The 92,235-nt window shown below is 64.3% G+C and carries 97 protein-coding genes and 1 tRNA gene (1 of these 98 cut by a window edge); 50 read left to right on the plus strand and 48 right to left on the minus strand.

Features of this window, described 5'->3' with window-relative positions; translation table 11 throughout:
• From GWG67_RS15275 to GWG67_RS15295, 5 genes are all read right to left on the minus strand, one after another.
• Positions 1 to 298, minus strand: the 5' portion of a protein-coding gene (locus GWG67_RS15275; RefSeq protein ID WP_275170111.1) for a branched-chain amino acid ABC transporter substrate-binding protein. 821 nt of this gene lie to the left of the window's left edge; only the first 298 of its 1,119 coding nucleotides appear in the window; the start codon lies at positions 296 to 298; the stop codon falls past the left edge of the window.
• A 159-nt stretch (positions 299 to 457) separates the two neighbouring features.
• The gene (locus GWG67_RS15280) at positions 458 to 1,198 is read right to left on the minus strand and encodes an ABC transporter ATP-binding protein (RefSeq protein WP_275170112.1); all 741 of its coding nucleotides are present in this window, start codon (positions 1,196 to 1,198) and stop codon (positions 458 to 460) included.
• Positions 1,195 to 2,028 (minus strand): ABC transporter ATP-binding protein, encoded by an 834-nt coding sequence (locus tag GWG67_RS15285; protein WP_275170113.1) that lies wholly within the window; start codon positions 2,026 to 2,028, stop codon positions 1,195 to 1,197. The genes GWG67_RS15280 and GWG67_RS15285 overlap by 4 nt, the downstream gene beginning before the upstream one ends.
• On the minus strand, positions 2,025 to 3,344 hold the full coding sequence (gene livM, locus GWG67_RS15290; protein ID WP_275170114.1) for a high-affinity branched-chain amino acid ABC transporter permease LivM: 1,320 nt from the start codon (positions 3,342 to 3,344) through the stop codon (positions 2,025 to 2,027). Before livM ends, GWG67_RS15285 begins: the two co-directional genes overlap by 4 nt.
• Positions 3,345 to 3,355: 11 nt before the next feature.
• Positions 3,356 to 4,273 (minus strand): branched-chain amino acid ABC transporter permease, encoded by a 918-nt coding sequence (locus GWG67_RS15295; protein WP_007602412.1) that lies wholly within the window; start codon positions 4,271 to 4,273, stop codon positions 3,356 to 3,358.
• Positions 4,274 to 4,616: 343 nt separating this feature from the next.
• Here GWG67_RS15295 and GWG67_RS15300 point away from each other — a divergent pair, with 343 nt between their 5' ends.
• Entirely contained in the window at positions 4,617 to 5,153 is a 537-nt protein-coding gene (locus GWG67_RS15300; RefSeq protein ID WP_275170115.1) for a hypothetical protein, read from the plus strand.
• Here GWG67_RS15300 and GWG67_RS15305 read toward each other — a convergent pair.
• The 3 genes from GWG67_RS15305 to GWG67_RS15315 form a co-directional block, all read right to left on the minus strand.
• Complete coding sequence (locus GWG67_RS15305; RefSeq protein WP_275170116.1) at positions 5,115 to 5,507, minus strand: carboxymuconolactone decarboxylase family protein; 393 nt, start codon at positions 5,505 to 5,507, stop codon at positions 5,115 to 5,117. The genes GWG67_RS15300 and GWG67_RS15305 overlap by 39 nt on opposite strands.
• Before the next feature lie 129 nt (positions 5,508 to 5,636).
• Entirely contained in the window at positions 5,637 to 6,419 is a 783-nt protein-coding gene (gene pcaD / locus GWG67_RS15310; protein WP_275170117.1) for a 3-oxoadipate enol-lactonase, read from the minus strand.
• Between the two features lie 35 nt (positions 6,420 to 6,454).
• Positions 6,455 to 7,810, minus strand: a complete 1,356-nt coding sequence (locus tag GWG67_RS15315) for a 3-carboxy-cis,cis-muconate cycloisomerase (RefSeq protein ID WP_275170118.1) — start codon at positions 7,808 to 7,810, stop codon at positions 6,455 to 6,457.
• A 182-nt stretch (positions 7,811 to 7,992) separates the two neighbouring features.
• On the opposite strand from GWG67_RS15315, the gene GWG67_RS15320 reads away from it, so the two are divergent.
• From GWG67_RS15320 to GWG67_RS15365, 10 genes are all read left to right on the plus strand, one after another.
• A complete protein-coding gene (locus GWG67_RS15320) occupies positions 7,993 to 8,439 on the plus strand; it encodes a carbon monoxide dehydrogenase subunit G (protein WP_018455582.1) in 447 nt (148 codons plus the stop codon).
• 164 nt (positions 8,440 to 8,603) lie between these two features.
• The gene (locus GWG67_RS15325) at positions 8,604 to 9,089 is read left to right on the plus strand and encodes a (2Fe-2S)-binding protein (protein ID WP_007602418.1); all 486 of its coding nucleotides are present in this window, start codon (positions 8,604 to 8,606) and stop codon (positions 9,087 to 9,089) included.
• A 33-nt stretch (positions 9,090 to 9,122) separates the two neighbouring features.
• Complete coding sequence (locus GWG67_RS15330) at positions 9,123 to 9,929, plus strand: xanthine dehydrogenase family protein subunit M (RefSeq protein WP_275170119.1); 807 nt, start codon at positions 9,123 to 9,125, stop codon at positions 9,927 to 9,929.
• 62 nt (positions 9,930 to 9,991) lie between these two features.
• Positions 9,992 to 10,912, plus strand: a complete 921-nt coding sequence (locus tag GWG67_RS15335) for a MoxR family ATPase (protein ID WP_275170120.1) — start codon at positions 9,992 to 9,994, stop codon at positions 10,910 to 10,912.
• 130 nt (positions 10,913 to 11,042) lie between these two features.
• Positions 11,043 to 12,245 (plus strand): VWA domain-containing protein, encoded by a 1,203-nt coding sequence (locus tag GWG67_RS15340; protein WP_275170121.1) that lies wholly within the window; start codon positions 11,043 to 11,045, stop codon positions 12,243 to 12,245.
• Between the two features lie 9 nt (positions 12,246 to 12,254).
• Positions 12,255 to 12,578 carry an XdhC family protein gene (locus tag GWG67_RS15345; protein WP_007602422.1) on the plus strand — a complete coding sequence of 108 codons (324 nt, stop codon included), beginning with the start codon at positions 12,255 to 12,257 and terminating at the stop codon, positions 12,576 to 12,578.
• 2 nt (positions 12,579 to 12,580) lie between these two features.
• On the plus strand, positions 12,581 to 13,282 hold the full coding sequence (locus tag GWG67_RS15350) for an XdhC family protein (protein ID WP_275170122.1): 702 nt from the start codon (positions 12,581 to 12,583) through the stop codon (positions 13,280 to 13,282).
• Positions 13,279 to 14,883, plus strand: a complete 1,605-nt coding sequence (locus GWG67_RS15355; RefSeq protein WP_275170123.1) for a molybdopterin-binding/glycosyltransferase family 2 protein — start codon at positions 13,279 to 13,281, stop codon at positions 14,881 to 14,883. Before GWG67_RS15350 ends, GWG67_RS15355 begins: the two co-directional genes overlap by 4 nt.
• Before the next feature lie 193 nt (positions 14,884 to 15,076).
• Complete coding sequence (locus GWG67_RS15360) at positions 15,077 to 15,466, plus strand: DUF4189 domain-containing protein (protein ID WP_007611990.1); 390 nt, start codon at positions 15,077 to 15,079, stop codon at positions 15,464 to 15,466.
• Positions 15,467 to 15,529: 63 nt separating this feature from the next.
• Entirely contained in the window at positions 15,530 to 15,940 is a 411-nt protein-coding gene (locus GWG67_RS15365) for a DUF2000 family protein (RefSeq protein WP_275170124.1), read from the plus strand.
• A gap of 43 nt (positions 15,941 to 15,983) precedes the next feature.
• Here the strand turns inward: GWG67_RS15365 and GWG67_RS15370 are convergent, their stop codons facing one another.
• Genes GWG67_RS15370 through GWG67_RS15380 form a run of 3 tightly spaced genes read right to left on the minus strand, consistent with a single transcriptional unit; the run spans position 15,984 to position 17,206 of the window.
• The gene (locus GWG67_RS15370; RefSeq protein ID WP_275170125.1) at positions 15,984 to 16,397 is read right to left on the minus strand and encodes a GFA family protein; all 414 of its coding nucleotides are present in this window, start codon (positions 16,395 to 16,397) and stop codon (positions 15,984 to 15,986) included.
• A 12-nt stretch (positions 16,398 to 16,409) separates the two neighbouring features.
• Positions 16,410 to 16,874, minus strand: coding sequence for an SRPBCC domain-containing protein (locus GWG67_RS15375; protein ID WP_275170126.1), 465 nt, complete (start codon positions 16,872 to 16,874; stop codon positions 16,410 to 16,412).
• Positions 16,871 to 17,206 carry a helix-turn-helix transcriptional regulator gene (locus GWG67_RS15380; RefSeq protein ID WP_007611986.1) on the minus strand — a complete coding sequence of 112 codons (336 nt, stop codon included), beginning with the start codon at positions 17,204 to 17,206 and terminating at the stop codon, positions 16,871 to 16,873. The genes GWG67_RS15375 and GWG67_RS15380 overlap by 4 nt, the downstream gene beginning before the upstream one ends.
• Positions 17,207 to 17,315: 109 nt before the next feature.
• Between GWG67_RS15380 and GWG67_RS15385 the strand changes: the two genes are divergently transcribed.
• The 6 genes from GWG67_RS15385 (at position 17,316) to GWG67_RS15410 (ending at position 23,372) form a co-directional block, all read left to right on the plus strand.
• Positions 17,316 to 18,008, plus strand: a complete 693-nt coding sequence (locus tag GWG67_RS15385; RefSeq protein WP_275170207.1) for a TetR/AcrR family transcriptional regulator — start codon at positions 17,316 to 17,318, stop codon at positions 18,006 to 18,008.
• A complete protein-coding gene (locus GWG67_RS15390; protein WP_275170127.1) occupies positions 18,005 to 18,793 on the plus strand; it encodes an HlyD family secretion protein in 789 nt (262 codons plus the stop codon). The genes GWG67_RS15385 and GWG67_RS15390 overlap by 4 nt, the downstream gene beginning before the upstream one ends.
• Complete coding sequence (locus GWG67_RS15395) at positions 18,790 to 19,722, plus strand: ABC transporter ATP-binding protein (protein WP_106944523.1); 933 nt, start codon at positions 18,790 to 18,792, stop codon at positions 19,720 to 19,722. Before GWG67_RS15390 ends, GWG67_RS15395 begins: the two co-directional genes overlap by 4 nt.
• Positions 19,719 to 20,882, plus strand: coding sequence for an ABC transporter permease (locus tag GWG67_RS15400; RefSeq protein WP_275170128.1), 1,164 nt, complete (start codon positions 19,719 to 19,721; stop codon positions 20,880 to 20,882). The genes GWG67_RS15395 and GWG67_RS15400 overlap by 4 nt, the downstream gene beginning before the upstream one ends.
• Positions 20,883 to 20,913: 31 nt before the next feature.
• Positions 20,914 to 22,221 carry an adenylate/guanylate cyclase domain-containing protein gene (locus tag GWG67_RS15405; protein WP_275170129.1) on the plus strand — a complete coding sequence of 436 codons (1,308 nt, stop codon included), beginning with the start codon at positions 20,914 to 20,916 and terminating at the stop codon, positions 22,219 to 22,221.
• Between the two features lie 236 nt (positions 22,222 to 22,457).
• Positions 22,458 to 23,372, plus strand: a complete 915-nt coding sequence (locus GWG67_RS15410) for a PhzF family phenazine biosynthesis protein (RefSeq protein WP_275170130.1) — start codon at positions 22,458 to 22,460, stop codon at positions 23,370 to 23,372.
• A gap of 141 nt (positions 23,373 to 23,513) precedes the next feature.
• On the opposite strand, the gene GWG67_RS15415 is transcribed toward GWG67_RS15410, so the two are convergent.
• Together GWG67_RS15415 and GWG67_RS15420 are read right to left on the minus strand one after the other, a co-directional pair.
• Positions 23,514 to 23,975, minus strand: a complete 462-nt coding sequence (locus GWG67_RS15415; RefSeq protein ID WP_275170131.1) for a DUF488 family protein — start codon at positions 23,973 to 23,975, stop codon at positions 23,514 to 23,516.
• Between the two features lie 22 nt (positions 23,976 to 23,997).
• The gene (locus GWG67_RS15420) at positions 23,998 to 24,819 is read right to left on the minus strand and encodes a DUF72 domain-containing protein (protein WP_275170132.1); all 822 of its coding nucleotides are present in this window, start codon (positions 24,817 to 24,819) and stop codon (positions 23,998 to 24,000) included.
• A 116-nt stretch (positions 24,820 to 24,935) separates the two neighbouring features.
• On the opposite strand from GWG67_RS15420, the gene GWG67_RS15425 reads away from it, so the two are divergent.
• The 4 genes from GWG67_RS15425 (at position 24,936) to GWG67_RS15440 (ending at position 28,511) form a co-directional block, all read left to right on the plus strand.
• Positions 24,936 to 25,316 (plus strand): hypothetical protein, encoded by a 381-nt coding sequence (locus tag GWG67_RS15425; RefSeq protein ID WP_275170133.1) that lies wholly within the window; start codon positions 24,936 to 24,938, stop codon positions 25,314 to 25,316.
• An 89-nt stretch (positions 25,317 to 25,405) separates the two neighbouring features.
• Positions 25,406 to 25,609 (plus strand): hypothetical protein, encoded by a 204-nt coding sequence (locus GWG67_RS15430; RefSeq protein ID WP_085351075.1) that lies wholly within the window; start codon positions 25,406 to 25,408, stop codon positions 25,607 to 25,609.
• A gap of 259 nt (positions 25,610 to 25,868) precedes the next feature.
• Positions 25,869 to 27,002, plus strand: coding sequence for a glycosyltransferase family 2 protein (locus tag GWG67_RS15435; RefSeq protein ID WP_275170134.1), 1,134 nt, complete (start codon positions 25,869 to 25,871; stop codon positions 27,000 to 27,002).
• Positions 27,003 to 27,008: 6 nt separating this feature from the next.
• Positions 27,009 to 28,511, plus strand: a complete 1,503-nt coding sequence (locus tag GWG67_RS15440) for a glycosyltransferase family 39 protein (RefSeq protein ID WP_275170135.1) — start codon at positions 27,009 to 27,011, stop codon at positions 28,509 to 28,511.
• A 26-nt stretch (positions 28,512 to 28,537) separates the two neighbouring features.
• On the opposite strand, the gene GWG67_RS15445 is transcribed toward GWG67_RS15440, so the two are convergent.
• The gene (locus GWG67_RS15445) at positions 28,538 to 30,427 is read right to left on the minus strand and encodes a CHASE2 domain-containing protein (RefSeq protein WP_275170136.1); all 1,890 of its coding nucleotides are present in this window, start codon (positions 30,425 to 30,427) and stop codon (positions 28,538 to 28,540) included.
• Positions 30,428 to 30,545: 118 nt separating this feature from the next.
• Complete coding sequence (locus tag GWG67_RS15450) at positions 30,546 to 31,067, minus strand: FecR domain-containing protein (RefSeq protein WP_275170137.1); 522 nt, start codon at positions 31,065 to 31,067, stop codon at positions 30,546 to 30,548.
• Positions 31,068 to 31,715: 648 nt separating this feature from the next.
• Between GWG67_RS15450 and GWG67_RS15455 the strand changes: the two genes are divergently transcribed.
• Positions 31,716 to 32,789 (plus strand): DUF2778 domain-containing protein, encoded by a 1,074-nt coding sequence (locus GWG67_RS15455; protein ID WP_275170138.1) that lies wholly within the window; start codon positions 31,716 to 31,718, stop codon positions 32,787 to 32,789.
• Positions 32,790 to 32,862: 73 nt separating this feature from the next.
• On the opposite strand, the gene GWG67_RS15460 is transcribed toward GWG67_RS15455, so the two are convergent.
• A complete protein-coding gene (locus tag GWG67_RS15460) occupies positions 32,863 to 33,687 on the minus strand; it encodes an SDR family NAD(P)-dependent oxidoreductase (protein WP_275170139.1) in 825 nt (274 codons plus the stop codon).
• A 22-nt stretch (positions 33,688 to 33,709) separates the two neighbouring features.
• Positions 33,710 to 34,543: a MurR/RpiR family transcriptional regulator gene (locus GWG67_RS15465; protein WP_275170140.1), complete on the minus strand. Its 834-nt coding sequence runs from the start codon at positions 34,541 to 34,543 to the stop codon at positions 33,710 to 33,712.
• Positions 34,544 to 34,679: 136 nt separating this feature from the next.
• On the opposite strand from GWG67_RS15465, the gene GWG67_RS15470 reads away from it, so the two are divergent.
• The 7 genes from GWG67_RS15470 (at position 34,680) to GWG67_RS15500 (ending at position 41,594) form a co-directional block, all read left to right on the plus strand.
• Positions 34,680 to 35,972, plus strand: a complete 1,293-nt coding sequence (locus tag GWG67_RS15470; protein ID WP_275170141.1) for an ABC transporter substrate-binding protein — start codon at positions 34,680 to 34,682, stop codon at positions 35,970 to 35,972.
• 105 nt (positions 35,973 to 36,077) lie between these two features.
• On the plus strand, positions 36,078 to 36,998 hold the full coding sequence (locus tag GWG67_RS15475) for a branched-chain amino acid ABC transporter permease (RefSeq protein WP_275170142.1): 921 nt from the start codon (positions 36,078 to 36,080) through the stop codon (positions 36,996 to 36,998).
• A 5-nt stretch (positions 36,999 to 37,003) separates the two neighbouring features.
• Entirely contained in the window at positions 37,004 to 38,047 is a 1,044-nt protein-coding gene (locus GWG67_RS15480) for a branched-chain amino acid ABC transporter permease (protein ID WP_275170143.1), read from the plus strand.
• Entirely contained in the window at positions 38,044 to 38,787 is a 744-nt protein-coding gene (locus GWG67_RS15485; RefSeq protein ID WP_275170144.1) for an ABC transporter ATP-binding protein, read from the plus strand. Before GWG67_RS15480 ends, GWG67_RS15485 begins: the two co-directional genes overlap by 4 nt.
• Positions 38,784 to 39,485 carry an ABC transporter ATP-binding protein gene (locus GWG67_RS15490; protein WP_275170145.1) on the plus strand — a complete coding sequence of 234 codons (702 nt, stop codon included), beginning with the start codon at positions 38,784 to 38,786 and terminating at the stop codon, positions 39,483 to 39,485. The genes GWG67_RS15485 and GWG67_RS15490 overlap by 4 nt, the downstream gene beginning before the upstream one ends.
• Positions 39,486 to 40,145, plus strand: coding sequence for an ATP-binding cassette domain-containing protein (locus GWG67_RS15495; RefSeq protein WP_275170146.1), 660 nt, complete (start codon positions 39,486 to 39,488; stop codon positions 40,143 to 40,145). It begins immediately after the preceding gene.
• A gap of 12 nt (positions 40,146 to 40,157) precedes the next feature.
• Positions 40,158 to 41,594 (plus strand): NAD-dependent succinate-semialdehyde dehydrogenase, encoded by a 1,437-nt coding sequence (locus tag GWG67_RS15500; RefSeq protein ID WP_275170147.1) that lies wholly within the window; start codon positions 40,158 to 40,160, stop codon positions 41,592 to 41,594.
• 18 nt (positions 41,595 to 41,612) lie between these two features.
• On the opposite strand, the gene GWG67_RS15505 is transcribed toward GWG67_RS15500, so the two are convergent.
• The 3 genes from GWG67_RS15505 to GWG67_RS15515 all read right to left on the minus strand — a co-directional run bounded on the left by GWG67_RS15505 (position 41,613) and on the right by GWG67_RS15515 (position 44,328).
• On the minus strand, positions 41,613 to 42,971 hold the full coding sequence (locus GWG67_RS15505; RefSeq protein WP_275170148.1) for a caspase family protein: 1,359 nt from the start codon (positions 42,969 to 42,971) through the stop codon (positions 41,613 to 41,615).
• Positions 42,972 to 43,082: 111 nt separating this feature from the next.
• Positions 43,083 to 43,721: a glutathione binding-like protein gene (locus tag GWG67_RS15510; RefSeq protein WP_275170149.1), complete on the minus strand. Its 639-nt coding sequence runs from the start codon at positions 43,719 to 43,721 to the stop codon at positions 43,083 to 43,085.
• A 13-nt stretch (positions 43,722 to 43,734) separates the two neighbouring features.
• On the minus strand, positions 43,735 to 44,328 hold the full coding sequence (locus tag GWG67_RS15515) for a cysteine hydrolase family protein (protein WP_275170150.1): 594 nt from the start codon (positions 44,326 to 44,328) through the stop codon (positions 43,735 to 43,737).
• Between the two features lie 130 nt (positions 44,329 to 44,458).
• Between GWG67_RS15515 and GWG67_RS15520 the strand changes: the two genes are divergently transcribed.
• Both GWG67_RS15520 and lepB read left to right on the plus strand, forming a co-directional pair.
• Positions 44,459 to 45,292: a LysR family transcriptional regulator gene (locus GWG67_RS15520; RefSeq protein WP_275170208.1), complete on the plus strand. Its 834-nt coding sequence runs from the start codon at positions 44,459 to 44,461 to the stop codon at positions 45,290 to 45,292.
• Between the two features lie 107 nt (positions 45,293 to 45,399).
• Positions 45,400 to 46,146 (plus strand): signal peptidase I, encoded by a 747-nt coding sequence (gene lepB, locus GWG67_RS15525; protein WP_275170151.1) that lies wholly within the window; start codon positions 45,400 to 45,402, stop codon positions 46,144 to 46,146.
• A 241-nt stretch (positions 46,147 to 46,387) separates the two neighbouring features.
• Here the strand turns inward: lepB and groL are convergent, their stop codons facing one another.
• Positions 46,388 to 48,028 carry a chaperonin GroEL gene (gene groL, locus GWG67_RS15530; RefSeq protein ID WP_007602475.1) on the minus strand — a complete coding sequence of 547 codons (1,641 nt, stop codon included), beginning with the start codon at positions 48,026 to 48,028 and terminating at the stop codon, positions 46,388 to 46,390.
• Between the two features lie 44 nt (positions 48,029 to 48,072).
• Positions 48,073 to 48,387, minus strand: coding sequence for a co-chaperone GroES (locus GWG67_RS15535; protein WP_275170152.1), 315 nt, complete (start codon positions 48,385 to 48,387; stop codon positions 48,073 to 48,075).
• Positions 48,388 to 48,765: 378 nt separating this feature from the next.
• Here GWG67_RS15535 and GWG67_RS15540 point away from each other — a divergent pair, with 378 nt between their 5' ends.
• Together GWG67_RS15540 and GWG67_RS15545 are read left to right on the plus strand one after the other, a co-directional pair.
• The gene (locus tag GWG67_RS15540; protein ID WP_007602477.1) at positions 48,766 to 49,053 is read left to right on the plus strand and encodes an usg protein; all 288 of its coding nucleotides are present in this window, start codon (positions 48,766 to 48,768) and stop codon (positions 49,051 to 49,053) included.
• 148 nt (positions 49,054 to 49,201) lie between these two features.
• Complete coding sequence (locus GWG67_RS15545; protein ID WP_275170153.1) at positions 49,202 to 49,729, plus strand: cupin domain-containing protein; 528 nt, start codon at positions 49,202 to 49,204, stop codon at positions 49,727 to 49,729.
• Here GWG67_RS15545 and GWG67_RS15550 read toward each other — a convergent pair.
• Together GWG67_RS15550 and GWG67_RS15555 are read right to left on the minus strand one after the other, a co-directional pair.
• A complete protein-coding gene (locus tag GWG67_RS15550) occupies positions 49,657 to 51,867 on the minus strand; it encodes a tetratricopeptide repeat protein (protein ID WP_275170154.1) in 2,211 nt (736 codons plus the stop codon). The genes GWG67_RS15545 and GWG67_RS15550 overlap by 73 nt on opposite strands.
• 148 nt (positions 51,868 to 52,015) lie before the next feature.
• Positions 52,016 to 52,936 (minus strand): LysR substrate-binding domain-containing protein, encoded by a 921-nt coding sequence (locus tag GWG67_RS15555; protein WP_275170155.1) that lies wholly within the window; start codon positions 52,934 to 52,936, stop codon positions 52,016 to 52,018.
• 153 nt (positions 52,937 to 53,089) lie between these two features.
• Between GWG67_RS15555 and GWG67_RS15560 the strand changes: the two genes are divergently transcribed.
• Together GWG67_RS15560 and GWG67_RS15565 are read left to right on the plus strand one after the other, a co-directional pair.
• Positions 53,090 to 54,010 carry an amino acid ABC transporter substrate-binding protein gene (locus GWG67_RS15560; RefSeq protein WP_275170156.1) on the plus strand — a complete coding sequence of 307 codons (921 nt, stop codon included), beginning with the start codon at positions 53,090 to 53,092 and terminating at the stop codon, positions 54,008 to 54,010.
• 27 nt (positions 54,011 to 54,037) lie between these two features.
• Complete coding sequence (locus GWG67_RS15565) at positions 54,038 to 55,108, plus strand: low specificity L-threonine aldolase (protein ID WP_275170157.1); 1,071 nt, start codon at positions 54,038 to 54,040, stop codon at positions 55,106 to 55,108.
• Positions 55,109 to 55,235: 127 nt separating this feature from the next.
• Here the strand turns inward: GWG67_RS15565 and GWG67_RS15570 are convergent, their stop codons facing one another.
• Complete coding sequence (locus GWG67_RS15570; protein ID WP_275170158.1) at positions 55,236 to 56,486, minus strand: NupC/NupG family nucleoside CNT transporter; 1,251 nt, start codon at positions 56,484 to 56,486, stop codon at positions 55,236 to 55,238.
• A 158-nt stretch (positions 56,487 to 56,644) separates the two neighbouring features.
• Between GWG67_RS15570 and GWG67_RS15575 the strand changes: the two genes are divergently transcribed.
• The gene (locus GWG67_RS15575) at positions 56,645 to 57,883 is read left to right on the plus strand and encodes an MFS transporter (protein ID WP_275170159.1); all 1,239 of its coding nucleotides are present in this window, start codon (positions 56,645 to 56,647) and stop codon (positions 57,881 to 57,883) included.
• A gap of 211 nt (positions 57,884 to 58,094) precedes the next feature.
• Here the strand turns inward: GWG67_RS15575 and GWG67_RS15580 are convergent, their stop codons facing one another.
• The 5 genes from GWG67_RS15580 to GWG67_RS15600 form a co-directional block, all read right to left on the minus strand.
• Positions 58,095 to 58,853, minus strand: coding sequence for an SDR family oxidoreductase (locus GWG67_RS15580; RefSeq protein WP_275170160.1), 759 nt, complete (start codon positions 58,851 to 58,853; stop codon positions 58,095 to 58,097).
• A 26-nt stretch (positions 58,854 to 58,879) separates the two neighbouring features.
• Positions 58,880 to 59,638, minus strand: coding sequence for a proteasome-type protease (locus GWG67_RS15585; RefSeq protein ID WP_027518752.1), 759 nt, complete (start codon positions 59,636 to 59,638; stop codon positions 58,880 to 58,882).
• 123 nt (positions 59,639 to 59,761) lie between these two features.
• Positions 59,762 to 60,610 carry a transglutaminase family protein gene (locus tag GWG67_RS15590; protein ID WP_275170161.1) on the minus strand — a complete coding sequence of 283 codons (849 nt, stop codon included), beginning with the start codon at positions 60,608 to 60,610 and terminating at the stop codon, positions 59,762 to 59,764.
• A 169-nt stretch (positions 60,611 to 60,779) separates the two neighbouring features.
• On the minus strand, positions 60,780 to 61,724 hold the full coding sequence (locus tag GWG67_RS15595; protein WP_007611898.1) for an alpha-E domain-containing protein: 945 nt from the start codon (positions 61,722 to 61,724) through the stop codon (positions 60,780 to 60,782).
• A gap of 4 nt (positions 61,725 to 61,728) precedes the next feature.
• Entirely contained in the window at positions 61,729 to 63,147 is a 1,419-nt protein-coding gene (locus GWG67_RS15600) for a circularly permuted type 2 ATP-grasp protein (RefSeq protein WP_275170162.1), read from the minus strand.
• Between the two features lie 277 nt (positions 63,148 to 63,424).
• Here GWG67_RS15600 and GWG67_RS15605 point away from each other — a divergent pair, with 277 nt between their 5' ends.
• From GWG67_RS15605 to GWG67_RS15615, 3 genes are all read left to right on the plus strand, one after another.
• Positions 63,425 to 64,162 (plus strand): molybdopterin-binding protein, encoded by a 738-nt coding sequence (locus GWG67_RS15605; RefSeq protein ID WP_275170163.1) that lies wholly within the window; start codon positions 63,425 to 63,427, stop codon positions 64,160 to 64,162.
• Between the two features lie 36 nt (positions 64,163 to 64,198).
• Positions 64,199 to 64,726, plus strand: a complete 528-nt coding sequence (gpt, locus tag GWG67_RS15610) for a xanthine phosphoribosyltransferase (protein ID WP_275170164.1) — start codon at positions 64,199 to 64,201, stop codon at positions 64,724 to 64,726.
• Between the two features lie 107 nt (positions 64,727 to 64,833).
• Entirely contained in the window at positions 64,834 to 65,451 is a 618-nt protein-coding gene (locus GWG67_RS15615) for a hypothetical protein (RefSeq protein WP_275170165.1), read from the plus strand.
• Here GWG67_RS15615 and GWG67_RS15620 read toward each other — a convergent pair.
• Entirely contained in the window at positions 65,448 to 65,675 is a 228-nt protein-coding gene (locus GWG67_RS15620; RefSeq protein WP_275170166.1) for a hypothetical protein, read from the minus strand. The genes GWG67_RS15615 and GWG67_RS15620 overlap by 4 nt on opposite strands.
• A 4-nt stretch (positions 65,676 to 65,679) precedes the next feature.
• Positions 65,680 to 66,702 carry a methionine synthase gene (locus GWG67_RS15625; RefSeq protein ID WP_275170167.1) on the minus strand — a complete coding sequence of 341 codons (1,023 nt, stop codon included), beginning with the start codon at positions 66,700 to 66,702 and terminating at the stop codon, positions 65,680 to 65,682.
• Positions 66,703 to 66,811: 109 nt separating this feature from the next.
• Here GWG67_RS15625 and GWG67_RS15630 point away from each other — a divergent pair, with 109 nt between their 5' ends.
• Positions 66,812 to 67,420 (plus strand): 2-hydroxychromene-2-carboxylate isomerase, encoded by a 609-nt coding sequence (locus tag GWG67_RS15630; protein WP_275170168.1) that lies wholly within the window; start codon positions 66,812 to 66,814, stop codon positions 67,418 to 67,420.
• On the plus strand, positions 67,420 to 68,397 hold the full coding sequence (locus tag GWG67_RS15635) for an NADPH:quinone oxidoreductase family protein (protein ID WP_275170169.1): 978 nt from the start codon (positions 67,420 to 67,422) through the stop codon (positions 68,395 to 68,397). Before GWG67_RS15630 ends, GWG67_RS15635 begins: the two co-directional genes overlap by 1 nt.
• A gap of 99 nt (positions 68,398 to 68,496) precedes the next feature.
• Here GWG67_RS15635 and GWG67_RS15640 read toward each other — a convergent pair whose 3' ends face one another.
• From GWG67_RS15640 to GWG67_RS15675, 8 genes are all read right to left on the minus strand, one after another.
• Complete coding sequence (locus tag GWG67_RS15640) at positions 68,497 to 69,387, minus strand: crotonase/enoyl-CoA hydratase family protein (protein WP_085351100.1); 891 nt, start codon at positions 69,385 to 69,387, stop codon at positions 68,497 to 68,499.
• A gap of 149 nt (positions 69,388 to 69,536) precedes the next feature.
• On the minus strand, positions 69,537 to 70,958 hold the full coding sequence (locus tag GWG67_RS15645) for an amidase (protein WP_275170170.1): 1,422 nt from the start codon (positions 70,956 to 70,958) through the stop codon (positions 69,537 to 69,539).
• The gene (locus tag GWG67_RS15650) at positions 70,951 to 72,123 is read right to left on the minus strand and encodes a M20 aminoacylase family protein (RefSeq protein ID WP_275170171.1); all 1,173 of its coding nucleotides are present in this window, start codon (positions 72,121 to 72,123) and stop codon (positions 70,951 to 70,953) included. Before GWG67_RS15650 ends, GWG67_RS15645 begins: the two co-directional genes overlap by 8 nt.
• A 13-nt stretch (positions 72,124 to 72,136) precedes the next feature.
• Positions 72,137 to 73,642, minus strand: a complete 1,506-nt coding sequence (locus GWG67_RS15655; RefSeq protein WP_275170172.1) for a M81 family metallopeptidase — start codon at positions 73,640 to 73,642, stop codon at positions 72,137 to 72,139.
• A 297-nt stretch (positions 73,643 to 73,939) separates the two neighbouring features.
• Entirely contained in the window at positions 73,940 to 75,589 is a 1,650-nt protein-coding gene (locus GWG67_RS15660; protein WP_275170209.1) for an ABC transporter ATP-binding protein, read from the minus strand.
• A 14-nt stretch (positions 75,590 to 75,603) separates the two neighbouring features.
• Positions 75,604 to 76,491 (minus strand): ABC transporter permease, encoded by an 888-nt coding sequence (locus GWG67_RS15665; RefSeq protein ID WP_247497687.1) that lies wholly within the window; start codon positions 76,489 to 76,491, stop codon positions 75,604 to 75,606.
• Between the two features lie 20 nt (positions 76,492 to 76,511).
• Complete coding sequence (locus tag GWG67_RS15670) at positions 76,512 to 77,453, minus strand: ABC transporter permease (RefSeq protein ID WP_275170173.1); 942 nt, start codon at positions 77,451 to 77,453, stop codon at positions 76,512 to 76,514.
• Between the two features lie 168 nt (positions 77,454 to 77,621).
• Positions 77,622 to 78,752 (minus strand): M20/M25/M40 family metallo-hydrolase, encoded by a 1,131-nt coding sequence (locus GWG67_RS15675; RefSeq protein ID WP_275170174.1) that lies wholly within the window; start codon positions 78,750 to 78,752, stop codon positions 77,622 to 77,624.
• A 269-nt stretch (positions 78,753 to 79,021) separates the two neighbouring features.
• Here GWG67_RS15675 and GWG67_RS15680 point away from each other — a divergent pair, with 269 nt between their 5' ends.
• Positions 79,022 to 80,629, plus strand: coding sequence for an ABC transporter substrate-binding protein (locus tag GWG67_RS15680; RefSeq protein ID WP_275170175.1), 1,608 nt, complete (start codon positions 79,022 to 79,024; stop codon positions 80,627 to 80,629).
• A gap of 88 nt (positions 80,630 to 80,717) precedes the next feature.
• Here GWG67_RS15680 and GWG67_RS15685 read toward each other — a convergent pair whose 3' ends face one another.
• The 3 genes from GWG67_RS15685 to GWG67_RS15695 form a co-directional block, all read right to left on the minus strand.
• Positions 80,718 to 80,861 (minus strand): hypothetical protein, encoded by a 144-nt coding sequence (locus tag GWG67_RS15685; protein ID WP_275170177.1) that lies wholly within the window; start codon positions 80,859 to 80,861, stop codon positions 80,718 to 80,720.
• Between the two features lie 53 nt (positions 80,862 to 80,914).
• Positions 80,915 to 82,165, minus strand: coding sequence for a multidrug effflux MFS transporter (locus GWG67_RS15690; RefSeq protein ID WP_275170178.1), 1,251 nt, complete (start codon positions 82,163 to 82,165; stop codon positions 80,915 to 80,917).
• A gap of 156 nt (positions 82,166 to 82,321) precedes the next feature.
• A tRNA-Leu gene (locus GWG67_RS15695) sits at positions 82,322 to 82,410 on the minus strand.
• Positions 82,411 to 82,582: 172 nt separating this feature from the next.
• Between GWG67_RS15695 and GWG67_RS15700 the strand changes: the two genes are divergently transcribed.
• The gene (locus GWG67_RS15700; RefSeq protein ID WP_275170180.1) at positions 82,583 to 83,011 is read left to right on the plus strand and encodes a twin-arginine translocation pathway signal; all 429 of its coding nucleotides are present in this window, start codon (positions 82,583 to 82,585) and stop codon (positions 83,009 to 83,011) included.
• A gap of 15 nt (positions 83,012 to 83,026) precedes the next feature.
• Here GWG67_RS15700 and GWG67_RS15705 read toward each other — a convergent pair whose 3' ends face one another.
• Both GWG67_RS15705 and GWG67_RS15710 read right to left on the minus strand, forming a co-directional pair.
• Entirely contained in the window at positions 83,027 to 84,229 is a 1,203-nt protein-coding gene (locus GWG67_RS15705) for an FAD-dependent monooxygenase (protein ID WP_275170181.1), read from the minus strand.
• A gap of 19 nt (positions 84,230 to 84,248) precedes the next feature.
• Positions 84,249 to 84,494: a zinc-finger domain-containing protein gene (locus GWG67_RS15710; protein ID WP_007602543.1), complete on the minus strand. Its 246-nt coding sequence runs from the start codon at positions 84,492 to 84,494 to the stop codon at positions 84,249 to 84,251.
• Positions 84,495 to 84,798: 304 nt separating this feature from the next.
• Here GWG67_RS15710 and GWG67_RS15715 point away from each other — a divergent pair, with 304 nt between their 5' ends.
• Both GWG67_RS15715 and GWG67_RS15720 read left to right on the plus strand, forming a co-directional pair.
• Positions 84,799 to 85,935 carry a hypothetical protein gene (locus tag GWG67_RS15715; protein ID WP_275170183.1) on the plus strand — a complete coding sequence of 379 codons (1,137 nt, stop codon included), beginning with the start codon at positions 84,799 to 84,801 and terminating at the stop codon, positions 85,933 to 85,935.
• Between the two features lie 34 nt (positions 85,936 to 85,969).
• The gene (locus GWG67_RS15720; protein WP_275170211.1) at positions 85,970 to 86,725 is read left to right on the plus strand and encodes an alpha/beta fold hydrolase; all 756 of its coding nucleotides are present in this window, start codon (positions 85,970 to 85,972) and stop codon (positions 86,723 to 86,725) included.
• Here the strand turns inward: GWG67_RS15720 and GWG67_RS15725 are convergent.
• Complete coding sequence (locus GWG67_RS15725) at positions 86,711 to 88,084, minus strand: hypothetical protein (protein WP_275170184.1); 1,374 nt, start codon at positions 88,082 to 88,084, stop codon at positions 86,711 to 86,713. The two genes, GWG67_RS15720 and GWG67_RS15725, sit on opposite strands and share 15 nt — an antisense overlap.
• Before the next feature lie 275 nt (positions 88,085 to 88,359).
• Between GWG67_RS15725 and cysE the strand changes: the two genes are divergently transcribed.
• Positions 88,360 to 89,184, plus strand: a complete 825-nt coding sequence (gene cysE / locus GWG67_RS15730; RefSeq protein ID WP_007602549.1) for a serine O-acetyltransferase — start codon at positions 88,360 to 88,362, stop codon at positions 89,182 to 89,184.
• Between the two features lie 163 nt (positions 89,185 to 89,347).
• Positions 89,348 to 89,566, plus strand: coding sequence for a DUF3126 family protein (locus tag GWG67_RS15735; protein WP_007602550.1), 219 nt, complete (start codon positions 89,348 to 89,350; stop codon positions 89,564 to 89,566).
• A gap of 15 nt (positions 89,567 to 89,581) precedes the next feature.
• On the opposite strand, the gene GWG67_RS15740 is transcribed toward GWG67_RS15735, so the two are convergent.
• A complete protein-coding gene (locus GWG67_RS15740; RefSeq protein ID WP_275170185.1) occupies positions 89,582 to 90,289 on the minus strand; it encodes a hypothetical protein in 708 nt (235 codons plus the stop codon).
• 221 nt (positions 90,290 to 90,510) lie between these two features.
• On the opposite strand from GWG67_RS15740, the gene GWG67_RS15745 reads away from it, so the two are divergent.
• Positions 90,511 to 90,840: a hypothetical protein gene (locus GWG67_RS15745; protein ID WP_007611845.1), complete on the plus strand. Its 330-nt coding sequence runs from the start codon at positions 90,511 to 90,513 to the stop codon at positions 90,838 to 90,840.
• A gap of 88 nt (positions 90,841 to 90,928) precedes the next feature.
• Positions 90,929 to 91,459 carry a gamma carbonic anhydrase family protein gene (locus GWG67_RS15750; protein ID WP_275170186.1) on the plus strand — a complete coding sequence of 177 codons (531 nt, stop codon included), beginning with the start codon at positions 90,929 to 90,931 and terminating at the stop codon, positions 91,457 to 91,459.
• A gap of 2 nt (positions 91,460 to 91,461) precedes the next feature.
• Here GWG67_RS15750 and GWG67_RS15755 read toward each other — a convergent pair whose 3' ends face one another.
• Positions 91,462 to 91,626 carry a hypothetical protein gene (locus GWG67_RS15755; protein ID WP_275170187.1) on the minus strand — a complete coding sequence of 55 codons (165 nt, stop codon included), beginning with the start codon at positions 91,624 to 91,626 and terminating at the stop codon, positions 91,462 to 91,464.
• A gap of 111 nt (positions 91,627 to 91,737) precedes the next feature.
• Between GWG67_RS15755 and GWG67_RS15760 the strand changes: the two genes are divergently transcribed.
• On the plus strand, positions 91,738 to 92,037 hold the full coding sequence (locus GWG67_RS15760) for a hypothetical protein (RefSeq protein WP_275170188.1): 300 nt from the start codon (positions 91,738 to 91,740) through the stop codon (positions 92,035 to 92,037).
• Positions 92,038 to 92,235: the final 198 nt, after the last annotated feature.

The following is a 92,235-nucleotide window of genomic DNA, read 5'->3' on the forward strand; positions in this document are numbered from 1 at the left end:
AATGCCCGGCCACGAACGGGATTTTCGCGCCGGCGATCTTCTCGGCGATCGAGCGCGCCTGCTTCGGATCGCAGGCGTCGTCCTCGACGGATAGCGCGAGCTTCTTGCCGTTGAGGCCGCCGGCGGCGTTGATGTCGGCTACGGCCATCTCGGCGCCGTTCTTCATCTGGCGGCCGAAGGCGGACTCGCCGCCGGTCATCGGACCTGCGACTGCGACGGTGACATCCTGCGCGAATGTCGCGCTCGACAGCGCGATCGATGCGCCGAATGCCAGACCGATGAGCTTCAGTGATTTCATGAGATACCTCGAGGGTGGTCGCCTGTGGAAGTTACCGGGCATGCCCGGTTCAAACCGGCGCCATTCTTGAATGAATTTGAGGAGAAGTCACCGGCAAAATACGGGCATTGGCAGAGATATCTCGTCTCATTCGGCCGCACGGGTTCGCTTTCGGGCGCCTCAACCGTGCCGGCCGCCTTCCAGGTAGGCGGCGCGAATCTCCGGGCGCTGCAGCAACTCGGCGCCGGTCCCGGCCAGCGTGATCAAGCCGTTGACCATGACATAGCCGCGATGGGCGAGCTTGAGCGCATGGTTGGCGTTCTGCTCGACGATCAGCACGGTCAGGCCGTCCTGCCGGTTCAGGGTGCGGATCGCATCGAAAATCTGGCGCGCGATCAGCGGCGCCAGACCGAGCGAGGGCTCATCGAGCAGGAGCAGCCGAGGACGGCTCATCAAGGCGCGGCCGATGGCCAGCATCTGCTGCTCGCCGCCGGACAGGGTTCCGCCGCGCTGGGCGTAGCGTTCCTTCAGCCGCGGAAACAGCGTGAACACGCGTTCTAGCGTCGCCTCGCGTTCGGCGTCGGTGCATTCGGTGGCGTCCGCGCCCATCTGGAGATTTTCTGCCACGCTCATGCGCGGGAAGATGCGGCGGCCCTCCGGCGATTGCGCGATGCGCAAATGCGCGATCTCGTGGGTGGGCACTTCGGTGATGTCGCGGCCTTCGTACAGGATCTGGCCGGCGCGGGCGCGCGGCTTGCCGAAGATCGTCATCATCAGCGTCGACTTGCCGGCACCGTTTGCACCGATCAGCGCCACGATCTCGCCTGCGTTGATCTCGAGGTCGACGCCTTTCAGCGCCTCGATCTTGCCGTAGGCGGCGCGAAGGCTGCGGATCGCGAGCAGGGCAGTGGGGGACGTCACGACCCGCTCTCCATCACGGCCGCCGCCTCTTCCTCATCTGTGCCGAGATAGGCGGCGATCACCTTTGGATCGTCGCGAACCTCGCGCGGGGAGCCTTCAGAGATCTTTACACCGTGGTCCATCACCACGATGTGGTCGGAGATCTCCATCACGACAGACATGTCGTGCTCGATCAGCAGGATCGAGGTGCCGAGCTCGTTGCGGATCGACAGCAGCAGCTCGCTCAGGGCGGCACTCTCGCGCGCATTGAGGCCGGCGGCGGGCTCGTCCAGGCACAAGAGCGCGGGCTCGGTGCACATCGCGCGTGCGATCTCGAGCCGTCGCTGGTCGCCATAGGCAAAATTACCGGCGGCATCGTCGGCGCGATCGAGCAAATTGACCCGCTTGAGCCAGTCGGTGGCGAGATCGATCGCGCGCTTCTCGGCGTCGCGGTAGACGGGCGCGCCAACGAGCCCGAGCAAGGTGAAGCCGGAGGCGCGCATCAGCGCGTTGTGCTGCGCCACCATCAGGTTTTCCAGCGCGGTCATGCCGGGAAACAGGCGGATGTTCTGGAAGGTGCGGGCGACCTTGGCCTGCTTGGCGATGCGGAAATCGTTCAGCCGCTCCAGCGCGATCACCTTGCCGTCGTCATGGCTGAGGCGGATGGCGCCGCCGCTCGGCTTGTAGAACCCGGTGATGCAGTTGAACACCGTCGTCTTACCGGCGCCGTTGGGTCCGATCAGCGCGGTGATCTTCTTCCGCTCCGCGGCAAACGACAGGTCCTGCACCGCGACGATGCCGCCGAAGCGCATGGTGAGCCGGTCGACCTCGAGAATCTGGTCGCGGCTCATCCGTGCCCCTCCTTGACGAGGTCGGATGAGATCGCGTGTGCCTTGGTCAGGTACACGGTCGGCGCGCGATGGCCGATCAGGCCGCGCGGCCGCCAGATCATGATCAGCACCATGGCCATGCCGAACACCAGCATGCGATAGCTCTCGAGGCTGCGGAACAGCTCGAAACCGCCGATCATAGCGAGCGCGGCGAGCGCCACGCCAAGCTGTGAGCCCATGCCGCCGAGCACGACGATGGCGAGTACCAGTGCCGATTCCTGGAAGGTGAAGGATTCCGGGCTGATGAAGCCCTGGCGTGTCGCGAAGAACGCGCCGGCAAAGCCGCCGAACATCGCACCGGTCGCGAATGCCGTGAGCTTGGTCGTCGTGGTGTTGATGCCGAGCGCGCGGCAGGCGACCTCGTCCTCGCGCAGGGCTTCCCAGGCGCGGCCGATCGGCAGGCGGCGCAGCCGGATCGTCACCCAGTTGGTGAGCAGCGCGAGCGCTAGGATCAGGTAGAACAGGAAGACGATGCGGTGGGTCGGCGAATATTCGATACCGAGCCTGGCGGCGAGCCCGTTGTCGCTGTTGTCGAGCGGGATGCCGAAGAAGGAGGGGCGGGGAATGCTGGAGACGCCGTTGGGACCGCCGGTCAGATCCTGCCAATTGATGATGACGAGGCGGATGATCTCGCCGAAGGCGAGCGTCACGATGGCGAGGTAATCGCCGCGCAGGCGCAGCACGGGAAAGCCGAGCAGTACGCCCCAGAATGCGGCGAGGACGCCCGCCAGCGGCAGGCAGATCCAGAATGACCAGCCGAAATTGGTCGCGAGCAGCGCGTAAGAATAGGCGCCGACCGCATAGAAGGCGACGTAGCCGAGATCGAGCAGGCCGGCGAGGCCGACCACGACGTTCAACCCCCAGCCCAGCATCACATAGGTCAGCACGAGGATGGCGAGATCGAGGATGTAGCGCTGGTCATAGAAGATCACGGGCACCAGCAGCGTGAAGATCAGGAGCGCCGGTGCGAGATAGCGGCCGAGGAACGACATTCCGCTCTGCACCGCCGGCGGCACCAGCTTCTCGGCGCCGGTCGGACCGATCCATTGCTTGAGCAGCTCGAGCACGATCGAGCCGCCGAATACCGCGGCGACGAGCGAGGCGACCTCGCCGAAGCGCGTCCAATAGGTGAGCTGGCCGTCGGAACCGGCTTCGGTGCGGACGCCGACCATCAGCGAGAACAGCACCAGCGCGATCAGCGCGTTGAAGCAGGCGGTCTTCAGGAGAGCGGGGATGCCCGATGCAGTTTTGGCCGTATTGATCGAGGGAGTTTTCACGCGCGCGACCGTCAGACTTTTTCGACTTCGGGACGGCCGAGCAGGCCGGTCGGCATGAAGATCAGCACGACAATCAGGATCGAGAACGCGGCGACGTCCTTGTATTCGACCGAGAAATAGGCCGACCAGAACGTCTCGATCAGCCCGATCGCGAGCCCCCCGAGCATCGCGCCGGGCAGCGAGCCGATGCCGCCGAGTACGGCCGCGGTGAACGCCTTGATGCCGGCGACGAAGCCCATGAAGAAATCGACCAGGCCGTAATAGAGCAGGTACATCAGGCCGGCCACTGCGGCGAGCGCAGCGCCGATCACGAAGGTCATGGAGATGGTGCGGTCGACGTTGACGCCGAGCAGCGCCGCCATGGTCTGGTCCTGCTCGCAGGCGCGCATGTCGCGCCCGAGCCGGGTGCGCGACACCAGCCAGGTGAAGATCGCCAGCAGCACGATGGTGGTGATGACGACCACGATCTGGATGTTGGAGAGCTGGATGACGAAGCCATCGGCGCTCTCGTGCAGCGTATAGCCGCCGGTGATCACTGGCGGCACTGGCTTCACCCGCGCGCCTTGCGCCACCTGCGAATAGTTGGTCAGCACGAACGACATGCCGATCGCCGACAGCATCGGAGCGAGGCGGAAGGAGTGCCGCAGCGGACGGTAGGCAATGCGCTCGATGGTCCAGCCATACAGCGCTGTGACCGCCATCGAGACCAGGATCACGATCAAAAGGATCACCGGGACCGCAGTCAGGCCGGTCGAGACCAGGAGAAGGAAGGTGATCAGCGCGATGAACCCCCCGATCATGAAGACATCGCCATGGGCGAAGTTGATCATGCCGACGATGCCGTAGACCATCGTGTAGCCGATCGCGATCAGCCCGTAGATCGAGCCGAGCACGAGGCCGTTGATGAGCTGCTGGGCGAAATAATCCATAGGCTGCCGTACCCAAATCTGACGCGGCTCAAAGGGAGCTCTTCGAGAGAGAGTGCTGGTTTCTTCTCGGGCCCCGGCAGCCCTTAAGCATTCTCGTTTTGTAACAGGAGGGAACTGGCGGCTGCAACCGGCCCCGCCGCCGCATCAAGGCTTTTACAGAGATCATTTGGCGCTCGGGTTCCCCCGCAATGGGGCGGAACCGGTTCCGCCGGCGCCCAATTGGATGCCCGTCGAGAGGCAGTTAAGGTAAACAAAGGGTTTAAATTGCCGCCACAGTCTGATGCGAGTTAGCTCCGGCAAAGCCTTCCACCGAAGGCGCGGGCCAAGCGAAGCGGGAAGCGGCATGTTCGGAAACTGGCGTATCGGTTCGGTCAACGGCGCACTTCTGGCGGCCTATTTCATCCCGGCCTGGACCCTCGTTGCCTTCAACATCATGGTGGCGCCGGTGCACGGCCTCTATGAGCGGCCGAGCGTCGCAGTCGCTCTTTTCCTCAGCGACCATCTCCAGATGGCGGGCATGGACACGGTGCGCGCCGCCTGGCTGCTGGCCCTGGGGCGACTGACCGTGGTGGCGTTCTTTGCGATCTACCTTGCGCTGCTCTGCATCCCCCGCATCCGCAAGAACGGCGGCAGCGACGAAGCGCTCGGCATTGCGCTTGCGATCGGCAGCCTAATCTCGTTTGCAAGCATGATCATGGCTTCGAAGGTCGGCGAGATGGCCGCGCTGCGGCTGCACGCCACCGAACTCCTGCTCCTGCTCGGTGCCGCCATCGTGGTGGTGATCGAACGGCCCGAGGCGGCGCCCAAGATCGTTCAGAAGACCGTCGAGGCGACCCCGACGCTAGGTCTTGAGCAGGCCGAGCTCCTGCACAATCGCTGAGGCTTCCTTGACGGCGTGGTTCGCCGCCGGCACGCCGCAATAGATCGCCTGCTGCAGCAGGATTTCCTTGATGTCGTCGGGCGTGAAGCCGCCCTCGGCGAGCGCCGCGCGCACATGCAGGCGGAATTCGTCCCATTGGCCAAGCGCAACCATAGTGCCGATCACCAGCACCCGCCGCGTGCGCTCGTCGAAATGCGGCCGCGTCCAGATCTCGCCCCAGGCGTAGCGCGTGATCATGTCCTGGAAATCGGTGTTGAATGCATTGCGACTCGCGATCGACTTGTCGACCCAGGCATTGCCCAGCACTTTTCGGCGCACGTTCATGCCGGCATCGCGGCGTTTCTGGTCGTCCATGCTGTTCTCCTCCGGATCAGTCATTCCGGGGCGCCTCGGAGAGGCGAACCCGGAATCTCGAAGTGGTGAAATGCGGATCGAAATTCCGGGCTCGATGCTTCGCATCGCCACGGAATGACGATGGCGCGATCAGCGTTGCGTCAAAAAGCCCACCACCGCGTCGGTGAACGCGTGCGGTTGCTCGACATTTGAAATGTGGGCGGCGTCGATGATGGTCATGCTCGCGCCGGGAATGTTTGAGCGGATCAATTCACCCGCCGAAATCGGCGTCGCCATGTCGTGGCGGCCGGCGATCACCAAGGTCGGGCTCTTGATCTTCGGCAGCAGCGCGCGCTGGTCGAGCGTCGACAGCGCCTCGCAGCAGGCGAGATAGCCTTCGACCGGCGAGGCCAGTAGCATCGCCTTCATCCTGGCGGTGATGTCGGGTGCGCGCTCGCGGAAATCCTGGGTGAGCCAGCCGGCAATAACGGCGTCGGCGACGGCGGCGATGCCGCCCTTCTTCACGGCGTCGATGCGCTCCAGCCATTTGGTCGGCTCGGGATAGTAGCAGGAGGTGTTGGCGAGGATGAGCTTGCCGAAGCGCTCCGGCGCGTTCGCGCCCAGCCATTGCCCGACCATGCCGCCCATCGACAGGCCGCACCAGTGCACTTTCTCGATATTGAGGTCGTCGAGGATGGCCAGCACGTCGCGGCCGAAGCGCTCCATCGTATAGGGGCCGGGCGGAACGTTGGACTTGCCGTGGCCGCGGCGGTCGTAGCGGATGACGCGGAATATCTGCGTCAGCGCCTTCATCTGCGGCTCCCACATCTGCAGCGTGCAGCCGAGCGAGTTCGACAGCATCAGCGTCGGCCCGCCGTCGCGGCCCTCGACGGAGACGTTGATCAGGCAACCGTCGGCATCGATCATGGGCATGCGGGCGTCTCCGTTTATTTGCGCTCAGGACTGTTTTATTCGCGTTCGAGGCTGTCGAGCAGGCGGTCGATCAGGGCTTGGGAAGCGCCTTGATAGGCCATCGGCTCGAACAATGCCGCAATTTTTTCCGGCGAAAGATGCGCAGTGACCTGCGAATCAGCTGCGAGCACCTCGCGCAGATGCTTCTTCTCGGCGACCGCGCGCTTGCTCGCGGCCTCGACGAGGTGATGCGCATCGCTCTTGCCGATCGTCTCGGCCAGCGCAAAGGTGACCGCTTCCGCCATGATCAGGCCGTGCGTCGCATCGAGATTGCTGCGCATGCGCGCCGCATCGACGTCCAGTCCTTCCGCGATGTCGACGATGGCGGCAAGCGCGCCGGAGGTGACCAGCATCAATTGGGGCAGCGTCGGCCATTCCGCGTGCCAGGGGCCAGCGCTGCGCTCATGGTCCTGCACCTGCGCAGCGAATATCGTCGCGGCGAGCTGCGGCGCCATGGTCGCGCAGCCGAGCGCGCTCGCGGCGGCCACCGGGTTGCGCTTGTGCGGCATGGTCGAGGAGCCGCCGCGGCCTTCGCCGGCAGGCTCGAACGCTTCGCCGACATCGGTCTGCATCATCAGTGAGACGTCGCGGGCGATCTTGCCGCAGCTGCCGGCGAGAATCGCGAAGGCTGATGCGGCTTCCGCGATGCGGTCGCGATGGGTGTGCCAGGGCGCTTCGGGCAGCGGCAGGTTCAGCTCCTGCGCCAGCCGTTCGGAAACCACGAGGCCCTTGTCGCCAAGTGCTGCAAGCGTGCCGGCCGCGCCGCCGAATTGCAGTGCGAGGCCCTCGCGGGAGAGCCGCCTCAAGCGGCAGCGGGCGCGGGCAAGGCTTGCTGCGTATTCGGCAGCCTTCAGCCCGAACGGCATCGGCAGGGCGTGCTGGAGCCAGGTTCGCGCCACCATTGCCGTGTTGCGGTGGGCTCGTGCCAGCGCGGCAAAGCCTTTAATGGCGCGGCCGAGATCGGCGTCCAGCGCAACGATGCCGGCGCGAAGCGTGAGCATGGTCGCGGTGTCGATGACGTCCTGGCTGGTCGCGCCCCAATGCACGTAGCGTGCGGCCTCTGCATCGGTCCTGGCGACATTGGCGGTCAACGTCTTGACCAGGGGGATCGCGAGATTGCCGGATCGCGTGGCGGCCTCAGCCAGCGCGGCCATGTCAAAGGTATCGGCCTTGCATGCGGCTTCGATCGGGCCCAACGCGGACGCGGGAATCACACTTGTGGCCGCCTCGGCTCGGGCCAGGGCTGCCTCGAAATCGAGCATGTTCTGGAGGGTCGACCGGTCGTCGCAGACCGCGCGCATGGCCACGCTCGACAGCATCGGCGCGAGCAGGGGGGAGAGGGATGTGCTCATATTGTGCGACCTAACCACCATGGCCCGCCTGTGCCAATCCCAAACCGCCGGCGCAAGCTTTTTGCAGTTGCGAATATGCATTGCACGTGACCGGGGGCCACCCTTTGCTTTTGCCGCCTCGCTGCGGTACTTGAGCAGCATTATAGTTGCGCGATCCAAGTTCGATATCCCGGGAGGCACCCATGGCCATGACGATGAACGGCGAAGTCCAGCTTGCGGCGCCGCGCGAGGCCGTGTGGGCCAAGCTCAACGATGCCGAGGTGCTGAAGGCCTGCATTCCCGGCTGCGAGGAGCTGGAGAAGACCGATGATGGCGGCTTTCGTGCGACGGCGAAAATGAAGGTCGGGCCGGTGTCGGCGCGCTTCAAGGGCAAGGTCACGCTGTCCGATCTCGACCCGCCGAACGGCTACAAGATCTCCGGCGAAGGCGAGGGCGGGGTGGCCGGCTTCGCCAAGGGTGGCGCCGTGGTCAAGCTTGCGGAGAAGGACGGCGGCACGCTTTTGTCCTACGAGGTCGAGGCGCAGATCGGCGGCAAGTTGGCGCAGCTCGGCCAGCGCCTGATCAACGGCGCCGCCAAGAAACTGGCCGACGAATTTTTCGCGAACTTCGCCAAGGCGGTACAGGGCTGAAGGCCAATACCTCAAGCATGGCGCCTTTCGGCATATCGCGTTTTGTCATGGCGCCTTGCATTCCCGGTGATGTTGCCCCGGGGCATAATGGCCCATATGATGGGTTGGAATAATTATAAGAACCGCTTCGACGGGACCCGTCGGGGCGCTGATAGAGAGTGCTTATGGCAAAAATCTCCCTCATCGTGAACGGCAATCCTGTCACGGCCAATGTCGATCCCCGCACCCTGCTGGTGCAGTTCCTGCGCGAGAATCTGCGGCTCACCGGCACCCATGTTGGCTGCGACACCTCACAGTGCGGCGCCTGCGTTGTGCATCTGGACGGCAAGGCCGTGAAGTCCTGCACCACGCTCGCGGTGATGGCCGATGGCCACGAGGTCAAGACGATCGAGGGGCTGGCCGCCGATGGCGCGCCGCTGCATCCGATGCAGGAGGCCTTCCGCGAACACCACGGCCTGCAGTGCGGCTTCTGCACGCCCGGCATGATCATGACCGCGATCGACATCGTCCATCGCAAGGGCAACGAGCTCGACGACCACACCATCCGCGAGGAGCTGGAAGGCAATCTCTGCCGCTGCACCGGCTACCAGAACATCGTCACCTCGATCTCCGCCGGCGCCAAGGCGATGGCGAAATCCGATCTCGCGTAAACCGCGCGCGCACTCTGCGATCAGGACATTCAGATGTACGATTTCAAATACCATCGCCCCGGGACCGTTCGGCAGGCCGCCAACATCCTGGTCAAGAACGAAGACGCCAAGGTGATCGCCGGCGGCCACACGCTGATTCCCGTCATGAAGCAGCGCCTCGCCAGCCCGCCGCATCTGGTCGACCTCTCTCATATCGATGGGCTCAACACGATCGAGATGAAGGGCCGCGCGCTCGTGATCGGTGCCACCGCCCGGCATGCCGAGGTCGCAAGCTCCGCCATCGTCGGCGAGGCGATCCCGGCGCTCGCGAACCTCGCCGGCCAGATCGGCGATCCCGCCGTGCGCCACAAGGGCACGATCGGCGGCTCGCTCGCCAACAACGATCCGACCGCCGACTATCCGGCTGCCGTGCTTGCGCTGGGCGCCACCATCGTCACGAACAAGCGCCGCCTCAAGGCAGAAGAGTTTTTCCAGGGCCTGTTCACCACTGCGCTCGAAGCCGACGAGATCATCACCAAGGTGATGTTCCCGCTGCCGAAGAAGGCGGCCTATATCAAATTCCGCAACCAGGCCTCGCGTTACGCGCTGGTCGGCGTGTTCGTGGCGCGGCGTCCCTCCGATGTTCGGGTCGCGGTCACCGGCGCCGGCTCCGAAGGCGTGTTCCGTGTCACCGCGTTCGAGGAAGCCCTGAAGAAGCGCTTCGCCGCGAAGGCGCTTGACGGCATCGAGGTGCCGGCGGACGGCCTCAACAGCGACATCCATGGCAGCGCCGAATACCGCGCGCACCTCATCGGCGTGCTGACGCGGCGTGCCCTCGATGCCGCCAACGCCAAGGAGTGAGTGATCCTCACGCCTCGGCCCAAACTTGTCCCCGGTGAGGGCGTAGCGAGACTGGCTTTTTCATGACCTCAGCGGCCAATACGTCCGGTGCCTTGCCGGCATCGGTCGATTCGATGCTCGAACTCCTGACGTCGCGCGGCTATCTCGCCGAGCGATCGCTGGCCACGGTGACCTATCTGTCGCTGCGCATGGGCCGGCCGCTGTTTCTGGAAGGCGAGGCCGGCGTCGGCAAGACCGAGATCGCAAAAGTGCTGTCGGCGGCACTGGGACGGAAGCTGATCCGCCTGCAATGTTACGAAGGCCTCGACGTCTCCTCGGCGGTCTACGAGTGGAATAGCGCCGCGCAGATGATCGCGATCCGGATGGCGGAAGCGGCCGGCGACACCGATCGCGATCAATTGTCATCCGACATTTTCGCCGATCGCTACATGATCAAGCGACCGCTGCTCCAGGCGCTGGAGCCCGACGTCGCCGGGCCGCCGGTGCTGCTGATCGACGAGCTCGACCGCGCCGACGAGGCGTTCGAAGCGTATCTGCTCGAAATCCTCAGCGACTTCCAGGTGACGATCCCCGAATTCGGCACCGTGAAGGCGCCGAGCCCACCGATCGTCATCATCACCTCCAATCGCACCCGCGAGATCCACGATGCGCTGAAGCGGCGTTGTCTCTATCACTGGGTCGATTATCCCGACGCCGATCGCGAGCTCGCGATCGTCAAGTCGCGCGTGCCGGGCATCTCATCAAAATTGTCGCAGCAGGTCGTGCGCTTCGTCCAGGCGCTGCGCAATCAGGATTTCTACAAGTCGCCGGGCGTCGCCGAAACCATCGACTGGGCCACCGCTTTGTCCGAGCTCGACGCCCGATCGCTGACCCCGCAAGTGGTTGGCGACACGCTGGGCGCGCTGCTCAAATACCAGGACGACATCACGCGGATGCAGGGCGACACGTTGCAGAAGGTGCTGAAGGACGCGACGAGCGACTAGCCTCATTCCGGGGCGCGCGTGAGCGCGAACTCTGGTGCGCAATTGCGCACCTGAGAATCTTGGCCCACAATCTCTGGATTCCGGGTTCGTCGCTTCGCGACGCCCCGGAATGACGGAGCGAGGATGAACCATGGCCATCAACCACCTTGCGCCTGAGCAGACCGAGCAGTTCGCCGACAACATCGTCGGCTTCGCCCGCGCGCTGCGTTCGGCCGGCATGCCGGTCGGGCCGGGTGCGGTCATCGATGCCATGAACGCGCTTGAGGTGATCGACATCGGCCACCGCGCCGACGTCTTCACCACCCTGGAGGCGATCTTCGTCAAGCGCCACGAGCATGCGCTGATCTTCAAGCAGGCCTTCAACCTGTTCTTCCGCGCGTCGGAAGAGTGGAAGCACATGCTGGATTCGGTGCCGCTGCCGGAGCAGGCCAAGAAGAAGCCGCAGGCCGGCTCCCGCCGCGTCCAGGAGGCGATGTCGCAGCCGCGCATGACGGAGACGCCGCAGCACCAGGAGCAGGATTTGCGCCTGTCGGTCTCGGACAAGGAAATCCTTCAGAAAAAGGATTTTGCGCAGATGAGCGCGGCCGAGATCACCGAAGCGCTCCGCGCCGTCGAGCGGATGCGATTGCCGCAGGCCGAGCTTTTGACGCGCCGGCACCTGCCCGATCCCCGCGGCCTGCGCCTTGATCTCCGCCGCACGCTGCGCGCCTCGTTGCGCACCGGCGGCGACATCATCGACATCCATCGCCTCGGGCGGATCGAGAAACCGGCGCCGATCGTCGCGCTGCTCGACATCTCGGGTTCGATGAGCGAGTACACCCGCCTGTTCCTGCATTTCCTGCATGCCATAGGGGACGCGCGCAAACGTGTCTCGGTGTTCCTGTTCGGCACTCGCCTCACCAACGTGACCCGGGCGCTGCGCCAACGTGACCCCGACGAGGCGCTGGCGAGCTGCTCGGCCTCGGTCGAGGACTGGGCCGGCGGCACCCGGATCTCGGCTTCCCTGCACAATTTCAACAAATTGTGGGCGCGGCGCGTGCTGAGCCAGGGCGCCATCGTGCTGCTGATCTCCGACGGGCTGGAGCGGGAGGCCGATTCCAAGCTCGCCTTCGAGATGGACCGGCTGCACCGCTCCTGCCGGCGGCTGATCTGGCTCAACCCGCTGCTGCGGTTTGGCGGCTTCGAGGCCAAGGCCCAGGGCATCAAAATGATGCTGCCGCACGTTGACGAATTCCGCCCCGTACATAATTTGAGCTCGATCCAGGAGCTGATCACCACGCTCTCCCGGCCGCTTCCGCCGCATCACCGCAGCCTGATCCGCTCCGCAGCCTGAGAGGTAGCCATGCTCGATCGCGACGAGGATATTCTGAAGGCGGCGGAGGACTGGCAGAAGGCCGGCCGTGGCGTCGCGCTGGCCACCGTAGTGGAGACCTGGGGCTCGGCACCGCGTCCGGCGGGCTCGAGCCTCGTCATCAACGACGAGGGCACGTTCCTGGGGTCCGTCTCCGGCGGCTGCGTCGAGGGCGCCGTGGTCACCGAGGCCATGGATGTGATCCAGAGCGGCAAGCCCAGGATGCTGGAGTTTGGCGTTGCCGACGAGACTGCCTGGAATGTCGGGCTGTCCTGCGGCGGCACCATCCGCGTCTTCGTCGAGAAGGTCGGCTAGCCGTGAAGCTCGCAATCCTGCACGAACTCAATGCCGAGCGCGCCGCGCGCCGCCCGGTGATCCTGGTGACCGACACCGAGAGCGGCGAGCAGCGCCTGGTGAAGGCCGAGGACTTCAGTAAGGATCCTTTGCGCGCCGAGCTGGACAAGCAGCTCCGCATGGGCAAAAGCGCCAGTGTCGAAGCCGGCGGCAAGAAGCTCTTCCTCAACGTCTACGCGCCGACCGCAAAGCTCGTCATCGTCGGCGCCGTTCATATCAGCCAGGCCCTGGCGCCGCTGGCGCGCTCGCTCAGCTACGACGTCACCGTAGTCGACCCGCGCACGGCCTTTGCGAGCCCGGAGCGCTTCCCCGACATTCCGCTGGTTGCGGAATGGCCCGACACGGCGCTGCCGCCGCTTAATGTCGATGCCTATACAGCTTTCGTCGCGGTAACGCACGATCCCAAGATCGACGACCCCGCGCTGCTGCACGCCTTCGAGCGCAACTGCTTCTATATCGGCGCGCTCGGCTCGCGGAAGACGCACGCCAAGCGCGGCGACCGGCTGCGGGCGCAGGGCGCCAAGGAGGCTGACATCGCGCGCATCCACGCGCCGATCGGGCTTGCGATCGGTGCGGTCTCGCCATCCGAGATCGCGGTGTCGATCATGGCCGAGATCACGGCGGTGCTTCGCCTGCCACCCAAAGAAAAAGAAGAAGCCGCATGAAGTTCGGCCCGGCGAGCCCCAGGGATGCGATCGGCGGGGTGACCGTCCACACCCTGCGTCAGGGACCGCTGGTGTTGAAAAAGGGCACGACGATCGGGCCCACCGAGGTCGAGGCGCTGGAGCGCGCCGGCATCAAAGACGTCGTGGTGGTGCGGATGGAGGAGGGCGATGTCTCCGAGGACATCGCTGCCGCCAGCATCGCGCTTGCCGTTGGTGGCGATGGCATTCACGTCGAGCGTGCCTTCACCGGTCGCGCCAATCTGTTCGCCGCGCGCCCGGGCGTGCTGGTGATCGATCGCGCCGCGGTGGACCGCATCAACAATATCGACGAGGCCATTACCTTTGCCACGCTCTCCGCCTTCAAGCCGGTGGTCGAGGGCGAGATGGTTGGCACCGTCAAGATCATCCCGTTCGGCGTCGAAGGGAAGTTGCGTGATGCCGCGGTGAAGGCCGCGGGTCGCGACGTGCTGAAGATCGCGCCTTACGCGATCAAGCGTGTCGGCGTGGTCTCGACCCTGCTGCCCGGCCTGTCCTCCAAGGTGATCGACAAGACGTTGCGCGTCACCGCCGAGCGGCTGGCGCCGGCCGGGGCCGGCATCATCGCCGAGCGGCGGGTCCCGCATGAGGAGCAGGCGCTGTCGGCTGCGATCAAGGAATTGCTGGGTCTTGGCGCCGAACTCGTCATCGTGTTCGGGGCATCCGCGATCGCCGACCGCCGCGACGTGATCCCTGCGGCGGTGACCGGAATCGGCGGCGAGATCGAGCATTTCGGCATGCCGGTCGATCCCGGCAATCTGCTGCTGATTGCCCGGGCCGGCACTGTGCCTGTGCTGGGTGCGCCCGGCTGTGCGCGCTCGCCGGTCGAGAACGGCTTTGACTGGGTGCTGATGCGGCTCCTGGCCGGCATCAAGGTGACGCGTTCCGAGCTGATGGGCATGGGCGTCGGCGGTCTCCTGATGGAGATCGTTACACGCCCGCAACCGCGCGCAAAACCGGAGATCGAGGGAAACAACCAGGTCGCAGTCATCGTGCTCGCGGCAGGCCGTTCGACCCGGATGGGCGGATCGAACAAGCTTCTAGCCGAGCTCGACGGCAAGAAGCTGGTGCGAATCGCGACCGAGCAGGCGTTGGCCTCCAAGGCGTCCGAGGTGATCGTCGTCACCGGCCATCAGACCGAGCTGATCGAGCAAGCCTTGCAAGGCCTCAAGGTGCGTTTCGCCAGGAATCCGGATTTCGCCGGCGGCATCGCAAGCTCCGTCAAGGCCGGGATCGCGGCCGTCCCCGAGACGTCCGACGGCGCCGTGGTCTGCCTCGGCGACATGCCGCTGATCGACGCCGGTCTGATCGACCGCCTCATCGACGCATTCGCACCGGACCGCGGCAATCTCATTGTCGTGCCCGTCAGCGAGGGCCGCCGCGGCAATCCCGTGCTGTGGTCGCGCCGCTTCTTCAAGGAGTTGATGACGCTCGACGGCGATGTCGGCGCGCGCCATCTAATCGCCAAGCACACCGAGGCAGTCGCCGAAGTGCCGGTGGATGGCGAGAGCGCTTTCCTCGACATCGACACGCCGCAGGCGTTGGAAGCGGCACGGCGGGGATAGCTCTTGTAGGGTGGGTTAGCGAAGCGTAACCCACCACGCTTCACCGGCCGCGGAACGAAGTTGGTGGATTACGCTTCGCTAATCCACCCTACGAAGCGCCTCCCAGCCTGCCGATTTCAACGCCCCGTTCACCATCTGGAAACGACCGGCGCTTACAGTCCACTCCACCTGCCTTGGGGGGAGGGGTTTTTCCATGGCTTCGAACGTCGTCGCGCGCCGTTGCGCGATGTTTTTCTTTGCGCTGTCCGTGTGCGTCGCGGGCGCTCGCCATATCACGGATGCGCACGCCGCCGGTGCATTTGCGGTCGGCAAGTGTGGCGCCTATGGCCAGGCCTTTGATTATGGCGCCGAGCACGAAGCGCGTGCGGCGGCGCAGAAGCAGTGCAAGGGCGATTGCACGACCGTGACGATGAAGCGCGCATGCGCCGCGATGTCGGTCGACCTTTCCAATCCCTGCGGTGCCTATGGCTATGCCGTCAAGCCGAAGATCTCGGCCACGCTCAATGCCGCGACGCGCGAATGCTACAAATACGGCGGCAAAGAATGCGTGATCCGCGCCTGGGCCTGCGACGCAAAGGGTTGATTCCTCTTGCCGTCATTCCGATGGTGCGTAGCATCGAGTCCGGAATGACAGTCGGGGAGTTGCATGCAGTTCGACACCAAAATCGCCATCGTGATCCGCACCGATCTTGAGGCCTGGCAGAAGCTCAATGTCGCGGCCTTCCTCATCAGCGGCATCGCCGCAGCCTTTCCGGAATGCATTGGCGAGCCCTATGAGGACGCGTCGGGCACGAAATATCACGCGCTCATCGGCCAGCCCATCCTGATCTATGGCGCCGACGGTCCCGCATTGACGCGCGCGCTCGATCGGGCACTGACGCGTAGCGTCAAGCCGGCGGTCTACACCCAGGACATGTTCGCGACCACCCATGACGCCGCCAACCGCGAGGCGGTAAGGGCGGTGGCGCGCCCTGACCTCAACCTCGTCGGACTCGCGGTGCGCGCCGAGCGCAAGGTGATCGACAAGATCGTTGATGGGCTGAAGTTTCATAGTTGACGTGAACGCGCGCGGTCTTGCGCGCGCTTCCTTTTGCGATGCCTTATCCCGGCGGCATGCCCGCGAATTTCGGCAGGTCCGGGTCAAGACGATCCCAGTCATGTCCGCGCGCGGCGAAAGTGACCGCCTGCGGCTTGTAGCGGGCAGGCTCGTCGAGGCTAGCGGCGCGGATCGTAAAGACGTCGGGCTGTGTCGCGAAGGTCATGTACACAGGCACGCCGCACTGCGTGCAGAAACCGCGCGTCTTCACGTTGCCGCTGTTGGCGACCATGTCCCAATGCTTCGCCTCGCCGGTAAGCGTGACGCCGGCGCGTGCGAAGGTTACGTAGGAGCCGTGGCCGCTGCCGCTTTCGCGCTGGCAGTCCCGGCATTGGCAGTGATTGCTGAACAGGGGCTCACTAGCGATCGAATAGCGGATCGCGCCGCAGGCGCAGCCGCCGGTAAACGGATTGGTCATTGCGACAACTCCCTACTTATCTTCGCCGCTGATCTCGTCGAGCTGGCGGACGACCTTCTTCCAGCCGCCGCTCATGCCCGTGTAGGCGGATTCGTTCCTGGGTATGACGAAGCCCGCATGAACCAGACGGATCCGCGTGCCGGCCTCCACCGGGGTGAGGGACCACGTCACGATAGTGTCGAGCGGCGCGCCGTAGCCGGTGTTGCGCTCATCGCCGCCCTTCCAGGCGTAGACGAGGCGCCGGTTCGGCATGACTTCAAGGACGCGGCAATGGATGACGCCATCCCAGGCGCCGCCCGGCGTAGTCTGATAGGTGAAGGTGTTGCCTTCGACAGGCTCGAAACCGCTCGGCGGCATCAGCCAGCGCGCGATCAGCTGGGCGCTGGTCAGCGCCTTCCAGATCGTCTCCGGCGCGTGAGGGAGCACCTCGTCGAGGACGATGTCTTTTGTCTCGGCTTTCAATTCAACAGCACTCACGGGTCGATCTCCTTCAAGAGGTCACGCAGGTTCTGGAAGCGCTCGCGCCAGAACACGCCGTAATGGTCCATCCAGGAGACCAGCGGTTCGAGGCCTTGCGGCGCGGCGCGGTAATAGACGTTGCGGCCCTCGGCACGCTCGGCGACGAGGCCGGCCTGCTTGAGGGACTTCAGATGTTGCGAGATCGCGCCTTGCGTCACGCCGCTGCCGCGCGTGAGCTCGGCGACGCTGATCTCCTTGCTCTCGAAGACGCGCTCGAACACGGCTCGCCGGGTTGGATCGGCAAGGGCGCGCATCACTGTGGTGACGGGATTTGGGGCGGCTTCGATCATAGAAGTTAGATTAGTCTACGCTAATGAATTAGTCAAGGCTAATTTGTTGGCCCGCCTAGGTCCGCGATGTTGCCTTGACAATGACTGACTGGTCAGTCATCTTATGCGGATGATCAAGAAGCCCGCCAAAGCCACCACGCCCGCTACTCGCGCCAACACGAAGGCCTCTGCACGCGCTGGCAACGACCCGGCCCCCGCGTCGAGCCGCGCCACGCGTGCGGCGGAACGGCGTGCGGCGATCGTGGATGCCGCGATGGAGGAATTCATCGCGCGCGGCTTTGCCGCGACGCGGCTCGACGACATCGCGAAGCGCGCGGGTGTCGCCAAGGGCACCATCTACCTGCACTTCAGGGACAAGGAATCGATGTTCGAGGAGCTGGTGCGGACCGTGATCGTGCCTGTTGTGACGCGGTTGACGGCATTGCCGCCGCCGGCGGGCTCGGTGCGCGATCTCGTCGAGACGTTTGCCAGCAACTTCCTGAAGGAGGTCATCGGCACCAGGCGCGGCGATCTCGTGCGCCTGATCGTGGCCGAGGGACCGCGCTTTCCCTCCGTGGCCGATTTCTACTACCGCGAGGTCGTCTCACGCGGCATCGCCGCCATGCGCGCGCTGATCGAACTCGCCATCGCCCGCGGCGAGATCCGCCAGAAGAACCTGGCGCATTACCCGCAGATCCTGGTCGCACCCGCGATGATCGCGGTGATCTGGCAGAGCCTGTTTGCGCGGCACGCGCCGCTCGACGCGCAGGACATGCTGCGCGTTCATCTCGATTTGATTTTTGGCGAACGGAGCACGACATGAGGTCGTCGCAGGTAATTTCTGTATTCGCATTGATCGCGGTTTTCGCGACCGGGCTCGCCGGGTGCAAGGAGAAACGTGATCCCGGCTTCCAGGGCTGGGTCGAGGCCGACATGATCTTCGTCAGCCCGGACGAAGCGGGCCGCGTGACGAAGCTGAACATCCGCGAGGGCGACGAGGTCAAGGTCGGCGATCACCTCTATTCCGTCGACGATGATCTCCAGCTTGCCGATCTCAACCAGAACAAGGCGACGCTTGCCAACGCGCAGCAGACCTATGACCGCGCGGCTTCGCTGAGCAAGACCGGCTCGGGCACGCAGGCCAATCTCGACTCGGCCGTCTCCGCCTTGCGCGTCGCCGAGGCGCGGGTGGCGACCTCGGAGACGCGGATGGCGCGTCGCAAGGGCTTTGCGCCCGTTGCCGGTACCATCCAGCAGATCTATTTTCGCGAGGGCGAGATGGTGGCGGCGCAGCGGCCGGTGCTCTCGATCATGCCGCCCGGCAACATGAAGCTGCGCTTCTTCGTGCCGGAGACCGAGCTGCCGAAGCTTGCGATCGGCGATACCGTGCGGGTCGCGTGCGACAATTGCGCCGCCGATCTCACAGCAAAGATCTATTTCATCGCGACTTCGGCCGAATACACCCCGCCGGTCATTTACAGTCTCGAGGAGCGCAACAAGCTCGTCTATCTGATCCAGGCGCGGCCGTCGCGCCCCGATGCGCTGCGCGTCGGACAACCTATCGACGTCCATTTCAATCCAAAAACCCCGGTGGCGGACAAGCGATGAGCGGCGGCAATGGCATCGCGATCGACGTCAAGGGCCTGACCAAGTCGTTCGGTGGCCGCGAGGTCGTGCACGATTTGTCGATGCAGGTGAAGCGCGGTTCGATCTACGGCTTCCTCGGCCCGAACGGCTCGGGCAAGACGACGACCATCCGCATCCTGTGCGGCCTGCTCACGCCCGACAGCGGCGAGGGCACCTGCCTCGGCTACGACATCAGGCGCGATGCGGAAAAGATCAAGCGCCAGGTCGGCTACATGACCCAGCGATTCAGCCTCTATCAGGATCTCTCTGTCCGCGAAAACCTCGAATTCGTCGCGCGCCTGTACGGCCTTCGCGATGCACGCGGCGCCGCGCGCGACATGATCAAGCGGCTGGGGCTGTCGGGTCGCGAGGAGCAGCTCGCGGGCGAGCTCTCCGGCGGCTGGAAGCAGCGGCTGGCGCTGGGTGCCTGCACATTGCCCAGTCCGAAGCTGCTGCTGCTCGACGAGCCGACCGCCGGCGTCGATCCCAAAGCGCGGCGCGATTTCTGGAACGAGATTCATGCACTGGCGGCCGACGGTCTCACCGTGTTGGTCTCGACACACTACATGGACGAGGCCGAGCGCTGTCACGAGATCGCCTATATCGCCTATGGCCATCTGCTCGTGCATGGCACCGTGGAGGAGGTGATCGCGAAATCCGCGCTGACGACCTACACCGTGACGGGCGAGGACCTGAACGAGCTCACGGCTGCGCTCACCGGCAAGCCGGGAATCGACATGGTGGCGCCGTTTGGTACGTCGCTGCACGTCTCCGGCCGCGACGTCGCCGCGCTCGAAGCCAGCATCGCGCCGTGGCGCGAGAAAAGCGGGCTGCACTGGCATCAATCATCGCCGTCACTGGAAGACGTGTTCATCGAATTGATGGGCCGTTCCAAGGACAATTTCCAATGAGCGCCGTCGACGGTCCCGAACCACGGCACGCGATCCGGGAGCGCTTCGGTTTCTGGAGGCGCTCCTATGCGATGCTGATCAAGGAGTTCATCCAGCTCAGGCGCGACCGCGTGTCGTTTGCGATGATCGTGATGCTGCCGGTGATGCAGTTGCTCTTGTTCGGCTATGCCATCAACACCACGCCGCACAATCTGCCGAGCGCGGTGCTGCTCCAGGAGGATTCCGATCTCGCCCGCTCGATCCTGAAGGCGCTGGAGAATACGGCCTATTTCCGCTTCATCTACGAGGTGCACGACGTCGACGATTTCGACAATTTGCTGAAGTCCGGCAAGGTGCTGTTCGGCGTCGAGATCCCGCGCGGCTTCGAGCGGGCGGTACGGCGCGGCGACAGACCTGCGCTGCTGGTTGCGGCCGACGCGACCGATCCGGTCGCAGCGAGCGCGGCGATTGGCTCGCTCGGCATGGTCGTGCAGACCGCGCTCAAACACGATCTCTACATCGGAAATCCCCCGGAGATGCCGTTCGAGATCCGCGCCCACGCCCGCTACAACCCCGCCGCCGCGTCGAGCCTCAACATCGTGCCGGGCCTCGTCGGCACTATCCTCACCATGACCATGCTGATCTTCACCGCGCTCTCGGTCACGCGCGAGGTCGAACGCGGCACGATGGAGAGCCTGTTGTCGATGCCGATCAGGCCGGTCGAGGTGATGTTCGGAAAGATCATCCCTTACGTGCTGGTTGGGTTCGTGCAGGCGTTTCTCATTATCGGCATCGGGGTCGGCCTGTTCGGCGTGCCGGTGCTCGGCAATCTGTTCCTGCTGGCGCTGCTCTCGACGCTGTTCATCACGACCAACCTGGCGGTCGGGTACACGATCTCGACCCTGGTGCAGAACCAGCTCCAGGCGATGCAGATGTCGATGATGTTCTTCCTGCCGAGCATCTTGCTGTCCGGCTTCATGTTCCCGTTCGCCGGGATGCCGGCCTGGGCGCAATATGTCGGCGAGTGCCTGCCGCTGACGCATTATTTGCGCATCGTCCGCGCCATCATGCTGAAGGGCGCGAGCATGCAAAACTTGCGCTTCGACGCGTTGGCGCTGGCGGTTTTGATGCTGCTCGCCATGACCATCGCGGTGACGCGCTTCCGCCGCACGCTGGATTGAGGCAAGATGCCCCTGGAATCAAGGGGGCGGAATGGTCAGTTTTGCGAGCAGGAAGGCCCGGCAGCATGCCGTGACGTCCGAGGATTTCGAACGCGAGCTGACGCGCGAAGTGCTGCGCACCGAGCTCGTCCGGGTGAGGGCGCTGATAACGACGGGCTGCGTCATCGTCGTGTTCCTCACCGCGATCTATCTCGTCGATTCCTCCGTGGTGCAGCGGGTTTGGCGGGGCACGGAGGGGCTTGCCGAGGTTTATGGTCTCCTGACCGGCTTCATCCTGTTCGAGGTCTGGGTCCATAGCCAGATCAGGCGAAACCTCAAGCTCGACCGCGATCTGCCGGTGATCCGGCGCTATATCGGTGCGCTGATTGAGACCTCGCTGCCGACCGTTATCCTGATCCTGCAGATCCGCAGCATGGGTGCGAGCCAGGCGCTCGGCTTCGTCGTGCCGCTGATCTATTTCATCTTCGTCATTCTCTCGACCCTGCGGCTCGACTTCTGGCTGTCCACCTTCACCGGCTTCGTTGCTGCGGGTGAGCTGCTCACCGTGGCGCTGATCTTCGACCCCGTCAGCGGGAGCGGCGAGCCGCAGATCTATTTCCACGCGGTGCGAAGCACCATCATCCTGATCTGTGGCGTGCTTGCAGGCGCGGTCGGTGCGCAGCTCCGGCGCCAGTTCGCCGCGAGCATTGCGGCGGCGACCGCGCGCGACCGGGTGACCAACCTGTTCGGCCAGCACGTTTCCCCTCAGGTGGTGGAGCGGCTGATGGCGGCGGGGACGAGCGCCGCCGGCGACCTCCGCCGCGTTGCCGTGATGTTCGTCGATTTCCGCGGCTTCACCACGGGCGCGCAGTCGCGCACCCCGCAGGAGGTGGTCGATAGGCTCGACGGTGCCTTCGCCGTGCTGGTCGACATTCTCGACCGCGAGGGTGGCATCGTGAACAAGTTTCTGGGCGACGGCTTTCTTGCCCTGTTCGGCGCCCCGCTCGAGACCTCCGACGCCGCGCACCGCGCGGTCGCCGCGGGCCGCGAGATGCTGACCGCGATGGAGCGCATCAACGCGCAGACGAGCTGGCCGCTCAGAATCGGAATCGGCATCCATTTCGGCGAGGTCGTCGCCGGCAATATCGGCTCGCCCCGGCGCAAGGAATACACCGTCATCGGAGACACCGTGAACTTCGCCTCCCGGCTGGAGGCGCTGAACAAGGAGTTCGGCTCGCAGCTCCTGATCTCCGCGGCCGTCCGCGAGGCGCTGGGCGAGGACGGCAGCGATGCCGTCGCGCTCGGCGAGGTCGAGGTGCGCGGCTATGAGCAGAAGGTGGCGGTGTTTCAATTGGGCTAACGCGCCTTCAATGCGAGTCGCGCTTCGTTGAAGTGGGGCGAGCTTCGGTGAGGCGCGTGATGAACTATCTTTGCTAGCCTGGGTCTTGCATTGTAGAAGCCGCTTCTCGGCTTCAAGCACGTCATCGCGATTGCTCCGATTGCACCGAATATTGGGGCATGACGAGCGATGTCGTCGGCTTGTAGACTGGCGGTGATGCGGCCGGTTGTGGTCGCGACTTGCGTGAGGAAGCGAAGATGCAGCGCCGCTACATCACCGTGGACGTGTTCACCGACCGCGCCTTCGGCGGCAACCAGCTCGCCGTGGTGCTCGATGCCGGCGGGTTGTCGACCACGCAAATGCAGGCGATCGCGACCGAGTTCAACTATTCCGAGACGACCTTCGTGCTGCCGCCGCGCGACAAGGCGAATGACGCCGAGGTGCGCATCTTCACGCCTGTCCGGGAACTTCCTTTCGCGGGCCATCCCAATGTCGGTACCGCTTTCGTGCTTGCGACGATCGCGAAGGAGCCGAAGCCGCGCCTGCGGTTCGAGGAGAAAGCGGGGCTGGTGCCGGTCGATATCTCGCGAGAGCAGGGGCGGGTGATCAGCACCGAGCTCACCGCGCCGCAGCCTTTGGCGCGCCTGTCGCAATTGTCGGTCGCTGATGCCGCGAGCTGCATCTCGCTCAGTGCAGACGACATCAAGGTCGACCGTCACGCGCCGCAGGTCGTGAGCGTTGGAACGCCGTTTCTGGTGATTGAGGTGCACTCGCGCGATGCGCTCAAGCGGGCGAGGTCTGACGCGGCGGCCTTTGGCAAGGTATTTCCCTGCGACGGCGCGTTCGCGGCTTGGTTCTATACGCGTGATGTGCCCGCGGCGGAGGCGCCGTGCGAGCGGCAGGCGCGCATGTTCATGCGCGGCGCCGGCGGCCTCGCCGAAGACCCCGCCACCGGCAGCGCAACGGTCGCCGCGGCTGCGCTGTTCGCCGAGCTCGATGCCGGGCGCGACGGCGAGTTGAGGCTGACGGTCGGCCAGGGCTTTGACATGGGTCGCCCGAGCATCCTGCAGACGCGCGTGCGCAAGCAGGACGGCAAGATCGTCTCCGCTCATGTCGGCGGGCGTTGCGTGCAGATGATGGAAGGGACGTTTAGGCTGGCGGGAGAGGGGTAGGGTGCCTATCCGTCATCCTGAGGTGCGAGCTTTGCGAGCCTCGAAGGATGTACGGCCGAGGTGCAACCTCTGCGGCACGCCGTCGTCCTTCGAGGCCTCCGCTTCGCTACGGCACCGTCAGGATGACGGCTACTGCGGCAGCTACACCTGCCGCCCCGCCAAATTCTTCACCGCCACGCCGTCGCGCTCCTCGATGATCTCCGCAATCATCTGGCGGTGGCAATGGGTGTGGTCGCGCTCGTAGCAGAGCAGACAGACGGGACCGGCTTTCTTCACCAGTGCCGAGAGCTCGTCCATCTGCTCGCGGGCCTCCGGCGTCTTCAGGTGCTTTGAGAAAATCTTCTCCAGCACATCGTATTGCCCGCTGCGGGCGGCGAGGCGGCCTTCCTTGGGCGTTCCGAGCGCCGCGAGGTGGACATAGGCGATGCCGCGTTCATCAAGGCCCGCGGACAACTGCTTCTTGGAAAAGCCCGGTCGGCGGGATGACGTCACCGCGCGCACGTCGACGACGAGCTTGACGCCGGATTGCTCCAGCTCGTCCAGCACCGCCTTGGGCGGCGTCTGCTCATAGCCGATGGTGAAGAGCTTTTTCGCCTTTGCCATGAAACACCTTTAGCGGGACACCTCAGCTCACCCGTGCAATCAGTTCCATGGCGCCGGCCGGCGCGCGGACCTTGCCCTCGTGGATGACATAGGCGAACACGTCGCGCGGCTCCTTCTTTGGCTTGGCCTTGTCGACCTTCGGCAGGTCGTCGGGTTCACTTCCCTCGGCCCAGTCCTGAAAGCGCTTGGCCCAGGCATCGAGCTGTTTGGGTGGATAGCACGTCTTGATCTCGTCATTGCCCTTTTGAAGCCGGGCATAGACGAAATCGCCGGCGACGTCGGCGATACCAGGATATTTGCCGTGCTCGGCGAACACGACGGGCGTCTCGAATTCGCGGATCAGCGTGACGAAGTCCGGCGTGCAGAAACTGTCGTGACGGACCTCGACGACATGGCGCAGCGCGCGTCCCTCGAGCTGGCGCGGCAACAGCTCGAGGAATTTGCCGAAATCGGCGCCGTCGAATTTTTTGGTCGGCGCGAACTGCCACAGCACCGGCCCAAGATGATCGCCGAGTTCCAGCACGCCGGAATCATAGAAACGCTTGATGGAATCCCCGGCCTCGGCCAGCACGCGCCGGTTGGTGGCGAAGCGCGGCCCCTTGACCGAGAACACGAAACCATCAGGCACCTCGCTCGCCCATTTGCGAAAGCTCTCCGGTTTCTGCGAACCGTAATAGGTGCCGTTGATCTCGATCGAGCTCAGCTTCGAGGAGGCGTAGGACAGCTCCTTGGCTTGCGTGAGCTTCTCCGGATAGAACACGCCGCGCCAAGGCTCGAACGTCCAGCCGCCGATGCCGATGTAGATGTTGCCGGATTTTTTGGACGCGGTTTTTACTTTGGCCACGGGAGGATCTCGGATGACGGGAGGAGGGCCTCCATCCTAATCAAACCAGTTGTGATTGGCCAGTTGCGACGTCCCGTCTAAGCTCGCGACAGGATCTGCGAAAAAAGGAGAACAAGATGCGGATGCTGATGGTGGGAGCGGCGCTCGTCACGATGACATCTGCTGCCATGATATCTTCAGTCATGGCCGACGATGACGATGCCAAGGGTGCGCAGAAGCTCGCCATGCAGGGCCGCGACGATTATTGGCATTGCCTGGCGCGGGAATATTCGCGCGACGGCAATCAGGGCCTGTCGGAACAGGATTTTGGCCGCTCCGTCGCCGGAGCCTGTCCGTCGGAGCGACAATACTACCGGGTGGCACTGCTCGATTATCTCACCACGCAATATCCGGCTATCGATGCCGGCGCCCATCTCGCGACCGCGAACAGGGCGGTGGAGGCGGCCCAGAAGGACATCGTGACGGCCTTCGTCAAGCACAAGCCGCCGCAGAAATAGCCCATTGAACCGGTGCGTCCGGCAAGCCCTTCCGGCAGCGCGCTTATCCATGGTATCACTGGGCGCATCTGGAACAGGGATGGGTTTCCATGTCGTCTGAGTCGGTGGGGGGCATTTTGGGCGCGATCGTCGCGGCGATCGTACTTGCGATGGCCGTCGTCTTCGGGCCGATCGGCCAGTACGGCAAACCGCCCAAGCCTGCGAAGGCCGAGCCGGCCGGGGCTGCGGCGCCGGCGGCCCCTGCCGCGCCCGTGCCGCGAGGGCCGGTGATCAAGGAAGTCCCGAACCAGTAAGGGCGTGAAAAAGGCCTGTTTCGCCCCTTGTAAAGCGGCGTTGCCGTTCCCATTTAGCTTCTAACGGCGACGTTGAGCGAAAAACTCCGGCGCTGGAACGACCTTGGAATAGCACAGGCTGCGCCGGATGTACGCGCGGTCCGCCGTTCCGGGGTCGTTGGCATTTTTGGGCCCCTTTTGGGCCGCTCCCCCAGAGAACCCCCGGCTTGCTCGCGCAAGTTCTTGGCAGCACAGGACGCGGCGGATATACGCTGCCGTCATGAATGAAGCGATCAGACCGGGCTCCGACATCCCACAGGCGGCCTCACCGGCGCCGGAATTGTCGGTCGTCGTCCCAACCTTCAACGAACGCGACAATGTCACGGTGCTGTACCGGCGGCTGGAGGCAGCCTTGGCCGGCATTGTCTGGGAAGTCGTGTTCGTCGATGATAATTCGCCTGACGGGACCTGGGACGTCGTGCGCGCGCTGGCTCAGCGCGACAGCCGCGTGCGCTGTGTCCGCCGCATCGGCCGCCGGGGCCTGTCGGGGGCCTGCATCGAGGGCATCCTGGCCTCCAGCGCGCCCTATGCGGCCGTGATCGACGCCGACCTCCAGCACGACGAGACGCAACTGCCGAAGATGCTGTCGCTGCTCGCGAGTGGGCAGGCCGAACTCGTGGTCGGCAGCCGCTACATCGAGGGCTACAAGAGCGAAGGCTTCAACAAGCAGCGCGCCGGCGCCAGTGCACTGGCGACCGAGGTTGCAAGGAAGATGCTGCGGGTCGAGATCGCCGATCCCATGAGCGGCTTCTTCATGGTTCGCCGCGACTGTTTCGAGCAGCTCGCGCCGAAACTTTCCGTGCACGGCTTCAAGATCCTGCTCGACCTCGTCGCGAGCGCCAACGGCAGCTTGCGCGCCATCGAAATTCCCTACACGTTCGGCGAGCGCAAGCACGGCGAAAGCAAGCTCGATTCCATGGTCGCGCTGGATTTTCTCGGCCTGGTGCTGGCGAAGTTCACCAACGATGCTGTCTCGCTACGCTTCCTGCTGTTCGCGATGGTCGGCGGGATCGGCCTCGTGGTGCATCTCACGACCCTGTTTATATCGCTCGAGCTGTTCAAGGAGCCGTTCGCGGAAGCGCAGGCCTCCGGCGCCATCGTCGCGATGACCAGCAATTTCGTCCTCAACAACTTCCTCACCTATCGCGACCAGCGGCTGAAGGGCTTTGCGCTGTTGCGCGGCCTGATCGCGTTCTACATCGTGTGCAGCGTCGGCCTGCTCGCCAATGTCGGTGTCGCCTTCTCGGTCTACGACCAGGAGCCGATCTGGTGGCTTGCGGGGGCGGCCGGGGCGCTGATGGGCGTGGTGTGGAACTACGCGATGTCCGGATTGTTCGTCTGGCGCAAGAAGTAACTCTCGATGGGCGGGGCTGACGCGCGGATCGTCCGCAATACGGTGCTGGTGATCCTTGCGCTGGTCGGCTTGCGGCTCGTCGCAGCCGCCTTCACGCCGATCACCTTCGACGAAGCCTATTACTGGATGTGGTCGCAGAACCTCGCCGGGGGGTACTACGACCACCCGCCGATGGTTGCCTATGTCATCCGCGCCGGCACTATGATCGCGGGTAATACCGAACTCGGCGTGCGCCTGGTCTCGATCCTGCTCGCGCTCCCGATGAGCTACGCGGTCTATCGCTCCGCCGCGATCCTGATCGGCGGCGCGCGGGTGGCGGCGACCAGCGCCATCCTGCTCAACGTGACGCTGCTGGCCTCGGTCGGCACGCTGATCGTCACGCCCGATGCACCGCTTCTAGTTGCCTCCAGCTTCGCGCTGTTCTTTCTCGCCAAGGTGCTGGAGAGCGGCCGCGGCGTCTGGTGGCTCGCGGTCGGCGCAGCCGTCGGCGCAGCGCTACTGTCGAAATACACCGCGATGTTCTTCGGGCTGGCGATCCTGATCTGGCTCGCGGCCGTGCCGAAACTGCGGCACTGGTTTCTCTCGCCCTGGCCGTATCTCGGCGGTTTCGTGGCACTCGCGCTGTTCTCGCCGGTGATCCTCTGGAACGCGGACCATCAATGGGTCTCGTTCGCAAAGCAGCTCGGGCGCGCCAGGATCGAGGATTTTCGTCCGGTCTTCATCGCCGAGCTGATTCCGACCCAGATCGCGTTCGCAACCCCTCTGGTGTTCATCCTCGGCGCGATGGGGCTGCACGCGCTGACCTGGCGCCGGGCCGGCGCGCTGGCCTCGCGCGTGCTGATCGAGACGATGTTCTGGACCATCGTCGTCTATTTCGTCTGGCATTCGCTGCATGCCCGCGTCGAGGCCAACTGGTTCGCGCCGGTCTATCCGCCTTTCGTCGTCGCCGCGGCCGCCGCCGCCAATCTCGTGCAGTGGAAGCCGCGCCAGCGTCGCCTGGTGGATTTTTGCCTGCGCTGGGCCGCACCCGCCGGCATCGTGATGTTTGTCGCGCTGATTGTGCAGGCCAATACCGGCTGGCTGTCCGGCTATCGCCGCGATGCGACGGTGCGAAGCGTCGGCGTCGGCTGGCGCGAGCTCGCTGCCGAAATTGAAGCGGTGCGCGCCCGCAATGGTGCCACCTGCGTGCTTGCGCCGGACTACGGCACGACCGGCTGGCTCGCCTTCTATCTGCCGCGCGGCAGCTGCGTGGTGCAGCAGAACCAGCGCATCCGCTGGGCCAACATGCCCGAGCCCGATCCAAAACTGCTTGCGGGCAAGCTGATCTATGTCGACGAGCTGCGCTCTGGCGGCCATCCCGCCGTCCACGACCTCTTTGCGAAGGTGACGCAGGTCGCGCAATTGCAGCGCAAGCGCGGCCCGCTCGTGATCGAGACCTACGGCATCGATCTGCTCGAAGGCGCCAAGGGCGACGTGCTGGACCGCTCGCCGCCGCCGGAAGCGCGCTAGCTCTTCGTCGGAACGACGGCGAAGGTTCAGTCGATCATCGCGGCCTTGGTCGTGGTCTGGTTCGGCCTGTCCTGATCGCGCCAGAACCAGACGGTCACGACGCCGAAGCGGCCGCGGACCTGCGTGAGCAGAGGGCCCGACAGAACGCCGTCTGGAGCGCCCTGGAAGTCGGCCGCATCCAGCAGCGTATCGCTGAGCGCGAGCTGCGCGCCGTTCTGGACGGCAACTTCCATCAACCGACTCGCGACGTTGACGGTGTCGCCCGTCGCCGTGATGTGCTGGTGGCTTTCGCCGAGGCGCGAGGCGACGATCGGGCCGAAATGCGCGCCGATCTTGAAGCCGAGCTGATCCCTGATCGCAGGCGGCAACGACGCGATCCAGCGTTCGACGCCGCGGTGCAGGTCGATCGCGCATTTCAGCGCGCGTGCGGCGTCGTCGGGCATTGCGCCGGGCAGACCGAACAGGATCATGGCGCCGTCGCCGAGAAAGCCGCTGATCATGCCGCCGCAATCGACCGCGGTCTTCTCGATCAGCGCGTGAAACGCCTTCAGAATGTCCTGGAGTTCGCCCGGATCGATCCGCTCGCTCAGCGCCGTGAAGCCGGAGAGATCGATGAAGACGACGGCTGCGTCCTGCCGGACGGGTTTCGACAGGAAATTCGGATCGCGCGCAAGCCACTCCTGCACGGCCGGCGCCTGGAATTGCGCGAGCGACCGGCTCTTGGCCGCGAAATATTGCGTGCGGCGGCCTCCCGCCCACAATTGCACGCCGGCAAAGACCGCAACCGGCGGTACCGCTGCGGCGAGCGTGGTCGCGGCGTTCAGCCAGACGCCGTGGGTGAACGCGAACAGATTGAAGCCGGCCCAGGCGATCATCACCGCGGCCGCCGCGACGATGCCGAGCGCGCTGCGCCGCCAGGCGAGCAGGCCGACCAGCAGCATCGGCAACAGGATCGCGATGAGCGCGTCGGCGATGTGGACCTTGCGGTCGCGGACGATGCTGTCGCCGGCGACGAGGTGGGTGATCGCGGTGGAGACCACTTCGACGCCGGGCATCAGGGAATCGAATGGCGTCGGGTAGAAATCACCGCCGCCGGCGACCGAGGCGCCGATTACGACGATGCGGTTCTCGATCGCGGAGCGTTTGAGCGTGCCGTCGAAGACGCTCTGCGCGCTGACCGTGCGGATGGTCCGGCGCGGGCCGTAATAGGTAATCGGCAGCGCGAAGTCGCTATCGGTGGGCACCGCGCGGTCGCCGAGCATCAGATGGTCCGGTGCGATCGTCAGCGACTTGTCGAGCGCCCGCGCCGCAACTCGCAACGGGAATGACAGCTCGACCTTGTCGCTGGTCCGGAACAGCATCGGCACCGAGAGCGGCGAGCCCGATTGTCCGGTCGCAACGTTGACGACGCCGACCTCGGCATGATCGGCGAACGCCCGCAAGGGCAGCAGGAAGCGCTCGGCCTGCGGCAGGGCGGCGAGGGGACCTTGGCCGCTGGTCTCCACGGTCTCACTGGCGGACGGGAAGATCGCCGCGGCGGCAAGCACCATGGGACCGGTAGCCAGCGTATTTGCCAGCGTGGCGTCGCCGATCGCAGCGCTGCGGTCGACCAGGAGCAGGTCGATAGCGACGACCTTCGGCTTGAACTGCACGATGGTGTCGACGACGCGGGCGAGATCGGCGCGCGGCAGCGGATAGCTGCCGCCGCGCTTCACGACGGTGTCGTCGATCGCGACGATGGTGACGAGATCGGGCGGAACCTGCACGCCGCGGACCTGTGTCCGCCAATCCGTCAGCGTCGCCTCGAGGCGATCGAGAAAGCGCAGATGACCGTTGGCGTGGCCGGCATAGATGCTCGCGCCCCACAGGCCGGTGAGGACGAGTGCCACCAGGATCTGAACGCGTCGGCTACTCATGTGGTCGTGTTGCAATTTTTTCTATCGTCCAAATGCTGTTCGCCGAGCCCAGGTGACCCGAACTCATCGGCCTGTTCTTATGACCTAGTCTTATTGGCCAAGTCTTATTGGCCGAGTCTTATTGACCGAGCCTTGCCATCAGCGCGTCGACGCGCGGCTGGCCCCATGTCTTGACGGTCAACGGGCCTGTCGCTTCCACATCGACCCCTTGGCCGGGGCCTAAAACGACGCCGCGCCCACGGCTCCTGCGGCTCACGCCGACACGGCCGTCGGCGACGAAGACCGAGGTCTTGGCCTCTGCGACGTCGACCGCCCATTTCGTGCCGCGCACCGCGGCGATCGCTTGCGGCGTCAGCACCTTGAAGGGATTGCCGCCGGGCTTTTTGCGCACCTCGACCAGCAGCGCTTTGCTGCTCAACTCCACGGAGTCTATATGTCCGTCGCGGTTGGCGTCCTTAAGTTCAAATCTGGCACCGCTTTCGGCAACGATCGTGATGCCGTTGTCGCAGCGCCAGGTCTGCGTACCGGTAGCGGATGGCGATGCTGCGCAGCCCGCATTGGCAGGCTGCGCGGCCGCGTATCCCATCGCCAAAGACGACCACAGCAGAACGAAAAACCCCGCGTGTGCGATCCCTCTCATGCCAGCCTCCGTTTGCGTGCCAGGCACAGTTCAAGGCGATGTTGATACGGTACCGTATCACACGCAGAGGCTGCTGAAAAGTGCCGAGATCGCAGCTATTTTCTCGGCACGAGCTTTTCCAGGCTGGCGTGATCAACTTTCGGTCAGGGCGACGTGCCGTGCGAGGGCCGCGTGCGATGTTTGAGTGGCGTGCCCCGAGAGATGGAAGCGGGCTACTGCACACCAGCCTCGCGCAATGATTCCCCGTTAACGTCCGGGTATTGAAGACCACGAAAACGACTTGGTTGGTGCGTTTAGAGAGGCGGCCAAAGACGTTCGCCGACCGAACCGATCCCGCCGAGAATTATAGTTAACAGACGCCCTTAAGTCCGTAGTTCTGCGGGCTTTTTTCTCAAAATGGGACGACCCGAACGGGTTGCCGCACATCCGCCCGAACTTAATCCGCATTTAACTAAAAGTGGCCTTAATGACGCTCCGACCCTCTGCGAGATGCTGTTCCCGGATCGTGACCAGCGGCGCTTCGAAGGGGGACTGAGTGACACCGTTCTGGACGCAAGGCGAATGAGTACGAGTATCGCTGCGCAAGGCATCGCGGCACGAAGGTCCAAAGGATTCTCGAGCACTTCTTATCGGAAGCCTTCCCGGAAAATGACCATCCAAAACGTGCTTGGCGCCGCCGTGATCGGCTGCGTCGTGCTTGGCGCCGGCTGGACCATCTACAGCAACATCTTTGCCGCCAGTGTCTATCCGACCGTCGGCAGCCGCGGCTACGACGAGCCCGTGATCAAGCGCGCGCCCAGGGTCGCGCTGCGCGAGGCCGGTGAGGCCGTCAAGGAAGCCTTTGCGCTCTTGCCCGACCGCTTGCAGGTGGTAGCGCCGATCTCCCGCGAGATGTTCAACGATCGCTTTGCCGCGGCTGCGACCCAAGGCGTGACATCGAATGCGGCGAGCGCCGCACCCGCAACCAGGGTCGCCGAAGCCAAGGACGCGCCGAAGCCGAGCGTGATCGCAAGGGTCGCGGAAGTCCTGAAGCCGGGCCCGGCCAAGGTCGCTGACGCCGCGAAGTCCAAGCGCGGCGCTGACGCGTCGGTGCAGCTTGCCTCGGCAGATCCGGCCGAGATCGTGCCGGCGCCTGAGGCGAAGCCAAAATCGATTGCCGATCGCGCCAAGGCTGCGGTGATGTCGATCACCGGACCGCGGCAGTCGATGGTGGACAAACTCTGGGGCAAGCGCGAGCCGTCCGGCGGGCTGCTCGCCTATGCCTCGGCCGACGCCAGCGTGACCGCGTCCATCGCGCCGAGGGAGCAGAACCCCATGCTCGGCGGTTCGGCACCCTATGAACGCGATACCGCGGTCTACGACATCTCCGCCAAGACGGTTTACTTGCCCGACGGCGCCAAGCTCGAGGCGCATTCCGGCCTCGGCTCCAACCTCGACGACCCCCGCTCCTCGCGCGTCCGCATGCGCGGCGTGACGCCGCCGCACATCTACACGCTGAAGCCGCGCGAGGCGCTGTTTCACGGCGTGCCCGCGCTGCGCCTGACCCCGATTGGCGGCGAGAGCGCGATCTACGGCCGCGACGGCCTGCTCGCGCACACCTTCATGCTCGGGCCGAATGGCGATTCCAACGGCTGCGTATCGTTCAAGGATTATTACGCGTTCCTCGACGCCTACCGTAACAAGGGCATCCGCAAGCTCGCGGTGCTGGCGCGGGTGGACTAGGCCCAGTCAATTCGAGTTCACGCAAAAGGGCCGCTTGCAGCGGCCCTTTTTTGTTCCGCTGTGCGGGTGCGTTTCAGCCCGGCCAGCACTGTCCGCCGCCGTCGATCCTCAGTACCTGGCCCGAGACGAAGGCGCCCATGGGACCGGCGAAGAACTCGACAACGCGCGCGACCTCGTCGACGGTTGCGATGCGGTCGAGCGTGCCGGTCTCGACCATTCGGTCGGTGTCCACCGCGCGTGTCCCGAGGAAGCGGCCGGTTCGGGTATCTCCGGGCGCGATGCAGTTGACGGCGATGTCGTAGGGACGGAGCTGGTCGGCCAGGCATCGCGTGTAATGGGTCACGCCGGCCTTCGACACCGCATAGATCGAGCCCTGGGTACGCCCCTTGAAAGCCGCGACCGAGCCAAGCGTGACGATGCGGCCGCGTCGGCGCTCCATCATGCCGCGCGCGACCGCCTGGCATGTCAGGATGGTGCTGAGCAGGTTGCGCTCCAGCACCGCGCGCACATCGGCCTCCTTGATGTTCACTGCATCGTTCGGATCGGGCTTGCCGCCGCCGGCCGCGATATCGCCGCCGGCATTATGCACGAGAATGTCGATCGGCCCGAGTGCCGCCTCGCTCTCCGCGATGACGCGCGCGATGTCCTCGCCCTTGGTGAGATCGCCGAGCACGCGCTGGCTGCGAACGCTGAATTCCCGGCCGATCTCAGCCGCGACCGCGGTGAGGGTGGTGCCCTCGCCATACTCGGCCGGCCCGTTCTCGCGCATGCCGTGGATGGCGACGTCAGCGCCGAGTGCGGCAAGCTTCTCTGCAAACGCGCGGCCGAGCCCGCGCCCCGCGCCGGTCACCAGCGCAACTTTGCCTGCCAGAATCTTGGTGGTGTCATGCGATGTCATGATCTTGTTCCTGTTGAGACTATCAGTCTGCTGCGAGATCGAGGCCGATCGCCAACGCCTGCACGAGGCACATCGGTGCGACAAGTGTGCGCAGCGCGGGCTCAGGCATGTCCTGGATCTCGAACACGACGCTCGCACCCTCGACGATCGGGCTCAACAGGCTGTCGGTGATGGAGATCGTAGGTACGCCACGCGCGACGAGTTCAGGAAACAGCCGCGCCGTATCCGGATAGTAGTTTCGGAAGCTGATCGCGACCAGCGCGTCGTCTGATGTCGCCGCGTGCGACTGCTCGTGAATGCTGCCGCCAAGACCGTCGAGCAGGACGACGCGCCGTCCGAGCTTGCGCAGCACGTAGGCGAGGTGGATCGCAACCGGAAACGAGCCGCCGAGGCCGAGCAGATAGATGTCACGTGCCTTGGCGAGGATCGCGGTCGCGGCGTCGAGTTCGCGCGCATGAACGGATTGGCTGAGCGTGACCAGCGCCGATTGGGCTTCCGAGACGAAGCGCGACAATACCGCGGCCGGCTGGCGGCCGAGCACTGACTTCTCCTGGCTCTTCATGCGGGCGAGGCGCGACTTGTAGCTTGGCGCGACGCCGGCAACGAGACGGGAGCGGAACACCTGCTGCATCTCGGTGAAGCCGCCGAACCCGAGCGCATGGGCGAAGCGAACGATCGCCGACGGCGGCACCCCTGAGCGCTGCGCCACCTCCGCCACGGTGCCGAGTGCGACATCGGTCGGGTGATCGAGCACGAACTCCGCGATCTGCTGCAGCCGGCCGGACAGTGCCCGGTGCCGCTGCGCAATCGCGCCGCGTAGCTCGTCATAACTCATGGCGCCAGCCGTCTTGTTCATCGAGTCGGATCTCCGGATGGGTCGCCTCTTTAACGGCATTTCACAGGTTGGATCAAATATTCTACTTTACATAACAGATGGAATGAATATTCTAATCTCACAAAAAAGCAAAAGACTTCGAAAACGGGAGGACACGATGAGAGGGCGTCAGATCTCACGGCGAAGCGTTCTGAAGGGCAGCTTGATGGCGAGTGTCATCGGCGGGACCGGTAGCTTCTTTGGGCCGTGGCAGCAGAATCATGCGTGGGCGCAAGGCGCGAAACCGATCAAGCTCGGCCTGACTTGCGATGCCAGCGGTCAATACGGCAACAGCGGCCAGGATGATTTCCGCGGCATCAAGATGGCAATCGACGAGATCAACGCCAAAGGTGGCGTACTCGGGCGCCAGGTCACTTTCATCACCGCGGACACCGAGACGACGCCAGCCACCGGCAGCCGCGTCGCCGAACGCTTCATCACCCGCGAGGACTGCACCATCCTGATCGGCGCGCTGCATTCGGGCGTCGCCAACGCCATCACGCAGGTCGCCAGCAAATACGGTGTGATCTACATGAACACCAATTCCTCCGCGCCGAGCGAAGCCGGGGAGAACTGCTCACGCGTGAAATTCGTCTGGGACGGCAACGGCACCAATTTTTCCAAGGCGTCCGTCAAGAACGCGGTGGACTCCATCGGCAAGAACTGGATGCTGCTCACCAACGATTATGTCTGGGGTCACACGACGTCCGCCGCGACCAGGACTCAGGTCGAGAGCGCCGGCGGCAAGATCATCGACAATCTGCTGGTGCCGCAGAACACCCGCGACTTCACCGCCTATCTCCTTAAGATCCAACAAGCAAAACCCGATGTGGTGGCGACCGCGGTCGGCGGCGACGATATCAAGGCATTGCGCGAGCAGGTGGCGCAGCTCAAGCTCGACGGCAAGCCGGCCTGGATCAACAACCAGCAGGACTGGCCCGATGTGTGGGGCGCGCCCGACAGCCTGTTCGGCGTGTTCGGCACCACCTGGTATCACAAGCTGCCGCTGCCCGGCGTCGCCGAATTCGTCAAGAAGTGGCAGGCCGCCAACAAGGACGGCCCGATCCCGGTGCCGGGCAACGTCTCCTACAACGGCTACATGTCCACGCGCGAACTGCTCCGTGCGATCGAGCGGGCAGGGTCGACCAACAACGTCAAGATCATCAAGGAGCTCGAGAACCTGAAGGTCTCGGCGACCGATCGCATGCAACATTTCGACGCCTACATGGATCCGATGACGCACCAGATGCAGCAGACGATCTATCTGGCCCGGCGCAACGCCAAGCCGGCCGACAACACCGATCTGTTCGAGATCATCAGCTGGACGGAGCCGAAATCCGCCGCCGACGATGCGGCCCCCGGCAAGTGCAAGCTCACGCCCTACGAGCAGGTGCCGACCGTCGACTCCTAGAGACGGTGCGTCACATCGCGTACCGAGCGGCGCGCATCTCGCGCGCCGCGCGCCCGGACCATCGGCGTTCCGGGTGACACACGCCAGTTGCGAGAGCCAAAAACCTTGTTCGACCTTCTTCCGCATCTCCTCAACGGCCTGACGCTCGGCTTGTTGTTCGCGCTGATCGCACTCGGCTTCATGCTCATCGTCGGGCTGATGGAGCAGATCAACCTCGCGCACGGCTCTCTGTTCGCGCTCGGGGCTTATGTCGCCATGCAGCTCACGGGGCCGCGCCCGCCATTGCCGATGGAGCTTGCGAAAGCGTGGCTCGCGTTGCCGCTCGGCTGGCGCTATGCCGCCACCTTGATCATCGCGCCTGTGATCGTGAGTCTGGTCGGCATGCTGATCGAGCTCTGCATGCGGCGCACTTATGGCAAGGATCCGCTGTACGGGCTGCTCCTGACCTTCGGCGCCGCGATGGTGATCGAGGAGATGATCCGCCTGGTCTGGGGCACGCGCGACTACGTGCTGCAGGTGCCGTCCGCCATCAATGGCGGCTTCCTCTTCGGCGACCTGATCTGGTCGACCTATCGCTTCTACGCGGCGGGCATCGCGGCCGGGATCATCGGCCTGGTCTGGCTATTGATCGAAAAGACCTCGTTCGGCGCGACGGTCAAGGCCGGCGCTCATGACAGCGAGATCGTCCGTGCACTCGGCATCAACCTGTCACGATTGCGGCTGCTGGTGTTTGTGTTCGGCACGATGCTGGCCGCGATCGCGGGCATCATCGTCGCGCCAATCTGGGGCATTCGCCCGCATATGGGCGTCGATGCCGTCATTCCTGCGTTCCTGGTGATCGTGCTCGGCGGCGTCGGCAGCTTTTGGGGCGCGGTCGTCGCGGGTCTTTTGGTCGGATTGTGCGTCGGCCTTGCCGGCGCCTACGCGTCCGAATGGTCGCTGTTGTCGATGTACATCTTGCTCGTTGCCGTCGTGACGTTCCGCGCGCGCGGCCTCTGGGGCAAGAAGAGCGTGCTCGAGGCCTAAAGGGAATGATTGTGGGATCAAAATCTTCACCGGACGCCGCGCGCCTCGTGACGCCAACGATGCTGGTGCTCTGGTTCGTGCTTGCAACGGTGCCGCTCTGGATCACGCGGATCGGGCTCTATCCCTATCTCGGGATCGAGATCCTGATCTGGTCGCTCTATGCGCTCGCGTTCAACCTGGTGCTGGGCATCGCCGGACTTCCGTCGTTCGGTCATGGTGCCTATTTCGGCATCGGCGCCTATGCGTTCGGTCTCTGCCAGTTCGAATTCGTTGCCAATCTCTGGATATGTCTGATTGCCGCGGCCGCGGTCGCGGGCCTCGCCGGCGTGCTGGTGGCGTTGTTCATCTCGCACAGACGCGGCATCTATTATGCCTTCATGACGATTGCGTTCGGTCAGATCTTCTGGACGCTGGCGATCAAATCGCACCGGATCACCGGCGGCGAAGACGGCCTACTCAAGATCAAGCGGTTGCCGGCCGATTTCGGGCTCGTGTCTTTCGATCTCACTGACAATGTCGCGTTCTACTATTTCGTGCTCGCCGTCTTTGCGATCGGCACCGCCGCATTGTGGCGGCTGGTGAATTCGCCCTATGGCCGCGTGGTCGCTGCGATCAGGCAGAGCGAAGTTCGCGCAAGCCATCTCGGGTATAACGTATGGCTCTACAAGGTCGCGGTCTTTGCGCTGTCGGCTGCCGTCTCGGGCCTTGCCGGCGGATTGTTCGCCATGGCGCAGCTCGCCGCATTCCCCGACGTTATGAGCCTGCATCAATCCGGCTACGTGGTGATGATGACTCTCGTCGGGGGCGGGCTTGTCAGCTTCTGGGGCCCAGTGATCGGGGTGTTTCTCTTCCTCACGGCCCGTGACGTGATCGGCGCGCTGACCAATGCCTGGATGCTCTATTTTGGTCTGCTGTTCATCGCGATCGTGCTGTTCCGCCCCGAAGGCATCGCCGGCGCGATATCGGCTGCCGTGCAGCAGCATTCAATCGGCGCCTTACGGCAGCGCGGTACCTCGGCGATGCGGCTGCTGTTCGGGAGCGGGCGATGAACATGATCGAGGCCTCAGCCGTTCATGTCCGCTTCGGCGATCGCGTCGTGCTGGAAAGCGTCGACCTCGCGGTCGCGGACGGCGAGTTTCACGGTGTGATGGGTCCGAACGGCGCCGGCAAGACCACATTCTTCAATGTCCTTACCGGCCGGGTGAAACCAAACCGCGGTCGAGTCCTGCTCGCCGGCGAGGATGTCACGGGCCTCAGCCCGCACCGCATCGCCACCAAGGGCATCGCCCGCTCGTTTCAGATCATGACACTGTTCGACGAGTTTTCCGCGCGTGACAACGTCATGATGGGCTTGCCCGAGTTTCGCGCCCGCGGCCACGATGTCGCACGCGCGGCGGCGGGCGACAGCCGGTTTGCCGCGAAGTCCTCCGAAGCGCTGGCGGCAGTCGGGCTTGCCGACAAGGGCGACATCCGCGCCAAGGACCTGTCCTATGGCGATCGGCGGGCGCTGGAGATCGCGGTCGCCTTGGCGCAGGCGCCCCGCGTGCTGTGCCTGGACGAGCCGACCTCCGGCCTCGGCTCCGATGGGGTGCAGCGGCTCGCTACCCTGATCGCTCGTCTGAAGGGGCGGCTGACTATCGTCGCCATTGAGCACGATATGGAGTTCCTGTTCTCGTTGGCTGACCGTATCTCGGTCATCCATTGGGGCCAGGTGGTGGCGCGCGGGACGCCACACGAACTGCAGCAGAACGAATGGGTTCGGCGCTCCAATCTCGGGAAATTCGCATGATCCTCGAAGTGGACGCGGTCGATACCTTCTACGGCGAGACCCAGGCGCTGTTCGGCGCATCGCTCGCCATCGAGCGCGCCAAGGTGTTTGCGCTGCTCGGCCCCAACGGCGCCGGCAAGACGACCATGCTCCGCTCGATTCTCGGCCTGACGCGCCCGCGCCGCGGCTCCGTTTGCTTCGACGGTCACGACGTCACGCGCAATCCCACCCACGAGATTGCGCGCGCCGGCATCGGCTGGGTACCCGACGACCGCCGGCTGTGCCCGACATTGACGGTCGCGCGCAACCTGTCGATCGCGCAAAAGCGTACGCGCTTTCGCCACTGGAGCATCAAGGAGGCCGCTGCGATCTTCTCGCCGCTCGAATATCTCATGGAGCGCGACTGCGAAAATCTGTCGGGTGGCGAAATGCAGATGGTGGCGATCGCCCGCGCGCTGGTCGGCTCGCCGGGACTGGTGTTGTTCGACGAGCCGAGCCAGGGACTGGCGCCGAAAATCGTCGGCGACGTGCTCGCGACGATCTTGCGCATGAAGGACGAGGGCATTGCCTCGCTGGTTGTGGAGCAGAACGCCGAGATCGCGCTATCGGTCGCAGATCATGCCGCGGTGATCGATCGCGGCCGGATCGTCTGGACCGGGGAGGCCGCGGCCTTGCGCGATGATCGCGGGCTTCGTCAGCGCTTGCTGGGAGTACAATAAGTGGCCGCACCGCTGCTCGTTCTCGACGACGTTCGGAAGGTTTATACGCGGGGCCGCGTGATCCGCCGACCGACATTCTCGCTACAGGCAAGCCTGTCGCTGGACGAGCCTGAAATCGTCGGTGTCGTCGGCCCGAATGGGGCCGGCAAGACGACCTTGTTCGAAATGATGACGGGCTCGAACGCACCGACCTCGGGGCGCGTGCTGGTTGCGGGCACCGATATCCATGGCGTCAAATATCGCGAGCGCGACCGGCTCGCGATCCACTATCACCAGTCGTATCAGGTCCGGCGCTTTCGCAAGCGCATTCCGTCCGCCTTGCTGGCGCCGTCGCCGACCCGGACGCCGCTGGTTCATCTGTTCGATGAACCGCAGTTCAACCTGCAGGATGGCTATATCGGCTTCATGCTCGATTTCTTCCGCAAGCTGCGCGACGAGGGTCGGCTGGTCATTCTCTGCATGCATCCGACGGCGGCCTGGCACCTCGACATCCTCGCCGAGATCGCCGGGCGATTCCTGTTCGTGGCCGGCGGTGGGGTGACACCCATGGCGAATTTCGGCGCTCTCGTCGCAGATCCGCGCTGTCGCTCTTATCTCGGGCCGGAAATGACCAAGGCGGCGGATGCGATTTGTCACGGCGCCGTTCACAGCTCGACCTAAAAGGAGAATCCGTTGGCCTATTCGAACACCCAGCTTTTCATTGGCGGCAAATGGCGACCGGCCCATTCGGGCAAGGTGATCGAGGTGCGCAATCCCGCGACCGAAGAGGTGATCGGGACCGTCGCCCATGCCGGGCGGTCCGACCTCGACGAGGCGCTGGCCGCAGCTGGTGCCGGCTTCAAGATCTGGCGAAACGTTGCCCCCTTCGAGCGCTGCCGCATCATGCGCAAGGCCGCCGCGATCATGCGCGAGCGCAATGACGAGATCGCGCCGCTGCTCACGATGGAGCAGGGTAAGACTCTTGGCGAGGCCAAAATGGAGGCGATGGCCGCCGCCGATGTGATCGAGTGGTTTGCGGAAGAAGCCAAGCGCGCTTATGGCCGGCTGATCCCCGCGCGGGGGCCGGACATCTACCAGCTCGCGATCAAGGAGCCGGTCGGCCCCGTCGCGGCGTTCACGCCCTGGAATTTTCCGATCAATCAGGTCGTGCGCAAGCTCTCCGCCGCTCTCGGCGCCGGCTGCTCGATCATCGTCAAGGCCCCGGAGGAGACGCCGGCCTCGCCCGCACAGCTGATCCGCGCATTTGCGGACGCTGGCGTGCCGGACGGCGTCATCAACCTGGTCTACGGTGTGCCCTCGGAGATCTCCGAATATCTCATTCCGCATGCGGTGATCCGCAAGATCTCGTTCACGGGCTCGACCCATGTCGGCAAGCAGCTCAATGCGCTCGCTGGCCTCCACATGAAGCGCGCCACCATGGAGCTCGGCGGTCATGCGCCGGCGATCGTTTTCAAGGACGCCGACGTCACGTCGGCCGCCAAGATTCTGGCGGCAGCAAAATATCGCAATGCCGGGCAGGTTTGCATCTCGCCGACGCGGATGCTGGTGCAGGATGATGTGTTCCGTGAATTCGTCGACACTTTTGTCGACAGCGCCAAGGCGTTCAAGGTCGGCAACGGCCTTGATCCCGACTCCAAAATGGGCTCGCTCGCCAATCCGCGCCGCGTCACCGCCATCGAGGGCATGGTGCAGGATGCCGTCGGCAAAGGCGCAAAGCTCGAGACCGGCGGCAAACGCGTCGGCAACAAGGGCCATTTCTTCGAGCCGACCGTGGTGAGCGACGTGCCAAAGGATGCGCGTGCCATGAACGAGGAGCCGTTCGGCCCGCTCGCGCTGATCTCGCGCTTCTCGTCGTTCGACGAGGTGGTCGAGGAGGCCAACCGGCTGCCGTTCGGGCTGGCGTCCTATGCCTTCACCAGCTCGGCGAAGACGGCGGCCGCGATCGGTTCGGCGGTCGAAGCCGGCATGATGTCGATCAACAGTTTTGGTCTCGCGCTGCCCGAAGTGCCGTTCGGCGGCATCAAGGATTCCGGCTATGGCTCGGAAGGCGGCACCGAGGCAATGGAGGGCTATTTCAATACCAAGTTCATTAGCCAGAGCGGCGTGTGAACGCCGGACGATGCGCGGCTAGCGCTTGACGAAGACGAGGCCGCAGGCGCGCGCCTCGTTGCGCTTGCCGGTGCCGCGGGTGCGATCGAACTGCGCATCGACCGTAAAGGCGTAAGGCGAGCCGGGCGCGAGATTATTCAGCGTGTACGTGCTCGCCCCTGTCGTGCCGCGCGCGCTCAAAGTCGTCTTGCCGTCGGCTGGGATCTGTCCATCGATCTCCAGGCGGTTGATATTGTTGCCCGGGCCCTGCGCCTCTGCATGAAACACGCCGTTCGTGACGGTGGCGACCAGAGGCCTGGTGAAACCCTGCGCCTTGCCGGTGGCCAGGCAGTTCAACGTCACGTCCCAGCTGCCGTCAAAATCCTTGCTTCCGCCGCTCCGGCCGTTGCCTGAAGGCGCGAGCGCCACCTTCTGCTTCAGGCCCTCGATCCGAGCTTTGGCGAGCGTGGCGAAGATACAGTTCGGGAATCTGGCGAGGTGATCTTCGAAAGCGGCAAGCGTGCCGATGCCGTCCGCGGCCTTCCAGTGCGCCTCTGCGGCTGCGCAAGGATCAGGGCGGGGCGCGGCTTGCGGCGCCGCCGGGGCCACCGTGACCGACACCGGTCCGTTCAGGTAGAACTTGCCGATAATCGACAGCGACAGCTCCGGGAGTTGGGTCTTGCCGCTGGAATCGTAGACGTCGCTGCTGATGTCGCGAAAGACCTCGCCGATCTCCTGCGGCTCTTCGATGTGCTTCAGGAACGCCGTCGTGTAGGGGCTGTTGCGGCCGCTGCCATCGGCCGCGGTCTGTCCGGACTGGGTTGAGAACGAGACGATCGTGCCGCGCGGTGCTTCGACTTTCGACAGACCTCGTCCGATCGAGGCAGCGCGCGTCATGCCGGCGGAGCGTTTCAAGGTTTCGGCCAGCGGATTGTCGCGGCAGGAATCGAGGATGAGGATGCGCAGGTTCTTGGCCTGCTGCAGATCGTTCACGATGTCGTCGACCCGCACGAAACGCTTGAGGTCGGCTTCATCGCTCAGCACGGCGTCGACAGGCATCAGATAGTTCACGCCGTTGTACTGCATCGCATGGCCGCTGTAGTAGAACATGGCGACGTCGGCCTTGCTCGCGGCGCGCGCGAAACGAATGGTGAGGTCCTGCATGTCGGCCTGGCGCAGGTCGATGCCCTGGAGCACCTCGAAGCCGCTGCGCTTAAGCGAGGCGGCGACGTCTTCGGCATCGTGCGACGGATTGGGAAGCTTCGCCGTACTGGCATAGGCGCCATTGCCGATCACCAGCGCGACGCGCGTTTCCGCCGATGCAGGTGCAAGGAAAAGCCAGCATGCCAGGAGGGTGAGGCAAAGTCCGGCCGGGCAAAATCTGGAAAGAGCACGCATGAATGCCTTCCAAGGAAATGTCGAAAAATATCCTTCCAGATTAGCGCATGCCGCGCCGACATCAATGCCCCGCCTGAGAAAACGCTCGGATTTCGCGGCCGTGACATCCTGTCACGCCGGGCTCGCCGCCATCGTCTTGCGCACGGCCATTTCGGTCGCAATCGCGTCCCGCACGGCCGGTCGCGCCTGCATGCGCGCGAGGTACGCCGACAACGATGGCCATTGCGCGATGTTGATGCCCGCCGGCCGGAGCAGCAGCAAAGCCCAGGTGAGGTGGGCATCCGCGACGGTGAAGCTGTTGCCGACGAGGAATTCACGGTCCGCCAGATGCGTCGCAGGCATCGATAATGTCTGCGCTATCCTCGCACGCGGCTTGGCGAGCGAGGCGTCGTCCTTGTACCAGAAGGTCGGAAACAGGAATGCCTTGTGGATCTCGGCCCCGATGAAGCTCAGCCATTCCTGGAGACGATAGCGATCGGGATCGCCGAACGCGGGTGCAAGGCCCGCATGCGGCTTCAGATCGGCGATGTATTGCAGCACCGCAGCGCTTTCGGTCAGCCGTTCGCCATTCTCCAGCACCAGGACCGGCACGGCGCCCTTCGGCGAAACGCCGAGGAAATCGCTGCCGTCGTCGACGACCTGCTTGGTCTGGAGACGGACCGGATGATAGAGGGCCTCGATACCCGCTTCCATCAGCGCGATGCGGCTCGCAAGCGAGCAGGCCATCGGAGAGAAATAGAGTTGCAGCATCGCCCACGCTCCTTCAGGTCAGCGCCTCGGTTTGCGCGATGATCGCAAACCGGTCCGACAATTCGGCCAGGGCGACCTCGTGAATGGTCCTTGCGGAGAGCGCTCCGCCGCGGCCGTCGGGAAGATCGCGTGTGGCACAGGCATCGGCCGCGATCGTCGTGCGCAGGCCGAGGTCGAGCGCGGCGCGGGCGGTCGAACTGATGCACATATGAGTCATGAAACCGGCCAGCACGATGTTGGTGCGTCCGGTTGCGGCCAGCCGGACCTGCAGGTCGGTGCCGGCAAAAGCGTTCGGCAGCGCCTTTTCGATCACGGCTTCGCCGGCGAGCGGCGCCACGTTCCTGACGATCGCGCCGCGCGCGGCCTCGCGGTCGAACAGGCTGCCGGCACCTCCCTTGTGCGCGATATGGAAGATTGCAGCGCCGCTCGCCCTCGCCCGCGCGAGCAGGCGCGCGGCGGCGGCGATCGCGGGCTCCGCATCCGGTAAGGCGAGCGGGCCGGCGCAATATTCGTTCTGGATGTCGATCAGGACGAGGCAGGAATCGGCGAGCCTGGGCGGAGTGAGATCGGCGCCGGACAATTCGAGCAGGGTTTTTGGGGCGGTCATGCGGGTCGGGCCTTCCTGGCGATATCTGATGCGCGACACTAGCGCGGCGGCAGCCTGCCAATGTGCAGGACTATTGCAGCATACGGCTGCAAATTTGCAGGAGCCGGTCGTGCCTGCTAGGGTTAGCGCCATGAACTGGGACGATCTACGCATCATCGCCGCCGTCAGGGACGAGGGCACCTATGCCGGCGCCAGCGCGCGGCTGCGCATCGACGAGACCACCGTCGGCCGCAGGCTCGCACGCATCCAGCGTGATCTCGGCGTGCCGCTATTCGATGCGGTGGACGGCCAGCGCCGGCCGACGCGGGCTTGCGAGGCCGTGCTGGCGCATGTCGAGGCGATGGCCGCACATGCCGCCGAGATCGGTCGCGTCGGCGAGAGTCTGTCAGGGCCGGTGGGACGCCTGCGTATCGCCTCCACCAACACGGTCGCCGAGGAGGTCCTGTCGCCGCGCGCGAGCGACTTCCTGCGCGCCAATCCGGGCCTGACGCTGCAATTCCTCACCTCGAGCGAGAACGTCAAGTTCTCGCGCTGGGAAGCCGATCTCGCTATCCGGCTGCGCAAGCCCGACAAGGGCGACTTCGCGATCTCCAGAGTCGGTGACGTCAAGCTCTATTATTTCGAGCCTGTTACGACCGAGGGCGAGCCGATGCTGTGCGCCTATCCCGACGAGCTCGGTGCCATTCTCGAGATGCAATTCCTGGGCACGAAGAAAGCCCGCGCGCGCTGCGTTACGGACAACGTTCGCGTCATCCGTAACCTGATCCGTGCGCATCAGACCGCCGGCGTGTTGCCGGAGCACGTCTGCGCGGACTTGCTCGGCGATCGCCGCCTGCGCGCCACACTGCTGCCTGGGCGCCGCGACGTCTGGCTGCTGGTGCAGAAGCATCTCAAGCGCGATCCGGCGACGCGGCTCACCATCGAATGGATCCGCCGCTGCTTCAGCGATCTCGCGCGCGGCTGATTGCGACCCGTGAACGCGATCCGCGCGCGGCGCGACCAAGCTATGGGATTGCGCGCGCGAGGGTTGCGTAATCTCGCAACGACTACGGGCTTGATCAGGGCAGGCGCATGACCACTCTCCAGGAAACCATCCACCCGCAGCCCAAGGTGCGGGAATGGAAGGCGATCGTCATCCTGATCCTCCTGATCCCGGTGCTGTGGTCGCCGCCGTTCCTGTTTCGCTTCTTTCTGTTCCAGCCGTTCAACATCCCGTCCGGCTCGATGACGCCGACGCTGGTGGTCGGCGACTACGTCTTTGCCGCAAAATATGCCTATGGCTATGGCCGCTATTCGTTTCCTTTCGCGCCGTCATGGATCTCTGGGCGTTTCCGGGCCACCGAGCCCGCGTATGGCGACATCGTCGTGTTCCGGACGCCAAAGGACACCTCGGTCGACTATGTCAAGCGCGTGGTCGGGCTGCCCGGTGATCGCATCCAGATGCGGCAGGGCCAGCTCATCCTCAACGACCGCCCGGTGACACGCGTTGCCCTGAAGGCGGTGGTTGCCGGCTCCACCTGCGGCGTGGATGACGGTGCGAAGGCCAAGCGCTGGCGCGAGACGCTGCCGAACGGCGCGTCCTACGTCACGCAGGACTGCGTCGACAACGGCTACTACGACAACACCGACGTCTATACCGTACCGCCGGGCCATTTCTTCGTGCTCGGGGACAATCGCGACAACTCGAGCGACAGCCGCGTGATGTCGTCGATCGGATTCGTGCCGATGGACAATCTGGTCGGCAGGGTGACGCGGATATTCTGGTCGCTCGACCAACACGGCGAGCCGCATCTGGAGCGGCTGGGGAAGGTGTGGTGAGGCCCGCCCCGCCATTCCGGGGGCAGTGCGCGGCGCCTGCATGACATGAGTTCGTAGCCTGGATGGAGCGCAGCGTAATCCAGGAGAACTGCCCGCGCCGGACACGGTGCCCCGGATTGCGCGGCGCTCCATCCGGGCTAAGGGCTGTGATCATGGGGCGCGCGAAGCGATCCTGCAAAAACAAGAACCCCGGCATCGCTGCCGGGGTTTCGCATTTTGTCGTTTGTCGGAATGGCTGGACTTAGAAGTCCATGCCGCCCATGCCGCCGCCCGGGGGCATCGCCGGACCGGCGCCGCCCTTCTTGGGCAGCTCGGCGACCATGGCTTCCGTGGTGATCAAGAGAGCCGCAACCGAGGCTGCGTTCTGGATCGCGGTACGGACCACCTTGGTCGGGTCGATGATGCCCTTCTTGACGAGGTCGACATATTCGCCGGTCTGGGAGTCGAAGCCGTAGGCGTACGACTTGTTCTCGAGGACCTTCCCGACGATCACGGAGCCGTCTTCACCGGCGTTGATCGCGATCTGGCGAGCGGGCGCGGAGAGCGCCTTGCGCACGATCTCGACGCCGGTCTTCTGGTCGTCGTTCTTGGTGCGCAGGCCCTTGAGCTGCTCGGAGGCACGGAGCAGGGCGACGCCGCCGCCCGGAACGATGCCTTCCTCGACCGCAGCGCGGGTCGCATGCATCGCGTCATCAACGCGATCCTTGCGCTCCTTCACCTCGACCTCGGTCGCGCCGCCGACGCGGATCACCGCGACGCCGCCTGCGAGCTTGGCAAGACGCTCCTGGAGCTTCTCGCGGTCGTAGTCCGAGGTGGTCTCCTCGATCTGCGCCTTGATCTGCGCCACGCGCGCTTCGATGTCGGCCTTCTTGCCGGCGCCGTTGACGATCGTGGTGTTCTCCTTGTCGATCATCACCTTCTTGGCGCGACCGAGCATGTTGAGCGTGACGTTCTCGAGCTTGATGCCGAGATCTTCCGAGATCGCCTGGCCGCCGGTCAGGATCGCGATGTCCTGCAGCATGGCCTTGCGGCGATCGCCGAAGCCGGGAGCCTTGACGGCCGCGACCTTGAGGCCGCCACGGAGACGGTTCACGACCAGGGTCGCAAGCGCTTCGCCTTCGACGTCCTCGGCGACGATGACCAGCGGCTTGCCGGTCTGCACCACGGCCTCGAGCAGCGGGAGCAGCTCGTTCAGCGAGGAGAGCTTCTTCTCGTTGATGAGGATGTAGGCGTCGTCCATCTCAACGCGCATCTTGTCGGCGTTGGTGACGAAGTAGGGCGAGATGTAGCCGCGGTCGAACTGCATGCCCTCGACGACGTCGAGCTCGGTCTCGAGCGACTTGGCTTCCTCGACGGTGATGACACCCTCGTTGCCGACCTTCTTCATGGCGTCGGCGAGGAACTTGCCGATCTCCGCGTCACCGTTGGCCGAGATGGTGCCGACCTGGGCGATCTCGTCGTTCGAGGTGACCTTCTTGGAGTTCTTGACGAGGTCCGCAACGACGGCTTCGACCGCGAGGTCGATACCGCGCTTCAGATCCATCGGGTTCATGCCGGCGGCAACCGACTTGGCGCCTTCGCGCACGATCGCCTGGGCCAGCACGGTGGCGGTGGTGGTGCCGTCGCCGGCCGCGTCAGCGGACTTCGAGGCGACTTCGCGCACCATCTGCGCGCCCATGTTCTCGAACTTGTCCTCGAGCTCGATCTCCTTGGCGACGGTGACGCCGTCCTTGGTGATGCGGGGAGCGCCGAACGACTTGTCGAGCACGACGTTGCGGCCCTTCGGACCGAGCGTGACCTTCACCGCGTTGGCGAGAATGTCGACGCCGCGAAGCATCTTGTCGCGCGCATCGACGGAGAACTTGACTTCTTTAGCTGCCATCTGGATTTTTTCCTTAGGTGTTTAACTGGATAAGAGAGGGGCTCTTAGGCCGCCTTCTTCTTGGAAGCGGGGACGTCGAGGACGCCCATGATGTCGCTTTCCTTCATGATCAGCAGGTCGACGTTGTCGATCTTGACCTCGGTGCCGGACCACTTGCCGAACAGCACGCGGTCGCCGACCTTCAGGTCGATCGGGATCAGCTTGCCAGCTTCGTCGCGGCCACCCGGGCCGACGGCGACGATCTCGCCCTGCGAGGGCTTTTCCTTCGCCGTGTCGGGAATGATGATGCCGCCAGCGGTCTTCTCTTCTGCGCCGATGCGCTTGACCACGACGCGGTCGTGAAGCGGACGGAAATTCATGCAGTTCTCCTAAGCTTTTGCACGATTTGGGAATTTTGGATTGTTAGCAGTCTGTGCCCGCGAGTGCTAGCACAGGCACCGCTGAGATAAGGCAGGATTTTGGCGGGAGCAAGGGCTTGTAGCAGAAAAATAGCACTCGGAAGCGCCGCCTGCCAAAATCTCTTCCCATCGTTAATCGCGCTTCGCGCCCGTATTAGCACGGAGCCGCATCTGCTGCTAACGCATTGAATTTCAACAGCTTGTTAAACTTTTGGGCTTGAGATGGATTGTCAGTTTGCGTCACATTTCACTCATGTGAGCGCATCTCCACCGGGTGGCTCGTAGGGCGCGTACCGGAAAGCCACCCCTTGAATATGCGCTCCTGCAAAGGAGGTTGGCATGGTCTCGCGAGTTGGGGTTGTTTCCGACGACTTCCGGAAACAGGTGCTGGGTTACGGGCTGACGACGGCCGAAATTCTCTACCGGATGCCGGATCATCGCTCGTTGCTCCAGACCTATGTCTGGCAGAACTACGACATGTTTCCGAAATTTCCGGCGCTGACGGATTTCCTGGCGTTCTGGCAGAAGAAGCTCGACGGTCCGCTATTCTCGGTCACGGTCGCGCATTCCAAGCTGATCAAGCCGGCCGAGCTGCGCGCGGTGGACGGCGTATTCCGGTTGCATTGAAGGCAGAGCTGTAGGGTGGGTTAGCGTCAGCGTAACCCACCATGCTTCAACGGTCGCGAAAGAAGCGGTGGGTTACGCTAGCGCTAACCCACCCTACGATTTCGCATTCTGTGCTAGCCTCTCCCCATCACAACAAGGGAGGCCGCCCATGGCCAAGAAGGCAAAATCGCGCAGCGCATCGCAAGTCGCGGTGAAGAAGCGGAGCGGAGCCAAGGCCGCGACCAGATCAGTGGCGCGCAAGGCGGTGAAGGCGAAAGCGCGCGTTGCGACTCCGAAAAAACCGGCGCGTCCCAAGCAGCGCATCGCCGTCAGCCATTACCGCGAGGAAGACTTCAAGGCCGACGGTCTGCGCACCTACGCGAAGTATCGCGATCTCGGCATCGCCGCCGCGAGCCACGGCCTCGCGCAGGCGCACGTGATCCGGCTGCAAGGCCCTTGCAATCCGGACGAGGTGTCGAAGCTGCACTTCCACGACGTCGAATTCCAGATGGTCTACGTGCTCAAGGGCTGGGTGAAAACCTATATGGACGGAGAGGGCGAGACGCTGATGAAGGAAGGCAGCGCCTGGACCCAGCCGCCGAAAATCAAGCACATGATCCTGGACTATTCGGACGACGTCGAGCTGCTGGAGGTGATCCTGCCGGCGGAGTTCAGGACGGTGGAGTTGAAGGCGTAGGCGAGGCGGAGATCAGCCGCGGTCGTTGCATAGCGTTTCCACATCGCGCGATAGGCATCGTCCACCGCTTGCGCGTATGAGACGGGGTTGCCGGCGGCGGCAGCCCTGATCTGCCCGGGCAGTTCGCCGCGCAACTTATCGAGCTCGCCGATCTGCAACCCACGGCTCGCTGCGATTTCGACATAGGCCCCGTCGCTCTCCGCGACCCACTCCGGCAGGCCCAGCGCGGTGAGGATAGAACCGGCAGCACGGCTCGGCAGGCTGTGACCGAGCTTCGCCACCACCGGCACGCCCATCTGCAAGGCTTCCCACGTGCTGACGCCGCCATTCTGCGGGAACGGATCGAGGCCAATATCGACGCGATTGAACGCTGCCAGATGTTCGTCTCGTGACGTGGCTCCGAGCAGATCGACGCGTTCGGCCGGCAGCCGGCAAGCGGCAAACCGCGCCAGCAGATTGTCGCGGACCAGCTGAGCGTCCAGCGCAGTATCCTTGATCAGCAGTCGCGAACCCGGCACCCGCTCGAGAATCCTGGACCAGACTTCCACCGCCTCGTTCGAAATCTTGCTGATGCGGTTGAAGACACCGAATGTGATGAAGCCGTTCGCAATCGCCGGCGTCGGCGCCCGCGCAATGCCGGCCGGCAGCGGCGCCAGCGTCACAAAGCACGGCAGGTCTACGATGGTCTCCGCAAACAGGTGCCGAACCGCGACAGGTATCGCGACCGGGTCCGAGAAGAGATAATCGATCGTTGGCAGCCCGGTGCCGGTACCGTGGCCCCAGCCATGCGCCTGAACAGGTGCCGGCTTGCGCGCAAACACACCGAGGCGGTTTCCGCTGGTATGGCCGGACAGATCGATCAGGATATCGACGCCATCGGCGCGGATCTGAGCGGCAAGGCGATCGTCGGACCATTGCGAGGCGTCGCGCCAGCGATCGGCGATCCCCTGAAATTCGCGAGTCGTCGCATCCGTTTTCGCTGAACAAGCATAGCACACGATCTCGAACTGTGCCCGATCATGGTGCTGCAGGACCGGCTTGAAAATGAACGCCGCCGAATGTGCGTGAAAATCCGACGAGACATAACCCAGCACCAGACGGCGATTTGGATCGCGGCTGTTCTCATGCGGTCCCGCCGCTTCTGAGGCGATCTTCGCACCGATCTGCTCCCACCATACGTGTCGCGCTTGCTGATGCTGCGCAACGCTGGCGTCGGCCACAAAATCGAGGGTGAATATCTTGCTCGAGATCGTGCTCTGATCAGGCTCGATGTCGGTAGCTCTGTCGAAACTGGCGAGGGCTTCGTCGACCCGGCCAAGTGCCGCGAGACATTGGCCGAGCAGGCTGTGGGCCTGAGCGAAGCCGGGATCGGTCGCGAGAGCCTTCTCGCAATCGGACAGTGCTTCGGCAACTTGCCGGGTCAGGAGCAAGATACTGGCCCGCCACAGCCATCCATTCGCGTCGCCGGGTGCAAGCGCGATTGCTCGATTGCAATCCGCCATGGCTTCGTCAAATCGCTGAAGTTCTCGCAAAGCAACGGCGCGGGTCGACAACGCCGAGGCATAGTCAGGCTTGATCGATAGCGCGCGGTTTAAGCTTGCGATCGCCTCGTCATAGGCGCGCAGACGGCAGAGCGCCCAACCCCGGCCGTTATGGGCTTCGGAAAGTCTTCCGTCGATTGCGAGCGCCTTGTCGTAGCTATCGAGCGCTTCCTGGTAAAGTTCGAGGGCCGCGCTCGCGTTGCCGAGATTGGATAGCGCTAAGGCGTAGTTGGGTCGCAAGGCCAGAGCCTTCCGATAGCTCTCGCGGGCCTCATCGTGACGTTTTAGCCCGTTGAGTGCGACGCCCAAACTCATATGAGCTTCGGCAGATCGCGGATCCACGGCAACCGCTCGGCTCAGCAGAACTTGAGCTTGCTGATAGTTTTTGGCTTCGGACTCCAAAGCGCCGAGCAGATGCAGCGCGATGAATTGGTTGGGGGCGAGCTCCAGGAGTTCGCGATAGGCCGTCTTGGCCTCGGGGAGAAGTCCCGCCTTGTGCAGCTGGAGGGCGCGCGCGAGCAACGGCGTCACCTCGGCTTTTTGCCGTTTCTGGAGCCGGGCATTTTGAAATGCCCGCTGGCCTGCGCTGTTGCTCATGAATCAATCCCACCCGAATCTCCCGACGAGATTAACATGGAAGGATTGTCACGATTGCGCTGCGCTCCATCGGAGCTGCGAGGGCGCCAGCCTCACACAAGCTTCACGAAGCCCGAGCGCGTTGATTTCCTCGCCGCGGATCGGACCGCTACCGCTCGAGATAGCCCAGTTCCGCGCTCATGACCTTGCGAGCATATTCGCTGAAGGCATCGATCAACCGGGCGCGCGCGGCATAAGGTGGATAGAGCAGTGCGATCGTAACGGGGACAGTCGGGTTGAAGGGGCGCGTGATCAGAGCCGCGCCAGTGCTTTCGTCATGCGCGGCAATCGGGTTGATGATGCTGATGCCAAGGCCCGCCGCGACCAAGGCACAGACCGATGCGCCCAGATCGGTCTCCGCAACAATGCGGCGCGTGACGCCCGCCTGCGCGAAGATCGTATCGATGCGATCGTAGAGTGGACTCCCCGTGGCGAAGGAGATGAAGGGCTCGTCGGCGAAATCGGCAGGGCGCAGCGTCTTCTTCTGCGCAAGACGATGTGCCTTCGGCATGATCGCGACGCAACGGGTCTTGAGCACCGGCTCGACATGCACCCCCGCAACCTCGCCGTAGAGCATCGCCAATCCGGTGTCGCAAAGCCCGGAACTGACCCAGTCGTGCACGGCGCTCGCCGTGCCGGATCGGATCGAGATCATCACATGCGGATAGTCCACCTTGAAGCGTGCCGCGATGCGTGTCAGCAGGCCGCCGGCCAGGCGCGGCATCGCCGCAACGCTTAACCGACCCATGCCGAACGAGCGGATGCTGGTTGCGCTGGCCTCCAGTCCCGCCAAGCCGATGAAAGTCTTCTCGACGTCCTGGAAAAAGCGCGATCCGTCCACCGTCGGGCGGAGGCGGCCGCCACTGCGGTCGAACAGCGGGAATTGTGTGATCGCTTCCAGCTGTCCGATCAGGCGGCTGATCTGGGGTTGCGAGGTATGCATGCGCTGAGCCGCCTGCGTCATCGATCCCGTCACGAAGACTGCCCGAAAAGCCTCCACATGCTTCAGGCCCATGCGTCTGGTGGCCATATCAAATCCGTATAGGAGAGTATGAAACTGGAATTTCATCAGATCGAGCTTTTGGACGATAGTCCAGAGCATGAAGCCGTTCGCACGGAGCTGTCCTGTGGGTGCTCACCCACCGTGGACGGTGTCACGGACATTCGCGACAAGAGGGGACATATGAAAGCGACAATGATCAAGGCACTGGCCGCGGCGACTGTCGCTGGTGTTCTTCTTTCCAGCAAGGCCATGGCGCAGGGTGCGAGCCGGCTGGACAAGATCCGTGAGAGCGGCTCGATCACGTTGGGGTACCCCGAGACCTCGGTGCCCTTCGCCTATCTCGACGGTAACCAGAAGCCGATCGGTTACACCGTGGAAATCTGTGAACGGGTGGTGCAGGCGATCAAGACGGCCCTCAAGCTCGCCAAGCTCGAGATTCGCTATAACCCCATAACCTCGGCGACACGTATTCAGCTGCTCGCCAACGGCACGATCGACCTCGAATGCGGCAACACGACCAACAACGTCGAGCGGCATAAACTCGTTGCCTTTACTCCCACCACCTTCGTTGCGCAGGTCGTCCTCGTCGCGCGCAAGGATGGCGGCGTCGATGTCAACGACCCCGCTTCGTTTCGCGGCAAGGCTATCGCCGCCCAGGCCGGCGGCCAGACCTTCAAGGTGATTACGCTGATTAACGCCAAGGACAATCTCGGCATCACAGTGGTGCCGGCGAAGGACACCGCCGAGACCTTCCTGTTGGTGTCGACGGGCCGGGTGGCCGGCACCGCCAACGATGACGGTCTCGCCTTCGCCACGGTCGCCTCGTCCAGAACGCCGGATGAATTCCTGATCGGTAGCAAGAGTCTCGAGACGGCGCCCTATGGTATCGTCGAACCGAAGGATGATCCTGCTTTCAAGAAGATGGTCGACGATGCCGTGATCGACCTGATGAAGAACGGGCAGATTGCGGCGCTCTACGACAAATATTTCAATTCACCGATCCCACCGCATGGCCTCAACCTGAAATTTCCGATGAGCGCCGCCCTCAAGCGGGCGCTGGCCAACCCGACCGATTCCGGCGACCCGGCAGTCTACGAATGACGCGACAAGCGCTCTAGAGATCTCGCAATGGCACATCAACACGACACGAATCCGACGGGCGCCGGGTTGCCACCCATCGACCTGCGCAGCGATACTGTCACCAAGCCGACCGAGGCGATGTATGCCCGCATGGCCTCTGCACCGCTCGGCGATGACGGGCTGGACGGTGACCCCACGGTGCAGGAACTGGAGGCCGTCGCAGCTGCGGCGTTGGGCAAGGACGCCGGCCTGTTTGTGCCGAGTTGCACCATGGCCAATCTGCTGGCGACGCTGGCGCAGTCGCAGCGCAGCGAACAGATCGTGCTGGAATCGAATGCCCATATGTACACCTCGGAACGTGGGGCGGCGACGTTTACCGGGCAGTTCTACCTCGCAATTGCCGGCACCGCCGGCGCAATGGACTTGAATTTGCTGGAGGACGCCCTGCATGGCGAAGGGCTCAAGCTCGGGACCGCTCTTGTCGCGATGGAAACCTCGCACAACAACGCGAGCGGCGCCGTATTGCCGCTGGATCATATGCACGCCGTGCACGCCATGGCCTCGGCCCGCGGTGTCCCGGTGCATCTCGATGGCGCGCGGCTATTCAACGCCGCCGTCGCCCTTGAAACGGCGCCGGCTGACGTTGCGAGACATTGCGACACGGTTTCTCTGTGTCTGTCGAAGGGCCTGAGCGCACCCGCCGGTGCCGTGCTCGCCGGGCCGCGCGCGGTGATCGACAGCAGCCGCAGGTTTCGCCGCATGCTGGGAGGCACGCAGCGCCAGATCGGCATCCTGGCTGCGGCCGGCCTGGAGGCGGTTCAGGTCATGGGGACGCGTCTGGCGGAGGATCACCGGCGTGCGCGAGCCCTGAGTGATGCGTTGAACGGGATGCATCCAAAAATCAGCGCGACAATCCCCCAGACAAATATCGTGCAGGTTGATGTCTCTCTCTCCGGGCGCGACAGCGCCGTGTGGTCGGAGGCTCTCGAAAGGGCGGGCCTGAGGGCGAGGCCTTGGGGCAAGCATCGCTTGCGCTGCGTGACCCATCGCCATATCGATGATGCGGATGTTGATCGCGCGGTCATGGCATTTCGCACCGTGGCTGCGGCTTTGGTCTAGAGCATCCGCCGATGTGAATCGGGTCTCTCGTAGCCCGGATGGAGCGAAGCGAAGTCCGGGGCCGCTGCTTGCGACCGATAGACTTTCGCGGATTGCGCTGCGCTCCATCTGGGCTACGAGATCGTTACTACGTCAGCACGCCCACCACCGCTCCCATCAGACACGTCGTCAGCGTTCCCGACACGATCGACTTCAGCCCGAGCGCGTTGATTTCCTCGCGCCGTTCCGGCGCCATCACGCCGAGACCGCCGATCATAATGCCGAGGCTGGCGAAATTGGCGAAGCCGCACATCGCATAGAGCATGATCAGGCGCGAGCGCGGATCGAGCGTGCCGGGCGGCAGCTTCGAGAAATCGACATAGGCGATCAGCTCGTTCAGCACGGTTTTCGTGCCCATCAGGCTGCCGGCGGTGATCGCCTGCTCCCACGGCAATCCCATTAGCCAGCACACCGGCGCCATCACGAGGCCGAGCAGGCGCTGCAACGAGATCGCGGCGCCGCCGATATCAGGCAGCAGGCCGAGGATCGCATTCACGAGATAGACCAGCGCCACCAGCACCAGCAACATGGCGACGATGTTGATCAGCAGCTCGATCCCCGCGCCGGTCCCTTTCACGATCGCGTCCATCGTGCCGGAGACCTCCATCTCGGGAGCCTCCAGCGCGCCGCCGGTGCGCTTGTCCGATGTCTCCGGCACCATGATGAGGCTGACCAGGATCGCGGCCGGCGCACCCAGCACCGAGGCGATGACGAAATGCGCGGCTGCGTCGGGAATGAGGGGAGCAAGCAGCGTCGCATACAGCACCAGCACCGTGCCGGCGATGCCGGCCATGCCGCCGGTCATCACCAGGAATAACTCGCTGCGGGTCATCTGCGCGAGATAAGGCCGCACGAACAGCGGCGCCTCGACCATGCCGAGAAAGATGTTGGCGGCGGTCGAGAGCCCGACCGCGCCGCCGACGCCGAGCGTGCGCTCCAGCAGCCAGGCCATGCCGCGCACGACCGGCGGCAGCACGCGCCAATAGAACAAGAGCGTCGTCAGCACGCTCATGACCAGCACGATCGGCAGTGCCTGGAACGCCAGGACGAAATCGGCACCCGGTGCTTTCAGGTCGAAGGGTAGGGGACCGCCGCCGACATAGCCGAACACGAAGGACGAGCCGGCGCGCGAGGCCGCCGAGATCGCGCCCACGGCGTCGTTGATGGCACCGAAGGCGCGCGCGACGATAGGCACCTTCAGGAGAACGATCGCGGTGACGAAGGTGGCGACGAGGCCGATCGCCGCCTGGCGCAGCGAGGCCGCGCGGCGATTCTCGCTGAGGACCAAGGCGATCAACAGCAATGCGAAAATGCCGAGTGCCGATTGCAGCCGCAGCATGATGTCCCCAAACCCCGATGATTATGGCCGCCCCTGCGTTGCAAACGCAATGCCCGGAGATTGGCGGAGCCTCCCGCTGTTGACAAGCAGGTCCGCGTCAGCCACGCGGAGCACGTCGACATCAGGAGCCGGATAGCCCGAGCGTGACCGAAGAGGCGATGCCAGACCAGCCAATATCGGGAAACCCGCCGGTCAGTGCCCGCGCGCTCCTCTCCCATCGCGCCTTCCTGTTCTTTCTGCTCTCGCGCAGCCTGTCGCGTTTCTCCAGCCAGATTGCGGCGGTCGCGATCGGCTGGCAGATCTACGATCTCACCGGCTCGGCCTTCGACCTCGGCATGGTCGGCCTCGTGCAATTCCTGCCCACGGCGCTGCTGGTGTTCGTCGCCGGCCATGCCGCGGACCGCTACGAGCGCAAGCGCGTGGTTCAACTCTGCCAGCTCGTGGAAGCCGCGACCGCGCTCTATCTCGGAATCATCACCTACCTCGGCTTGGTAAGCGAAGTTCAGATTTTCGTGGCAACCTTCGTGCTCGGCATTGCCGGAGCCTTCGAAAGTCCGACCACCGCGGCGCTGCTGCCTGCGATTGCGCCGCAGGGTTCGCTCCAGCGCGCCACCGCCGTCTCCAGTGGCGCGGCGCAGGTCGCGACCATTACCGGCCCGGCGCTCGGCGGTTTTGCCTACGCGGTTGCGCCGCATCTCGCCTACGCGGTGATGGTGCTGTTCTGGATCTTCGGGATGATTTTGACGGGATTCATCCGGCCGCGTCCGCAGGCGGTCGCGAAGGACATGGGGGGCGCCGACAATATTTTCGCTGGCGTCCGTTTCATCCGGCGCAATCCAGCGATCCTCGGCACCATCTCGCTCGATCTGTTCGCGGTGCTGTTCGGCGGCGTCACCGCGCTTCTGCCGATCTATGCCCGCGACATCCTCCAGACCGGTCCGGTCGGGCTCGGCATCCTGCGCGCCGCGCCCGCGGTCGGCGCCCTGCTGATGACCATGGTACTGACCCGTCACGCCATTTCGCGGCATGTGGGCCTGCGCATGTTTCAGGCCGTGATCGTGTTCGGCGTTGCAACGATCGTGTTCGCGCTGTCGTCCTGGATGTGGCTCTCGGTGCTCGCGCTCGCCGTTCTCGGCGCGGCCGATACGATCAGCGTCGTGATCCGCTTCTCGCTGGTGCAGCTCGCGACTCCCGACGAGATGCGCGGCCGGGTCGGTGCGGTGAACTTCCTCTTCATCAACGCCTCGAACCAGCTCGGCCAGTTCGAGAGCGGGGTGGCCGCCGCACTGTTCGGCGCCATGCCGGCAGCCGTGCTGGGCGGCGTCTGCACGGTCGCGGTGGCGCTGTTGTGGATGAAGCTGTTCCCGAGCCTGCGACAGGTGGAAACGCTGGAGTAGGAGCTCGTTCTCTCCCCGTCATTGCGAGGAGCCCTTGCGACGAAGCAATCCAGAATCTTGCCGCAGCGGCAGTCTGGATTGCTTCGCTGCGCTCGCAATGACGATTGTTGAAGCAGTGCGGAGATTTAGCTGACCTCACGTCCGCTTGCGGAGCGAGGCCGCAACCCCATGCCGCCTACTGTGCATGGGGTTGTTTTCGCGTTTTTTTGATTCAGCCCCGTCCCACGAACGGCATTTTGGTTGCCATCACAGTCATGGTCAGCACGTTGGCATCGAGCGGCAGACCGGCCATGTAAGCGACGGCATCGCCGACCGCTTTCGCGTCCATGCGCGGCTCCTGCTTCGACGTTCCGTCGGGCTGTAGCACGCCGGGGCCGTTGACCATGCGGTCGGTCATGGGCGTCGCGGCGTTGCCGATGTCGACCTGGCCGACCGCGATGTCGTACATGCGACCGTCGAGGTTGGACGCCTTGGTCAGGCCCGTGATGGCGTGCTTGGTCGAGGTATAGGCCGCCGAGAACGGCCGCGGCGCATGCGCCGAGATCGAGCCGTTGTTGATGATGCGGCCGCCGCGCGGGCTCTGGTCCTTCATGATGCGGAAGGCATGCTGGGTACACAGGAACGGGCCGGTGAGGTTGGTATTCACCACAGCCTGCCACTGCTCGAGGCTGAGATCCTCGAAATTCACTGGCGGCGCGCCCATGCCGGCATTGTTGAAGAGCACGTCGAGGCGGCCATAGGTCGCCTTCACCTTGTCGAACAGCGCGGCGATCTGGTCCGGCTTGGTCATGTCGGCGGTGACGCACAGGCTCTTGCCGGCAGGGCCGAGCTTCGCGGTCTCCTCGAGCATCTCCATGCGGCGCCCGACCAGCACCACGGTGAAGCCTGTGTTCATCAGCGCCAGTGACGCCGCGCGCCCGACTCCGGTGCCGGCGCCCGTCACCACTGCGATCTTTTTCGCTTCACTCATCGTTTCCTGCCTTTTCTCTTAAGCTGTCAGGTTTTGGATTCTTTTTCGTTCTTGTAGGGCGGCCGCGGAATGTTCTGATGCGCGGCGCGCAAGGCCGCCGACCAGCGCGAGCGCAAATCGTGGAAATAGGGCTCGCCCGCCTCGATGCGGTGGTTGAGATCGGCCTCGCAGGCGTCGGCGCGCACCACCAGCACGTCGATCGGCAGGCCGACGCCGAGATTCGAGCGCATGGTCGAGTCCATCGAGATCAGCCCGGTCTTCAGTGCCTCATAGAGCTCGACGTCGTAATGCATGGCGCGGTCGAGTACCGGTTTGCCGTATTTGTGCTCGCCGATCTGCAAATAGGGAGTGTCGGTGGTGCATTCGATGAAATTGCCGGCGGTGTAGACCATGAACAGGCGCATGCGCGCGCCGCTGATCTGGCCGCCGAACAGGAAGGAGACGTCGAACGACACGTCCTCGGATTTGAGCGCCGGCCCTTCGGTCGCGTGCACGGCCCGGATCGCCCGGCCAATGCGCTGGGCGGCCTGGAACATGGTCGGCGCGTTCATCAGCGTCTCGATCTCACCCGTGTTGGGGTCTTCGAGGCCCTCGGTCAGCGTCGAGAGCACCGACTGGCTGACGGCGAGGTTGCCGGCGCTGGCGATCGCCATGATGCGGTCGCCGGGCTTGGAGAAGATGTGGAGCTTGCGGAAGGTCGAAACGTTGTCGAGGCCAGCATTGGTGCGGGTGTCGGCGATCATCACCAGACCGTCCCGAACCAGAATTCCGCAACAATAGGTCATTTCCAGTCCCCGAACGCGTTTGCGCGGAATTACTAGCCAATTTCAAGGGCCGCTCCAACCCCCGATTGCCGCGGGGCGGCAGGGTGGAAACCGACCGTGGGTGAGGGGCGCGCGGGGCGCGGCTCAGCTCTGCCGCTGGGACTGCGATTGCGACTGGCCGCCACGGCCGGCCTGCTCGACCTTGACCGCCACCGACAGCGTCTCCGCGCCGCCGCCATAGCGGGTGCCGCGCACGGGGGCTGCGCCGAGATAATCGAGCCCGATCGCGACGCGGACATGGGCGTCGGTGGCGCAGATGCTGTTGGCGGGATCGAAGCCGACCCAGCCAAGACCGTCGACATAGGCCTCCGCCCAGGCATGGCCCGCGTCCTGATGCACCGTGCCGTCTGAGCGCAAGAAGTGACCGGAGACGAAGCGAGCCGGCACGCCGCCGCTGCGGGCGCAGGCGATGAAGATGTGCGCGTAGTCCTGGCAGACGCCGCGCTTGAGCGTGAACGCTTCCGCCGCCGACGTGCCGCTGTTGGTGGGGTCCTCGTCGAAGGTCATGTGATCGCCGATTTGCGTCATCAGCGTATGCAGGAAGCCGAGCGTGTCGCTCTCGGCCTCGCTGCGCAGCTGGCGCGCGACCACATGCATCGCCGGATTGACCGTGGTGAGGTCAGTGGCGCGCAAGAACATGCCGGCCGGAAAGCGCTCATCGGCGCCGCGCAGAACCCCGCCGGTGTCGTGGGTCTCGATCAGGCCCTCGGCGGTGATCTTGATGTCGCCGACCGGTCCGCAGGACAGCACATGGGTGACGTTGCCGAACGCGTCCTCGTGGGTGTCGAGCTTGGTGTCGGTCGACACGTCGATCTGCCACTCCGCCACATATTGCCCGTCATGGCTGCCGGGTGTCATGCGCAGGATCTGGATCACGCTCGTGGCCTGCGGCTCGTAGCGATAGGTCGTGGTGTGCAGGATTCGCAGGCGCATGGGGGACCGTGAAGTTAGTGGTTAGACCCGACTGCCTACTGCGAAGAAGCTCGTCATGCCCGGGCTTGTCCCGGGCATCCACGATCTTCTTCGCACGCGAAAGCAAGAACGTGGATGGCCGGGACAAGCCCGGCCATGACGATATCCCGTTTTCAGCAGCCGGGGGACATCAGATCAAATACTGCTTCGTGATGATTTCGCCCAGCCTGGAATTGTCCGAGATGAATTCCTGAATGAATTCATGCACGCCATGCTGGAAAATGTCGTTCATATTGCTGTGTTCCAGCCGGTTGCGGATGCCGCGGGCATGGCGCTGGGCCGGGCCCTGGCGGCCATAGGCGACCCCGATCTGATCGAGATTGCGCACGAGATTGCCGTAGCAGCTTGCGAGCGAACGCGGCAGCGAATCGTTGAGGATGAGCAAATCCGCGATCAGCCAGGGTTTCAGTGTCTCGCGATAGACCCAGTGATAGGCCGTCAGCGCCGAAACCGAGCGCAGGATCGAGGTCCACTGGTAGAAATCGAGCGGGCCGCCGACATGCTCCTCCTCGGGCAGCAGCACATGGTATTTCACGTCGAGAATGCGCGCGGTGTTGTCGGCGCGTTCGAGATGCAGGCCCATCCGCGAGAACCAGTAGGCGTCGTTGCGCAACATGGTCCGGTAGGCCGAGCCGTCGAAACGCAGCGAGGTCTCCTGCACGAAGCGCAGGAATTTTGCGAGGTCCTCGCGCGTGGAGGTCCCTCTGCTCCAGACTTCCTGCAATTCGATCCAGGCCGAGTTGATGGTGTCCCACATCTCGCTCGTCAGCGCTGTGCGCACCGAGCGCGAATTCAGCCGCGCCGCCTCGATGCAATTCCTGATCGAGGACGGGTTGTCCGCCGAGAACGAGAGATAATCGACGACGTTGCGCTCGTTGGCTTCTTCATACTGCTGATAGAAGCTCGCGGCGACGCCGGCGGTCAAAAGCGCCGAATCCCATTCGTTGGTCTTGCCGATATAGGCGGCGGGAAGCGCGGTGACGCGCAGCGTCGCATCGATGGTGCGCGCGAGATACTCGGCCCGTTCGACGTAGCGGGCGAGCCAATAGAGGTTTTCGGCGGTACGCGACAGCATCTCTCTACTCGTCCAGGATCCAGGTATCTTTGGTACCGCCGCCCTGGCTCGAATTCACCACGAGGGAGCCTTCCTTCAGGGCAACGCGTGTCAACCCGCCGGGCACGATCGTGGTGCTCTTGCTGCCGGTGAGCACGAACGGCCGCAGGTCCACGTGGCGCGGCGCAAGGCCGGATGCCGTGCAGGTCGGGCAGGTCGAGAGCGCCAGCGTCGGCTGCGCAATGAAGCCCTCGGGCTCGCGCTTGAGCTTTTCGCGGAAGGCTTCGATCGTCGCCTTGGTCGCGGCAGGACCGATCAGCATGCCGTAGCCGCCGGAGCCGTGCACCTCCTTCACGACGAGTTCGCTCAAATTATCGAGCACATAGGCGAGATCCTTCGGCTCGCGGCAGCGCCAGGTCTGCACGTTCTTCAGAATCGGCTCCTCGCCGAGATAGAATTTTACGATGTCCGGCATGTAGGAGTAGATCGCCTTGTCGTCGGCGATGCCGGTGCCGACGGCGTTGGCGAGCGTGATATTGCCGGCCGCATAGGCCGACATCAGTCCGGGCACGCCGAGCGCGGAGTCGGGCCGGAAGGTGAGGGGATCGAGGTAGTCATCGTCGACCCGGCGGTAGATCACGTCGACCCGTTTCACGCCCTCTGTCGTCCGCATGAACACTTCGTTGTTCTTGACGATGAGATCGCGGCCCTCGACCAGCTCGATACCGAGCTTGTCGGCGAGGAAGGAGTGCTCGTAGTAGGCCGAGTTGTAGACGCCCGGCGTGAGCAGCGCGACGGTCGGCTCGCCGGAGGCGCTTTGCGGCGCCACCGAGCGCAAGGCGGATAGCAGCTCGTCCGGATAGCGTTCGACCGGCGCCACCCTGTGGCGGGCGAACAGGTCCGGAAACAGCCGCATCATGATCTCGCGGTTTTCCAGCATGTAGGACACGCCCGAGGGCGTACGTGCATTGTCCTCCAGCACGATGAAGTCCTCGGAATCGACCCGGACGATGTCGATGCCGGCGATGTGCACGTAGACGTCGTGCGGCACCTGCTGGCCGTTCATCTCGGGACGGAAGACCGGGTTCTGAAAGATGAGGTCGTCGGGCACGATCTCGGCGCGGAGAATGTCGCGGCCGTGATAGATGTCGCGCAGGAACATGTTGAGCGCGCGCACGCGCTGCTTCAGGCCCTTCTCCAGCAGCGACCATTCCTTCCCGGACATGATCCGCGGGATCACGTCGAAGGGAATCAGGCGCTCCGTGGACTCGGAGTCCCCATAGACCGCGAAAGTAATGCCGATGCGGCGGAAGAGGAGCTCGGCCTCCTGGCGGCGATATTCGAGCGCCTCGGGAGGCGTCTCCTTGAGCCAGCGCGCCAGCTCCTGATAGGCGGGGCGAAGGTCCCCACCGGGAATGTTCATTTCATCAAACGCGACTGCCATAGATCCCGACTTGTCTCCGCAAGGCGTTGCGCCATTCGACAGGTCGCCAGGCCTTGGTGAAGACCGCAACGCCCTGGCCATGCGGCAAGAGTGCATGACTTTCATGCGGTAGCAAGGGCCGGGCCAGCGCGATAAGCATGGGGAGAGGACATTTGCCGGGGGTGGTCGGCGGCTTGCCTGAAAAAATGGCTGAGGACTGCTTATTTCGGCAGCAAAACCGCGTGACTTCAACGCGTTACGTCGGCAAAGTCGGGCCGATAGGTGAGGGACTTGAGGTATGAGCGAGATCGTCACGGCGGGTATTCTGGTCATTGGGGACGAAATCCTGTCCGGCCGGACCAAGGACAAGAACATCGGCTTCATCGCCGAATACCTGACCAATATCGGCATCGACCTGAAGGAGGTCCGGGTCGTCTCCGACGACGAGCCCGACATCATTGCCGCGTTGGATGCACTGCGGCATCGCTACACCTATGTCTTCACCACAGGCGGCATCGGGCCGACCCATGACGACATCACCGCTGATAGCGTCGCCAAGGCGTTCGGCGTCGGCATCGACCATCACCCGGAGGTGGTCGCCCGTTTCCGCGAGCGCTGGAGCGAGCAGGACCTCAACGAGGCCCGCCTGCGCATGGCCCGCATCCCTGACGGTGCCGAATTGATCCAGAGCGCGACCATCCTCGCTCCCGGCTTCAAGATCGGCAATGTCATCGTGATGGCGGGCGTGCCCTCGATCATGCAGGCGATGATGGACATCGTCTCGCCCAAGCTGAAATCGGGCGTGCGCATGCTCTCCGAATCGGTCCGCGCCAATGCGCGGGAAGGCGACATCGGCGGCCCGCTGCGGGCGATTGCCGCCGAACATCCCGACACCATCATCGGCAGCTATCCCTTCATGGATGAAGAGCAGAAGCCGAACACCAATCTGGTGGTGCGCTCGCGCGATGCGGACAAGCTCGCAGCCGCAATGGCGGCCGTGAAGGAAATGCTGGCGGGATTAAACATCACCCGCTAGCAACCTAGCTGCCGGCAGGCGAAGCAGGAGACGACAATGGCTGGTGAAGCACCGGAACTAAGTGCGGAAGAACGGGCGGGCCGCCCCTTTCCGGTGTCGTGGGACCAGTTCCACCGGGATTGCCGGGCACTGACCTGGCGGCTCAACGAGGTTGGTCCGTTTCATGCGGTGATCGCGATCACCCGCGGCGGCCTGGTGCCGGCCGCGATCGTGGCGCGCGAGTTGGGTGTGCGCGTGATCGATACGGTCTGCATCGCCAGCTACGACCACGACAAGCAAGGCGACCTCAAAGTGCTGAAGGGCATCTCCGAAGACGTGATGAAGCTCGGCGGCGGCACCGGCAAGGGACTCCTGATCGTCGACGATCTCGTCGACACCGGCAAGACCGGCAAGCTGGTGCGCGCGATGCTGCCCGAGGCGCATTTCGCCACCGTCTACGCCAAGCCGAAGGGACGTCCGCTGGTCGACACCTTCATCACGGAAGTCTCGCAGGACACCTGGATTTTCTTCCCCTGGGACACCGCGCTGTCCTATCACCCGCCGCTTCGCGACGGGGCGGCGTGATTATCGCCGTCATTGCGAGGAGCGAAGCGACGAAGCAATCCAGGCTGCCTTCGGGGTTGCATTTCTGGATTGCTTCGCTGCGCTCGCAATGACGGGCGGAGGCCGGCATGCCGCTGCAAAACCGCGTCACGCCGACCGGCGAGATCATCGCGACACCACATCGCGGGATGTTCACCGGCAACCGCGGCATCATCCATGACCCCGCGACGAAGACGCTGCTGAAGAAGCGCTGGTCGTCGCCGGCCTGGATCGTTTGCCTGTGTGAATTCCGCGGCTGGCGCCGACCCGTGATGGCGCGACGGAGCTGGACCGAGCTGTTCTTCCTTGACGAGGCCACCGCCTTTGCCGCAGGCCACCGCCCCTGCTTCTTCTGCCGTCGCGATGATGCCAAACGCTTTCGCGTTGCATGGGAGACGGGCAATGGCGTGAGCAACGCGCGTGCGAAGGAGATCGATGCGCAACTGCACGTGGAACGCCTCGATCATGGTCGCAAGCGCTTGCACCCGCTGCCGATGCCGCTGGCGGAATTGCCAGACGGCGCGGTGGTGCAACAGGGCGATGACTGCTTCCTCGTCGCGCAGCGCAAGGCGCTGCTGTGGTCACCCGCGGGCTACGTCCCGCATGCGAGCGCCCTCGATCACCCGATGTTGCTGACGCCGCCTTCGACGCTATGCACGATCATCGCTGGATATCAGCCTGTGCTGCATCCGACCGCGCGCAGCTAGCGCAGCGGCTTACCGTTTTCATCCACTGTCGTCCGCGCATCGCGCAGCGCCCATTCGCGGATCACTTGACGGCAGCGTGTCAGCTCGGCTTCGCTCGCAGCATTCGAATCCTTCGACGTACGCTCCACGATTGCTTTGCAATTGAGAAGCACCGAACGATCCTCTGCATGCGCAGGCAGCGCCAACGCGGCAAGCGCTGCGATGGTGAACGCCAGACGGATCACATCCTTAACCCAGCTTCTCGCGGGCCAGCGCGGCACCGGCGCCGAGCGCCATCAGCTTGGCTTCGGCGATCTCGCGCCGCATCGGCGCCATGCCGCAATTGGTGGTGGCGATGATGTTGCTCTTGGGTACGAATTTCGACACCGCGTCGATCACCTGCACGACGTCCTCGGCGGTCTCGACCGTGTCGCTGGCGACGTCGATCACACCGGCCTGCACGATCTTGCTCTTGAGCAGGGCAAGCAGGTCGAGCGGCACCTTCGAGTTGCGGCACTCGATCGCGACCTGCTGGATCGGGCTGGCGTCGATCGCGGGAAAGATCTGCTCGTATTGCCTCCATTGCGCGCCGAGCGTTTCCTTCCAGTCGGTGTTGGCCTTGATGCCGTAGCCGTAGCAGATGTGCACGGCGGTGGCGCAGGTCAGGCCTTGCGCGGCGCGCTCGAGCGCCTTGATGCCCCAGTCGTTGACCTCGTCCATGTAGACGTTGAAGGCGGGCTCGTCGAACTGCACGAGATCGACGCCGTCGGCCTGGAGCGCCTTGGCTTCCTCGTTCAGGAGTTCGGCGAACGCAAAGGCCATCTTGACGCGGTCGCCATAGTAGCGGTCGGCAATGGTGTCGATGATGGTCATCGGGCCGGGCAGGGTGAACTTGAGCTGCTTCTTTGTATGCGTCCGCGCAACGCGCGCCTCGTCGGCGTGGACGCGGCTCTTCAGCCGGAGCGGGGCGACGACCTGCGGCACCATCGCCTTGTAGCGATCCTTGCGGATGCCCATCTCGACCTTGTGGGCGAAGTCGATGCCCTCGATCTTCTCCAGGAAACCGTGGACGAAATGCTGCCGGGCCTGCTCGCCCTCGGTGACGATGTCGATGCCGGCGTCCTCCTGGACCTTGACGGCAAGCATCGTCGCATCGCGCTTGGCGCGGACGAGCTCGTCGCCTTGCGACTTCCAGGGCGCCCAGAGCATGTTGGGTTCGGCGAGCCATTCCGGCTTCGGCAAGGAGCCGGCGATCGTGGTTGGAAACAGCATGGCGGCCCTCTCGGCGAGTTATGATTGCGCCCCTTCCTGCCATGTCTTAACGTCAAGGTACAGAACAACAAAAGTCGCCTGAAACCGGCGGCGCCGGACCGGAAACGCCATGATCGAATTCTTCTTCGACTGTTCCAGCCCCTGGACCTATCTCGCCTTCCACAACATCCAGCCGCTGGCCAGGGAGGTTGGCGCGGAGATCATCTGGCGGCCGATCCTGGTGGGCGGCATCTTCAATACGGTCAACCCAAGTGTCTATGCGCAGCGTGAGACACCGGTGCCGCTGAAGGCGCGCTACATGAAAAAGGATCTTTCCGACTGGTCCCGCTCGGCCGGTCTCGCGATCAAGATGCCGCCGACGGTGTTTCCGGTGAACAGCGTGAAAGCGATGCGCGGCTGCGTCTGGCTCGGACAGGAAACGGTGCCTTTCGCCACGGCGGTATTCGAGGCCTATTGGGGCGAGGACAAGGACATCTCGCAGGACGCAGTGCTCGCCGAGATCTGCAGGAAGGTCGGCGTCGACGAGCAGAAATTCTTCGCGGGCATTTCCGGGCAGGAGGTCAAGGATCAGCTCAAGGCCAACACCGAAGAGGTCGTCACCCGCGGCGGCTTTGGCTCGCCGACGATCTTCGTCGGCAAGACCGACATGTATTTCGGCAATGACCGCCTGCCGTTGATCCGCGAGGCGCTGCTGCGCGGCAAGGCGAGCGCGGCCTGATGGTGCGGGCTGTCGTCTGCCGCGCGCTCGGCGCACCCGAAAAAATGCAGATCGAAGAGTTTCCGTCGCGCGACCTGAAGCCGGACGAAGTGCGCGTCGCGATCCGTGCCGCGGGCCTGAATTTCCCCGACGTGCTGATGGCGGCCGGCGAATACCAGCTCAAGCCCGAGTTGCCGTTCACGCCGGGGATGGAGGCGGCCGGCGACGTGACCGAGGTCGGCGCAGAGGCGGGCGGTGTCGCCGTCGGCGACAAGGTCATCGTCAAGATGCGGCACGGTGCCTTCACGGATGAAGCGGTGGTGATGCCATCGCAGCTCACGCCGATGCCATCGACGTTCGACTATGCGGAAGCTGCGACCTATCTCGCCGGGCACGGCACCGCCTATCACGCGCTGATCGATCGCGGCCGGGTTGCGCCGGGCGAGGTGCTGCTTGTGCATGGCGCCGGCGGCGGCGTGGGTCTTGCTGCCGTCGAGATCGGCAAGATGCTGGGGGCGACCGTGATCGCGACCGCGTCCAGCGACGAAAAGCTCGCAATCGCCAAGGCGCGCGGCGCCGATCATCTCGTGCGCTACGACCGCGAGCCGTTTCGTGATGCCGTCAAACGTATCACCGGCGGTCGCGGTGCCGACGTGGTGTTCGATCCCGTTGGCGGCGAAGTGTTCGAGAGCTCGATGCGTTGCATCGCCTGGGGCGCGCGGCTGCTGGTGATCGGCTTCACCGGCGGCATCGGCTCGGCGAAAACCAATCTCTTGCTGATCAAAGGCGCCAGCGTGCTCGGCGTGCGCGCCGGTGAGGCGGTACGGAAAAATCCCGCGCTCGGCGAGGTGCGCCTGAAGGCGTTGCTCCAATGGGCGGAGGAGGGCAAGCTGCGCCCCAACGTCTCGCACCGCCTGCCGCTGGAGGACTATGCGAAGGCCATGCGGCTGCTGATCGATCGCAAGGCGATCGGGCGCGTGGCGTTGGTGATGGAGTGACCGTGCCGTAGGGTGGATTAGCCGAAGGCGTAATCCACCACCTCTGTGACCGCGGATCAGAAAGTGGTGGGTTACGCTTCGCTAACCCACCCTACGAAGCTACTTGTATTCCCGTTCCGTCCACCACGGGAAATAGTCCGGCATATCGCTCGATACCTTGTTCTTAAACTGAGCCGGGCGCTTTTCCAGGAACGACACAACGCCTTCCTTCACATCGTCCGAGCGGCCGCGAGCGTAGATGCCACGGCTGTCGACCTTGTGGGCCTCCATCGGATCGTCAGCGCCCATCATGCGCCACATCATCTGGCGGATCAGCGCCACCGACACCGGCGCCGTCTTCGCCGCAAATTCCTTGGCGAGCGCACGGGCGGTCGGCAGCAGATCATCAGGCGCTACGACCTTGCTGACGAGACGACCGGCGAGGGCTTCCTGCGCCGGGAAGACGCGGCCCGAATAGCACCATTCCAGCGCCTGCGAGATGCCGACGATGCGCGGCAGGAACCAACTCGAGGCGGCCTCGGGCACGATGCCGCGCTGGGAGAACACGAAGCCGAAGCGCGCGGCGTCGGACGCGATGCGGATGTCCATCGCGAGCTGCATCGTGACGCCGATGCCGACCGCGGGGCCGTTGACCGCGGCAATCACCGGCTTCAGGCATTTGAAGATGCGCAGCGTCACCTGACCACCGCCGTCGCGCACCTGGGAATCGCTGTAGTCGACCTTGCCGTCGGCGAAGCGTTTTACGGGCCCGCGCCGTGCGTCGCGATCAAAGGTGTCGGCGCCCGACGAAAGGTCTGCGCCCGCGCAAAACCCGCGGCCGGCGCCTGTGACGATGATGGCGCGGACGTCGTCGTCCTTGTCGGCGGCGTCGAACGCGTCGATCAGCTCTCCTTGCATCTGCGCGTTGAAGGCGTTGAGCTTGTCGGGCCGGTTCAGCGTGATGGTCAGGATCTGCTCGGCGACCTCGTATTTGATCGTCTCATACGCCATGGTGGTTTCCTTCCTTTTCTTTGTTATTGGTGTTGCTACGCAGCCTGCCGTCATGCCCGGGCTTGTCCCGGGCATCCACGTACTTGCTTCAGTGCAAGCGTATAGACGTGGATGGCCGGGACAAGCCCGGCCATGACGGAGTATGTAGATTACTTCGCCGGCGGGCCGGGCCAGGGCTTCTGCGGCCCGCGCAGGCTCTCAAAAGCCTTGGCCATGCCAAGCACGCCGATATCGTCGAAGCGGCGGCCGACGATCTGCACGCCGATGGGAAAACCCTTGGCGTCGAAGGCGCCGTTGATGGAGATCGCCGGATTCTCCGACATATTCCACGGCACGGTATAGGCGATGTGCTCGAACGGCTTCATGGGATCGTTGGTCGGCGAGGCCCACTCCGCCGGATAGTTCACGTTTGGCGCGGTCGGCGAGATCACATAGTCGAGCTCGCAGAACAGCTTTGATGCCGCCGTGCGAATTGCCATGGTCTGGTTGAAGCCACGGATGACATCGACGCCAGACAGTTTCGCGCCAGACTCGCCCCACTTGAAAATGTAGGGCAGCACCTTTGCCTGTTCGGCGGGCGTCAGCTTCGACAGATCGTCCCACATCCGTGCGCGCCAAAAATTGTCGAGGCCGTCGAGCATCTCGCGCGTGAGGATGCCGTCGACTTCGGTGACAACGGCGCCTGCGGATTCGAACGCTTTCGCCGCCTTCACGGCGACCTCGCGCACCGGTTTCTCCAGCGCCAGGCCAACGCCGGGATCGAGCATCAATCCGATGCGGAGTTTGCGCGGGGACTTCTCCAGCCCTTTCCAGTTGAGGGGCTCCGCGGGCAGGCTCGTGCCGTCGCGCCGGTCGGGTTTTGCGATCGCGCTCATCATCAGCGCGCAATCGTCGACGGTGCGGGTCATGGGACCGGCGACGCGGCCGACATAGGCGGGATCGATCGGCACGCGGCCAAAGCTCGGCTTCAATCCGACGAGGCCGCACCAGCCCGCAGGCAGGCGGACCGAGCCGCCGATATCGGTCCCGAGATGCAGCGGACCATAGCCAGCCGCCGCCGCAGCGCCCGCGCCGGCGCTGGAGCCGCCGGGATTCTTGGAGAGGTCCCAGGGATTGCGCGCGAGCGCATGGAAAGAGGACAGCCCCGAGGACAGCATGCCGTAGTCGGGCATGGTGGTCTTGGCAAAGATGATCGCACCGGCTTCGCGCAAGCGCGCGGCGGGTGGTGCGTCCTTTTCGGCCGGCACGAGCTTGACGTTCGCCGCGCCCAGCGGCACCGGCACGCCTTTGGTCGCGATATTGTCCTTCACCGTCACCGGCACGCCGTCGAGCGCGCCGGACGGCTCGCCCCCGGACCAGCGCGCGGTCGAGGCCTTCGCGGCCTCGCGCGCGGCATCGGGATCGAATGCATAGAGCGCCTTGAGGTGCGGCTCCCACGCGGCGACGTGCGCGAGCACATCTTCCAGCACCTCGCTCGGCGAGAACTGCTTGGCGCGATAGCCCGCGATCAGATCGACCGCGGAGAGATCGTGCAGCGAGGTGACTTCCTCTTCGACGCTCTTTTTATGCATGGGCACCCACCGGCATACGGGTCTCGATGATCCGGGCGAACATGCTGGCACCGATCGGCAGGATCTTGTCGTCGAGCACGAAGCCGGGATTGTGCACGGGCACCGAGCCGTCGTGGCCGACCCAGAAATAGGCGCCGGGAATGGTTTGCAGCATGTCGGCAAAATCCTCGCTGCCCATCTTCGGCTGGGCACGGGTAATCACCTTGGAAGGATCGACGACGGTGCGCGCAACGTCTTCGACCACCTTGGACTGCTCGACCTGGTTGACCAGCACATCGAAGGTGTCGCGGATGTCGACGTCGATCGCGCACTGATAGACGCTCGCGATGCCGGCGCAGATCGTGCGAATGCGTTCGCTGATCAAGGTGCGGACTTCTTTCGAGAAAGTGCGGATGGTGCCGCAAAGATGCGCGTCGCCGGGGATGACGTTGTATGCCGAACCGGCGTGAATCTGCGTGATCGAGACCACTGCGGCCTGCAGCGGCTCGACGTTGCGGCTGACGATGGTCTGGATCGCCTGCGCCAGCGTGGTCGCGATGATCACGGCGTCCTTGGAGCGCTCCGGCATCGCGCCATGCGCGCCGTAGCCGGTGATGCGGAGGTCGAAGAAGTCGGCGCTGGCCATCGCGGGGCCGGGCAGGATCGCGATCTCGCCGTGGTTGAGGTCGGGAGCGTTGTGCAGGCCGTAGAGCTCGTCGCAGGGAAATTTCTCGAACAGCCCGTCCTTGATCATCGCGCGGGCGCCGCCGAGGCCTTCCTCGGCCGGCTGGAAGATCAGGTGCACCGTGCCGTCGAAATTCTTCGTTTCGGCGAGGTAGCGCGCGGTGCCGAGCAGCATGGTGGTGTGGCCGTCATGACCGCAGCCGTGGAAGCGGCCGGGGATTTTCGAACTCCATTTTAGATTGGTGTTCTCCTCCATTGGCAGCGCGTCCATGTCGGCGCGAAGCCCGATGCGCTTGCCGCCCGAGCCCTTGCCCTTGATGACGCCGATCACGCCGGTGCCGCCGAGACCGCGATGCACCTCGATGCCCCAGCTCTTCAGCTTGTCCGCGACGATGCCGGAGGTGCGCACTTCCTCGAAGCCGATTTCCGGATGGGCGTGAAGGTCGCGCCTGATAGCAGTGAGTTCGTCGGCATAGCCGTCGATGCGGTCGATTGTGGGCATGTGTTCTGTCCAGTTAGCGTGAGGAAGGAGTGAAAACCGGGCCGTTCGGCTTGATGCGGATGCCCGGCCGCAGGCGCGTCCACGGCAGCGTAGCCGTGTCCGCGGGCATCGCGCCGGGGGCAGCGCAGATCATCAGCTTTTCCGCGATCGGCTCGAAATCGGCGCGGAAGTGCACCGAGCTCTTGTTGACCAAAATCTTCTCTTCGGTCGGCTCGATGCCGACATAGCGATACATCGCCTGATCGGCGAGCTGCGCCTTGTGCGAGCCCACGACGATTCGGACGTCGCCGATGCGAAGGCAGGCGGACGGGCCCATCTCCATCTCGCGGCCGCCATAGTAGGGCCCGGGCGCGATGAAGCGGCCGTCGGAGAGTTTTTCGACGACGAAGGTCTCGCGATAGGGCTCGTCGCCGGGAATGCCGGACTTGCCGCCGAGCGACAGCGTCACGGTGGCGCCGGCGCCGGCTGCATGCGCGGCCTTGGCCGATTCCGGATCATAGATTGCGCCGGTCGCGGCGCTGGCCTTGTTGCGTACCAGCGCGCGTAGCATGCCGGTGGTGTCGGAATCGCCGCCCGCGCCGGGATTGTCCTGGGTGTCGGCGATGATGATCGGCTTACTTGCGTCCTTCGAGAGTTCCATCGCGTGGCGCACGCCGTCGTCGGGTGACCAGATCTTGCCATCGAAATCGTCCTCGTGGCTTTCGATCAGCTTCACGATCGCATCCGCCGCGCGGTCGGCATCGGCTTGCGTCTTGCCATAGGCGAACACGCTCGGCCCGCAATCGCGGAAGTCGGCGGCGGGGAAGCCGGGCGCGAAGGACAGCGTCGGAACCGCGTCGCTCTCCAGCGCCGCAAGCTTTTCATAGATGCCCTTGGTGGGCTGATCGTTGGTGCATTGCCAGCTGATCGGGATCAGGAACGGCAATTGCCGGAAGGCCTTGGCGAAACGTTGCTTTGTCTTCAGAAGCAATGCGAGATGTTGCGCGCAGGCGCGGCCGGTCTCGGCCATGTCGACATGGGGATAGGTGCGGTAGGCGATCAGCGCGTCCGCATGCTCCATGATCTCGGGGGTGACGTTGGCATGGAGGTCGAGGCTGGTGACCAGCGGAATGTCCTTGCCGATGAGGCGGCGCACGCGCGCCAGAATCTCGCCTTCGCCGTCGTCGAGATGTTCCGTGACCATCGCGCCGTGCAGATCGAGATAGACGGCGTCGATCGGGCCGGCGGCTGCAATGCCTTCAACCATGACTTTCACGATGCGCTCGAAGGCATCCCGGGTGACATGCGCTGAGGGGCTCGCGCCACAGGCAATTGTCGGAACGAGTTCCCAGCCGTGGGCCTCGGCGCTGTCGACGAAACCGGCGAGGCCGACATTGATTCGGCGCATCACCTTCAGCACGTCGGGACCTTGCGTCATCGCCGGCCAGCCGCCGCCGTGCTGGAAGTCCGCGAAGGTCGCCTTCGTCGGAGCGAAGGTGTTGGTCTCGTGCAGGAAGCCCCCGACGGCGATACGTGTCATCAACTCAAGCCCAGCAATTGAAAGTCCGCGACGTTAGCCCCGTGCTTGCGGCGAGAGCAAGCCGGGAAGCAATCGCGCCATGCATGGCGTCAAGCCGTTTTGGGAATGCTGCGGATGGGGTGTTAGTTGGAGCCAAAGACGCCACCAAGTTCTCGGGGTCGTCCCGGCGAAGGCCGGGACCCATAACCCCAGGGAGCAGTTTGGCGAAGATGGATGTTTGGGATAAGCGCCACACGCGATGGATAGATCACGCGGTATGGGTCCCGGCCTTCGCCGGGACGACGCCGGAGCATGCTGCTATGCCGTGGCCGCCACGCCCTCCGACACCGGCCGGAAGTTCGCAAAATCCCAGCCGCGGCCCGGCGCTGCCTCGAGCAGGGCTCTGGTGTACGCCTCCTTCGGATGCGTCAGCACTTCGGCGGCCGGGCCCTGCTCGACGACGCGGCCGTGCTGCATCACCACGACCTCGTCGCAGATCTGCGCGGCGACGCGCAGATCGTGAGTGATGAACAGGATGGCGATGCCGAGCCGCTTCTGGATCTCATCGAACAGTTCCAGCACCTGCGCCTGCACGGAGACGTCGAGGGCGGAGACCGCCTCGTCCGCGACCAGCACGTCGGGATCGAGCGCGAGCGCGCGGGCGATCGCAATGCGCTGACGCTGGCCGCCGGAGAACTGGTGCGGATAGCGCCCGACCGCATCGGCGGGCAGGCCGACCAGCTCGAGCAACTCGCGGGCACGCTTCATTGCGTCGGCATGCGACACGCCGTAATTGATGGGGCCTTCCGCAATGCTTTCGCCGACGGTGACGCGCGGGTTGAGCGAGCGGTAGGGGTCCTGGAACACGATCTGGATCTTCTTCCGATGCGGCTGCAACAGCCGCCGCGAGATGTCCGAGATCTCGCGGCCGGAAAGGCGCACTCCGCCGGAGGTCGGATCGATCAGGCGGACGATGCAGCGCGCCACGGTCGATTTGCCCGAGCCGCTCTCGCCGACGATGCCGAGCGTGCGGCCCTTGCGCAGCGTCAGCGTGACCTTGTCGGCGGCGACGACTTCGCGGCCTTTACCGAAGAACGCGCGCTCGCGGTAGACCTTGCCGAGTTCGTTGGCCTCCAGCACCACCGGTTCCTTGGTCTCAGGCCGCGCCGCGCGCGGCACCAGGCTCGGCACCGCCGAGAGCAGGTTGCGGGTGTACTCCATGGTCGGATTGCGCAGGATGGAATCCAGCGTTCCGGTCTCGACCAGTCGGCCCTGCCGCATCACCGCGACGCGGTCGGCGATCTCGGCGACGACGCCCATGTCATGGGTGATGAACAGCACGGCGGTGCCGTGATCGCGCTGGAGGTCGCGGATCAGGGTCAAAATCTGCTTCTGCGTTGTGACGTCGAGCGCGGTGGTCGGTTCGTCCGCAATGAGCAGCTTCGGTTCGAGCACGAGTGCCATCGCGATCATGATGCGCTGGCGCTGACCGCCGGAGAGTCGGTGAGGGTAGGAGGCGAAGATGCGCTCGACCTGGGGCAGGCGCACCTGCTCCATCATGTCGAGGATGCGCTTCTTGCGCGCCTTCGCATCGAGTTTGGTGTGCGCGCGCAGGACTTCGTCGATCTGGCGGCCGACCGGCATCACCGGATTGAGTGCCGTCATCGGCTCCTGGAAGATCATCGCCATCCGGGTCGCGCGGAGTTGCCGCAGGCGGCGGTCGGTCGCGGTGAGAATCTCCTCGCCGACCAGCTTGACGCTGCCGCCGGTCGGAATCAGCGTGCCCTTCGGCAGCAGACCCATCGTGGTCAGCGAGGTCACCGACTTGCCCGAGCCGCTTTCGCCGACGAGGCACAGCGTCTCGCGCTCGTGCACCTGGATCGAGATGCCGTCGATGATGTTTGCGGCATTCGGCTTCTTGCCGACGGAGACGACGAGGTTGTTGATGTTGAGGATCGGGCTGGTCATCACTTGATCGGTCATCATTTGCCTTCCCGCTGCTTCATGCGCGGATCGAGTGCGTCGCGGGCGGCGTCGCCGATCAAATTGATGCTGAGGATGGCGATCGAGAGCAGCAGGCCCGGCCAGAAGATCAGCGTCGGCTTGAGCTGGAAGTACTGACGGCCCTCGGCCATGATGTTGCCCCAGGTCGGCGTTTCCGGCGAGATGCCGGCGCCGAGGAAGGAGAGGATGGCCTCGGTGAGGATCGCGGACGCGCAGACGTAACTGCCCTGGACGATCAGCGGTGCGATCGTGTTCGGCATCAAATGCCGCCACATGATCTTCGGCAGGGATGAGCCGACCGAGATCGCCGCTTCAACATAGGGCTCTTCGCGCGCCGATAGCACGACCGAACGCACCAGGCGTGCCACGCGCGGAACTTCGGGGATCGTAATCGCGATCAGCACGGTCCAGAGGCTGGCGCCGGACAGCGACACCACGGCGATTGCCAGCAGGATGCTCGGCATCGCCATCAGGCCGTCCATGATTCGCATCATGACGGAATCGACCAGCTTGAAGAAGCCGGAAACCAGGCCGATCGCCAACCCAATGACGATCGACATGATCGCCGAGCCGATGCCGATCAGAAGCGAGATGCGTCCGCCATACATGACACGCGACAGCAGGTCGCGGCCATAGGCGTCGGTGCCGAGCAGGAATTGCGCCGAAGAGGGCTTCAGTCGCTGCGAGGGCGCAAGCTGGATCGGATCATACGGCGCGATCAACGGCGCCAGGATCGAGATCAGCACAACCAACGCCAGGCAGATGGTCGCTGCCGCGATGATCGGCGTCGAGGTCAGGAATCCGAGGCGCGGCCGCAGCGGCGACGTGATCGGGATGGAGGACTGGGGAAGGGTATCGACCGACATTTTTGTTGTTATCCTTAGCCCTAGTACCGGATCCGGGGATCGAGCAGCGTGTAGGCGACATCGATCAGGAGATTGACGACGACATAGATCAGCGACGTCAGCAGGATCATCGCCTGGATCACCGGATAGTCGCGTGCCAGCACCGCATCCACCGTAAGGCGCCCGATGCCGGGGATGTTGAAGACGCTCTCAGTGACGACCACGCCGGAGATCAAAAGCGCAAAGCCGGTACCGATCACCGTGATCACGGGCACCGCGGCGTTGCGCAGCGCATGACGCATCATCACGGCGACTTCGTTGATGCCTTTGGCACGCGCGGTGCGGACGTAGTCCTCGCCGAGCACGTCGAGCATCGCCGCGCGCGTCATGCGTGCGATCAATGCGATGTAGATGAAGGACAGCGCGCAGGTGGGCAGGATGATGCGCTCGAAGAACGGCCCAAAACCGTTCGAGATGCTGCGGAAGCCCTGCACAGGCACCCAGCGAAGGTCGATCGCGAAGACCTCGATCAGGACATAGCCGACCACGAACACCGGCACCGAGAAGCCGAGCACCGACAGGCCCATCACGAAGCGATCGATCCAGGTGCCGTGCTTCCACGCCGCGATGACGCCCAGGGGAACAGCGACGATGACGGCGAGAATGATCGTCGACAGCGCGATCGAGATCGACGGCTCGACCCGCTGGCCGATCATCTTCATCACCGGAAGGTTGGAGATGAGTGACGTTCCGAGATCGCCATGCAGCAGCTTGTTCAGCCACGTGATGAACTGCACGATCAGCGGCTCGTTGAGACCGAGCGAGGTGCGGATCCGCTCGAGCCGCTCCGGCGTGGCGTTGTCGCCGGCAAGAATGGCGGCGGGATCGCCCGGGGTGAGGCGGAGCAGGAGGAAGACGAACAGCGCCACCACGCCCATCACAGGCACGGCGGCGAGAATTCGGCGAAGGAGATATCCGAGCAAGTTGGATCCCGTCAGATTAGAGTCAAATCAGAGACAGCGGCTGGAGCCTGGGGTTCTGCCATCAGCCTAACATTTCAGCAATTCCCATGCCATCCGGGCCACGGTTTTTGCAGTGCGGTCACCTTGTTTTGGTGACCTGGCCCGGTTTGGGTGACGTGGCTTGCCCCATTACTCGAGAGTCGCGAGCAGCCCCGCCATGAGCCGGCCGCGTTCGGCTAGACTTTCGACCTCGATATACTCTTCGAGCGTGTGGCCGTTGCCGCCACGCACGCCCAGGCCGTCGAGAGTCGGGATGCCCATTGCGCCGGTGAAATTGCCGTCGGAGCCGCCGCCGGCGCTCGCATGCGGCAGTTCCGCGCCGAGCGACTTGGCGATCCCGCGCGCCTTTTCATAAAGCGCCATGGTGCCGGCATCGGGCTCCCAGACCGGACGTGTCACGCCGCGCGTCACCTTGAAGGTGACGTCATTGTTTGTCCCGGAGAGCGCCAGCATCCTCTCGACGCCGCGATCGAGGTCGGCCTGGCGCTTGGCCATCGAAAGCGCTTCGCCGGTGGCGGTCGTGGCAACGCAATTGACCCATTGACCCCCGTGCACGACGCCGACCGAAAACGTGCAGTCTTCGCCCGTCATCGCGTCGATGGCGAGGATTTGCCGCGCCATCTCGCGAATCGCGGAGCGGCCCGCCGACAAGGTCGCGCCGGCGTGGCTGGGCCGGCCGGTCGCCTCGAGATTGAACCGCGCGATGGCGTAACGTCCGGTGGTGACGCCGTTGTCGGCGCGGCCGGGCTCGGGCACCAGCACGTATTTGTTGCGCGCGGCTTCCGCCTCGATGATATCGCGGGTGGAGGGTGTGCCGACTTCCTCGTCGGGCGTGAACAGCACGGTGATCGGCAGCGGCGTCGTGAACGAGGCGCGTGCCAGTTGGCGGATCGCTTCCAGCGAAAGATAATTGCCGCCCTTCATATCGTAGATGCCGGGTCCGTAGCACTTGCTGCCCTCGCGCCGCCATTTCAGCTTCTCGATGGTGCCCGTTGGGTGGACGGTATCCATGTGTCCGGCAATCAGGATGCCGGGCTCGCCTTGGTTCGGATGCGGAAAGCGCGCCCGGATCACGCCGCCAAAACCCTGGCGGCCGGCGATGCGCTCGATCGTCGCACCCATGATCGCCATCTCCCGCGCCGCGATATCGAGCATGCGGTTCACGGCGCTCGCGTCCCAGGTCGGGCTTTCGCATTCCACCCAGCCGCGCAGGCCCTGGAGCATCGCTTCGGAATCGAAAGGAAGATTGGCTGGATTCATCTCAATGTCTCTCGGGCTTCGGAACATGGAACGCGGATTGCATTGGCGTGGAGCAAGACAGGCGGAGAGCGTTGTAGAGCCAAACCGATCCTTGTGGAGCCCGTGCGCGCGCCGCTTGGGCTTGCAGCGAAACCGGATTGACGCGCTCGGCACTGTCTGCAAGTCTCGAAAAGATAAAGGCATTGCATGAGGTTAGTTCGCCTAAAGAACGAACCGGATGCTCAATCGATAACCTGCCTTTGAACAGTTTCACGTCAGGAGAACTTTTTATGTTTAAGTTGATGCGCCGGGGGCCTCGCGCGTTCGCCTCCAAACTTGCGCTGTCGGTCGTCGCGCTTTCGACCGCACTGGCCTCGCCGGTGCTTGCGGCCGGCAAGACCATCACCGCGGTGATGCACTCGGATCTGCGCATCATCGATCCGATCTTCACCACGGCCTACATCACGCGCGACCATGGCTACATGATCTACGACACGCTCGTGGCGCCCGATTCGAACTTCAAGATCCAGCCGCAGATGGCGGACTGGAAGATCTCCGACGACAAGCTCACCTACACGTTCACCCTGCGCGACGGCCTGAAGTGGCATGACGGTGCGCCGGTGACGGCGGAGGACTGCGTTGCCTCGCTCAAGCGCTGGGCCGCAGTCGACGGCATGGGTCAGAAACTGCTCGACTTCACTGCGAGCATCGAAGCGACCGATGCCAAGACCATCACGCTGAAGCTGAAGGAGCCCTACGGCCTCGTGCTTGACTCGATCGGCAAGCCGTCCTCCCGCGTTGCCTTCATGATGCCGAAGCGCCTCGCCGAGACGCCGCCGGACAAGCAGATCCCCGAGCAGATCGGCTCGGGTCCTTTCAAGTTCGTGCAGTCGGAATTCCAGCCGGGCGTGAAGGCGGTCTACGTCAAGAACAACGACTACATGCCGCGCAAGGAGCCGTCGAGCTGGACCTCCGGCGGCAAGGTGGTGAAGGTCGACCGCGTCGAGTGGATCACCATGCCGGACTCGCAGACCGCGGTGAACGCGTTGCAGTCGGGCGACATCGACTTCATGGAAAATCTGCCCTACGACATGCTGCCGTTGCTGGAGGCGAATAAGGAGATCACCATCGAGGTCTCCAACAAGTTCGGTTTCCAGACGCTCGGCCGGATGAACTTCCTTCATCCGCCGTTCGATAATGTCAAAGTGCGCCGTGCTGCCTTTCTGGCGATAAACCAGAAGGACGTTCTCGACGCGCTCGTCGGCAACGCCAAATATCAGAAGATTTGTGGTGCCTTCTTCGTGTGCGATACGCCGTTCGCGACCGAAGTCGGCGGGGAGACGCTGGTGAAGGGCAACGGCATGGCCGAAGCCAAGAAGGCGCTCGCCGAGTCCGGCTATGACGGCACCCCGATCGTGATCATGGCCCCCGGCGATGTCACCACGCTGAAGGCGCAGCCGATCGTTGCGGCTCAGTTGCTGCGTGAGGCAGGCTTCAAAGTCGACCTGCAAGCGACCGATTGGCAGACGGTGGTGAGCCGTCGCGCCAGCCAGAAGCCTCCGAAGGAGGGCGGCTGGAACATGTTCTTCACGAACTGGGTCGCGGCCGACGTCTCCAACCCGATCGCCAATCTCTCGATCGGCGGCCAGGGCAAGAAGGGTTGGTTCGGCTGGGCCGAGAACGCCAAGATCGAAAAGCTCAAGGACGACTTCGTTCGCGCCGCCTCGCTCGACGATCAGAAGAAGATCGCTGCTGACATCCAGAAGGAAGCCTATGAGCAGGTGATCTACATCCCGCTGGGGCAGTATCTCCTGCCGAGCGGCTGGCGCAAATCGCTGACCGGCGTGCTCGACGGTCCCGCGACCCCGTTGTTCTGGAACGTCGACAAGTCGGAGTAGGGCGAAGGCTCCTGGTCTGAAAAGAGAAACGGCGCCGTGGATCTCTCCGCGGCGCCGTTTCCATGAGGCGGTACTGGCTCGACCTCTTCTAGCAGTGGCTGTCGCGCAGCTGCTCGAGCCCTTCACCTGCGAACGGCAGGCTTCTGTCCGGCTGCTGCTCAGAAACCGGTTGCCGCGGGGCGGGCCGCTCGATCTCGCGCGCGGGCTGATCGAATCTGCTCTCTTGTTCCATCTCGCCTTCCTCTCGAATGCTGCAGTACAACATCGAGAGCGCCGCCAGGTTCCTCAGCCGATGGCGCGATGATGCGGCTTGAACAGCCGTCCCCTCTCCACCACCAGCACGATCGCGAGCGCGGCGAGTGACGACGCGAAGAAGCCGACCGAGAACGGCAGCAGCGTGCCGTCGAAGCTTTGTCCGATCGCCATGCCGACGGCGATGCCGATCAGCGTGGTGATCGAGCCGTAGAGCGAGGACGCAGTGCCGGCGATGTGGCCCTGCGGCTCCATGGCGAGTGCGGTGAAGTTGGCAACCATCATGCCGAACGAGAACATCATGAGTGCCGAGAGCACCATGAACAGGGGAAGCGGCAACGCGCCGAGGCTTTCGGTCAGCAGCATTACGCCCGCAACCGCGGTGTAGAGCGTCAGCGCGCCGTGCGAGATCACGCGCATGCCGAGGGTCCCGACGAATCTCGCGTTGAGGAAGCCGGCAATGGCGGTGCCGGCCGCGATCGCGGCGAAGGCGAGCGGAAAATAATGGCCGAGGTGATAGATGCCGACAAAGACTTGCTGAGCCGAAAACACGTAGGCGAACAGCGCGCCCATGACGCTACCGGCGGCGAGCGCGTAGCCGAGGGTTTGGCGGTGGGTCACGGTCTGCCAGTAGGCCGTGAGCACGTCGGCCGGCGCAAGCGACCTGCGTTCGCTCTCAGGCAAGGTCTCCGGAAGCCGCAGCACGGACCATGCAAGCGCGAGCAGCCCGTAGAGCATCAGCACGACGAAGATGCCGCGCCACGCTGTCACCAGCAGCACCGCCTGCCCGAACGAGGGGGCGATCACGGGCACGGCGATGAAAATCATCATCGCAAGCGACATCACGCTCGCCATGCGGCGGCCGACGTAACAGTCGCGCACGATCGAGGTCGCGATCACGCGCGTCGCCGAGGTGCCGAAGCCCTGCAGTGCTCGTGCCAGCAGCAGCGTTTCGAACGACGGCGCAGCAATCGCCAGCACGCTCGCCACCGCATAGACCGCCATCCCGCCAAGCAGCACCGGGCGGCGGCCGAAGCGATCCGACAGCGGACCCATGACGAACTGCCCCGCGCCAAAGCCGATCAGGAAGGTCGACAGAACCAGCTGAAGATGGTTGGCGACGGGGATATTGAAGGCCGACCCGATATTGGGCAGCGCCGGGAGCATCATGTCCATCGCAAGCGGATTCAGCGCCATGATCGACGCGATCACGATAACGAATTCGGGGAAACCCATCGGTCGGTGTCCCGTGGACACCCAATCGTCGGCATTGACGTCGGACAAGAAGCTCACCTCTGATTTGAGGCCCTTGTCTACCTCCGATGCTGCGTTGCACAAGCGATGTTTCGGGATGGCTGGCAGACGGTACAGGAGCGGACAGAAATGATGAGGTATCAGTGCTCGCGGCCGCGGCCTCGGGGGGCATCCGCGCAGCGCTCGTGGTGCGGGCAGCCGGAATCGAACCGGCACAGTGCTTGCGCACCGAGGGATTTTAAGTCCCTTGCGTCTACCAATTCCGCCATGCCCGCTTGATCCGACGAGATCAGTCACTTAAGTCCCTTACCGGCCGTCTGGAATTGGCATTTGCAGGCCGGAAGGGCGGTTCTTCCTTAGGCGAGCCGGCGGCACAAGGCAAAGCCCCAATCCGGACATCTGTTGTTGCTTTAGGCATTCTCAATCGACGGGGACTATTAATCCGACATGGCTGCCTTGATCCAATATCGCCTGCGCGCGTGCTGCGTGGCCGTCGCGCTGCTCGTGGCCGGCTTCGTGCTGTCCGGCTGCGCAGGCATGAGCGAGACCGTCGCCCCGGCATTTGCCGATCCCGCCAGGTACGAATTGTACGATTGCAAGCAGCTCGAGGGCGAGCGCAAGTCGCTCGCCAACCGAACCGGTGATTTGCAGAGGCTGATGGACAAGGCACAGACCGGCGCGGGCGGCGCCGTCGTGTCGGAGCTTGCCTATCGCAACGAATACATCGCGGTACGCGGGCAGGCGCAGATGGCCGATGACGCTTGGAGCCGCAACAAGTGCCGGGAAACGCCGCCCGAGGCGACGCCGGCCGCCGCGCCGGCAGCCAATCCTGGCCCGATCAAGCCTGGCCCGAAATCGACACGAGCAGTGCGCTGAAACCAGCGCCTCGCATCAGGGCCGCCAACCGTAGATCCAGTCCTGCCGTGCCAGCATGCGTTCCGGGCCGAGGGCGCGAACCGCAAGATCGCGTGCGTAGGCGAGCGGCCCAGTGAAATGATAGATGCGGCCCTGCTGCCGCGCGGTCCGCTGCACCCGCCGCACGCGCGCCTGACGCATACGGCCGTATTGTTTCAGCGCAGCTGTGATGCCCGCGGTGCTCTCGGCGATCTCAAGACTCAAATGCTGCGCGAGCACCGCGGCGTCCTCGATCGCCATGCCGGCGCCCTGGGCTGCAAACGGCAGCATCGCATGCACGGCGTCGCCGAGCAGCGCGACCGGCCCTTTGCTCCAGGGGCAGTCGTCAGGCACGCCGAACAGCGCCCATTTCCGCCAGCTATCGACCGTGGCGAGCATCATGCGCGCCGCTGGCGGCCAGCTCGGCGCGGCGAAGGCGTCCATCACCTCGCGGGGATCGCCGGGCGTGCTCCAGCCCGGTCTGTTCCAGGTGCCCGGCAGCACCGCGACCACGTTGATCTGGCGTCCGCCCGCGATCGGGTAGGCGACGAGATGGGCATTCGGGCCCATCCAGAGCTGGACCCGGCGCGCGGTGTAGTCCTTCGGCAGTTGCGTCGCATCGAGCGTGCCGCGCCAGGCGATCAGCCCGGAAAAGCGCGGCTGCACCTCGGGAAACAGATGCTGGCGCACCGTCGACCAGATGCCGTCGGCGCCGATCAGCGCACTGGCGAGATCGCTGCGCCGGATCGTGCCGCTGCGATGGACAACCGTCAGCCCCTTGGCGTGAGGCGCGACGTCTTCGAAGGTCGCACCAAGTTTCAGGTCGATATCGGGATGGTCGGAGACTGCGCCGGCGAGGGCGGATTGCAAATCGGCACGGTGCACAACCCAATAGGGGGCGCCGGCGCGCGCGGCGGCGGCTTCTCCCAGCGGCATGCGCAATAGCTCGCCGCCGGCCCGCGCGCTCATGATCGAGACCGCCTCCGGGATCACGGCGCGCAGCTTGAGGCGCTCGGTGAGGCCGAGCTCGACCAGCACGCGGCTGGCATTGGGAGAGAGTTGCAGACCGGCGCCGACTTCCTCGAGCCGCTCGGCCTTTTCCAGTACCACGATGCGGAAGCCGCGGGCCGCGAGCGCAAGCGCAGCCGTCAGTCCACCTATGCCGGCACCGGCGATGACAATCGTTCGGGAGAGCGCCACCCCTGACCGATGGATGCGATCAGGCGACCTTGTCCTTCAGGACGCATTCCGGCGGACGGGCTTCGCCCGCCTTCAGGTCGGCGGCGAAACGGTACAGCGTCGAGCAGTAGGGGCAGATGATCTCGTTGTCATTGCCGAGGTCGAGGAAGACGTGCGGATGATCGAACGGAGGGTTGGCGCCCACGCACATGAACTCTTGCGAGCCGATCTCGATGACGGGGACACCGGCATCGTTGTGGAAGTGCGGGACGACATGGTCGGACATCGTACTCATCCTGGAGTGGCAATGGCGGCAGACACAATCACGACTGACGCGGCATTATTAAGGCGCCGCGGACCATACTGGCGGGTACAGATGATTGCTAGTCCAGCGGAACCGAAAGCTCCGCAATGCCCCATGCTCATTTGCTCATGCAAATTCGACACAATCTTGCGGCCTGAGAGAAGCCCTTCTTTCGTCGGGGACGTTGTGTCGCAATTTTGGCATACTATGTCTGTGGACGAGCGTAATTGCGACGAAAGACGAACCGTCAGGCGTCAACGATCTCAGGACCATCCAGGCTCTCCGCATGAAGTGGTTGCGAATCAGCACAGCGTTGACCGGTATCGTGGCTTGCGGCTTTATGCTCGCGCAGGTAGCACCGCATGCCCGCGAGGCCGGCGCGATTCTGGCCGCCCAGAACGATCCCGCCGCGCTCTCCGAGATCAAGCTCGACGCGCTGCTGCGGCACAACGATCGCCTGATTCACGACAACATCGAGGCCGCGCTCGCATCGGGCGATGCCGATCTCGCCGACAGTTTTGTCGCGTTGGCGCGCGACCGCAACATCGCGCTGCCTGACGACCTCCTGAGCCGTGTCAGCGACGCAGTCAAAGCCGAAAACTCCACCTCGCATTTCGCAAAACAGTTTGCCACCGGCCTCGTCACCGGCAGCGCGGACGATGTTGCGAGCCTGTCGGGAACCGTGGCCGGCGATCTCTTCGTCATCGGCGACATCAGGGACATCGTGCGCGAGGGCAAGCACCTCGCCATGGGCGAGGAGACCGATCGCCTGGTGCTGGGCCTCGCCGCCGCGGGTCTCGCGGTCACGGCCGTGACCTACGTCTCCGTCGGCGGTGCCGCGCCGGTTCGCGCCGGGCTGACGCTGGTGAAGGACGCGCGCAAGGTGGGCCGGCTGGGCGAGGGACTGGCGGCCTGGGCCGGCCGGTCCGCGCGCGAGGTCGTCGATACCCCGATGCTCCAGAACGCGGTTGCCTCCGGCTCGGTGCTGCGGCCGGGCCAGACCTTGAGCGCAATCAAGGCTGCGTTCCGCGCCGAGAAGGCTGGCGCGCTGGTTCGGCTTGGCAAGGATGTCACGCGCGTCGTCGAGAAGACCGGCACGCGCGGCGCGATGGATAGCTTGCGCATCGCCGAAGGTCCGAAGGACGTCGCACGCGCGGTGCGGCTCGCGGAAGCGCAGGGCGGCAAGACGCGCGCGATCCTGAAGCTGCTCGGCCGCGGCGCGCTGCTGCTGATCGGCGGTGCGTTCAATCTTGCACTCTGGCTGTTCGGTGCGGCCCTGACGCTGTTTGGCCTGTTGTCTTCGATCAAGGCGACGACGGAGCGCCTGACCCAGGCCTGGTGCGATCGCAGACGGGCGCGGCGACTTCGCCAGGCCCGGATCGCCGCCGAAGCCGTTCTGGCAAGCGCTGCCGTCTCGGCCTAAGGTACCTCTTCACCTCAAGATTGCGGAACTGATGATGCCGAGCTTTCACAACGGCGCCGTTGAAATTGCCTATCTCGACGAAGGCGAGGGCGATCCGATCATCCTGGTGCACGGCTTTGCCTCCAGCAAGAACGTGAACTGGGTCTATCCGACCTGGGTCTCGGAGCTGCGCAAGAACGGCCGCCGCGTCATTGCGCTCGACAATCGCGGCCATGGCGAAAGCGCCAAGCTCTACGAGCCCGCGCAGTACTCGATCCCGACCATGGCCAGCGACGTGCTCGCGCTGATGGATCACCTCGCCATCCCGCAGGCCGATCTTATGGGCTATTCGATGGGCGGACGGATGACGGCGTGGCTCTCCCTCAACGAGCCGCAGCGCCTGCGTTCGGCAATCCTCGGCGGCATCGGCATCGGCGGCCTGATCGAGGGCACCGGCCCCGGCGAGAACGTCGCGAAGGCGCTGGAAGCGCCCTCGCTCGACGACGTCTCCGATCCCGTTGGACGCACGTTTCGCGCATTTGCAGACCAAACCCGTTCCGACCGCAAGGCGCTGGCCGCCTGCCTGCGCGGCACGCGCGATCTCATGACGAAGGACGAAGCCGCGCGCATCGACGTGCCCGTGCTGATCGCGGTCGGCAGCAGCGACGACGTCGCGGGTTCGGCCAGCGCACTCGGCGCCATCATCCCGGGTTCGGAAGTGCTCGACATTCCGAATCGCGACCACATGCGGGCGGTCGGCGACAAGGTCTACAAATCAGGCGTGCTCGATTTCCTGTCACGCCGCGGCTGAGGTCTCGTCCGCCGCCTCGTCGCCGAACGCCCGCGCCAGCGCCATCAGCACCGTGAAGGTCGCAACCCACACCATTCGCGCGCCGTAGCGATCATGGGGGCCGGAGATGACGGCGCAGATGAAAGCGTTGCCGAGCAGCGCCAGAGTCACCGTCGCCGCCAGCAGCGTCAGGTCGTCAACCCGGCGGTTCGCGAGCGCATGGGCGAGCAGCGCGACCAGCGCCAGCATCGAGGCCAGCGCGACGGGCACGTGCAGCCGGTTGACGTAGTCGAAATTGACACCCCAATGCTGCTGGCGCGCGGCGCGCATCGGCGCGGCCTGGGAGGGAATATAGCGTTCGATGATGCCGCGGGTGTGCGGGATCCAGCCATTGGTGCCTTCGCCGGTCGCCACATGCAGGAATTGCTGGCCCATCGCTCGCAACGCCGCGCCGGCCTGCCATGCCGGATAGTCGGCGAGCGAACCCACGACGATGTTGCCCATCTCCTCGTTCATGCCTTCGAAGCGGCCGAGCGTGTTGAACATGCTCTTGCCCCACAGAAATTCGTCGGCGGTCGCCGGCAATTGGTCGCGATAGGGGCAGAGCTTGAGTTTTTCGCGTGGGCAATGGTCATTGAGATAGCGCGCAACGATGCCGTCCTGCATCATGCGGCCGAAGGCGACGCCGGTGCCGCCGGGCGTCCATGTCCATTTGCCCGACAAGGCATGGTTCGCCGACACCAGCATCAGGCCACCGGCGACGATGGTGAGGCTCGCTTGAGCCAATCCGGCGATCGGAAGCCGGCGCCCCAGCAACGGCCGCCCCATCCAGCCGACGACGCAGAGACCGAGCAGCACGCCGAGCGTGGCGCTGTGGGTCGCGGCGGCAAAGGCGGTGAAGACGAACAGCGAGCTTTTTTCGAGCGCCGAGGTCCGCTGCCCACCGATGACCAGCAGGAATAGCGACAGCACCGACAGGCCTGCAAAAATGTCGGTGAGCAACATGCTCGCGAGCCAGGGCAGCGCAGTCGACAGGATCAGGAGCAGGCTGATCGCGACGAAGCGGAATGTCTGCATCATCGAGAGCACGCGCAAGGTGAGCTGCAACAGCCACAGCGTCGCCAGCGACTGGACCGCGAGGTTGATCCAGAAACCAGAACTCTCACCATAGTGCAGATAGATGCCGAACACGGTGGAGCGGCTCGGGACGAGATAGCCCTCGTACCAGCGCGCCAGATAGCCTCCGGTATCCCATTGCAACAGCGGATAGCCGTTCCAGAACGCCGGCGCGATCATCAGGAGCGGCAGGGCGACCGCGGCGAGCCGCAGCCAAAGTGACCCCACGGCGCCCGCGCGCGCATGATCGGTGGTGATGGTCAAATCCGCTCCGTCCTCACTCGGACCATGCCTGCAATAACGGTTGATGCGGAATTCACCATTAGTTTGACGCCGCCCGGCTTGAATTTGGCAAAACCCTGACCATTTTGAGCCGACCTCGCGGCCCGGGGTGTCGGAAGAAACTGTTGTGATTCAACGCGTTGGCATGCCCTGGCGGGACAACGCACTGTTCACTCTCAGGCAAGCCCGTCAGGACTTTGTCGCCTAGACTGTGTTATAGAACCAACGAAACGAGCCAATTCGAAAGAGCAGATCTCATGGCAGTGCATCAGGTCAATCCGGGAGGAAAGCTCGCAACGCTTGATCCGATCTGGGATCGGATCCGCGGCGAGGCGGAGGACATCGTCCATCGCGAGCCGGAGCTTGCGACCTTCATCTATTCGACGGTGCTGCATCACAGCCGCCTGGAAGATGCAGTGATCCATCGTGTCGCCGACCGGCTCGATCACTCCGCGCTGTCGGGCGATCTCGTGCGCCAGACCTATGACGAGGCGCTGCGCGACGATCCCGATCTCGGCAACGCCTTCCGCGCCGATCTCGTCGCCGTTTACGACCGCGACCCCGCGACCTCGCGCTTCATCGATCCCTTGCTCTATTTCAAGGGCTTTCACGCCATCCAGACCCACCGCCTCGCGCATTGGCTCTATCTGAAGGGCCGCAAGGACTTTGCGTATTATCTGCAGAGCCGGGCGTCTGCGGTATTCCAGACCGACATCAATCCCGCCGCGCGCATCGGCCGCGGCATCTTCCTCGACCACGCCACCGGTTTCGTCTGCGGTGAGACTGCGCTCATCGAGGACGACGTCTCGATCCTGCATGGCGTCACGCTCGGCGGCACCGGCAAGGAGAACGAGGACCGCCATCCGAAAATCCGTCACGGCGTCCTGATCGGCGCCGGCGCGAAGATTCTCGGCAATATCGAGATCGGCCATTGCGCGCGCATCGCGGCGGGCTCGGTCGTGGTCAAACCGGTGCCGCACAACGTGACGGTCGCAGGTGTGCCCGCCAAGGTCGTCGGCGAAGCCGGCTGCGCCGAGCCGTCGCGCACCATGGATCAGATGATCAACGCCATGGGACTTTGAGGCGGGACTCTGAGATGGGACTCTGAGGCGGGACTTCGAGCTTGTCGCAAGGGGCGGATTTTCGCCCCTTTCGTCCCCAAAATTCTTTGGCAATTCATGCTGGCGGTTGGTCGCGTCTCGTCCTAAAACCCGCGCCAACCCAGATTTCGATTGGAGACTTGCCGTGGACGTCAAGGAAGTTAGGAAGCTCGACGCGTATCTGAAGCGCGTATTCGGCAATCCCAAGATTCGCGTCGTGCCGCGGCCGAAGAAGGATGATTCCGCCGAGGTCTATATCGGCGAGGAATTCATCGGCGTGCTCTTCGTCGACGACGAGGACGATGATCGCTCGTTCCAGTTCCAGATGGCGATCCTCGAGGACGATCTCGTCGATCAGGAATAACCGTCGCCACGAGTGTTAAGTTCGCGGCCCGCGCAACTGCGCGGTGAGCCGGTCCATCGCTTCCGTCGCATCGCGCCATTGCGACAGCCAGCTCCGCGGAAAGCGGAAGGTGAGGTCGGCGCCGCCGACGCGGCGTTCGGCGAGGCACATGCCGGGCGTCACCCCATCGCGCGTGCAGCGGGCGGTCAGCGCCGGACTTGCGGCAGAATAGAGATCCTCGCTGCCGTAAGGCGTGTCGGCGCGGAACGTCCGCATCGTCAGCCCGTCCTGGGGCATTGCCGCGGCCTGGTCGAGATAGCGCGGATAGATCGTTGCCGTGCGCTGCTCGGGCGAGAGCGCATCGCGATGCGCGGCGATCGACAGGAAGATGCGGTCGATCGGCTGCATCGCCGCATCCACGCTATCAGCGGTGACGTGCTTCGGCGCGCCCGGCGGCTCCAGCGAAGGGTACAGGAAGTCGAGGTCGATCCGCTCCTGCGGCCCGGAGTGGCGCTGGATCTTCATGCGGATCGCGGTGGTCGGCAGGTTGAACAGCGTGCCGCCGACGCTCACCGGCAGCTTGTCCGGGGCGCTCGCGCCGCTCGGGCCCCAAGTCGGCCACAACAGATAGGCGACGAGCGCGACGGCGCACACCGCGGCAATGCCGCCGAGTACGATCGGGACCACGTGGGCCCGGGTGCGCGTCCGGGGGGACTGAGGGGAGATTGCCGAAAACAGTGTCATGAGCCGCGCGAATGAGCCGGAAGTCGGCCGATGGCCGACGAATCAGCGGCGAATATGCCACGCGGCGGTGATTTCGCGGAGCGCTCACCGGCTGCAGGGAAGGGAGAGGGGCCTGCGTGGAACGGCCGGCGGCGTTAACCTTCTCTTAAGGATAACGTAGCGTTAACCGGCACTCTTTGTCACAGGAAGGCTCTGGCGTTGCGTAAGGGCGGACCGTTCCGATGACACCTGAAGCTCTCAATACATTCTTCTCGATAGGCATCGGTTTCGCGCTCGCGGGGGCGCTCGTGAGCGGATACCAGACGGTCGCACAGCGGCCTGCCGGCTTCGGTCTGTTGCAGGACGGCGTGGCGCCGAAGACCTTCGCGGCGGTTCCGTTTCTGGTGTTCGCGGCGCCCTTCATCATCATGCGCAACACCTTGCGCGGCAGGCAGCTGGAGAGCCGCCGCGTCGAATTCGTGATGATGGCGACCGTCATCGCCGGCTTCTGGAGCATGATGAGCGGCACCTTCTTCCTGATGACGCTCCGCGCGGCCGGCGTTCTGGTCTGATGCGCGCTGTAGGTCTGCCTGCGCGGCGGCCCTTTGCGTCGAGGCTGCCGTTTCGCTATGGCTGGGGTTGACGCGACAGGAGACCCTCATGGCGATCTACGAGCTCGACGGGCAGGCGCCCGATCTTCCCGCCGACGGCAACTACTTCATCGCGGAGACCGCCACCGTGATCGGCCGCGTGCGCTTGAAGCCAGGCGCGAGCGTCTGGTTCGGCGCGGTGCTGCGCGGCGACAATGAGTGGATCGAGATCGGCGAGGGGTCCAACGTGCAGGACGGCTCGACCTGCCACACCGATCTCGGTTTTCCGCTTCACATCGGCAGGAACTGTACGGTCGGCCATAACGTCATCCTGCATGGCTGCACCATCGAGGAGGGCGCACTCGTCGGCATGGGCTCCATCGTGATGAACGGCGCCAGGATCGGGCGCAACAGCATCGTTGGCGCCGGCTCCGTCATCACCGAGGGCAAGGAGTTCCCCGAACGGTCCCTGATCATCGGTTCGCCGGCGCGGGTGATCCGCACGCTCGACGACGCCCAGGTGCAGAAGATGGGCAGCGCGGCGAAGTTCTACGTCGCGAACGGCCCGCGCTTCACGAAAGGCCTCAAGCGGATCGGGTGAGCTCAGTTTCCTTCGGACTCGCGCGCTTCTATTGCGGTTGCGACCTTCTCGTGCCCCGCGGACCAAAGGGCATGCTCGTCGCTGCCGTCTTGGTACGGATTGGCTTCCGCCGGAATGTTTTGACGCGCCGCGCGTTCGCCTTCTGCAAAAGCATCGCGATCGTTCATCGTGACTGCGCCTTTCTGTTTCCGGAGCCTTCCCGGGTTTCAAGCTGATGCGACGGCATTTGTTCCGGAACCGGTCATTGCTGCGGCGGTTGACCGGCGAAGGAGAATTCAATGGCCAGATTGCCCACAACCCATTCAATCAAGACCGTGATCGTGATCTTCGCCCTTGCCGCGATGCCGGCCGTATCGTTCGCGCAAGCCACCGGCGGCTCTGCGGGATCGGCCGGAGGTGTGGCCAACTCTCCGGCTCCCGCGCCTGGCACCAACAGTCTGGGTACCGCCCAATCGTCCGGTGCGAATGCACCCGGCGCCACCACCGGGACCGGTGCAGGCGGGAGCACTGATGCCGCCGTCAACGCCGAGAACCGGCTCCTCGACAAGAAGCTCAAGAGCATCTGCCGCGGCTGCTGATGCTCGCGCGGAAGTGAGGCAGCGTGGCTGTCCCGAATGCCCAGCGGACGCTAGCTTGGTCCTGCTTTGAGCGTGGAGCGTGTCCACGCGGAGGATCGAGTGATGTTACGCAGGATGATGATGGCGGCGCTGGCCGTCGCGGCAATCGGGCTGTCGGCCCCACAGGCGGCCCAGGCGCGGGGCGGTTTCGGCCACGGG

The organism is Bradyrhizobium sp. CSS354 (genome assembly GCF_029051725.1).
In the GTDB taxonomy this organism is placed as follows: domain Bacteria; phylum Pseudomonadota; class Alphaproteobacteria; order Rhizobiales; family Xanthobacteraceae; genus Bradyrhizobium.

Coding starts and splice junctions, on each gene's coding strand:
- GWG67_RS15365 (WP_275170124.1), top strand. CDS start 15,530: ATGCAGTTCGACACCAAAATCGCCATCGTGATCCGCACCGATCTTGAG.
- GWG67_RS15600 (WP_275170162.1), bottom strand. CDS start 63,147: ATGGCAGTCGCGTTTGATGAAATGAACATTCCCGGTGGGGACCTTCGC.
- GWG67_RS15285 (WP_275170113.1), bottom strand. CDS start 2,028: ATGAGCCGCGACCAGATTCTCGAGGTCGACCGGCTCACCATGCGCTTC.
- GWG67_RS15370 (WP_275170125.1), bottom strand. CDS start 16,397: ATGACCAATCCGTTTACCGGCGGCTGCGCCTGCGGCGCGATCCGCTAT.
- GWG67_RS15465 (WP_275170140.1), bottom strand. CDS start 34,543: ATGAACAAGACGGCTGGCGCCATGAGTTATGACGAGCTACGCGGCGCG.
- GWG67_RS15570 (WP_275170158.1), bottom strand. CDS start 56,486: ATGCTGCGGCTGCAATCGGCACTCGGCATTTTCGCATTGCTGTTGATC.
- GWG67_RS15380 (WP_007611986.1), bottom strand. CDS start 17,206: ATGATCGAAGCCGCCCCAAATCCCGTCACCACAGTGATGCGCGCCCTT.
- GWG67_RS15340 (WP_275170121.1), top strand. CDS start 11,043: ATGGCCATCAACCACCTTGCGCCTGAGCAGACCGAGCAGTTCGCCGAC.
- GWG67_RS15405 (WP_275170129.1), top strand. CDS start 20,914: ATGGTCAGTTTTGCGAGCAGGAAGGCCCGGCAGCATGCCGTGACGTCC.
- GWG67_RS15345 (WP_007602422.1), top strand. CDS start 12,255: ATGCTCGATCGCGACGAGGATATTCTGAAGGCGGCGGAGGACTGGCAG.
- GWG67_RS15520 (WP_275170208.1), top strand. CDS start 44,459: ATGAACTGGGACGATCTACGCATCATCGCCGCCGTCAGGGACGAGGGC.
- GWG67_RS15585 (WP_027518752.1), bottom strand. CDS start 59,638: ATGACCTATTGTTGCGGAATTCTGGTTCGGGACGGTCTGGTGATGATC.
- GWG67_RS15665 (WP_247497687.1), bottom strand. CDS start 76,491: ATGTCGGTCGATACCCTTCCCCAGTCCTCCATCCCGATCACGTCGCCG.
- GWG67_RS15575 (WP_275170159.1), top strand. CDS start 56,645: ATGCCAGACCAGCCAATATCGGGAAACCCGCCGGTCAGTGCCCGCGCG.
- GWG67_RS15300 (WP_275170115.1), top strand. CDS start 4,617: ATGTTCGGAAACTGGCGTATCGGTTCGGTCAACGGCGCACTTCTGGCG.
- GWG67_RS15325 (WP_007602418.1), top strand. CDS start 8,604: ATGGCAAAAATCTCCCTCATCGTGAACGGCAATCCTGTCACGGCCAAT.
- GWG67_RS15595 (WP_007611898.1), bottom strand. CDS start 61,724: ATGCTGTCGCGTACCGCCGAAAACCTCTATTGGCTCGCCCGCTACGTC.
- groL (WP_007602475.1), bottom strand. CDS start 48,028: ATGGCAGCTAAAGAAGTCAAGTTCTCCGTCGATGCGCGCGACAAGATG.
- GWG67_RS15615 (WP_275170165.1), top strand. CDS start 64,834: ATGCCGCTGCAAAACCGCGTCACGCCGACCGGCGAGATCATCGCGACA.
- GWG67_RS15440 (WP_275170135.1), top strand. CDS start 27,009: ATGGGCGGGGCTGACGCGCGGATCGTCCGCAATACGGTGCTGGTGATC.
- GWG67_RS15565 (WP_275170157.1), top strand. CDS start 54,038: ATGGCACATCAACACGACACGAATCCGACGGGCGCCGGGTTGCCACCC.
- GWG67_RS15625 (WP_275170167.1), bottom strand. CDS start 66,702: ATGCTGTTTCCAACCACGATCGCCGGCTCCTTGCCGAAGCCGGAATGG.
- GWG67_RS15355 (WP_275170123.1), top strand. CDS start 13,279: ATGAAGTTCGGCCCGGCGAGCCCCAGGGATGCGATCGGCGGGGTGACC.
- GWG67_RS15675 (WP_275170174.1), bottom strand. CDS start 78,752: ATGAATCCAGCCAATCTTCCTTTCGATTCCGAAGCGATGCTCCAGGGC.
- GWG67_RS15605 (WP_275170163.1), top strand. CDS start 63,425: ATGAGCGAGATCGTCACGGCGGGTATTCTGGTCATTGGGGACGAAATC.
- GWG67_RS15650 (WP_275170171.1), bottom strand. CDS start 72,123: ATGCCCACAATCGACCGCATCGACGGCTATGCCGACGAACTCACTGCT.
- GWG67_RS15700 (WP_275170180.1), top strand. CDS start 82,583: ATGGCTGCCTTGATCCAATATCGCCTGCGCGCGTGCTGCGTGGCCGTC.
- GWG67_RS15750 (WP_275170186.1), top strand. CDS start 90,929: ATGGCGATCTACGAGCTCGACGGGCAGGCGCCCGATCTTCCCGCCGAC.
- GWG67_RS15660 (WP_275170209.1), bottom strand. CDS start 75,589: ATGACCAGCCCGATCCTCAACATCAACAACCTCGTCGTCTCCGTCGGC.
- GWG67_RS15550 (WP_275170154.1), bottom strand. CDS start 51,867: ATGAGCAACAGCGCAGGCCAGCGGGCATTTCAAAATGCCCGGCTCCAG.
- GWG67_RS15515 (WP_275170150.1), bottom strand. CDS start 44,328: ATGACCGCCCCAAAAACCCTGCTCGAATTGTCCGGCGCCGATCTCACT.
- gpt (WP_275170164.1), top strand. CDS start 64,199: ATGGCTGGTGAAGCACCGGAACTAAGTGCGGAAGAACGGGCGGGCCGC.
- GWG67_RS15630 (WP_275170168.1), top strand. CDS start 66,812: ATGATCGAATTCTTCTTCGACTGTTCCAGCCCCTGGACCTATCTCGCC.
- GWG67_RS15510 (WP_275170149.1), bottom strand. CDS start 43,721: ATGCTGCAACTCTATTTCTCTCCGATGGCCTGCTCGCTTGCGAGCCGC.
- GWG67_RS15470 (WP_275170141.1), top strand. CDS start 34,680: ATGAGAGGGCGTCAGATCTCACGGCGAAGCGTTCTGAAGGGCAGCTTG.
- GWG67_RS15580 (WP_275170160.1), bottom strand. CDS start 58,853: ATGAGTGAAGCGAAAAAGATCGCAGTGGTGACGGGCGCCGGCACCGGA.
- GWG67_RS15555 (WP_275170155.1), bottom strand. CDS start 52,936: ATGGCCACCAGACGCATGGGCCTGAAGCATGTGGAGGCTTTTCGGGCA.
- GWG67_RS15460 (WP_275170139.1), bottom strand. CDS start 33,687: ATGACATCGCATGACACCACCAAGATTCTGGCAGGCAAAGTTGCGCTG.
- GWG67_RS15305 (WP_275170116.1), bottom strand. CDS start 5,507: ATGGACGACCAGAAACGCCGCGATGCCGGCATGAACGTGCGCCGAAAA.
- GWG67_RS15760 (WP_275170188.1), top strand. CDS start 91,738: ATGGCCAGATTGCCCACAACCCATTCAATCAAGACCGTGATCGTGATC.
- pcaD (WP_275170117.1), bottom strand. CDS start 6,419: ATGCCCATGATCGATGCCGACGGTTGCCTGATCAACGTCTCCGTCGAG.
- GWG67_RS15560 (WP_275170156.1), top strand. CDS start 53,090: ATGAAAGCGACAATGATCAAGGCACTGGCCGCGGCGACTGTCGCTGGT.
- GWG67_RS15485 (WP_275170144.1), top strand. CDS start 38,044: ATGAACATGATCGAGGCCTCAGCCGTTCATGTCCGCTTCGGCGATCGC.
- GWG67_RS15645 (WP_275170170.1), bottom strand. CDS start 70,958: ATGCATAAAAAGAGCGTCGAAGAGGAAGTCACCTCGCTGCACGATCTC.
- GWG67_RS15385 (WP_275170207.1), top strand. CDS start 17,316: ATGATCAAGAAGCCCGCCAAAGCCACCACGCCCGCTACTCGCGCCAAC.
- GWG67_RS15445 (WP_275170136.1), bottom strand. CDS start 30,427: ATGAGTAGCCGACGCGTTCAGATCCTGGTGGCACTCGTCCTCACCGGC.
- GWG67_RS15745 (WP_007611845.1), top strand. CDS start 90,511: ATGACACCTGAAGCTCTCAATACATTCTTCTCGATAGGCATCGGTTTC.
- GWG67_RS15335 (WP_275170120.1), top strand. CDS start 9,992: ATGACCTCAGCGGCCAATACGTCCGGTGCCTTGCCGGCATCGGTCGAT.
- GWG67_RS15450 (WP_275170137.1), bottom strand. CDS start 31,067: ATGAGAGGGATCGCACACGCGGGGTTTTTCGTTCTGCTGTGGTCGTCT.
- GWG67_RS15655 (WP_275170172.1), bottom strand. CDS start 73,642: ATGACACGTATCGCCGTCGGGGGCTTCCTGCACGAGACCAACACCTTC.
- cysE (WP_007602549.1), top strand. CDS start 88,360: ATGGCAGTGCATCAGGTCAATCCGGGAGGAAAGCTCGCAACGCTTGAT.
- GWG67_RS15430 (WP_085351075.1), top strand. CDS start 25,406: ATGTCGTCTGAGTCGGTGGGGGGCATTTTGGGCGCGATCGTCGCGGCG.
- GWG67_RS15435 (WP_275170134.1), top strand. CDS start 25,869: ATGAATGAAGCGATCAGACCGGGCTCCGACATCCCACAGGCGGCCTCA.
- GWG67_RS15410 (WP_275170130.1), top strand. CDS start 22,458: ATGCAGCGCCGCTACATCACCGTGGACGTGTTCACCGACCGCGCCTTC.
- GWG67_RS15680 (WP_275170175.1), top strand. CDS start 79,022: ATGTTTAAGTTGATGCGCCGGGGGCCTCGCGCGTTCGCCTCCAAACTT.
- GWG67_RS15685 (WP_275170177.1), bottom strand. CDS start 80,861: ATGGAACAAGAGAGCAGATTCGATCAGCCCGCGCGCGAGATCGAGCGG.
- GWG67_RS15400 (WP_275170128.1), top strand. CDS start 19,719: ATGAGCGCCGTCGACGGTCCCGAACCACGGCACGCGATCCGGGAGCGC.
- GWG67_RS15330 (WP_275170119.1), top strand. CDS start 9,123: ATGTACGATTTCAAATACCATCGCCCCGGGACCGTTCGGCAGGCCGCC.
- GWG67_RS15590 (WP_275170161.1), bottom strand. CDS start 60,610: ATGCGCCTGCGAATCCTGCACACCACGACCTATCGCTACGAGCCGCAG.
- GWG67_RS15540 (WP_007602477.1), top strand. CDS start 48,766: ATGGTCTCGCGAGTTGGGGTTGTTTCCGACGACTTCCGGAAACAGGTG.
- GWG67_RS15710 (WP_007602543.1), bottom strand. CDS start 84,494: ATGTCCGACCATGTCGTCCCGCACTTCCACAACGATGCCGGTGTCCCC.
- GWG67_RS15635 (WP_275170169.1), top strand. CDS start 67,420: ATGGTGCGGGCTGTCGTCTGCCGCGCGCTCGGCGCACCCGAAAAAATG.
- GWG67_RS15415 (WP_275170131.1), bottom strand. CDS start 23,975: ATGGCAAAGGCGAAAAAGCTCTTCACCATCGGCTATGAGCAGACGCCG.
- GWG67_RS15545 (WP_275170153.1), top strand. CDS start 49,202: ATGGCCAAGAAGGCAAAATCGCGCAGCGCATCGCAAGTCGCGGTGAAG.
- GWG67_RS15320 (WP_018455582.1), top strand. CDS start 7,993: ATGGCCATGACGATGAACGGCGAAGTCCAGCTTGCGGCGCCGCGCGAG.
- GWG67_RS15455 (WP_275170138.1), top strand. CDS start 31,716: ATGACCATCCAAAACGTGCTTGGCGCCGCCGTGATCGGCTGCGTCGTG.
- GWG67_RS15390 (WP_275170127.1), top strand. CDS start 18,005: ATGAGGTCGTCGCAGGTAATTTCTGTATTCGCATTGATCGCGGTTTTC.
- GWG67_RS15425 (WP_275170133.1), top strand. CDS start 24,936: ATGCGGATGCTGATGGTGGGAGCGGCGCTCGTCACGATGACATCTGCT.
- GWG67_RS15315 (WP_275170118.1), bottom strand. CDS start 7,810: ATGAGCACATCCCTCTCCCCCCTGCTCGCGCCGATGCTGTCGAGCGTG.
- GWG67_RS15295 (WP_007602412.1), bottom strand. CDS start 4,273: ATGGATTATTTCGCCCAGCAGCTCATCAACGGCCTCGTGCTCGGCTCG.
- GWG67_RS15720 (WP_275170211.1), top strand. CDS start 85,970: ATGCCGAGCTTTCACAACGGCGCCGTTGAAATTGCCTATCTCGACGAA.
- GWG67_RS15490 (WP_275170145.1), top strand. CDS start 38,784: ATGATCCTCGAAGTGGACGCGGTCGATACCTTCTACGGCGAGACCCAG.
- lepB (WP_275170151.1), top strand. CDS start 45,400: ATGACCACTCTCCAGGAAACCATCCACCCGCAGCCCAAGGTGCGGGAA.
- GWG67_RS15395 (WP_106944523.1), top strand. CDS start 18,790: ATGAGCGGCGGCAATGGCATCGCGATCGACGTCAAGGGCCTGACCAAG.
- GWG67_RS15755 (WP_275170187.1), bottom strand. CDS start 91,626: ATGAACGATCGCGATGCTTTTGCAGAAGGCGAACGCGCGGCGCGTCAA.
- GWG67_RS15535 (WP_275170152.1), bottom strand. CDS start 48,387: ATGAATTTCCGTCCGCTTCACGACCGCGTCGTGGTCAAGCGCATCGGC.
- GWG67_RS15740 (WP_275170185.1), bottom strand. CDS start 90,289: ATGACACTGTTTTCGGCAATCTCCCCTCAGTCCCCCCGGACGCGCACC.
- GWG67_RS15640 (WP_085351100.1), bottom strand. CDS start 69,387: ATGGCGTATGAGACGATCAAATACGAGGTCGCCGAGCAGATCCTGACC.
- GWG67_RS15505 (WP_275170148.1), bottom strand. CDS start 42,971: ATGCGTGCTCTTTCCAGATTTTGCCCGGCCGGACTTTGCCTCACCCTC.
- GWG67_RS15480 (WP_275170143.1), top strand. CDS start 37,004: ATGATTGTGGGATCAAAATCTTCACCGGACGCCGCGCGCCTCGTGACG.
- GWG67_RS15360 (WP_007611990.1), top strand. CDS start 15,077: ATGGCTTCGAACGTCGTCGCGCGCCGTTGCGCGATGTTTTTCTTTGCG.
- GWG67_RS15715 (WP_275170183.1), top strand. CDS start 84,799: ATGAAGTGGTTGCGAATCAGCACAGCGTTGACCGGTATCGTGGCTTGC.